General features: G+C 68.3%; 109 protein-coding genes and 1 tRNA gene (1 of these 110 running past the window's edge). 63 read left to right on the plus strand and 47 right to left on the minus strand.

Annotation, left to right across the window (positions count from 1 at the left end; genetic code table 11):
- Nucleotides 1–76 precede the first annotated feature (76 nt).
- Nucleotides 77–346, plus strand: a complete 270-nt coding sequence (locus MKK49_RS22155; RefSeq protein ID WP_244032070.1) for a bacterioferritin-associated ferredoxin — start codon at nucleotides 77–79, stop codon at nucleotides 344–346.
- A gap of 60 nt (nucleotides 347–406) precedes the next feature.
- Nucleotides 407–904: a bacterioferritin gene (gene bfr / locus MKK49_RS22160; RefSeq protein WP_056089214.1), complete on the plus strand. Its 498-nt coding sequence runs from the start codon at nucleotides 407–409 to the stop codon at nucleotides 902–904.
- Between the two features lie 42 nt (nucleotides 905–946).
- Here bfr and MKK49_RS22165 read toward each other — a convergent pair whose 3' ends face one another.
- Nucleotides 947–1,300 (minus strand): hypothetical protein, encoded by a 354-nt coding sequence (locus MKK49_RS22165; RefSeq protein ID WP_313899198.1) that lies wholly within the window; start codon nucleotides 1,298–1,300, stop codon nucleotides 947–949.
- Between the two features lie 330 nt (nucleotides 1,301–1,630).
- On the opposite strand from MKK49_RS22165, the gene ruvB reads away from it, so the two are divergent.
- The 3 genes from ruvB (at nucleotide 1,631) to ybgC (ending at nucleotide 4,208) form a co-directional block, all read left to right on the plus strand.
- The gene (gene ruvB, locus MKK49_RS22170; protein WP_244032071.1) at nucleotides 1,631–2,716 is read left to right on the plus strand and encodes a Holliday junction branch migration DNA helicase RuvB; all 1,086 of its coding nucleotides are present in this window, start codon (nucleotides 1,631–1,633) and stop codon (nucleotides 2,714–2,716) included.
- The gene (locus MKK49_RS22175; RefSeq protein WP_409565117.1) at nucleotides 2,713–3,657 is read left to right on the plus strand and encodes a metallophosphoesterase; all 945 of its coding nucleotides are present in this window, start codon (nucleotides 2,713–2,715) and stop codon (nucleotides 3,655–3,657) included. The genes ruvB and MKK49_RS22175 overlap by 4 nt, the downstream gene beginning before the upstream one ends.
- A 104-nt stretch (nucleotides 3,658–3,761) precedes the next feature.
- On the plus strand, nucleotides 3,762–4,208 hold the full coding sequence (gene ybgC, locus MKK49_RS22180) for a tol-pal system-associated acyl-CoA thioesterase (protein WP_244032072.1): 447 nt from the start codon (nucleotides 3,762–3,764) through the stop codon (nucleotides 4,206–4,208).
- Between the two features lie 63 nt (nucleotides 4,209–4,271).
- On the opposite strand, the gene MKK49_RS22185 is transcribed toward ybgC, so the two are convergent.
- Nucleotides 4,272–5,435 carry a methyl-accepting chemotaxis protein gene (locus MKK49_RS22185; protein ID WP_244032073.1) on the minus strand — a complete coding sequence of 388 codons (1,164 nt, stop codon included), beginning with the start codon at nucleotides 5,433–5,435 and terminating at the stop codon, nucleotides 4,272–4,274.
- A gap of 497 nt (nucleotides 5,436–5,932) precedes the next feature.
- On the opposite strand from MKK49_RS22185, the gene tolQ reads away from it, so the two are divergent.
- The 4 genes from tolQ (at nucleotide 5,933) to tolB (ending at nucleotide 9,936) form a co-directional block, all read left to right on the plus strand.
- Entirely contained in the window at nucleotides 5,933–6,649 is a 717-nt protein-coding gene (tolQ, locus tag MKK49_RS22190; RefSeq protein WP_056089202.1) for a protein TolQ, read from the plus strand.
- A gap of 28 nt (nucleotides 6,650–6,677) precedes the next feature.
- Nucleotides 6,678–7,124, plus strand: coding sequence for an ExbD/TolR family protein (locus MKK49_RS22195; RefSeq protein WP_244032074.1), 447 nt, complete (start codon nucleotides 6,678–6,680; stop codon nucleotides 7,122–7,124).
- Between the two features lie 46 nt (nucleotides 7,125–7,170).
- The gene (tolA, locus tag MKK49_RS22200; RefSeq protein WP_279595714.1) at nucleotides 7,171–8,496 is read left to right on the plus strand and encodes a cell envelope integrity protein TolA; all 1,326 of its coding nucleotides are present in this window, start codon (nucleotides 7,171–7,173) and stop codon (nucleotides 8,494–8,496) included.
- 117 nt (nucleotides 8,497–8,613) lie between these two features.
- On the plus strand, nucleotides 8,614–9,936 hold the full coding sequence (gene tolB, locus MKK49_RS22205; protein ID WP_244032077.1) for a Tol-Pal system beta propeller repeat protein TolB: 1,323 nt from the start codon (nucleotides 8,614–8,616) through the stop codon (nucleotides 9,934–9,936).
- Between the two features lie 32 nt (nucleotides 9,937–9,968).
- Here tolB and MKK49_RS22210 read toward each other — a convergent pair whose 3' ends face one another.
- A complete protein-coding gene (locus MKK49_RS22210) occupies nucleotides 9,969–10,775 on the minus strand; it encodes a nucleotidyltransferase domain-containing protein (protein ID WP_244032078.1) in 807 nt (268 codons plus the stop codon).
- 148 nt (nucleotides 10,776–10,923) lie between these two features.
- Between MKK49_RS22210 and MKK49_RS22215 the strand changes: the two genes are divergently transcribed.
- A complete protein-coding gene (locus tag MKK49_RS22215; protein ID WP_244032079.1) occupies nucleotides 10,924–11,079 on the plus strand; it encodes a hypothetical protein in 156 nt (51 codons plus the stop codon).
- 82 nt (nucleotides 11,080–11,161) lie between these two features.
- Here the strand turns inward: MKK49_RS22215 and MKK49_RS22220 are convergent, their stop codons facing one another.
- Together MKK49_RS22220 and MKK49_RS22225 are read right to left on the minus strand one after the other, a co-directional pair.
- The gene (locus tag MKK49_RS22220) at nucleotides 11,162–12,394 is read right to left on the minus strand and encodes an MFS transporter (protein ID WP_244032080.1); all 1,233 of its coding nucleotides are present in this window, start codon (nucleotides 12,392–12,394) and stop codon (nucleotides 11,162–11,164) included.
- Between the two features lie 8 nt (nucleotides 12,395–12,402).
- Nucleotides 12,403–14,586 (minus strand): protein-disulfide reductase DsbD family protein, encoded by a 2,184-nt coding sequence (locus tag MKK49_RS22225; RefSeq protein WP_244032081.1) that lies wholly within the window; start codon nucleotides 14,584–14,586, stop codon nucleotides 12,403–12,405.
- 153 nt (nucleotides 14,587–14,739) lie between these two features.
- Between MKK49_RS22225 and MKK49_RS22230 the strand changes: the two genes are divergently transcribed.
- Entirely contained in the window at nucleotides 14,740–15,525 is a 786-nt protein-coding gene (locus MKK49_RS22230; RefSeq protein WP_244032083.1) for a 3-hydroxybutyrate dehydrogenase, read from the plus strand.
- Between the two features lie 45 nt (nucleotides 15,526–15,570).
- On the opposite strand, the gene MKK49_RS22235 is transcribed toward MKK49_RS22230, so the two are convergent.
- The 3 genes from MKK49_RS22235 to meaB form a co-directional block, all read right to left on the minus strand.
- Nucleotides 15,571–15,924: a CsbD family protein gene (locus MKK49_RS22235; RefSeq protein WP_244032085.1), complete on the minus strand. Its 354-nt coding sequence runs from the start codon at nucleotides 15,922–15,924 to the stop codon at nucleotides 15,571–15,573.
- A 71-nt stretch (nucleotides 15,925–15,995) separates the two neighbouring features.
- Entirely contained in the window at nucleotides 15,996–16,682 is a 687-nt protein-coding gene (locus MKK49_RS22240; protein ID WP_244032087.1) for a peptidase C15, read from the minus strand.
- Nucleotides 16,679–17,680: a methylmalonyl Co-A mutase-associated GTPase MeaB gene (meaB, locus tag MKK49_RS22245; RefSeq protein WP_244032088.1), complete on the minus strand. Its 1,002-nt coding sequence runs from the start codon at nucleotides 17,678–17,680 to the stop codon at nucleotides 16,679–16,681. The genes MKK49_RS22240 and meaB overlap by 4 nt, the downstream gene beginning before the upstream one ends.
- 250 nt (nucleotides 17,681–17,930) lie before the next feature.
- On the opposite strand from meaB, the gene MKK49_RS22250 reads away from it, so the two are divergent.
- Nucleotides 17,931–18,971, plus strand: coding sequence for an alpha/beta hydrolase (locus tag MKK49_RS22250; RefSeq protein ID WP_244032090.1), 1,041 nt, complete (start codon nucleotides 17,931–17,933; stop codon nucleotides 18,969–18,971).
- A gap of 170 nt (nucleotides 18,972–19,141) precedes the next feature.
- Nucleotides 19,142–19,504, plus strand: coding sequence for a hypothetical protein (locus MKK49_RS22255; RefSeq protein ID WP_244032091.1), 363 nt, complete (start codon nucleotides 19,142–19,144; stop codon nucleotides 19,502–19,504).
- A 44-nt stretch (nucleotides 19,505–19,548) separates the two neighbouring features.
- Here the strand turns inward: MKK49_RS22255 and flaF are convergent, their stop codons facing one another.
- Nucleotides 19,549–20,010, minus strand: coding sequence for a flagellar biosynthesis regulator FlaF (gene flaF, locus MKK49_RS22260; RefSeq protein WP_244032092.1), 462 nt, complete (start codon nucleotides 20,008–20,010; stop codon nucleotides 19,549–19,551).
- 78 nt (nucleotides 20,011–20,088) lie between these two features.
- On the opposite strand from flaF, the gene MKK49_RS22265 reads away from it, so the two are divergent.
- Nucleotides 20,089–20,352, plus strand: coding sequence for a hypothetical protein (locus tag MKK49_RS22265; RefSeq protein WP_244032093.1), 264 nt, complete (start codon nucleotides 20,089–20,091; stop codon nucleotides 20,350–20,352).
- 50 nt (nucleotides 20,353–20,402) lie between these two features.
- On the opposite strand, the gene MKK49_RS22270 is transcribed toward MKK49_RS22265, so the two are convergent.
- The 7 genes from MKK49_RS22270 to MKK49_RS22300 form a co-directional block, all read right to left on the minus strand.
- Nucleotides 20,403–20,564: a hypothetical protein gene (locus MKK49_RS22270; protein ID WP_244032094.1), complete on the minus strand. Its 162-nt coding sequence runs from the start codon at nucleotides 20,562–20,564 to the stop codon at nucleotides 20,403–20,405.
- A 91-nt stretch (nucleotides 20,565–20,655) separates the two neighbouring features.
- Nucleotides 20,656–20,970, minus strand: a complete 315-nt coding sequence (locus MKK49_RS22275) for a hypothetical protein (protein ID WP_244032095.1) — start codon at nucleotides 20,968–20,970, stop codon at nucleotides 20,656–20,658.
- A gap of 122 nt (nucleotides 20,971–21,092) precedes the next feature.
- Nucleotides 21,093–21,629, minus strand: coding sequence for a metallophosphoesterase family protein (locus MKK49_RS22280; RefSeq protein ID WP_244032096.1), 537 nt, complete (start codon nucleotides 21,627–21,629; stop codon nucleotides 21,093–21,095).
- A gap of 16 nt (nucleotides 21,630–21,645) precedes the next feature.
- Entirely contained in the window at nucleotides 21,646–22,734 is a 1,089-nt protein-coding gene (locus tag MKK49_RS22285; RefSeq protein ID WP_244032098.1) for an energy transducer TonB, read from the minus strand.
- 4 nt (nucleotides 22,735–22,738) lie between these two features.
- Nucleotides 22,739–23,230, minus strand: coding sequence for a protein TolR (gene tolR / locus MKK49_RS22290; protein WP_244032100.1), 492 nt, complete (start codon nucleotides 23,228–23,230; stop codon nucleotides 22,739–22,741).
- A 166-nt stretch (nucleotides 23,231–23,396) separates the two neighbouring features.
- Nucleotides 23,397–24,089 carry a MotA/TolQ/ExbB proton channel family protein gene (locus tag MKK49_RS22295; RefSeq protein ID WP_244032102.1) on the minus strand — a complete coding sequence of 231 codons (693 nt, stop codon included), beginning with the start codon at nucleotides 24,087–24,089 and terminating at the stop codon, nucleotides 23,397–23,399.
- 33 nt (nucleotides 24,090–24,122) lie between these two features.
- Nucleotides 24,123–24,572, minus strand: coding sequence for a Tat pathway signal protein (locus MKK49_RS22300; protein ID WP_244032319.1), 450 nt, complete (start codon nucleotides 24,570–24,572; stop codon nucleotides 24,123–24,125).
- Nucleotides 24,573–25,231: 659 nt separating this feature from the next.
- Here MKK49_RS22300 and MKK49_RS22305 point away from each other — a divergent pair.
- On the plus strand, nucleotides 25,232–25,669 hold the full coding sequence (locus tag MKK49_RS22305) for an Hsp20 family protein (RefSeq protein WP_244032103.1): 438 nt from the start codon (nucleotides 25,232–25,234) through the stop codon (nucleotides 25,667–25,669).
- A gap of 67 nt (nucleotides 25,670–25,736) precedes the next feature.
- Nucleotides 25,737–26,021 (plus strand): DUF1150 family protein, encoded by a 285-nt coding sequence (locus MKK49_RS22310; RefSeq protein ID WP_056089138.1) that lies wholly within the window; start codon nucleotides 25,737–25,739, stop codon nucleotides 26,019–26,021.
- On the opposite strand, the gene MKK49_RS22315 is transcribed toward MKK49_RS22310, so the two are convergent.
- On the minus strand, nucleotides 26,008–26,793 hold the full coding sequence (locus MKK49_RS22315) for an alpha/beta hydrolase (protein ID WP_244032104.1): 786 nt from the start codon (nucleotides 26,791–26,793) through the stop codon (nucleotides 26,008–26,010). The two genes, MKK49_RS22310 and MKK49_RS22315, sit on opposite strands and share 14 nt — an antisense overlap.
- Nucleotides 26,794–26,972: 179 nt before the next feature.
- Between MKK49_RS22315 and MKK49_RS22320 the strand changes: the two genes are divergently transcribed.
- Nucleotides 26,973–28,193: a glycosyltransferase family 4 protein gene (locus MKK49_RS22320; RefSeq protein WP_244032105.1), complete on the plus strand. Its 1,221-nt coding sequence runs from the start codon at nucleotides 26,973–26,975 to the stop codon at nucleotides 28,191–28,193.
- 192 nt (nucleotides 28,194–28,385) lie between these two features.
- Nucleotides 28,386–28,907 (plus strand): translation initiation factor IF-3, encoded by a 522-nt coding sequence (gene infC, locus MKK49_RS22325; protein ID WP_238223988.1) that lies wholly within the window; start codon nucleotides 28,386–28,388, stop codon nucleotides 28,905–28,907.
- Between the two features lie 137 nt (nucleotides 28,908–29,044).
- Here the strand turns inward: infC and MKK49_RS22330 are convergent, their stop codons facing one another.
- Both MKK49_RS22330 and MKK49_RS22335 read right to left on the minus strand, forming a co-directional pair.
- Entirely contained in the window at nucleotides 29,045–31,336 is a 2,292-nt protein-coding gene (locus MKK49_RS22330; protein WP_244032321.1) for a glycogen debranching N-terminal domain-containing protein, read from the minus strand.
- Between the two features lie 226 nt (nucleotides 31,337–31,562).
- The gene (locus tag MKK49_RS22335; protein ID WP_244032106.1) at nucleotides 31,563–32,696 is read right to left on the minus strand and encodes a glycosyltransferase family 4 protein; all 1,134 of its coding nucleotides are present in this window, start codon (nucleotides 32,694–32,696) and stop codon (nucleotides 31,563–31,565) included.
- A 375-nt stretch (nucleotides 32,697–33,071) separates the two neighbouring features.
- Between MKK49_RS22335 and MKK49_RS22340 the strand changes: the two genes are divergently transcribed.
- The 22 genes from MKK49_RS22340 to MKK49_RS22445 all read left to right on the plus strand — a co-directional run bounded on the left by MKK49_RS22340 (nucleotide 33,072) and on the right by MKK49_RS22445 (nucleotide 55,951).
- On the plus strand, nucleotides 33,072–33,437 hold the full coding sequence (locus MKK49_RS22340; RefSeq protein WP_056089121.1) for an NADH-quinone oxidoreductase subunit A: 366 nt from the start codon (nucleotides 33,072–33,074) through the stop codon (nucleotides 33,435–33,437).
- A gap of 56 nt (nucleotides 33,438–33,493) precedes the next feature.
- A complete protein-coding gene (locus MKK49_RS22345; protein WP_056089118.1) occupies nucleotides 33,494–34,081 on the plus strand; it encodes a NuoB/complex I 20 kDa subunit family protein in 588 nt (195 codons plus the stop codon).
- A 7-nt stretch (nucleotides 34,082–34,088) separates the two neighbouring features.
- A complete protein-coding gene (locus MKK49_RS22350; RefSeq protein ID WP_244032107.1) occupies nucleotides 34,089–34,736 on the plus strand; it encodes an NADH-quinone oxidoreductase subunit C in 648 nt (215 codons plus the stop codon).
- Between the two features lie 15 nt (nucleotides 34,737–34,751).
- Nucleotides 34,752–35,942: an NADH-quinone oxidoreductase subunit D gene (locus MKK49_RS22355; RefSeq protein WP_244032108.1), complete on the plus strand. Its 1,191-nt coding sequence runs from the start codon at nucleotides 34,752–34,754 to the stop codon at nucleotides 35,940–35,942.
- Nucleotides 35,943–35,964: 22 nt separating this feature from the next.
- A complete protein-coding gene (nuoE, locus tag MKK49_RS22360; RefSeq protein WP_244032109.1) occupies nucleotides 35,965–37,044 on the plus strand; it encodes an NADH-quinone oxidoreductase subunit NuoE in 1,080 nt (359 codons plus the stop codon).
- A gap of 1 nt (nucleotide 37,045) precedes the next feature.
- On the plus strand, nucleotides 37,046–38,347 hold the full coding sequence (gene nuoF, locus MKK49_RS22365) for an NADH-quinone oxidoreductase subunit NuoF (protein ID WP_244032111.1): 1,302 nt from the start codon (nucleotides 37,046–37,048) through the stop codon (nucleotides 38,345–38,347).
- A gap of 6 nt (nucleotides 38,348–38,353) precedes the next feature.
- Nucleotides 38,354–38,734, plus strand: a complete 381-nt coding sequence (locus MKK49_RS22370; RefSeq protein WP_244032113.1) for a bleomycin resistance protein — start codon at nucleotides 38,354–38,356, stop codon at nucleotides 38,732–38,734.
- A complete protein-coding gene (nuoG, locus tag MKK49_RS22375) occupies nucleotides 38,731–40,812 on the plus strand; it encodes an NADH-quinone oxidoreductase subunit NuoG (RefSeq protein ID WP_244032115.1) in 2,082 nt (693 codons plus the stop codon). Before MKK49_RS22370 ends, nuoG begins: the two co-directional genes overlap by 4 nt.
- Before the next feature lie 10 nt (nucleotides 40,813–40,822).
- Nucleotides 40,823–41,845 carry an NADH-quinone oxidoreductase subunit NuoH gene (nuoH, locus tag MKK49_RS22380; RefSeq protein ID WP_244032117.1) on the plus strand — a complete coding sequence of 341 codons (1,023 nt, stop codon included), beginning with the start codon at nucleotides 40,823–40,825 and terminating at the stop codon, nucleotides 41,843–41,845.
- A 24-nt stretch (nucleotides 41,846–41,869) separates the two neighbouring features.
- A complete protein-coding gene (gene nuoI, locus MKK49_RS22385; RefSeq protein ID WP_056089094.1) occupies nucleotides 41,870–42,358 on the plus strand; it encodes an NADH-quinone oxidoreductase subunit NuoI in 489 nt (162 codons plus the stop codon).
- Between the two features lie 145 nt (nucleotides 42,359–42,503).
- On the plus strand, nucleotides 42,504–43,124 hold the full coding sequence (locus MKK49_RS22390) for an NADH-quinone oxidoreductase subunit J (protein WP_147708839.1): 621 nt from the start codon (nucleotides 42,504–42,506) through the stop codon (nucleotides 43,122–43,124).
- A 25-nt stretch (nucleotides 43,125–43,149) separates the two neighbouring features.
- A complete protein-coding gene (nuoK, locus tag MKK49_RS22395) occupies nucleotides 43,150–43,455 on the plus strand; it encodes an NADH-quinone oxidoreductase subunit NuoK (protein WP_056089088.1) in 306 nt (101 codons plus the stop codon).
- Between the two features lie 145 nt (nucleotides 43,456–43,600).
- Entirely contained in the window at nucleotides 43,601–45,712 is a 2,112-nt protein-coding gene (nuoL, locus tag MKK49_RS22400) for an NADH-quinone oxidoreductase subunit L (protein ID WP_244032119.1), read from the plus strand.
- A gap of 113 nt (nucleotides 45,713–45,825) precedes the next feature.
- Nucleotides 45,826–47,346 (plus strand): NADH-quinone oxidoreductase subunit M, encoded by a 1,521-nt coding sequence (locus MKK49_RS22405; RefSeq protein WP_244032121.1) that lies wholly within the window; start codon nucleotides 45,826–45,828, stop codon nucleotides 47,344–47,346.
- Between the two features lie 13 nt (nucleotides 47,347–47,359).
- Nucleotides 47,360–48,814, plus strand: coding sequence for an NADH-quinone oxidoreductase subunit NuoN (gene nuoN, locus MKK49_RS22410; protein ID WP_244032122.1), 1,455 nt, complete (start codon nucleotides 47,360–47,362; stop codon nucleotides 48,812–48,814).
- Between the two features lie 58 nt (nucleotides 48,815–48,872).
- The gene (locus tag MKK49_RS22415) at nucleotides 48,873–49,604 is read left to right on the plus strand and encodes a biotin--[acetyl-CoA-carboxylase] ligase (protein ID WP_244032323.1); all 732 of its coding nucleotides are present in this window, start codon (nucleotides 48,873–48,875) and stop codon (nucleotides 49,602–49,604) included.
- Between the two features lie 13 nt (nucleotides 49,605–49,617).
- Nucleotides 49,618–51,291, plus strand: a complete 1,674-nt coding sequence (locus MKK49_RS22420; RefSeq protein ID WP_244032123.1) for a ribonuclease J — start codon at nucleotides 49,618–49,620, stop codon at nucleotides 51,289–51,291.
- A 144-nt stretch (nucleotides 51,292–51,435) separates the two neighbouring features.
- Complete coding sequence (gene mce, locus MKK49_RS22425; RefSeq protein ID WP_056089075.1) at nucleotides 51,436–51,840, plus strand: methylmalonyl-CoA epimerase; 405 nt, start codon at nucleotides 51,436–51,438, stop codon at nucleotides 51,838–51,840.
- A gap of 59 nt (nucleotides 51,841–51,899) precedes the next feature.
- Nucleotides 51,900–52,181, plus strand: coding sequence for a DUF1467 family protein (locus tag MKK49_RS22430; RefSeq protein WP_409565125.1), 282 nt, complete (start codon nucleotides 51,900–51,902; stop codon nucleotides 52,179–52,181).
- Between the two features lie 404 nt (nucleotides 52,182–52,585).
- Entirely contained in the window at nucleotides 52,586–53,911 is a 1,326-nt protein-coding gene (proS, locus tag MKK49_RS22435) for a proline--tRNA ligase (protein ID WP_244032124.1), read from the plus strand.
- 7 nt (nucleotides 53,912–53,918) lie between these two features.
- The gene (locus MKK49_RS22440; RefSeq protein ID WP_409565119.1) at nucleotides 53,919–55,217 is read left to right on the plus strand and encodes a lipoprotein-releasing ABC transporter permease subunit; all 1,299 of its coding nucleotides are present in this window, start codon (nucleotides 53,919–53,921) and stop codon (nucleotides 55,215–55,217) included.
- 20 nt (nucleotides 55,218–55,237) lie between these two features.
- Nucleotides 55,238–55,951, plus strand: coding sequence for an ABC transporter ATP-binding protein (locus MKK49_RS22445; RefSeq protein ID WP_244032125.1), 714 nt, complete (start codon nucleotides 55,238–55,240; stop codon nucleotides 55,949–55,951).
- Nucleotides 55,952–55,961: 10 nt separating this feature from the next.
- On the opposite strand, the gene MKK49_RS22450 is transcribed toward MKK49_RS22445, so the two are convergent.
- Complete coding sequence (locus MKK49_RS22450) at nucleotides 55,962–57,209, minus strand: glycosyltransferase (RefSeq protein WP_244032126.1); 1,248 nt, start codon at nucleotides 57,207–57,209, stop codon at nucleotides 55,962–55,964.
- Between the two features lie 573 nt (nucleotides 57,210–57,782).
- On the opposite strand from MKK49_RS22450, the gene dnaE reads away from it, so the two are divergent.
- The gene (gene dnaE / locus MKK49_RS22455) at nucleotides 57,783–61,292 is read left to right on the plus strand and encodes a DNA polymerase III subunit alpha (protein ID WP_244032127.1); all 3,510 of its coding nucleotides are present in this window, start codon (nucleotides 57,783–57,785) and stop codon (nucleotides 61,290–61,292) included.
- A 12-nt stretch (nucleotides 61,293–61,304) separates the two neighbouring features.
- On the opposite strand, the gene MKK49_RS22460 is transcribed toward dnaE, so the two are convergent.
- From MKK49_RS22460 to MKK49_RS22470, 3 genes are all read right to left on the minus strand, one after another.
- Nucleotides 61,305–61,886 (minus strand): hypothetical protein, encoded by a 582-nt coding sequence (locus MKK49_RS22460; RefSeq protein WP_244032129.1) that lies wholly within the window; start codon nucleotides 61,884–61,886, stop codon nucleotides 61,305–61,307.
- 99 nt (nucleotides 61,887–61,985) lie between these two features.
- A complete protein-coding gene (locus MKK49_RS22465) occupies nucleotides 61,986–62,708 on the minus strand; it encodes a gamma-glutamylcyclotransferase (RefSeq protein WP_244032326.1) in 723 nt (240 codons plus the stop codon).
- A 57-nt stretch (nucleotides 62,709–62,765) separates the two neighbouring features.
- Nucleotides 62,766–63,155 carry a hypothetical protein gene (locus tag MKK49_RS22470; protein ID WP_244032130.1) on the minus strand — a complete coding sequence of 130 codons (390 nt, stop codon included), beginning with the start codon at nucleotides 63,153–63,155 and terminating at the stop codon, nucleotides 62,766–62,768.
- 132 nt (nucleotides 63,156–63,287) lie between these two features.
- Here MKK49_RS22470 and recO point away from each other — a divergent pair, with 132 nt between their 5' ends.
- Nucleotides 63,288–64,028 (plus strand): DNA repair protein RecO, encoded by a 741-nt coding sequence (recO, locus tag MKK49_RS22475; protein WP_244032131.1) that lies wholly within the window; start codon nucleotides 63,288–63,290, stop codon nucleotides 64,026–64,028.
- A 53-nt stretch (nucleotides 64,029–64,081) separates the two neighbouring features.
- Nucleotides 64,082–66,331 carry a DNA topoisomerase IV subunit A gene (parC, locus tag MKK49_RS22480; RefSeq protein ID WP_244032132.1) on the plus strand — a complete coding sequence of 750 codons (2,250 nt, stop codon included), beginning with the start codon at nucleotides 64,082–64,084 and terminating at the stop codon, nucleotides 66,329–66,331.
- A gap of 87 nt (nucleotides 66,332–66,418) precedes the next feature.
- Here the strand turns inward: parC and infA are convergent, their stop codons facing one another.
- Both infA and MKK49_RS22490 read right to left on the minus strand, forming a co-directional pair.
- Nucleotides 66,419–66,691, minus strand: coding sequence for a translation initiation factor IF-1 (infA, locus tag MKK49_RS22485; protein ID WP_055879197.1), 273 nt, complete (start codon nucleotides 66,689–66,691; stop codon nucleotides 66,419–66,421).
- A 265-nt stretch (nucleotides 66,692–66,956) separates the two neighbouring features.
- Nucleotides 66,957–68,078, minus strand: a complete 1,122-nt coding sequence (locus MKK49_RS22490; protein WP_244032133.1) for a branched-chain amino acid ABC transporter substrate-binding protein — start codon at nucleotides 68,076–68,078, stop codon at nucleotides 66,957–66,959.
- A 185-nt stretch (nucleotides 68,079–68,263) separates the two neighbouring features.
- Between MKK49_RS22490 and MKK49_RS22495 the strand changes: the two genes are divergently transcribed.
- From MKK49_RS22495 to MKK49_RS22510, 4 genes are read left to right on the plus strand one after another with little or no spacing between them, the layout of a single operon-like run.
- Nucleotides 68,264–68,587 (plus strand): XdhC family protein, encoded by a 324-nt coding sequence (locus tag MKK49_RS22495; protein WP_244032135.1) that lies wholly within the window; start codon nucleotides 68,264–68,266, stop codon nucleotides 68,585–68,587.
- Between the two features lie 10 nt (nucleotides 68,588–68,597).
- On the plus strand, nucleotides 68,598–69,299 hold the full coding sequence (locus MKK49_RS22500) for an XdhC family protein (RefSeq protein ID WP_244032137.1): 702 nt from the start codon (nucleotides 68,598–68,600) through the stop codon (nucleotides 69,297–69,299).
- On the plus strand, nucleotides 69,296–70,321 hold the full coding sequence (locus MKK49_RS22505; protein WP_244032139.1) for a molybdopterin-binding protein: 1,026 nt from the start codon (nucleotides 69,296–69,298) through the stop codon (nucleotides 70,319–70,321). Before MKK49_RS22500 ends, MKK49_RS22505 begins: the two co-directional genes overlap by 4 nt.
- Complete coding sequence (locus tag MKK49_RS22510) at nucleotides 70,311–70,892, plus strand: NTP transferase domain-containing protein (RefSeq protein ID WP_244032141.1); 582 nt, start codon at nucleotides 70,311–70,313, stop codon at nucleotides 70,890–70,892. The genes MKK49_RS22505 and MKK49_RS22510 overlap by 11 nt, the downstream gene beginning before the upstream one ends.
- A 4-nt stretch (nucleotides 70,893–70,896) precedes the next feature.
- Here MKK49_RS22510 and MKK49_RS22515 read toward each other — a convergent pair whose 3' ends face one another.
- Complete coding sequence (locus MKK49_RS22515) at nucleotides 70,897–71,064, minus strand: DUF2256 domain-containing protein (protein WP_244032143.1); 168 nt, start codon at nucleotides 71,062–71,064, stop codon at nucleotides 70,897–70,899.
- Nucleotides 71,065–71,166: 102 nt separating this feature from the next.
- The gene (locus MKK49_RS22520) at nucleotides 71,167–72,033 is read right to left on the minus strand and encodes a methionyl-tRNA formyltransferase (RefSeq protein WP_244032145.1); all 867 of its coding nucleotides are present in this window, start codon (nucleotides 72,031–72,033) and stop codon (nucleotides 71,167–71,169) included.
- Nucleotides 72,034–72,149: 116 nt separating this feature from the next.
- On the opposite strand from MKK49_RS22520, the gene MKK49_RS22525 reads away from it, so the two are divergent.
- Complete coding sequence (locus tag MKK49_RS22525; protein ID WP_244032147.1) at nucleotides 72,150–72,884, plus strand: SDR family NAD(P)-dependent oxidoreductase; 735 nt, start codon at nucleotides 72,150–72,152, stop codon at nucleotides 72,882–72,884.
- Nucleotides 72,885–72,893: 9 nt separating this feature from the next.
- Here MKK49_RS22525 and bcsS read toward each other — a convergent pair whose 3' ends face one another.
- Nucleotides 72,894–73,565: a cellulose biosynthesis protein BcsS gene (bcsS, locus tag MKK49_RS22530; RefSeq protein ID WP_244032149.1), complete on the minus strand. Its 672-nt coding sequence runs from the start codon at nucleotides 73,563–73,565 to the stop codon at nucleotides 72,894–72,896.
- A gap of 355 nt (nucleotides 73,566–73,920) precedes the next feature.
- Here bcsS and MKK49_RS22535 point away from each other — a divergent pair, with 355 nt between their 5' ends.
- Nucleotides 73,921–74,523 (plus strand): exopolysaccharide biosynthesis protein, encoded by a 603-nt coding sequence (locus MKK49_RS22535; RefSeq protein WP_244032151.1) that lies wholly within the window; start codon nucleotides 73,921–73,923, stop codon nucleotides 74,521–74,523.
- A 31-nt stretch (nucleotides 74,524–74,554) separates the two neighbouring features.
- On the opposite strand, the gene MKK49_RS22540 is transcribed toward MKK49_RS22535, so the two are convergent.
- From MKK49_RS22540 to MKK49_RS24575, 3 genes are read right to left on the minus strand one after another with little or no spacing between them, the layout of a single operon-like run.
- A complete protein-coding gene (locus tag MKK49_RS22540; protein ID WP_244032327.1) occupies nucleotides 74,555–75,379 on the minus strand; it encodes a metal ABC transporter permease in 825 nt (274 codons plus the stop codon).
- Nucleotides 75,380–75,429: 50 nt separating this feature from the next.
- Nucleotides 75,430–76,272, minus strand: coding sequence for a metal ABC transporter ATP-binding protein (locus MKK49_RS22545; protein WP_244032153.1), 843 nt, complete (start codon nucleotides 76,270–76,272; stop codon nucleotides 75,430–75,432).
- Entirely contained in the window at nucleotides 76,269–76,391 is a 123-nt protein-coding gene (locus MKK49_RS24575) for a hypothetical protein (protein WP_279595732.1), read from the minus strand. The genes MKK49_RS22545 and MKK49_RS24575 overlap by 4 nt, the downstream gene beginning before the upstream one ends.
- 172 nt (nucleotides 76,392–76,563) lie before the next feature.
- Here MKK49_RS24575 and MKK49_RS22550 point away from each other — a divergent pair, with 172 nt between their 5' ends.
- Nucleotides 76,564–77,064 (plus strand): Fur family transcriptional regulator, encoded by a 501-nt coding sequence (locus tag MKK49_RS22550; RefSeq protein WP_244032155.1) that lies wholly within the window; start codon nucleotides 76,564–76,566, stop codon nucleotides 77,062–77,064.
- A gap of 43 nt (nucleotides 77,065–77,107) precedes the next feature.
- On the opposite strand, the gene MKK49_RS22555 is transcribed toward MKK49_RS22550, so the two are convergent.
- Nucleotides 77,108–78,613: a sugar transferase gene (locus MKK49_RS22555; protein WP_244032157.1), complete on the minus strand. Its 1,506-nt coding sequence runs from the start codon at nucleotides 78,611–78,613 to the stop codon at nucleotides 77,108–77,110.
- 490 nt (nucleotides 78,614–79,103) lie between these two features.
- Between MKK49_RS22555 and MKK49_RS22560 the strand changes: the two genes are divergently transcribed.
- Complete coding sequence (locus MKK49_RS22560) at nucleotides 79,104–80,297, plus strand: MFS transporter (RefSeq protein WP_244032159.1); 1,194 nt, start codon at nucleotides 79,104–79,106, stop codon at nucleotides 80,295–80,297.
- A 71-nt stretch (nucleotides 80,298–80,368) separates the two neighbouring features.
- On the opposite strand, the gene MKK49_RS22565 is transcribed toward MKK49_RS22560, so the two are convergent.
- Nucleotides 80,369–80,701: an antibiotic biosynthesis monooxygenase family protein gene (locus MKK49_RS22565; RefSeq protein ID WP_244032161.1), complete on the minus strand. Its 333-nt coding sequence runs from the start codon at nucleotides 80,699–80,701 to the stop codon at nucleotides 80,369–80,371.
- A 428-nt stretch (nucleotides 80,702–81,129) separates the two neighbouring features.
- Here MKK49_RS22565 and MKK49_RS22570 point away from each other — a divergent pair, with 428 nt between their 5' ends.
- Nucleotides 81,130–81,543 carry a helix-turn-helix domain-containing protein gene (locus tag MKK49_RS22570; RefSeq protein WP_244032163.1) on the plus strand — a complete coding sequence of 138 codons (414 nt, stop codon included), beginning with the start codon at nucleotides 81,130–81,132 and terminating at the stop codon, nucleotides 81,541–81,543.
- Between the two features lie 11 nt (nucleotides 81,544–81,554).
- Here the strand turns inward: MKK49_RS22570 and MKK49_RS22575 are convergent, their stop codons facing one another.
- The 3 genes from MKK49_RS22575 to MKK49_RS22585 are packed head-to-tail and all read right to left on the minus strand — an operon-like array spanning nucleotide 81,555 to nucleotide 84,039.
- Nucleotides 81,555–82,865 (minus strand): cobyrinate a,c-diamide synthase, encoded by a 1,311-nt coding sequence (locus MKK49_RS22575; protein ID WP_244032165.1) that lies wholly within the window; start codon nucleotides 82,863–82,865, stop codon nucleotides 81,555–81,557.
- A complete protein-coding gene (gene cobM, locus MKK49_RS22580; protein ID WP_244032167.1) occupies nucleotides 82,862–83,659 on the minus strand; it encodes a precorrin-4 C(11)-methyltransferase in 798 nt (265 codons plus the stop codon). The genes MKK49_RS22575 and cobM overlap by 4 nt, the downstream gene beginning before the upstream one ends.
- Entirely contained in the window at nucleotides 83,656–84,039 is a 384-nt protein-coding gene (locus MKK49_RS22585) for a cobalamin biosynthesis protein (protein ID WP_244032169.1), read from the minus strand. Before MKK49_RS22585 ends, cobM begins: the two co-directional genes overlap by 4 nt.
- Nucleotides 84,040–84,864: 825 nt before the next feature.
- On the opposite strand from MKK49_RS22585, the gene MKK49_RS22590 reads away from it, so the two are divergent.
- The gene (locus MKK49_RS22590) at nucleotides 84,865–85,884 is read left to right on the plus strand and encodes a Hint domain-containing protein (RefSeq protein WP_244032172.1); all 1,020 of its coding nucleotides are present in this window, start codon (nucleotides 84,865–84,867) and stop codon (nucleotides 85,882–85,884) included.
- Between the two features lie 453 nt (nucleotides 85,885–86,337).
- On the opposite strand, the gene MKK49_RS22595 is transcribed toward MKK49_RS22590, so the two are convergent.
- The 3 genes from MKK49_RS22595 to leuC form a co-directional block, all read right to left on the minus strand.
- A complete protein-coding gene (locus MKK49_RS22595; protein ID WP_244032174.1) occupies nucleotides 86,338–90,321 on the minus strand; it encodes a glycosyltransferase in 3,984 nt (1,327 codons plus the stop codon).
- Nucleotides 90,322–91,058: 737 nt separating this feature from the next.
- Nucleotides 91,059–91,143, minus strand: a tRNA-Leu gene (locus MKK49_RS22600).
- 107 nt (nucleotides 91,144–91,250) lie between these two features.
- The gene (leuC, locus tag MKK49_RS22605; protein WP_244032176.1) at nucleotides 91,251–92,663 is read right to left on the minus strand and encodes a 3-isopropylmalate dehydratase large subunit; all 1,413 of its coding nucleotides are present in this window, start codon (nucleotides 92,661–92,663) and stop codon (nucleotides 91,251–91,253) included.
- 248 nt (nucleotides 92,664–92,911) lie between these two features.
- On the opposite strand from leuC, the gene MKK49_RS22610 reads away from it, so the two are divergent.
- From MKK49_RS22610 to MKK49_RS22640, 7 genes are all read left to right on the plus strand, one after another.
- Nucleotides 92,912–93,886: a 2-hydroxyacid dehydrogenase gene (locus MKK49_RS22610; protein ID WP_244032177.1), complete on the plus strand. Its 975-nt coding sequence runs from the start codon at nucleotides 92,912–92,914 to the stop codon at nucleotides 93,884–93,886.
- Entirely contained in the window at nucleotides 93,883–94,758 is an 876-nt protein-coding gene (locus tag MKK49_RS22615) for an AprI/Inh family metalloprotease inhibitor (RefSeq protein ID WP_244032178.1), read from the plus strand. Before MKK49_RS22610 ends, MKK49_RS22615 begins: the two co-directional genes overlap by 4 nt.
- Before the next feature lie 63 nt (nucleotides 94,759–94,821).
- Nucleotides 94,822–95,571, plus strand: a complete 750-nt coding sequence (locus MKK49_RS22620; protein ID WP_244032179.1) for a rhodanese-related sulfurtransferase — start codon at nucleotides 94,822–94,824, stop codon at nucleotides 95,569–95,571.
- Entirely contained in the window at nucleotides 95,568–95,783 is a 216-nt protein-coding gene (locus tag MKK49_RS22625) for a SlyX family protein (protein ID WP_244032180.1), read from the plus strand. Before MKK49_RS22620 ends, MKK49_RS22625 begins: the two co-directional genes overlap by 4 nt.
- 86 nt (nucleotides 95,784–95,869) lie before the next feature.
- Nucleotides 95,870–97,267, plus strand: coding sequence for an ethanolamine ammonia-lyase subunit EutB (locus tag MKK49_RS22630; protein WP_244032181.1), 1,398 nt, complete (start codon nucleotides 95,870–95,872; stop codon nucleotides 97,265–97,267).
- Nucleotides 97,268–97,313: 46 nt separating this feature from the next.
- Nucleotides 97,314–98,087 (plus strand): ethanolamine ammonia-lyase subunit EutC, encoded by a 774-nt coding sequence (eutC, locus tag MKK49_RS22635; protein ID WP_244032182.1) that lies wholly within the window; start codon nucleotides 97,314–97,316, stop codon nucleotides 98,085–98,087.
- Nucleotides 98,088–98,207: 120 nt separating this feature from the next.
- Nucleotides 98,208–98,657, plus strand: a complete 450-nt coding sequence (locus tag MKK49_RS22640) for a hypothetical protein (protein ID WP_244032184.1) — start codon at nucleotides 98,208–98,210, stop codon at nucleotides 98,655–98,657.
- Nucleotides 98,658–98,829: 172 nt separating this feature from the next.
- Here MKK49_RS22640 and fabI read toward each other — a convergent pair whose 3' ends face one another.
- The 3 genes from fabI to fabA form a co-directional block, all read right to left on the minus strand.
- Nucleotides 98,830–99,660, minus strand: coding sequence for an enoyl-ACP reductase FabI (fabI, locus tag MKK49_RS22645; RefSeq protein WP_244032186.1), 831 nt, complete (start codon nucleotides 99,658–99,660; stop codon nucleotides 98,830–98,832).
- A 303-nt stretch (nucleotides 99,661–99,963) separates the two neighbouring features.
- The gene (gene fabB, locus MKK49_RS22650; RefSeq protein WP_244032188.1) at nucleotides 99,964–101,190 is read right to left on the minus strand and encodes a beta-ketoacyl-ACP synthase I; all 1,227 of its coding nucleotides are present in this window, start codon (nucleotides 101,188–101,190) and stop codon (nucleotides 99,964–99,966) included.
- A 90-nt stretch (nucleotides 101,191–101,280) separates the two neighbouring features.
- Nucleotides 101,281–101,847 (minus strand): 3-hydroxyacyl-[acyl-carrier-protein] dehydratase FabA, encoded by a 567-nt coding sequence (gene fabA / locus MKK49_RS22655; protein WP_244032190.1) that lies wholly within the window; start codon nucleotides 101,845–101,847, stop codon nucleotides 101,281–101,283.
- Nucleotides 101,848–102,168: 321 nt separating this feature from the next.
- On the opposite strand from fabA, the gene irr reads away from it, so the two are divergent.
- Nucleotides 102,169–102,690, plus strand: coding sequence for a Fur family transcriptional regulator Irr (irr, locus tag MKK49_RS22660; RefSeq protein WP_409565120.1), 522 nt, complete (start codon nucleotides 102,169–102,171; stop codon nucleotides 102,688–102,690).
- A gap of 194 nt (nucleotides 102,691–102,884) precedes the next feature.
- Here irr and MKK49_RS22665 read toward each other — a convergent pair whose 3' ends face one another.
- From MKK49_RS22665 to MKK49_RS22685, 5 genes are all read right to left on the minus strand, one after another.
- A complete protein-coding gene (locus MKK49_RS22665; RefSeq protein ID WP_244032191.1) occupies nucleotides 102,885–104,876 on the minus strand; it encodes a methyl-accepting chemotaxis protein in 1,992 nt (663 codons plus the stop codon).
- A 17-nt stretch (nucleotides 104,877–104,893) separates the two neighbouring features.
- Nucleotides 104,894–105,877: a DctP family TRAP transporter solute-binding subunit gene (locus MKK49_RS22670; RefSeq protein ID WP_244032192.1), complete on the minus strand. Its 984-nt coding sequence runs from the start codon at nucleotides 105,875–105,877 to the stop codon at nucleotides 104,894–104,896.
- Between the two features lie 301 nt (nucleotides 105,878–106,178).
- Nucleotides 106,179–106,880 carry a response regulator transcription factor CtrA gene (ctrA, locus tag MKK49_RS22675; protein ID WP_244032193.1) on the minus strand — a complete coding sequence of 234 codons (702 nt, stop codon included), beginning with the start codon at nucleotides 106,878–106,880 and terminating at the stop codon, nucleotides 106,179–106,181.
- 354 nt (nucleotides 106,881–107,234) lie between these two features.
- Nucleotides 107,235–108,029 carry a PAS domain-containing protein gene (locus MKK49_RS22680; RefSeq protein WP_244032194.1) on the minus strand — a complete coding sequence of 265 codons (795 nt, stop codon included), beginning with the start codon at nucleotides 108,027–108,029 and terminating at the stop codon, nucleotides 107,235–107,237.
- 420 nt (nucleotides 108,030–108,449) lie between these two features.
- Nucleotides 108,450–109,880, minus strand: coding sequence for a TAXI family TRAP transporter solute-binding subunit (locus MKK49_RS22685; protein ID WP_244032195.1), 1,431 nt, complete (start codon nucleotides 109,878–109,880; stop codon nucleotides 108,450–108,452).
- A 181-nt stretch (nucleotides 109,881–110,061) separates the two neighbouring features.
- On the opposite strand from MKK49_RS22685, the gene MKK49_RS22690 reads away from it, so the two are divergent.
- Nucleotides 110,062–110,568 (plus strand): RecX family transcriptional regulator, encoded by a 507-nt coding sequence (locus MKK49_RS22690; protein ID WP_313899199.1) that lies wholly within the window; start codon nucleotides 110,062–110,064, stop codon nucleotides 110,566–110,568.
- Nucleotides 110,569–110,653: 85 nt separating this feature from the next.
- Nucleotides 110,654–111,456, plus strand: the 5' portion of a protein-coding gene (locus tag MKK49_RS22695) for a putative DNA modification/repair radical SAM protein (protein WP_244032197.1). Its footprint extends 412 nt past the window's final position; 803 of the gene's 1,215 nt are visible here — the first part of the coding sequence; it begins with the start codon at nucleotides 110,654–110,656; its stop codon lies beyond the right edge, outside the window.

Consider the following 111,456-nt stretch of genomic DNA (forward strand, 5'->3'; position numbering starts at 1 on the left):
TCGAGACAATGGCCGGGTCCCAGGGACGCGGCATTCTTCCCAACGGCACGATGCCCAGCGCGAGTTTCGGTTCCGCATGATCGTCTGTTCCTGCAACGTCCTGTCCGACAACGCGGTCCGTGCCTGCCTCCACCGCGGCCCGGATTGCCCCCGCACGCCCGCGCAGGTTCAGGCCTGCCTCGGGTGCAGTCCGAAATGCGGGCGTTGCGCCCGCACCATCCGCTCGATCATGCAGAACGCCCTGCAGGCGGCCCTCGACGAGGCCGGCCATGCGTGCTCGACGACTTGCGCAACGGGCTGTAGTTTGGTCAAGCTCCAAACTGCGGAGGAAGGGATCGCCGCCTGAGCGCCTGTGCGAGGCGCCACGTTCCCTTCCGGCCACGGTGCCTCAAGGGAGAATGGGCGGATGAAGGGTGATGCGAAGGTCGTCGAGTACCTCAATCGGGGACTGCGCAGCGAACTGACGGCGGTAAGCCAGTACTGGCTCCATTTCCGCATGCTCAACGACTGGGGCTACATCGAGCTGGCCAAGTTCTGGCGCAAGGAATCCATCGAAGAGATGAACCATGCCGATCGCTTCGTCGATCGCATCCTGTTCCTCGACGGCTTCCCCAACCTGCAGGAACTCGATCCCCTACGGATCGGCCAGAACGTTCAGGAGATCATCGAGTGCGATCTCGCCGCCGAGACCGAGGCGCGTGCACTCTACCTCGAAGCCGCCAAGTACTGCGATTCGATCAACGACCGCGTGTCGAAGCGCCTGTTCGAGGATCTCGCCGAGGACGAGGAAGGCCATATCGATTTCCTCGAGACCCAGCTCGAGCTGATCTCCCAGGTCGGCCTGCCCCTCTACGCACAGAAGCATATCGGCGGCCTGGAGCCCATCGCGCCGGAAGCCGAGTGATCTGAGCTGATATCCCGCGGCGCGTCACGCGCCGCGGTTTCTTCAGGCGTGAACACGCCCCGGTAAATTTCGCTTGAGGGCAGGGACGTCTAGATCGCGAAAAGTTCGAGTGCCGCGTTCATTTCCCGGACGACGCGAAAGCCACTCCAGATCCCATCGACCCGATCGTAGACTTTCACGTGCGGCCGATCGCGAGCCATCAGGACGTAGTGCTGCAGGGCCGGCAATTGCTGATAGATCCGCCACGTCTCCCAAGCGGTCGCGCGCATCCGTGCCGGGCGAGAGCACTTCGATCAGCACCGTGGGATTGCCCACCGAGGTCGCGCCTACTTCGATCCCGCCGCAGACGACGAGAACGTCAGGCAACAGCGCCGCATCGAGAGGGTGGCTCTTCATGTAGAACGTCTCGGCAAAGGTCTGGCAGGACGACCCTTTCGCACGGAAGCCCTGATGCAGGTGACTTGCACTGTTCTGGACGATCCGCCCGTGTTCTCAACGTGTACCGACCATCATGCGGACGACGCGCCCGCCGATCAGCTCCCAGCGCTCATTGCGCGGCTTCTCGGCCAGCAACGCCTCGAAGTTGGCGGAGGCGTTGCCCCTTGTGCGCATCCCTGGCGGCTACCCGCCGACGCGAATGTAGCGCGATCCGCGCCGGTGTGCGACATCGGCCCCTGAGAACAGATGCCGGACGCAAGGCCCCGCCGGGCCCCACCGAGAGCTCGTGTGACCAAGCCCCCGAAGTCCCTGAAGTCGCCGACCCTGCATCCCCTGCCGGATTCGCTCCTGACTCCGGAGCGCCGGGAGGACGACCTCGAATCGTCGATCCGTCCCTTGAGTCTGGCCGAGTTCATCGGCCAGCGGGCGGCGCGCGCCAACATGAGCGTCTTCATCGAATCGGCGAAGAAGACCGGCTCGGCCCTCGACCACGTGCTGTTCGTCGGCCCACCGGGCTTGGGCAAGACCACGCTGGCGCAGATCGTGGCGCGCGAGCTCGGGGTGAACTTCCGCTCCACCTCCGGCCCGGTCATCGCCAAGGCGGGGGATCTCGCCGCGCAGCTGACGAATCTCGAGGAGCGCGACGTGCTCTTCATCGACGAGATCCACCGCCTCAACCCGGCGGTGGAGGAAATCCTCTATCCGGCCATGGAGGATTACCAGCTCGACCTCATCATCGGCGAAGGCCCGGCGGCGCGCTCAGTGAAGATCGAGCTGCCGAAATTCACCCTCGTGGGCGCCACCACCCGCGCCGGCCTGCTGACCACGCCGCTCCGCGACCGCTTCGGCATCCCGATCCGCCTCGAATTCTATGATGTCGACGAGCTCGAACTCATCGTGCGGCGCGGGGCCCGGGTGCTGGGTCTGGGCATGTCGGAGGAGGGGGCCAACGAGATCGCCAAGCGCGCGCGGGGCACGCCGCGCATCGCCGGGCGCCTGCTGCGCCGGGTGCGCGATTTCGCCATCGTGGCCGACGCCCCCACCGTGACCCGCGCCATCGCCGACCGGGCCCTCCAGCTCCTCGACGTCGATCCGGCCGGCCTCGACGTGATGGACCGTAAGTACCTCACGATGATCGCTAAATCCTTCAATGGCGGTCCCGTGGGGATCGAGACCATCGCGGCGGCCCTCTCCGAGCCCCGCGACGCCATCGAGGACATCATCGAACCCTACCTCATCCAGAAGGGCTTCGTGCAGCGCACCCCGCGCGGTCGTATGCTGACGCCGCACGCGTTCCGCCACATGGGCTTTCCCGAGCCGCGCCGCGATCCGGGCTCGCAATTCGGCCTGTTTCCCGCCGACCCCGAGGCATGATGACGGGCGGCAGTCGTTTCCGGGGCTGGATCACGCGGCGTTCCCTTATCCGTGGTCTCGCCGTTTCGGGGGCCTTGGGCACATCGCTCGCGGCCTATGCCGGAGGCATCGAGCCCCTGTCCCTGACCGTCACCCGTTATGCGATCGCGACCCGCGCGCACTGGCCGCCCGGATTCACCCTGCGGATCGCCGTGCTCTCCGACATCCATGCCTGCGAGCCATGGATGAGCGCCGCGCGCATCGCCGGAATCGTACAGCGCACCAACGCCCTCGGAGCCGACCTGATCGTACTGCTCGGTGATTACGTTGCCGGGCAGAACTTCGTCACGCGCTACGTGGATGCCGCCGAATGGGCGCCAATCCTCGGGGACCTCCATGCACCGCTCGGCACCTACGCAATTCTCGGCAATCACGATTGGTGGGAGGACCGCACGGCGCAGAAGCGCGGAGCCGGCCCGACCATCGCCGGTGCCGCCCTGGAGCGGGCCGGCATCCGCGTCCTGGAGAACGAAGCGGTCTCCTTGCACGTATCGAACCACGTGATCTGGCTCGCCGGACTCGGCGACCAGCTGGCTTTCGTGCCGGGCCTCAAACGCTGGGGCCGCAAGCGCGGCGGGATCGACGATCTGGCCGGTACCCTCGCGGAAATCCCAGAGGGCGCCCCCACGATTCTGCTGGCCCACGAACCGGACATCTTCCCGAAGGTGCCGGCCAGCGTCGCTCTCACCCTCAGCGGACACACCCATGGCGGTCAGGTCCGCCTGTTCGGCTACGCCCCCGTGGTCCCGTCGCGGTTCGGCGCCCGGTATGCCTACGGCCATGTCCGAGAGCACACCGATCTCATCGTGTCCGGCGGCCTCGGGCTCAGCGTCCTACCCGTTCGCCTCGGTGCTGTGCCCGAGATCGTGGTGGTAGAGCTGTCCGGGGGTACGGTGGCGTGAAGCCGCATCGCCCGCATTGTCGATCACGGGGTTTCTGTTAGGCCGGTCTCCGAAACCTCGGGGCTGTCTCGCTATTGCCTCGCCGCGATGCGGAGGCTGCGTCTTTGAGCGAAACCGATCCCTCCGGCATCCATCGTCTGGCCCTGCGGGTCTACTACGAGGACACCGACTTCTCCGGCTTCGTCTACCATGCGAGCTACCTGCGCTTCATGGAGCGCGGGCGCACGGAACTGCTGCGCGGCCTGGCCGGCGACCAGTCCGACTTGCACCGCGACGCCGCCGGTCTGCACTTCGTCGTGCGCCGGATGGTGATCGACTACGCCAAGCCCGCCCGGATGGACGACCTCCTGGAGATACGGACCTGGACCGCCGCGATGAAGGGCGCCTCGATGCACCTGGCGCAGGAGGTGCGGCGCGAAGGCGAGCTCTTGGTGAAGGCCGAGGTGGTCGTCGCTTGCGTGCGCGACGGCCGGGCCATCCGTCTTCCCGATGCCCTGCGCCGTGTCCTCTCGCCCGAATGCGACCCCGCCGGGCCGGCGCCGACGGCGTGAGTGCCGGTGCGGGACCGGGGGAGGGCACCGCATCGGCCGCGAACCGGTATCCGCCCCGCGGTCTCAGATCTTGCGGACCTCGCCGAGGAAGAGCTTGACCGCCGCCGCCACGGCGTCGATCTCGCGGTTGAGGTCCGCCGTCGCGCGCAGCATGCTCTGCGCCGAGCTGGCCGAATCCGTCGCGCTCTTCGCGACCGCCGCGACGCTGGAACTGACCGTCTCGGTTCGACCGGAGGCCTCCTCGACGCTGCGGCGAATCTCCGTGGAGGTGGCCGACTGCTCCTCGACGGCCGATCCCACGGAGGTCGCGCTCTCGTCGATCCGGGCGATGATCCCGGCGATCCGCTCGATGGTGGAGGCCGTGGAGGTCGTCGCGGTCTGGATCATCGCGACCTGACGCGAGACGTCGTCCGTCGCCCGCGCCGTCTGGGCCGCGAGTTCCTTGACCTCGCTGGCGACGACGGCGAACCCGCGTCCGGCGGGTCCGGCGCGGGCCGCCTCGATGGTGGCGTTAAGCGCCAGCAGGTTCGTCTGGCTGGCGATCTGGCCGATCATCCCGACGACCTGACCGATATGCGTCGAGTTCTCGCTGAGGGCCCGTACGCTGGTGACCGCCTGACGGGCTTCCTCAACCGCTTCGCTGGTGACGGAGCGGGACCGGTTCATCTGCTGCGTGATCTCGGCGTTGGCGGCGTTGAGCTCCTCGACGGCCCGGGCCACCGTGCGGACATTGGCCGAGGTACCGCCCGCCCCGGTCGCGGCGGTCGCGGCCGCGTCGGAGGTCTCGCCGGTCTTCTCCAGCACCTGCCTGGCCGAGTCGTCCATGGTGCGTGTCGCGCCGCCGGCGGTCTCGAGGGCGGTCTGGATCGCGGTGTCGAAAGCCGAGATCGCGTCCGCGAACGGGGTCACGTCGGCCCAGGACAGGACGGCCGCGATGTAGTCTCCCCGTGACATCACCGCCGAGACGTGCAGGTCGAGGGTCTTGGGGCCGAGGCGGATCTTGGTACGCCAGGGCAGACGCGACGGATCGGCGACGATGCTGCGCTGGTGATGGGGGTTCTTATGGAACACGTCCATCGATGTCCCGACCATGCGGTCGGGATCGACTTCCCTCGGCAGGTATTCCCGCAGGGCGTGCATCGTCTCGATGCTGCGCCGGTTGGCATAGGTAATGTTCGCGCTGACGGGATCCAGGACCAGGACATTCACCGGGAGCGCATTCAGCACAGCTTCCGGATCGACTTGCGGCGCGAATTCAGCCTGAACATCATCGTGCGTCCGCCGCAATGCGCCAAGTATCGATCTGCGTATTTTCATGATACGACTCCCGAGGTTCCGGCTTCATATTTGATCGATAAAAATATTATTGCGAAGTACTGGTTAAAATTTACTTAAATTCAAATTGAATGGCCTGGGTTTATTGCTAAACATGGGCGCTTCCGAGTTTCGAAGGTCGCCGCGCGGGCTCGAAGGGCAATGTCAGGCCGAGAGGCGAACGGGAAGGGCTGGTCCCGACCGAGGGCTGGCGGCAAGGGAATGTTAACCCTGCCGCGTGCTTAACTGCGTCCGGAGCAGTGGCGTGCGTTGCACAAGACCGCCCCATACTTTCGACAGATTCGCCGGCCATTGAGCCTTGAAATCGCACAAGGTTCCGGTTGAAGCGCGAGGGTCGGGCCACCGGTTCCGTGACGGCTCCGCGCGGGGTTTTATCCAAGGATCGTGTCATGAACCCAGCCGATGCCATGCAGGCGATGCCGGCCCCCGACATGACCTTGCTGGGCCTGTTCCTGCAGGCCCATTTCGTCGTCAAGGTCGTGATGGTGGGGCTGCTCGGCGCCTCCGTCTGGTGCTGGTCGATCATCGTCGACAAGACCCTGCTGTTCCGCCGCACCAAGGCCGAGATGGACGCCTTCGAGGAGGCGTTCTGGTCGGGCCGCTCCCTGGAGGAGCTCTACCGCTCGTTCAACGACAAGCCGGCGGTGGGCCAGGGCGCCCTGTTCGTGGCCGCCATGCGCGAGTGGAAGCGCTCGTTCGAGGGGTCCGGCCGGCAGATCCAGAGCCTGTCCCAGCGCATCGACAAGGTGCTCGACGTGACCATCCAGCGCGAGGTCGAGCGCCTGGAATCGCGGCTGCTGTTCCTCGCCTCCATCGGTTCGGCCGGCCCCTATATCGGCCTGTTCGGCACCGTCTGGGGCATCATGACGGCGTTCACCTCCATCGCGGCCTCCAAGAACACCTCGCTCGCCGTGGTGGCGCCCGGCATCGCCGAGGCCCTGTTCGCCACGGCCATCGGGCTGTTCGCGGCCATTCCGGCCGTGCTCGCCTACAACAAGCTGCAGTCGACGGTTTCGAAGCAGCAGTCGCGCCTCGAGGGCTTCGCCGACGAGTTCTCGGCCATTCTTTCCCGCCAGATCGACGAGCGCCTGTCGCTCGTCGCCTAAGACTCCACGCAAAGACCGAGGGACGATCATGGGCATGGCCCACGGAGCGGCACAGGGCGGGGGCGGACGGCGGCGGCGCGGCCGGCGTCAGGGCGCCATCAACGAGATCAACATGACGCCGTTCATCGATGTCGTCCTCGTGCTGCTCATCGTCTTCATGGTAGCCGCGCCGATGATGACCGTCGGCGTGCCCCTCGATCTGCCGCAATCGAAGGCGAGCCCCCTCAACTCCGACACCAAGCCGGTAACCCTCTCCATCCGCCAGAGCGGGCAGATCTTCCTCGGCGAAGATGAACTCGGCGACGATAGCATCATCCCGAAGCTCACCGAGGCCTCGAAGTCGGGCTTCGAGGAGCGCGTGTTCGTGCGCGGCGACAAGCGGGTCGATTACGGCCGCGTCGCCCAGGTGATGGCCATCGTGACCGGCGGCGGCTTCAAGAAGGTGGCCCTCGTCACCGAGCCCGACCAGAAGTAGCGGACGCGTCCCCGTGAAGCTTCCCTTCAAGCGCAACGAACCGGGCATGTGGATCTCGGCCGGCGTGCACGTCGCCGTGCTGACGGCGGCGATGCTCACCGTGGCGGCCCCGGCCCTGCCCGACGCGCAGGAGGGTGTGCCCGTGGAAGTGATGACCGAGCAGCAATACTCGGAGCTCACCAAGGGCGAGACCAATGCCGACAAGCCCCAGCCCGACGCCAAGCCGCGGGCCGACCGCAAGGCGGACAAGGCCGAGGAGCGCGAGCCCGAGAACGCCAAGGTCGATGCCCCGGCCCCGCCGAAGCGCCCCGCCGACATGAAGGTCGCGAGCGCCGAGGAGATGCCGCTGCGCGTCGACGAGCCCGACACGGACAAGGACGCCAAGGCGGCAGAAGCCAAGGCTGCGGAGGCCAAGGCGGCCGAGGCGAAAGCCGCGAAGGCGGAAGCGGCCAAGGCCGAAGCCGCCCGCGCCGCCAAGGCCGAGGCTGCGGCGGAGGCGAAGGCCGCTGCCGAAGCGAAAGCCGCCGCGACCGCCAAGGCGGAAGCCAAGGCGGCCGCCGTGAAGCGCGAGCAGCTCGCCCAGCTCATCGAGAAGGAAGAGGCAGAAGCCGCTGCCGCCGCCAAGGCGGAGGCTGCCAAGGCCGAGGCCGCCAAAGCCAAAAAGGCCGAGGCCAAGGCCCGCGCCGAAGCAGAGGCCAAGGCCGAGAAGGCGGAAGCCGAAGCCAAGGCGAAGGCCGAAGCGAAGAAGGCCGAGGCCGAGCACCAGAAGGAGATCGCTGAGGCGAAGGCGGAAGCCGAGGCTGCGGCCAAGGCGGACGCGGCCGCAAAGGCCAAGGCGGAGGCCGCCGCCAAGGCGAAAGCCAAGGCTTTGGCTGATGCGAAGGGCAAAGCCGATGCCGAGGCCAAGGCGAAGAAGCAGGCCGAGCTCGCCGAAAAGTTCAGTGCCGGAGACATCCGCCAGCTGCTTGCCTCGAAGGCGCCCTCGCAATCCACCGGCGCCACTGGCCGCGACGTGCAGCGCACGGCCTCCCTCGGGGCGGCGTCCGGGAATTCGCAGCGCCTGTCGCCGTCCCTGCGCGAGGCCCTGGTCGGCATGCTGCAGCAGCAGATCGAGCGCTGCTACGTGGCGCCTCCCGGGGCGGCACAGGGCGTGATCCTGCCGATGCTCGACATCCGCCTGAACCCGGACGGGACGCTCACCACGGAGCCGCGGATCATGCGTGGCGGCGCCAACGCCGTCGATCGCTCCATCGCGGAGGCGGCCCAGCGCGCCGTGCGCCGCTGCGCGCCCTACAAGATCCCCGCCCAGTACGCGCCGTATTACAACGACTGGAAGGCGATCAACGCGGAATTCGAGTTTTCGCGGGTCTGATGCGCCGGCCCCGATCCATCGACCCGGGCCGTTCGCCCGCGCCGTGAGCTTGCCCGCGCGACGTGTCCACCGTGCGTGACCGCCCGGACAGATAGTCCCAAAAAGTCGGAACCGACCATGCTCTCAACCCCCACCGCGCGTCTCGCGCCTCTCCTCGCCGCCCTGGCGCTCGTGCTGTTCGGCCTCGCCGGGCCGGCCCGCGCGCAGCTCAACCTGCGCATCGGCGGCGGCGCGTTCCAGCCCATGCCCATCGCGGTGACGGACTTCTCCGGCGATCCGAGCCTCGGCCTGCTGGTGTCGAGCGTGGTGACGAACAACCTGCGCCGCTCTGGGTACTTCGTGCCCGTCGAGAAGGCGAAGTTTCCCGAGAGCCCCGGCTTCGACGCCGTTCCGGGCTTCGACAAGTGGCGCACGGCCGGGGTGCAGGCTCTGGTGACGGGGCGGGTCTCGCGCGATCCGTCCGGCAAGCTCAAGGTCGAGTTCCGCCTGTGGGACGTGACCTCGGGCCAGCAGATGACCGGCCAGCAGTACGGGGCCGACACCGCCAACGCCCGGCGCACGGGGCACCTCATCTCGGACGCGGTCTACACCAAGATCACCGGCCTCGGCCCCTGGTTCGACAGCCGCATCGCCTTCGTGGACGAGTCGGGCTCCAAGGAGAACCGCCGCAAGCGACTGATGGTCATGGATCAGGACGGCGCCAACGTGCGAGCGCTCACCAACGGCGAGACGGCGGTGGTCGCCCCGCGCTACTCGCCCGCGACCCAGGATATCGCCTTCATGACCCAGGCGACGGGCCAGCCGCCGCGCATCCAGGTCATCAATCTCGAGACCGGCAGCCGCCAAGCGGTCGGCAAGGCCGGCTCCATGAGCACCAGCCCGCGCTTCTCGCCCGATGGCCGGCGCCTCGTCATGAGCGTGCAGGAGGGCGGCAACGCCGACATCGTGGTGATGGATCTCGGCTCCAAGGCACAGACGCCGATCACCAACGGCAACGCCATCGACACCTCGCCGACCTTCTCGCCGGACGGCAGCCAGATCGTGTTCGAATCCGACCGCGGCGGCTCGCAGCAGGTCTACGTCATGAGCGCCACCGGCGGGAACCCGACCCGCATCTCGTTCGGCGAGGGCTCGGCCTCGCAGCCGGCCTGGTCGCCGCGCGGCGACCTCATCGCCTTCACCCGCCAGCGCAAGGGCGGGTTCGCCATCTGCGTGATGAAGCCGGACGGCTCGGGTGAGCGCGTGCTCACGGAAGGCTTCCACAACGAGGGGCCGACCTTCGCGCCCAACGGCCAGTACGTGCTGTTCTTCCGCGATCCCGGCGGCCAGGGCGGCGGCAAGCTCTACATGGTCGACATCACCGGCAAGGTGGAGCAGCCGGTGCCGACCCCGTCTTACGCGTCGGACCCGACCTGGTCGCCATTGCTGTCGGGCAAGTAGGACCGGATAAGTAGGGCCGGGCAAGTTCAGGACTACCAGTCCGGTTCGAGGCGGGGCGGCTGCCCTGCCGCGTCCCGCCGCGTCGTGGGGGTCAGGAGCGTGGCCTGCTCGCGCAGGGTGCGCGGCAGGGCGGCCAGGGCCGGATCGTCGAAGCGCAGGTGCGGCAGGCGACTGGTCACGAGTTCCGCGATCAGTTTCGCCTGTGCCTCATCCCTTCGGCGCTTCAGCGGATTCCGGTCCTCCCGCTTCGACAGCCATAGCTTGTGCAGGGCGAAGGCGCGGGGATCGGGAGCGATCATCGGAGCCGGATAACCACGCTGGTCCATGACGGTCTCCGTGATCTTCGGAGCGTTGACGAGCCAGTTCAGGCCTTCGATCTCGACGGCCTTCAGGTCGTCCGCCTCCGACCCGATGCGTTTACGCCCGCGCGACATCATCGGGTCCTTGGACGCGGGTGTGATCAGATCGACGATGTAGCCATCGCGGTTCGTTGCCCGGAATCCATCCTTACCGATGATCTCGAAGGACTGATCGATCTTCCGCAGCAATCCGGCGACGCCTGTCGCGGCCACGTCCGGCGCCAGAAGTTTGAGGCTTGCCCGGGCATCGTACAGGAGGTCGATATCGTTGGTTTCGAGGATCGCGTCGGCGATCTGCACCCCCGCCATGCGCTCGTAAGCGTAGAGGGCGTTCGCTCCCACCGTCACGATCGCCGTATCCGTGAGATGCGCGTCCGAAAGGGCACGCAACACGCGGGCGGCGAAGATGGGAACGCGGCCGAGATCGAGGGCGCGATTGACGGCCGCCATGCGATCGAGACGCTTGGCCAAGGATGTCATACGCGCGCGGGTCCGGAGGCGACCGGCCCTGAATCCGATCAGGGTCTTCTCCGTCTCCGGTGTCCAAGGGCCGAGGGATTTCCAGATGCCCGCGGTAGAGGTAGGCACCGCCAGCGATCGTCTTCCACGCCATCGACCCGGCGAAGCGATGCTTCAGCTCATCACGCGTGACACGATAGGCTTCGAAGGCCTGCTCCGCATTGATGATCTGGCGTGCCTGCTCGCCATCGAGATCGTCGTAGGACATGCCTCGGCCTGGATGCTCCGCATCGGCAAGTCAAGAATTTGCCCTATAACTCCATGATTTAAAAGCATTTATCCATTTTTGGATGGAAATCCATCCAAGGAGGGATAATCGCTGTCCATAGGCGGCGCTTCGTCTGGCTTCACCCCACCGGCAACAGCCGGTCCCGTGCCTTGAGCGCCGGGAAGATCCGTCCCCACGCGGCGGCGACCAGCAGCGTCGCGAGACCGCCGAGGACCACCGCCGGGACGGCGCCGATCAGGGCGGCGAGGGTGCCGGATTCAAACTCGCCAAGTTCGTTGGACGCGCCGATGAAGACGGTGTTCACCGCCGAGACCCGGCCGCGCATGGCGTCGGGCGTCTCGCCCTGCACGAAGGTCTGGCGGACGTAGACGCTGATCATGTCGGCCGCCCCCGTGACGAACAGGCAGGCCATGGACAGCGGCAGCGAGGTCGAGAGGCCGAACCCCACGGTGGCCAGACCGAAGACGCCCACCGCCTGGAGCATGCGGAGCCCGGCATGGCGCTGGAGCGGCCGGTAGGCGAGGACGATGGCTGTCAGCACCGCACCCGCTGCCGGCATGCTGCGGAGCGCCCCGAGGCCCAGGGGGCCGACATGCAGAACCTCGGCGGCGAAGATCGGCAGCAGGGCGGTGGCGCCGCCGAGCAGCACGGCGACGAGGTCGAGGCTGATGGCGCCGAGCACCACGGGGTGGTCGCGGATGTAGGTGAGGCCGGCCGACAGGGTCGCCCAGGTCACGGGCGGGCGCTCGGTGAGGGGAGCGGGCCGGAAGCGGATGGCGGTGATGAGGGCGCTCGCCAGGGCGAAGCTGAGGGCCGCCGTGCCGAACACCACGGCCGGGCCGAGGGCGTAGAGGAACCCGCCCAAAGCCGGTCCGAGGATCGAGGCGCTCTGCCAGAGCGAGGCGTTCCAGGCGATGGCCGAGCCGAACAGGGTGCGCGGCACCAGCGTTGGCAGCAGGGCCTGGAGGGCGGGGTTGGCGAAGGCGCGGCCGGTGCCGATGACCACCACGAGGGCGTAGATCGGCCAGATCGCGCCCGTGCCGTAATGGGCGAAGGCCAGCAGCCCGAGATCGGCCGCCGCGAGGGTCGCGTAGGCCAGCGCCGCCACCACGCGCCGGTCGTAGGTGTCGGCCACGTGTCCGGTGATCAGGGCCGAGAGCATAGCGGGCAGGAAGCTCGCGAGCCCGACGAGGCCGAGCGCCAGGGCCGAGCGCGTGAGATCGTAGACGAACCAGCCCACCGCCACGGCCTGCATCTGGAAGGCGAGGCCGGTGAGGAAACGGGCAGTGCCGAACAGGCGGAAGTCGCCGTTGCGAAACACGCTCCAGCGCGGCGCGGACGAATCGGTCATCGGGTCGGTCAGCGCTCCGGTGCAGCCAGGGCGGCGCTGCGGGGCAAGGCCGGCAGGGCGGCGAGGGCGTCGAGCACCGTGCCGGCCGTCAGGATCTGCGGCAGCACCACGGGCGTGTCCTTGCCCACGTAGAGGAGATAGAGCGGTACGCCGCTGCGGCCGTGGCGGGCGAGGAAGGTGGTGATCTCCGGGTTCTGGTTGGTCCAGTCGCCCTTGAGAGTGGTCACGCCGCGCGCGGAGAACGCGTCGCGCACCGCTTGACTCCCGAGCGTCGTGCGCTCGTTGACTTGGCACGAGATGCACCACGCCGCCGTCATATTCACGAAGACCGGCCGACCCTCCGACAGCAGGGTCTCGAGCCGCGCTTGCGTGAACGCCTCCGTGCCGTCCGCACGGGCCAAGGTGGCGGCGCGGTCATGGGACAGGCTCAGGGTGAGGAGGGCGAGGCCCGCCAGGGTGGCGACCGCCGTGCCCCGGGCGATCCAGGTCCAGGCCGGCCGCGCACCGTGGCCGCGCTCCCACGCCCAGGCGGCGAAACCGACGAGGACGAGGCCGAACAGGGCGGCGAGCAGCCCCGACGGGCCGACCTGCTGCGCCAGCACCCAGACGAGCCATGCGGTGGTGGCGTAGATTGGGAAGGCCAGCGCGCCCTTGAGCGTGTCCATCCAGGCACCGGGGCGCGGCAGAGCCCGCAGGGCGGCGGGCCACGCGGTCAGGACGAGGAAGGGGAGGGCGAGGCCGAGGCCGAGGCTGGCGAAGACCGCCAGACCCACGGCTGGCGCCTGGGTCAGGGCGAAGCCCACGGCCGAGCCCATGAACGGCGCCGTGCAGGGCGTCGCCACCACGGTGGCGAGCACGCCGGTGAAGAACGAGCCTTGGAGTCCCGCGCGCCGGGTCAGGCCGTCGCCGAGGCCAGCGATGCCGCCGCCGAGATGGACGACGCCGGACAGGCTGAGCCCCATGGCGAACAGGAGATAGGCCAGGGCCGCCACGACGACGGGCGACTGCAGCTGGAAACCCCAGCCGATGCCGGCGCCGGCCCCCTTGAGGGCGATGAGCAATCCGGCGAGTCCGAGGAAGGCGGCGAGCACGCCGGCGGTATAGGCGAGGCCGTGGAGACGCACCCGGGCGGGCGTCTCGCCGGAATGCCGCACGAGGCTCAGGACCTTGATGGACAGGACCGGGAACACGCACGGCATCAGGTTGAGGACGAGACCGCCGAGGAAGGCGAGGCCGATGGCGCTCCAGAGGGTCAGGCCGTCCTCCTCAGTCGGGAGCGCTGGGGCGACGGCCAAGGAATTCGCGGCCAAGGAATTCGCAGCCAAGGCGTCCGCGGCCGGAGCGGTGGCGGGGGCCTCGCCGAGCGCGTAGGCGCGCCGGACCGGGCCATCGGGCGTCGCCTCCTCGAAGGTCAGCACGCCGGGCAGCGTCGTGGGGGCGGGCTCGTCCGCATTGCCCCGCACGAGGCCAAGATGCAGGCCGGCGGCATCGATCCGCACGTCCTGCGGGGCGGCGTTCTCGATGACGGTCTCGGCATAGGGGAAGAACGCCACCGCCTTCACCGCCTCGGGCGTGAGGTTCGGGGCCTCGACGGTGAGGGTCAGGCGGTCCTTGGTGGTCGTGGTGCGCGCCGGCCAGGGGGACGGCACCGGCAGGGCGGCGCGGGCCTGCCCGAACAGGGCGCGGGTCTGCGGGTTGGCGCCGGTGCTGGTGCCGGCCTGCGCCACCGGCAGGGTGAGGCGCAGGTCGGCCGTACCGGGCACGCATTCGCGCTCGCAGACGAGGTAGCTCAGGTGCGCCTTGAGAGACACGGGCCTGCCCGGGGCGAGGGTCTCGGGCGGCGTCACCTGCGCCAGCAGCACCGTCTCGCCCTCGTAGCCGAAGTTCATGAGGTGGGCGACGGGGATGCGCTGCGGCGCCGGCCAGTCGAGGGGACCGGCGGTGAATCCCGCCGGCAGGGCCCAGGTGACTTCGGGCGGCAGGCCGGAATCACCGGGGTTGCGCCAGTAGACGTGCCAGTCCGGCCGCATCACCATGCGGATGCCGATGGTGAAGGGCTCGCCGGGCCGGATCGCCGCGGGCTCGGCGACGAGGCTCGCGGTGACGAGGTCGGCGGGTGGCTTCAGCCCCTGCGCCGACGCGCCGGCGAGTCCGGACAGGGTGAGCGCCAGCAAGGCGAGGAACCGGATCATGGCGTTCCTGTGCGTCCCCCGTAACGATGGGGCATGGTCCGTCGCTATAGCATGCCGCGCCCGGGGCGGAGCGCATCGACTTGCCGCGCCCCATCGGGCAGGATTTTCGGCGATGGACCTGCGCGTGTCGGCGCACGACCCGGGAGACGCCCAATGAGCCTCAAAGCCAAGAAAGCCGTCGTGACCGGCTCCACCAGCGGCATCGGACTCGCCATCGCGCGGGGCTTCGCCGGGCAAGGCGCCGACGTGGTGCTCAATGGCTTCGGAGCGCCCGAGGCCATCGAGGCCGCCCGGGCCGGCATCGAGTCGGAGTTCGGCGTGCGCGCCATCCATTCGCCGGCTGACATGACGAAGCCCGACGAGATCGCCGGGCTGATCAAGCTTGCGGAAGAGACTTTCGGGGCCGTCGATATCCTGGTGAACAACGCGGGCGTTCAGTTCGTCTCGCCCATCGAGGATTTCCCGCCGGAGAAGTGGGAGCTCATCATCGCCCTCAACCTGTCCTCGGCATTCTACACCATGCGGGCGGCGATCCCCGGCATGAAGGCGCGGGGCTGGGGGCGGATCATCAACACCGCCTCAGCCCATTCCCTCGTCGCCTCGCCGTACAAGGCGGCCTATGTTGCAGCCAAGCACGGCATCGCTGGCCTCACCAAGAGCGCGGGCCTCGAACTCGCCACCCACGGCATCACGGTGAACTGCATCTCGCCCGGCTACGTCTGGACGCCCCTGGTGGAGAGCCAGATCCCCGACACCATGAAGGCGCGCGGGCTCACCGAGGAACAGGTGATCAACGAAGTGCTCCTGAAGGCCCAGCCGACCAAGGAGTTTGTCACCGTCGATCAGGTCGCGGCGCTCGCCGTGTTCCTGTGCTCGGATGCGGCGAGCCAGATGACCGGCTCCAACATCGCCATGGATGGTGGCTGGACGGCACAGTAGTCTCGAGAGGCCGCGCCGTCCCGATGGGGCGGCGCGGCGACGAGCTCAACGGCGGTGGAGCAGCAGGGCGAGGCCGTAGCCGACGGCACCGGCGAGCACGAGGGCGATGAAGGGGTTCTCCTCCACGCGGGACTCGACGGCCCGGGTACCATCCCGGAAATAGGCGCCGCCCCGGTCCTGAATCCGGTCGTAGGCGTCGCCCGCGTAATCGCTGACGTTGTCGGCGACATCGCGCACGGTGTCCTTGGCCTGACCGTAGGCATCCTGGGCGCGCCCCTGCGCCTCGCGGAAGCGGCCCTCGACGGAGTCGCCGTGCGACCCGAGGGCATCGCCCACGGCGCCCTGCACGCGGCCGCCAAGATCCTTGGCGGTTCCGACGATACGATCCGTATCGACCATGATGATTCTCCTGAGTTGTGCTTCGATGCGGGTTCGGTGCCGTCGGGGCGTGGCACGCCCGCATCCGACGTTCACAGAACGCCCGAGATCGGATTGGGCACCGCAACGATCGAATTTTCATCGGGAGTTGTCGCGGCACGGTGAACGCCCGGCCGACCGAGGAGCCCGCGCGCCACCGCCACCAGGGCCGCCGCCAGGGCTTCGACGGGTGACCGGCCCCGTCGGAATGGGCCGGGACGTCCGGCCCGGGGCAGGGGCGGGATGTGCACGAAGAGCACGGGGGCAGCCTCGGCCAAACCGCGAAAGTAGGCGGCGTTGCAGAGGTAGCGCCCGGCGTCATTCGACGCGATGGCCGGGATGCCGTTCCGGCGCAGGGTGGCGAGGGCCGGCGCGGCGGCGGTCGCGCGCCGCTCGGCCGGACCGTCCGCCGCCAGGGTGAGACGGCGCGCGACGTGGCCCGACGCGTCTGGGAACAACCGGCTCGCCCGATTGCGGGCGCGGAACTCGACCCGGACCCGCGTGGCGCTCCGTGCGACACCGAGCATCAAGACTGCGTCGGGCGCCGCGGCGAGGGCGGGCACCAGGTGCGTCTCGATCGCGCCATAGGCGGTGGGCAGGATGAGGAGGCGGATATCGCCCCCGGCGAGGCCGTGGCGGCGGGCGAGCGCCGCGAGGCGGCGCGCCACCACGGCACTCGGGTTGACGGGCACGCCCGGAAACGGCCCGAACCCGGTGACGAGGAGATGCTTGCCGCTCAAAGGCCGATGAGGGTGGCGATGGCCTCGGCCCCGGCGGCGGGAGAGGATTCGCCGCGCGACACCCCGGCCTCCGCCTCGGCGGTCTGGCGGCGGACCTCGGCCGAGCCGACGAGGCGCTGGTGCAGGCGCTCGTGGACGAGGGCCCACATCCACTTCACGTCCTGGGCCCGGCGCTTCTTGGCGATCTCGCCCGTGGCTGTGAGCTTGTTGCGGTGATCGACCACGCGGCTCCACATCCCGTCGAGCCCCTTGTTGTTGAGGCCCGAGATCGTGACCACGGGGGGCGTCCAGGTGGAGCTCGGTGCGCTGAGGATGTGGAGGGCGGCGCGGTACTCCGAGGCGGCTGCGCTCGCCCGGCGCTCGCCCTCGCCGTCGTCGGCCTTGTTGACGGCGATCATGTCGGCGAGTTCGATGATGCCCTTCTTGATGCCCTGCAGCTCGTCGCCGGCGCCGGGCAGCATGAGGACGAGGAAGAAGTCGGTGAGGTCGGCCACCGCCGTCTCCGACTGGCCGACGCCCACGGTCTCCACGAGGATCACGTCGAAACCGGCCGCCTCGCACAGGAGCATGGTCTCGCGGGTCTTCGCCGCCACGCCGCCGAGGGTCCCCGACGAGGGGGAGGGGCGAATGAAGGCGTTGGGATCGAGCGCCAGGCGCGCCATCCGGGTCTTGTCGCCGAGGATCGAGCCGCCCGTGCGGGTCGAAGACGGATCGACGGCCAGCACCGCCACCTTGTGGCCGGCGGCCGTCAGGTTCGCGCCCAGCGCGTCGATGGTGGTCGATTTTCCGACCCCCGGCACCCCGGTGATGCCGACCCGGATGGCCCGGCCGGTCTGCGGCAGCACGGCATCGATGAGGTCGCGCGCCACGGCGCGGTGATCGGCGCGCTTGGATTCGGCCAACGTGATGGCGCGGGCGAGCGCCGCCCGGTCGCCGGCGAGAAGCCGATCACGCAGGGCGTCGATGTCGAGGGCGGGCGGCGGAGAGGTGAGGGCCATCCCCACTTCTTGCCGGGCCGGCCGGCTTTCGTCGAGGGGCGCGCCGCCGTAATGTTCAGGGCCTTTCCGCCCGGCCGTCGCCGGATGGGTGCTCCGGTGTGGGGCGGGCGCCACAGCGCCATCTCTGCCCGCTATCCACACGGGCCACGGCCACGTTCGCGCCCCGCCATGGTCACGATCGTCCGCGACAGGTTAGCACCACGCGACGCCGGGTTTCCCGGCCCCTCACCGTCCAGGGCTGTCAGACCGCATGAAACGATCCATCCGGCCGACCCGTCGCAGCCTCGTACGCTTCGCCGCCCTGATGGGGATGCTCGGCCTCGCCACGGGGCTTGCCGGCTGCGTGACCGAGGAACTCGCCACCGGCTCCTCCGGCCCCGAGCGCCAGTCGAACATCGACGTAAGCCCGGTGCTCCTCGTGGCCACCACCCGCAAGGTCGTCGGCAGCCCGCCCAAGAGCCCGTGGTTCAATTCCGAGCGCGGCCGGGGCCTGAGCTTCGCCGAGGTGCGGCTGTCTGCGCCCGACCGCTCGCTCATCGGCAAGGTCTCCTCCGTCGTCACCGGCGACTGGGGTGTCGCGGCGGTGCCGCAGATCGAGACGGGGCCGGGGGCGGCCGGCGCCTTCGCCCAGGCCGCTTTCGGCCGCGACGTTCTGATCTACGTCCACGGCTACCGGGAAAGCTTCCAGTCGGCGGCGGTGAGCGCGGCCAAGCTCTCCGACGGCATCCGCTTCCGCGGGGCCTCGGCCCTGTTCACCTGGCCCTCGGCCGCCGCCACCTTCGATTACGGCTACGATCGCGAGAGCGCCCTGTGGTCGCGCGACGCTTTCGAGGACCTGCTCAAGGCCCTGGCGAACTCGCCGTCCGGCGGCCGCATCAACATCGTCGCCCATTCCATGGGCACGCTTCTGACCCTCGAGACCCTGCGCATGCTGCGGGCCGAGGCCGGGGAAGCCGCCATGGCGCGCATCGGCGCCGTGGTCTTGGCCGCGCCCGACATCGACATCGACCTGTTCACCTCCGCCATCGAGCGGATGGGGCCGGACGTGAAGAAGGTCACGGTGATCTCGTCCACCAACGACCGGGCGCTGGAACTCTCGGGCGCCATCGCGGGCGGCGTCGTGCGTGCGGGCGCGGCCGACCGCGAGCGGCTGGAGGCGCTGGGCGTGCGCGTCGCCGACGCCTCGGACTACGGCGGCGGCCTGATCAACCACGATCTGTTCCTGTCGAACCCTGAGGTCCAGGGTGTGGTCAAGCGCGCCATCAGTCGGGGCGCTGGCGGGGGCAGCTGACCCGCCTGCAAGTTTTCCCGCGCGGGATGGCGAACGGGGTGGGGCTTGGCGCGCACGCCGTTGCCCCCTACACGGGCGGCGGCCCCATAGGCCGATCAGATCAAGGACGGTGTCCCCCGATGCCGTACAGCCGGCGCGTCCAGCGCAACGACGTTCGAGAGGAATTCGCGATGTTCACACTCGAGATCGATGGCGTGGCCATCGCCGTCATCAACGGCTCCGAGGAGGTCGCCCGCGATCTCTTCACCTGCGACGGCTTCAAGGACGACATCCAGGCCATGAAGAGCGACGGCAAGGTGCTGTGGAACGGCACCTCCCCGCTCAAGATTCGCGCCGCCACCGAGGAAGAGACGGAGATTTTCGAGGACGCCCTGGCCGAGGACGATTCGGAGGAGGACGAGCCCTTCGAGCCGGATGCCCGCCACGCCGAGACCGCCTCGAACGACGACGAGGAAGAGGACGAGGATGGCGAGGACGACGCCGACATCGTCTTCCTCGTGGACATCGACGAGGATGCGGGCCTCGATTCCTGAGGCTCCCGAAACACTCCTCCCCCATCCGGGGAGGAGTGCGCCGTTCAGGTCCTCAGGCCGGCTGCGATGTTGTGATTGATGCTGATCAGGGCCGTGAGCTTGTCGGAGCTCGGCTCGATCAGCGTGTCGATCATCCGGCGGAACACGAAGACCGACAGTTGCGCGATGCTGTTTTTGATCGGTTCCGGCAGGGGGCTCTCGGGGGTCGTCGCGGCGCCGGCGATGATTGTCCAGACCTTCTGGTTGAAGTTGAGCGCCTCGGCCAGCACGCCTTTCTGGTTTTCCCAATCGGCCTGCACGGCCTGGAGGCGCGTGGCGGCCTTGATCAGGACGGCGGCCTCCGCTTCGCGCGGCGACATGGCCGTCTGCGACACCCTGGCATAGGCACTGGCCCCGTATGACATTCCGCGTTCTCCCCAGGCGCTGCGACGCGCATGCCGCGCGGCCGGGGGAAACCTATCGGGCGTATCCTTAAGAGACTGTAATTCGGCGTCCGCCGCAATCATGCCGAGAAGCTTGACCAGGAAGGGCCGGCGATCGCGGGCCGGCCTCTGTCCGTGCGGTGATCGCGGGATTCCGCACGCATGATGAACTTCATCCTCGGTACGGTCGCGGGGGCATTGCTGGCCGCTCTGACCACCATCGTGGCCGTGCGCCAGCCCGAGGTCCAGTCACGACTCGGGCTGTTTCCCATTTCCACCGCACCGATCCTGCCGGCAGCCCGAACCCCCGATCCGGCGGCCGAGTCTCGCGCGAAGGCGCAGGCAACCTGTCCGACCGGCCAGGCCGAGGTCGGCAAGTTCGACATGCTGTTCAGTCGAAAGCGGTTCTGGCTCGTAACGCCGTGAGCCGTCCCGCTGATCGGGGACGATCGACTGGCCCGTGAGGAATGTCGGTGTCAGACGCTGCTGAGCAGGAACATCACCATGGTGGTGGCGACCGTGGTGCTGAGGAAGCCGCACAGGGCTGCGGCGAAGGACGGGCCGGTGGCGCCCAGGGTGCTGGAACCCAGGACGGTGTCGGCGAGGGCAACGTTGGACTGCGTGGCGGTGACGTTCATGATCGTGGACCTTCAGGGCAGCGAATCACGCGCCGCTTGTTCAGACTTGTGAAACGAATGGCTCCGGACGGGTGTGCGTGGCCGCACCCATTCAGTCGCAGCCGTTGACCTTCTTGGCGATGCGCAGGTTCCGGGACTCGCTGCGCAGATCGATGGCGACGGCTCCGGCACCGCAATCCTCGAAGGCGTCGCGTGCATCGGCGTAGCGGTCACCGATCTCGTCGAGCGTGTCGCAGACCCGGTCGTGGTTTCCGATCCGGGCTTCCTGGCGGGCCTGAAAGCGCAGGGCGTTGGCTTCCTCGACCTTGCGCTGACCCTCGAAACAGGCCGGAGCGGCAAGGGCTGGGGCTGCGACCGCCAGGGTGAATCCGGTGGCGAGGAGCGTTGGGAGCAGGGCGTGGCGCATGGGATACCTCGGCGGCGGACGTCTCGAGGAACAGGGTGTGTGCAAGGTGACGATGGGACCGTTCCGAGGTTTCGGAGATGTTCGGCCAGTCATCCTGCGTTCATGCCCCAAGAACCCCCGACCTACGGCGAAGGTTCCGCTTTTCGGCCGCCCACTTTCCGTGCGCGGCGGGAGGCGAGAATCGTCGGCAGATCCACGGGGGTGAAGCCCTGCGCATCGACGCCGACATCGTACTGCTTCGGAATCGGCGTCAGCTTGGCGTGCGAATGGCCATGCAGATCGAGGGCGCCCCGACCCATCCCGTTCCAGGTACGGAAGGCATAGTGGCACAGCACGAGGGGTCGCCCGTCAACGACGATTTCGGCGTAGTGCCCCACACTGGCCCAGCCCTCGGCCTGAAGCGTGTCCGGTCCATCGTTGTTGCCGACGATGAGGTGCTTGATGCCGTTGAGCGTCCCGAGGATCTCGGCGATCCAGGCCGCCGTCGGCCGCAGGGCGACGTCGCCGAGATGCCAGACCGTGTCGCCGGGGGCGACGACGGCGTTCCAGTTGGCGATGAGCGCCGCGTCGTGCGCGGGCAGATCGGGATAGGGGCGCCGGTCGATCCGCAGCACGCGCGGATCGGAGAAGTGGGTGTCGCTGGTGAACCAGACCGTCATCGGGTGGGCACCCGCCTCAGCGTCCGGGGCTGAAGCGCAGGGGCACGGTGACGGCGAGGCTGCTGATGGTGACCCCGGCCGGTGCCGCCGGCAGGGAGCCACGCACGGTGGCGAGCGCCGCGCTGTCGATGGCGCCGATGCCGCTGCCGCTTGCGAGCCCCGAGCTCAGCACCTGACCGGACCGCGACACGGTGAACCGGACCACGGCGACGCCGCCGCTGGTGCCCGCCGCCGCGTTGGCGTTCATGCGGCCGCGGATCGCCGCGCTGAGCGCGCCCTGCCAGGCCCGGAGCGCGTTCGGGTCGTTGCCGCCGGCGGCGGCACCCGCGCTGCTCTGGCGCGAAGCGGAGGCCGAATTCTGCCGGGCGCGTCCTTCGCTTGCGGCGGCGGCGGCCCGACGCGCTGCCTCCCGGGCGGCCTTGGCACGGGCCTCGGCCCGGGCTTCCTGAAGGGCCTCGCGACGCTCCTCCTGCTCGGCCTTCAGCCGCGCCTCGCGGTCGGCCTTGCGCTTGGCTTCGCGCCGCGCCTCGAGGATCTTGGCCTGGTCGGGCTTCGGCTTGACCACCTCGACGGGCTTGGGCAACTCCTGCGCCGCGACGGGCGGGGGCGGCGCCAGGGCCGGTGCGGCCTCGGCCGTCGACGTGATGACCTGATCTTCGGGCGGCGGCTCGTTCGCCACCTCGACGGGGGGCGTCGGCGGGGCCTCCGGCGGCTCGGCCGTGGTCGTCGCCTCTGGGGCGATCATCGCCGTATCCGGCGGCGGGGGCGCCGTCGCCTCGGGCGGCGTCACCTCCGTGGTCTCCAGGGGCTTTTCCTGCTGCACCGTCTCCGGCGTCTCCACCGGCTTGGCCTCGGGCGGCGCCGACATCGACATGGCCTGCTCGGCCGGTGCCTGGGTGTCGGCCTCCGTCATCTGCGGTGCGAGGTCGATGGTGACGATGTTCTCGCCCGGGGGCGCCTTGGGCTCCGGCTGGAACAGGGTGAGGGCGATGAGCCCGGCCGCGTGCAGGGCGAGGGCGACGAGGAAGGCGGTGGCGAGGCCGGACGGGCCGCGCCGATCCGGATCACCGGCCGAGGTGAAGTCGCTCAACGGACTGGCACTCATGGGGCTATCGGGCCGTTCCGGCCGCGGGGGCCGCCGCAGCAGGCGCCATCGCCGGGGCGCCGCCGGGCGACTGGGCGATGAGGGAGACCTTGGTGAAGCCCGCCTGACCGACGAGGCCCATCACCTCCATGATCTTGCCGTAGGGCACGTCGCGGTCGCCGCGCACCAGCATCACCTGGCTCGGGTCCTCGGCGGCCAGTGCCCGCAGGCGCGGCATGATGGCCTCGGGCGTCAGCTCTTCCTTGGCGAGGTAGGGCTTGCCGTCCTTGTCGATGGAGATTTCCAGGGGCTTCTTGGCCTGGGCGACCTTCTGGGCCGTGGTCTTGGGAAGCTGGACCGGCACGCCCGTGGTCATCAGCGGGGCGGCGACCATGAAGATGATCAGCAACACCAGCATCACGTCGACCAGGGGGGTCACGTTCATCTCCGACATCGGCGCGCCGTCGAGGCCGTCATCGTCGTCGCCGCCACCGGTGCGGATCGATCCCATAGCCATGCGTCGCCCTCCGGGGCTTCGGGCGGGCGCATTGCCAGCGCTGCATCCCGCGAAACAGAGAAAATCGATCCGAAACCGCCCGGCGCCTCAGGCAGGCGCGTGGTTGGTCTTCCGGCGTTCCAAGGCCCGACTCGCCCGCTCGGGGGCGGGCCGGCCGCGTGGGGGTCTACTCGGCGGCGGCGGCCCGGCCGTGAACCACGCGGTCGCGGGCCAGACGATTGCCGAGGGTGCCGATGGAGGAGACGAAGCTCGCCTGCACCCGGCCGATATCGTTGATGAGCTTGTTGTAGGCCATCACGGCGGGAATCGCGACCACGAGGCCGATGGCCGTGGCGAACAGGGCCTCGGCGATGCCCGGGGCCACCACGGCCAGCGAGGTGTCCTGGCTCTTCGCGATGGACGAGAACGAGTTCATGATGCCCCAGACCGTGCCGAACAGTCCGATGAAGGGAGCTGTGGAGCCCGAGGTGGCCAGCAGCGGCAGGCCGGTCTGCATGGATTTCAGCCGTGTGGTGAGGGCGGCACGCATGGCGCGCTCGATGCGGTCACGACGTTCGGCCCGGGTCTCGGTGCTGTCCTGATCGCGCCACGCCTCGACGGCGGCCGCCGTGATCTGCGCATCGATGCCCTTTCCGGAGGCTTCGAGGGCGCCGCCCGAGCGCACCAGGGTGTCGAACGCCTTCGCCTGACGCTTGGCGGCGGCGATGCGGACGATCTTCTCGAACACCACCGTCCAGCAGGCGATGGAGGCGACCACAAGCAGGATCATCACCGACTTCACGATAGGGTCGGCCTGGAGAAACAGGCCGAGGAACGACATGTCGTGGGAGACGCCTGCGGGCGCGGCGGTCGGATCCATGATGGTGTCTCTCGGGTTCGGTGACGATACGGCTTAGCGGACGAAGGGGGCGGAGGCCTTGCTCTCGGTCTCGATGCGCTCGAGGCAGGCCTCGCGGCTCGCATCCCCGCCTTCGCAGGCGAGGACGTCGTTGAGGAGCACCCGGCCGATCTTCGCACAGGCGAGCGCCGGGAAGTCGAAGAGGCGGACCGTGGTCTTGCGGTCCTGCACGGGGCCGAGTTCGACGGCGAGGCGCTTCTGCGCGACGCCGTCCGTGTCGAAGGCGAACAGGTCGACCTTGAGGGATTTCAGGGCCGGGCCACGACTGTTGTCCACGAGGAGGTAGGTCCGACAGGACTCGCCGGCGGGCTCCAGGCGATTGAGTTCGAGCTTGAGGGGAGCGGACTTGGCGTCGGGTGCCTTGGCATCCTGCGCCATCGCCGAACCTGCGATGGCCGCCAGCGCGACCGCGGCACCCATGGACGCCGTCATGGCCGCCCGCATCCGTCCCTGAAGCCGTTCCCTGACCACGCCGCGCACTCCATCCATGACGATTTTCCGGTTCCTCAACGATGGCGGCAGCGCCGCGTCGGGACAGTCCCTGCGGACGTGTGGTCCGGGCGACCGGGTCCACGCCGGACGTTGCACCCGGTCATCGCGACCCGTGGGTTCACGCCGTCCCGGGGGATACGCGAACTGGTACGGCGCCGGCCGGTAAGCCCGCGTGATCCGCTCAGCAGTTGCGGTCGCAATATCCGAGTTCGCCGTCGCAGATCAAGCGCGGAGCTGAATATCAGAGTAATTCCAAACTGTTACTCTGGAAGGTTACATCGTCGCGCTTCCGGCTTTGCCGATTTGTCCCGATCTGAGTTTCCTGAATTTCCTGGATGAATCAGGATCAGGGGGCCGCGTTCTTCCCCGATGAATGTGGGAAACACCGGGTTCGGCACGCTGAGAATCGGGGGGACGGACAAGGCCAAAACCCCCTTGATCGGCAAGCCCTTGATGGGGGTCGCCCCGGGCTCCATATCCGTTCGACCGGCGGGCGACCGTCGGCACCGATGGGCAACCGTCGGCGGGAGCGCTGCCTCAGGCGGGCTTTCCGACCACACCGAAGTGCCTCTCCACCGTCCCCGGGGCTTCGATTCTAAGGACCTCCACCCGTGACCACACGGCCCTCTCCGTTCGGACATCCGTTCCTCCTCGGTTTCGACGAGATCGAACAGGCCCTCGACCGCGTCTCGAAGGCGGCCAGCGATGGGTATCCGCCCTACAATATCGAGCGGGTTGCCCGCAGCGGGAACGAGCCCGAGCGCTTGCGCATCACCCTGGCGGTGGCGGGCTTCACCCGCGACCAGCTCGACGTGATGCTGGAGGAGAATCAGCTCGTGGTGCGCGGCCGGCAGGTGGACGAGAAGTCGCGGCAATTCCTCCATCGCGGCATCGCCGCACGCCAGTTCCAGCGGACCTTTCTCCTGGCCGACGGCATGGAGGTGATGGGCGCCGACCTTTCCAACGGCCTGCTCTCCATCGACCTCATCCGGCCCGAGCCCGAGCGGGTCGTGCGCAAGATCGCCATCGCCTCCCGCGACGACGTCTGACGGGACGCCACAGCTTCACCCCGGTCGGGACAGTCCCGGCCACGCTCTGCCAGAAGGAGAGCCGACCATGACCGCATTCAGCCAGAACCCCATCACCGGCGCGGATCTCGATCCGGCCGAGTTCAATGCCGCCGACCTCGCCGCCCTGGGCGAAGGCCACATCGCCTATGTCCGCGCCATGAGCTCCGACGAGGTCACCCGCCTGTTCCCGCAGGCGCCGGAACTGACCCCCGGCCTCGACCTGTTCGCCCTGCTCTCGGCCAGCGGTGCACCGATCCTGCTCGCCGATTCGCGCGACGCCGTGGTGGCCAACGCCATGGCCAACGATCTCCACACGGTCAGCCTGCACTGATCCCGGCCACCGTCGCCAGCAGCCGCGCGAGATCCTGCGGCCTCGACAGGCGGTGGTCGCCGTCGGCGACGAGGGTCAGCACCGTGCCGGCCCTCGGCAGCCGTTCGACGAGGCGCAGGGCGTGGGACCACGGTACGTCCGGGTCGTCCATGCCCTGGAGGATGTGCACCGGGCAGCCGGGATCGAACGCCCGATCCAACATGCCGTGCCGGCGCCCGTCCTCGATGAGGGCGCGGGTGATCGGCACCGGCACGGGGTCGTATTCGCTCGGGCGGGCCCAAGCTCCCTCCCGCTCGATGGTGGCCCGGATCTCCGGCGTGAAGCGCGCCCACATCAGGTCCTCGGTGAAATCGAGCGCCGGGGCGATGAGCACGAGACCCGAGGGGGTGTCCTCGCCTCGCGCGGCCCGCGCGCGCGCGGCGAGGCAGGCGATCCATCCGCCCATGGACGATCCGACGAGGAGAGGGCGCTCCGGCGCGAACTTGGCGATGACCGCGCTCGCGTCCTCGAGCCAGGTCGAGATGGTGGACTCCGCGAAATCGCCGCCCGATTCGCCGTGGCCGGTATAGTCGAACCGCACCAGGGCGCGCCCGGTCTCGCGCGCCCAGCCGTCCAGGGACTCGGCCTTGGTGGCGCGCATGTCGGAGCGGAAGCCGCCGAGCCAGACCACGGGCGGTCCCTCGCCGGCGCGGCGGAGCACGGCGAGGCGCCGCATCGCGTCCCCGGTTCCCACGTCCAGGAAGGTCGGGGCCTCGTCGACCGGTTGCGGCATCGGCTTATCCCCGGAGTTACGAACCATCGCATTGCGTCCTTCGCATTTGCCTTTCGTTTACCGGGCCGTAAAGCGCCCCAGCCCATGCTGGATGCCATGACCGAGACGCGCGCCGGACGCCCCCGCCCCCGCACCGAACCTTCAGGCCCCGTCACGGGACCGGATCGCGGGGCCGTGTCGTGAACGGCGAGCCGCGGGGCGGCACCTTCCCGGGAGAGAACGCGCCGCTCTCAGGCAAGACCATCCTGCAGATCATCCCGGCCCTCGATGCGGGCGGGGCCGAGCGCACCACCGTGGACGTGGCTGCGGCCCTGGCGGCGGCGGGCGCGCGCGCCCTCGTCGCCACGGAAGGCGGGCGGCTTGTGGGCGAGCTGCAGGCCAAGGGCGGCATCTGGCTGCCGTTCCCGGCCGCTTCCAAGAACCCTCTCTCCATGGCGCTCAACATCGGGCGCCTGGCGCGTCTGTGCCGGCGCGAGGGCGTGCAGATCATCCATGCCCGCTCGCGGGCCCCGGCCTGGGTGGCGCTGGGGGCCGCGCGTCGCCTGAAGCTTCCTTTCGTCACCACCTATCACGGCAGCTATTCGGGCCGCACCGGCGTGAAGGTGCTGTACAATTCGGTGATGGCGCGCGGCGACGTGGTCATCGCCAACTCGCACTACACCGCCGACCTGATCCGCACCCTCCATCCCGAGCAGGCAGGCGACCGCGTGCGGGTGATCCACCGGGGCACGGACCTCGCCCTGTTCACGCCCGGCGCCGTGGCACCGGCCCGGGTCGAGGCCCTGCGCCGGGCCTGGGGGGTGACCCCGCACGAGCGGGTGGTGCTGCTGGCCGCCCGCCTCACCGCCTGGAAGGGACAACGGGTGCTCATCGAGGCGGCCGCCCTCATGCGCGACCGGGGAGTCTCGGGCATCGCCATCGTCCTCGCGGGCGATCCGCAGGGGCGGGTCGCCTACGAGCGCGAACTCGACGCGCTCATCGCCGCGCGCGGCCTGCAGGGCATCGTCCACCGGGTCGGACACTGCACCGACATGCCGGCCGCCTTCCGCGCCGCCTCCGTGGTGGCGGTGCCCTCCGTCGAGCCGGAGGCGTTCGGCCGCTCGGCGGTGGAGGCGCAGGCTTTGGGCACCCCCGTGGTGGTCTCGGACCTCGGCGCCGTGCCGGAGACCGTGCTGGCCCCGCCCGAGGTTCCGGCCGGCCAGCGCACGGGCTGGCGCGTGGCCCCGGGCAACGCGTCCGCCCTGGCCGATGCCCTGACGGAGGCCCTGTCCCTCGGCGCCTCGGCGCGGGACGCCATGACCCGGCGGGGTCGGGCGCATGTGGAGGCGCATTTCTCCCTGGAGGGCATGGTCGGCGACACCCTCGACGTCTACGCCGACCTCCTGGCCCGGCGCCCGTGACGGCACCGGATCATGCCGGGCGTGAACCAAACCCGGGTGGGCGAGTTGACTTGAACGAAAGTTCAGCCAAGGTGTCGAGCCGGATTCCGGAGCGATTGGTGGCCAGGATCGACCCCTTGGGGTTTGAGTTCGCAGGCTGCCGTTTCGTCGTTTCATCAGGAGATTGAAGCCATTCGTAGACCTATGAGAGCTATGCCGGCCCCGCAGAAGGACGGGCCGCGCGCCAACCGGGACATCCGTGGCGTTCGCGAAGTGCAGCTCATCGACGACACCGGTCAGAACCGGGGTGTGGTCGCCTTCTTCGACGCCCTCGCGTTGGCCGAGGAAGCCGGCCTCGACCTCGTCGAGATCGCGCCCAACTCCGTTCCTCCCGTCTGCAAGCTCCTCGATTACGGCCGCTTCCGCTTCAACGAGCAGAAGAAGCAGAACGAGGCCCGCAAGAAGCAGAAGACGGTCGAGGTCAAGGAGATCAAGCTGCGTCCCGGCATCGACAAGCACGATTACGACACCAAGATGAAGGCCGTGGTGCGGTTCTTCGAGGAGGGCGACAAGGTCAAGGTGACCCTGCGCTTCCGCGGCCGCGAGATGGCCCACCAGGATATCGGCCTGCGCCTGCTCGAGCGGGTGAAGAACGAGACCCAGGAGATCGCCAAGGTGGAGAGCGAGCCGATGCTCGAGGGTCGCCAGATGATCATGATCCTGGCCCCGCGCTGAGCGCTGCGCTCTGTCAGGTCCGGTCGATCCACGCCGCTTTCCTCCCTGGAAGGCGGCGTTTTTCGTGATCGATGCCGTCGAAGCCCGCGAATGGATCGGCCTCCCTCCTCCCCGCAAGGGGAGGAGGGAGGGTGCCTCTACTTCACCACCGACACCTGCGCGTCGCCCGTCCGCCGCAACACGTTGACCGTCACGTCGCCGCCGTAGCGCTGGAAGCGCAGGTCCACCCGCGAGGTGCCGAGCTTCAGGTTGAAGATCGAGACCCCGTCGAGGAAGGCCGGCAGGGTCGGGTTCTTCAGGCGGATGCGGTTGCGGTCGTGCTGGAGTTCGAGGCCGATGCAGGCGGCGAGGAACGCGAAGGGCGCCGCCGCCGCCCAGGCCTGGGGCGAGCACGCCACCGGGTAGGAGACCGGCCCGCGCTGGTGCCGGCGCATGAACCCGCAGAACAGCTCCGGCAAGCGCTTCTGGTCCTGATAGAGGGCCGTGTCGAACATGCCCTCGAAGATCCGTGAAGCCTCCGGCTTCAGGTCGTAGCGGGCGAGCCCCATGGCCACGAGGGCGTTGTCGTGCGGCCAGATCGAGCCGTTGTGGTACGACATCGGATTGTAGCGCGCCTCGCCGCGCGCGATGGTCCGCACGCCCCAGCCGTTGAACCCGTCCTTCGACAGGAGGTTGGCCGCCACGCTCGCGGCGCGCTCCGGCAGGGCGATGCCGGTGAAGAGGGCGTGCCCGGCATTCGAGGACCGCACGGCACATTGGCGCTTCTCGCCATCGAGCGCGAGGGCATAGGTGCCGATCGCCTCGCACCAGAACGCCTTGTCGAAGTCCGCCCGCAGCTTGGCGGCTTCGGCCGTCAGGCGTTCGGCCAGGGCGTCGTGGCCGAGCAGGGTCGCGAGCGTCGCCATGCCGTTCTTCGCGGCATAGACGTAGCCCTGGACCTCGCACAGGGCGATGGGACCCTTCGCCAAATTGCCGTCGGTGTGGAAGATCGAATCGTGGCTGTCCTTCCAGCCCTGGTTCTCCAGGCCCTTGTCGGTGTCGCGGGCGTACTCGACGAAGCCGTCGCCGTCCCGGTCGCCGTACTTGTTCATCCATTCGAGAGCCAGTTCGAGGGCCGGCCAGATGCGCTCGATGGTCTCCCGGTCGCCGGTAACGGCGTAGTACTCGGAGGCCAGCATGACGAAGAGCGGCGTGCCGTCGATGGTGCCGTAATAGTGCCGGAACGGCACCTCGCCGAGCATCGCCATCTCGCCGCGCCGGGTCTCGTGCAGCACCTTGCCGGGCTGGGCGTCGGCGGCGGGGTCGATGGCCTTGGCCTGGGTCGAGGCGAGGTAGCGCAGGACGCCCTTGCCGAAGTTCGGGTCGATCCACAGGGCCATCATCGCCGTGATGATGCCGTCGCGGCCGAACACCGTGGAGTACCAGGGGATGCCGGCGAAGGGGTAGATGCCTTCCGGGGTGCGGCTCGCCAGCATGTAGAGGTCGGCGGTGGCGCGGCAGGCGGCCTCGTTGAACTGGTCGTTCGACGAGATGATCGTGGTGATGCCGGCCGTGAGCTGGCGCAGATCGCGGCGCGAATCGCGGTACGCGCGGGCGAAGATCACGCCCTCCGCGAGTCCCTTGGGGTGGCGGGCCGTCGCGGAGGATCCGGCGGCGTGCGAGAGACCGGCGGCGGCATCCTCGCCGACCTTCTCGGCGGCCGGCGCGCTGGTGAAGGCCCGGTGCGATTCGAACACCGTGCGGATGAACAGCGAGGCGCGCCCGCCCGGCGGCAGGGACACCTCGAAGGTGACCTTGCCCGGCTCGATGTGCTTCGGCTTCGGGCCGAAATGCAGGCTGGTGGTCCGCACCACCTCGTCGAGGCCGACGTAGCGGAACTGCACCTCGGACTCGTTCGCCACCTGGACGCTGCGCTTGCCCCGCAGCGGACGGTCCATGCCGCGCACTTCGAACAGATCGCGGAAATCCGCGTCGAAGGTGACGCCGATCTTCAGCTTCCAGTGGCGCCTATCGTAGTTGCGCAGGCCGATCCGGTCGTAGCATGCGCCCTTGAACAGGAACTTGGTTCGCTCGATGGCGATGAGTTCACGCGGGATCGTGGTCTCGTCATGGGCGTCGATGCGGATATCGGGCGTCGTCATGTCGACGCTCAGCGCCCCGTTGTCGTCCTGCATCACCGAGGACAGGAGCAGGGGACGCTGATCCTCGATGGTGAAGTGCAGGCGCGAGAGGTAGCGCGTGTCCTGGAAGTACAGGCCCTCGGGGCCGGGCAGCACACCGATGTCGCCGTAGCTGTCGAGGACGGCGAAGGCCTCGCCGTACTTCAGCGAGCGCAGGGGTCGCTCCACGAGGGAGGTATGAGCCTCGATATGGTACTGGGGCAGGACCGCGTCGGCATCCTGAAAACCGTGGTTCAGGGCCCCTTGCATCGTGCCGGGAGCCTGTTCTGGATTCACCGTGGAACTGTCAGCCGCCATGCCCGAGCGTCTCCGGATTGGTGAGGATTCGCGAATCGTCTGATCGCGATGGGTCTGGAATCGAAAGGCCGCCCGTCACGGTGTGCGACGCGGGCGGCCCTCAGGAAGGAGAGTTAGTGCGGCAATCGTACGACGCCAACCCGGAAAAGGGCTCTGCAAGCCCGATGCCGGGTCTGCGTCAGGCCGGCATGGCGGCGACCGAGATCGACGGTAGGGACGATCCGTTGAGGTCGCCGTAGCGGGGGGAGAAGGCGGCGGCGTGGGGCATCTTGATCACGTCGGCCTGATTGGCGAGAAGGCTCTCGTAGGCGGCGACGTACTTGCGGACCATGCACTCCGCGGTGAACTGGGTCTCGAAGTGGCGGCGCACGCCGGCGCGGCTCATGGTCTTGACCGTATGGACGGCCTCGACGGCATCGTCCATCGAATCGCACAGGACGCCCGAGACGCCATCGGCGATCACTTCCGGCACGGACCCGTTGCGGAACGCGATCACCGGCGTGCCGGCCGACATGGCCTCGATCATCACCAGGCCGAAGGGCTCCGGCCAGTCGATGGGGAAAGCCAGCGCCAGGGCGTTGCCGAGGAAGTCCTTCTTCTGCTCCTCGTTGATCTCGCCGATATACTCGACCAGGGGATGGTGGATCATCGGCTCGATGACCTCGTCCCAGTAATCCTGATCGGCCTTGTCGACCTTGGCGGCGATCTTCAGGGGCACGCCGGAGCGGATCGCCATCTCGATGGCGCGGTCGGGGCGCTTCTCGGGGGAGATGCGGCCGAGGAAGGCGAGGTAGCCGCCCTTGGCCTCCGGGTAGAACGGGCAGTTCTGGGCCGGCAGGCCGTGATGGATCGTGGAGGCCCAGTTCACATTCTTCGGCATCGGCTCGCGCTGGTTGTCGGAGATCGACACCAGGGGCATGCCCGTGAAGGTGCGGTAGACCGGCATGAAGTCCGGCACGTCGAGGCGACCGTGCATCGTGGTGATGCACTTGTGGTTCAGGTCCTCGAACATCGGGTATTGCAGCAGATCGATGTGGAAGTGCAGCACGTCGAACTCGTGCGCGCGCTTGTGGACGTGATGCAGCATGGCGAGATGGCTCGCCGTGTGGTCGCGGTAGCCGAGGAGGCGCAGGCCTTCCGGCGTGCAGGCCGCGAGCTTGGCCGAGGTCTCCGAATCGCCGCTGGCGAACAGAGTGACGTCGTGGCCCTGGCGGACGAGCTCTTCCGTGATCCAGGATACGACGCGCTCGGTGCCGCCGTAGAACTTCGGGGGGACCGCCTCCGAGAGCGGAGCAATCTGGGCAATGCGCACGAAGCGTCTCCTGTGAGGTCGAATATGCGCCGACCTAACGCGATCCGGCCTGAGTGGGACATGAATGAAACCCACGGCCAAGGTTATGGTTCCTCGACCGACCCTTCGCCATGGAGCTTTTGCGTTGCAGCGGGGATGTCCCCGCTATCCTGGCATCGGCGCGGGAGACGACCCCTGCGCGGATCCGTCGTGTTGCCGCCCCGCCCCGCGCGCCTACCTCGGTGACATGTGCGAATTTGTGCAATGCGGGCCGCCCTTGTTTCACCTCCGGGGGTCGTCTAAGCCTCCGGCCAGCGCAGTCTGGCATTGGAGCAATTCCACCTCGCCGGCCGCTCCCGGGACAGTACGGTCACCGGTGCACATGAGAGGTCCCGCATGACCGGCCTGATGGCGGATTATCTGCCCCTCATCGTCTTCATCGGCGTGTCGCTGTTCATCGCGGCGGCCCTGCTCGTGGCGCCTTTCCTCGTGGCGTACAACAGCCCCGATCCAGAGAAGCTCTCGGCCTACGAGTGCGGCTTCAACGCCTTCGACGACGCGCGCATGAAGTTCGATGTGCGCTTCTACCTCGTGGCGATCCTGTTCATCATCTTCGACCTCGAAGTCGCCTTCCTGTTCCCGTGGGCGATCACCTTCGGGGAGCTCGGCTGGTTCGGCATGTGGTCGATGATGGCCTTCCTCGGCGTTCTGACCGTCGGCTTCGTCTACGAGTGGCGCAAGGGCGCCCTGGAGTGGGATTAGCACCCCCGATCGTCGCCGAATCGCCGAACTGTCCGAAGCCTGATCCCGAGAAACCGATGGCCTTCAGCCCCGACCTCTCCCGCGCCCCGGCCATCGCGCCGGCCCCCAAGGGGATCATCGATCCCAACACCGGGCGGCCCATCGGCGCGGACGATCCGACCTTCCTGTCGATCAACAGCGAACTCGCCGACCGCGGCTTCCTCATCACATCCACGGACGACCTCATCAACTGGGCCCGCACGGGCTCGCTCATGTGGATGACGTTCGGTCTCGCCTGCTGCGCCGTCGAGATGATGCAGATGTCGATGCCGCGCTACGATTGCGAGCGCTTCGGTTTCGCCCCACGCGGCTCACCCCGCCAGTCCGACGTGATGATCGTCGCCGGCACGCTCACCAACAAGATGGCGCCCGCGCTCCGCAAGGTCTACGACCAGATGCCGGAGCCGCGCTACGTCATCTCCATGGGCTCCTGCGCCAACGGCGGCGGCTACTACCACTATTCGTACTCGGTGGTGCGGGGCTGCGACCGCGTCGTGCCCGTCGACATCTACGTGCCTGGCTGCCCTCCGACGGCGGAGGCCCTCCTGTACGGCGTCCTGCTGCTCCAGAAGAAAATCCGCCGCACCGGCACCATCGAGCGCTGAGGGGCTGATGAGCAACGGCATCACGATCCGCGCGCACACCGCCGCCCCGTCCGGGCCCGACGCGCTCCAGGCACTGAGCGACCATGTCGGCGCCGCCCTCGGCCCGGCCGTGGTCGAGCGCACCATCGCGTTTGGCGAACTCACCCTCGTGGTTCAGGCCAGCGACATCGTCTACGCGCTGACGTATCTGCGCGACGATTCTGCCTGCGCGTTCCGCTGCTTCATCGACATCTGCGGCGCCGACTATCCGAGCCGCGCCAAGCGCTTCGACGTGGTCTACCACCTCCTGTCCCTGCGCCATAACGCCCGCATCCGGGTCAAGGTGCAGACCGATGACCAGACGCCGGTGCCCAGCGTCATCGACGTGTTCCCGGCCGCCAACTGGTTCGAGCGCGAGACCTACGATCTCTACGGCGTCCTGTTCTCGGGCCACCCCGATCTACGCCGGTTGCTGACGGATTACGGCTTCGAGGGGCATCCCCTGCGCAAGGACTTCCCGCTGACGGGGTTCGTCGAGGTCCGCTACGATCAGGACGAGGCACGGGTCGTGTACGAGCCGGTGAAGCTGACGCAGGAATTCCGGAACTTCGACTTCCTCTCGCCGTGGGAGGGCACCGAGTACGTGCTCCCGGGCGACGAGAAGACATCAGCATAGGCGCGGAGCGAGGCCATGACCGAGCACAACATCCGCAACTTCGCGATCAACTTCGGGCCGCAGCACCCGGCGGCGCACGGCGTGCTGCGCCTCGTGCTCGAACTCGACGGCGAGATCGTCGAGCGGGTCGATCCGCATATCGGCCTGCTGCATCGCGGCACCGAGAAGCTCATCGAGCACAAGACCTACCTGCAGGCCACACCCTATTTCGACCGGCTCGACTACGTCTCGCCGATGAACCAGGAGCACGCCTTCTGCCTCGGCATCGAGAAGCTGCTCGGGCTCACGGTGCCGCGTCGCGCCCAGCTCATCCGGGTGCTGTTCTGCGAAATCGGCCGCATCCTCTCCCACCTCCTCAACGTCACCACCCAGGCGATGGACGTCGGCGCCCTGACGCCTCCGCTCTGGGGGTTCGAGGAGCGCGAGAAGCTGATGATCTTCTACGAGCGTGCATCGGGTGCTCGCCTCCACGCCAACTACTTCCGGCCCGGCGGCGTCCATCAGGACCTGCCGCCCGCTCTCATCGACGACATCGAGGCGTTCATCGATCCCTTCCTGCAGGTGGTCGACGACCTCGACAACCTCGTCATGGCCAACCGCATCTTCAAGCAGCGCAACGTCGACATCGGCATCGTCACCGTGGACGAGGCCATGGCCTGGGGGTTCTCGGGCGTGATGGTACGCGGCTCCGGCATCCCGTGGGACCTGCGCAAGTCGCAGCCCTACGAGTGCTACGAGGAGATGGCGTTCGACATCCCCGTGGGGAAGAACGGCGACACCTACGACCGCCAAGTTATCCGCATGGAGGAGATGCGCGAGTCCGCCAAGATCATGCGGCAGTGCTGTGTGAAGCTGCGCGAGCCCGCCGGCCAGGGCCCCATCGCGGCGACCGACGGCAAGTTCGCCCCGCCGCCGCGCCGGGAGATGAAGCGCTCGATGGAAGCGCTTATCCACCACTTCAAGCTCTACACCGAAGGTTTCCACGTGCCGGCCGGCGAGGTCTACGCCGCCGTCGAGGCGCCCAAGGGCGAATTCGGCGTCTATCTCGTCGCCGACGGCACCAACAAGCCCTATCGCTGCAAGATCCGCGCTCCCGGTTTCGCCCATCTCCAAGCCATGGACTGGATGTGCCGCGGCCACATGCTGGCCGACGTGTCCTGCGTGCTCGGCACGCTGGATATCGTGTTCGGCGAGGTGGACCGGTGATGGGACGCAAGGCTTCGAACTGATGGCAAACCGTAGACTCGCCCCCGCTTCAGAGCAGCCGGCGTCCTTCGCCTTCTCGTCCGAGAACGCCGAGTGGGCCAAGGGCCAGATCGAAAAGTATCCGGAGGGGCGGCAGGCCTCCGCCGTGATCCCGCTCCTGTGGAAGGCGCAGGAGCAGAACGGCGGCTGGTTGCCGCGCGCCGCCATCGAGGCGGTCGCCGCCGAACTCGGCATGCCGCATATCCGCGTCCTCGAAGTCGCGACATTCTACACGATGTTCGCCCTGGAGCCCGTGGGCCGGTTCTGGATTCAGCTCTGCGGCACGGTGCCGTGCGATTCCTGCGGCGCACGTGAACTGAAGGACTACCTCCAGGCCCGCCTCGGCGCGCCCGGTCATGTCAGTGCGGACGGCAACTTCTCCTGGCTCGAAGTCGAGTGCCTCGGCGCCTGCTGCAACGCGCCGATGGCGCAGATCAATCAGGATTACTACGAGGACCTGACGCCCGAACTCCTCGGCGCGCTCATGGACGATCTTGCCGCCGGGCGTCCCGTCAAGATCGGTTCGCAGGTCGGCCGGACCTCGTCCGAGCCGAAGGGCGGGGCCGACACCCTCACGGACGCGACCCTGTTCGACGGATCGCGCGTCGGCGCGTGGCGCCAGCGCTTCGAGGACAAGAAGGCCGAGGAGAGCAGCGAAGCGTCGGGCAAGGCCGAGGCCGCCTCGTCCGAGCAGCGCGCCGCCGCCGATCCGAAGCCGGCGCATCCCGCGTCCGGTCGTGCTGCCGAGGGAAAATCCACGGACGCGCCGGCCCAGCGTTCGGCCGCCGGCGAGACTCCGGTCAAATCCGGCGACAGGACCGACGCGGCCGACCCCACCGAGTCCGCGGCCCGGCCCGGCACGCCGGCACCGTCCGCCGCCGAGACGGTGGCGCGCGCCGAAGCGGCTGGAGCCGAGGCCGGTACGCAATCCGACCTGCCACGGGACGAGCCGCCGCCCCAGCCCGTCGCGTCGGGCGCGAGCGAGACCGTGGACGAGCCGCAGCCCGCGCCGGTGAAGAAGTCCAAGCCGAAGCGCTCCGCTCCGAAGAGCGAGGAGAACTAGCATGCTCTCCGATCAGGATCGCATCTTCACCAATCTCTACGGCCTGCACTCGCCGGGCCTGGACGAGGCCAAAAAGCGCGGCGCCTGGGACGGCACCAAGTTCCTGCTGGAGATGGGCCGCGACTGGATCATCGAGGAGATGAAGCAATCGGGCCTGCGCGGACGCGGCGGCGCCGGCTTTCCCACCGGCCTCAAGTGGTCGTTCATGCCGAAGAAGTCGGATGGACGCCCGCACTACCTCGTGGTCAACGCCGACGAGTCGGAGCCGGGCACCTGCAAGGACCGGGAGATCATGCGGCACGATCCGCATCTCCTGATCGAGGGCTGCATGCTGGCCTCGTTCTCCATGGCCGCGCATGCCTGCTACATCTACATCCGCGGCGAGTACGTCGCCGAGAAGCACGCCTTGCAGAAGGCCGTCGACGAGGCCTATGCGGCCCGCCTCGTCGGCAAGGACAACGTTCACGGCTACCCGTTCGACATCTACGTCCATCACGGCGCCGGCGCCTATATCTGCGGCGAGGAGACGGCGCTGCTGGAAAGCCTCGAGGGCAAGAAGGGCATGCCGCGCCTCAAGCCCCCGTTCCCGGCGAACATGGGCCTCTACGGCTGCCCGACGACGGTGAACAACGTCGAATCCATCGCGGTGGCCGGCACCATCCTGCGCCGGGGCGGCGCGTGGTTCGCGGGGCTCGGCGGCAAGAACAACACCGGCACCAAGCTGTTCTGCGTCTCGGGCCACGTCAACAAGCCGTGCAACGTCGAGGAAGAACTCGGGATCACCTTCCGGGATCTCATCGACCGGCACTGCGGCGGCATGCGCGGCGGCTGGGACAACCTGTTGTGCTCCATCCCCGGCGGCTCGTCGGTGCCCCTGGTGCCGGCCGAGCAGATCATCGACGCCAAGATGGATTTCGATACCCTGAAGAGCCTCGGCTCCGGCCTCGGCACGGCAGCGGTCATCGTGCTGGACCGTTCCACCGATATCGTCTCGGCCATCGCCCGCATCGCCTACTTCTACAAGCACGAGTCCTGCGGCCAGTGCACGCCGTGCCGCGAGGGCACCGGCTGGATGTGGCGGGTGATGCTGCGCATGGCGGAAGGGCGCGCCCAGCGCCGCGAGATCGACATGCTGCTCGACGTGACGAAGCAGATCGAGGGCCACACCATCTGCGCGCTGGGCGATGCGGCGGCTTGGCCGATCCAGGGGCTGATCCGGCACTTCCGCCCCGAGATCGAGCGCCGCATCGACCGTTACAGCGCCAACCCCCATTCCGATCCCGTGCCGATGGCGGCGGAGTAGCGCGCGATGGGAAGCCTCACCAGAGTCTGCCCGCTGCTCGCCGCTCCGGATCCGGGCGCGGCTGCCGATTGGTATCGGGACAAGCTCGGCTTCGTCGTCGGCCTCGTGATGGACGGTTATGCCATCGTCGAGCGCGAGGGGGTCGAACTTCACTTCTGGGCCTGTCCGGACCGGACCATCGCCGAGAATACCTCTGCCTACATCCGTGTGACCGACATCGAGTCCGTGCGGGCCGGCCTCGAAGCCGCGGCCGAGGGCGGACGGATCAGCCCCGTGCAGACGCGCGAATGGGGCATGCGCGAATTCTATGTCTGGGACCCGGCTGGGAACCTGCTCCGCTTCGGCGAGCCGGACGCCGCCGCAGCGACTCGGGAAACACGCCAATGACCAAGCTCATCGTCGACGGCACCGAGGTCGATGTTCCCGCCGATTACACGCTTCTCCAGGCGTGCGAGATCGCTGGCGCGGAGATCCCGCGCTTCTGCTTCCACGAGCGGCTGTCCATCGCGGGCAACTGCCGCATGTGCCTGGTGGAGCTGAAGGGTGCGCCGAAGCCCGTGGCGTCCTGCGCCTACGCGGTGAAGGATTGCCGCCCCGGCCCCAACGGCGAGCCCCCGGAGGTTCTCACGCGATCGGGAACCACGAAGAAGGCCCGCGAGGGGGTGATGGAGTTCCTCCTCATCAACCACCCCCTCGATTGCCCGATCTGCGACCAGGGCGGCCACTGCGATCTGCAGGACCAGGCCATGGCGTACGGCGTCGATTCGACCCGCTACGGCGAGAACAAGCGCGCCGTGGAAGAGAAGTACATCGGCCCGCTGGTGCGCACGGCCATGAACCGTTGCATCCACTGCACCCGCTGCGTCCGCTTCCTCGCGGAAGTCGCCGGGGTGCCGGATCTCGGCGCCATCGGGCGCGGCGAGGACATGGAGATCACGAGCTACCTCGAATCCGCCATGGGCTCTGAGCTCCAAGGTAATGTCGCCGATCTCTGCCCCGTGGGGGCGCTGGTGCACAAGCCGCAGAGCTACGAGGTCCGGCCCTGGGAACTGTCGAAGACCGAGTCCGTCGACGTGATGGATGCGGTGGGCTGCGCCATCCGCGTCGATGCCAAGGGCCGCGAGGTCATGCAGATCGAGCCGCGCATCAACGAGGCGGTCAACGAGGAATGGATCTCGGACAAGACCCGCCATGCCGTGGACGGCCTGCGGATGCAGCGCCTCGACCGGCCGTATGTCCGCGAGAACGGCCGCCTGCGCCCGGCCTCCTGGGGCGAGGCCTTTGCCGCGATTGCCGCGAAGGTGAAGGGCACCGACCGCAAGCGCATTGGCGCCATCGTGGGCGATCTCGCGGGCGTCGAGGAAATCTTCGCGTTGCAATCGCTGATGACGGCGCTCGGCGTCACCAACCTCGACAGCCGGCAGGCGGGTGAAAAGCTCGATCCGTCCTGGGGTCGAGCGGCCTACACCCTGGGCACGACGATTCCGGGCATCGAGGAGGCCGACGCCATCCTCCTCGTCGGGACGAACCCGCGCCTCGAGGCTTCGCTCCTCAACGTCCGCATCCGCAAGCGCTGGCGCATGGCGCCGCTGGCCGTCGGCCTCATCGGCGAGGCGGTGGACCTTACCTATCCCCACACCTATCTCGGCGCTGGACCCGACACCCTGGCCGAGATCGCCGCCGGCCGGCACAGCTTCGCCGAGGTCTTAAGCGCGGCTAGCCATCCCCTGATCATCGTCGGCATGGGCGCCCTGGCGCGGCCCGACGGCGCCGCGATTCTCTCGGCCGCCGCGACACTGGCCAGGGATATCGGCGCGGTGACGCCGGAGTGGAACGGGTTCGGCGTGCTCCACACGGCCGCCGCCCGCGTCGGCGCCCTCGATCTCGGCTTCGCGCCGGGGGAGGGGGGCCTCGATCTCGCGGCGATGGTGCAGGGCGGCGCCCTCGACGTTCTGTTCAACTTCGGCGCCGACGAGGTCGAGATCGCGCCGGGCGCCTTCGTGATCTACCAGGGCACCCACGGCGACCGGGGCGCCACCCGGGCCGACGTCGTCCTGCCGGGCGCGGCCTACACCGAGAAGAGCGCGACCTTCGTCAACCTCGAGGGCCGGGTGCAGATGACCAACCGCGCCGGCTTCCCGCCGGGCGACGCCCGTGAGGATTGGGCGATCCTGCGCGCCCTCTCCGACGTGCTCGGCCAGCGCCTGCCGTTCGATTCCCTGGGCGCCCTGCGCCGCACGCTCTACGGTACCCACCCGCATTTCGCCGCCCTCGATGCCGTGGCGCCGAGCGACGGGGTGGCAACGGCCGAGATTCTGGCTGGTCTCGGCGGCACGCCCGACCGCGCCGCTTTCGCACCGGCCGTGCCCGACTTCTACCTCACCAACGCGATCGCCCGCGCCTCGCGGGTGCTCGCCGAATGTTCGAGCCTCGCCCGCGTGCGCGGCCTCGAAGCCGCCGAGTAGGGATTTCTCGATGACCTTCTGGGAAGTCCTCGGCGCCGTCCTGCTCATGGCCCTCAAGAGCTTCGTGCTCCTGGCCCTGCTGCTCGTGTTCATCGCCTACGCCCTGCTCGCCGACCGCAAGATTTGGGCGGCGGTGCAGCTGCGGCGCGGCCCCAACGTCGTCGGACCCTGGGGACTGTTCCAGTCCTTCGCCGATCTCTTGAAGTTCGTCCTCAAGGAGCCGGTGATTCCGGCCGGCGCCAACAAGGGGCTGTTCCTCCTCGCGCCCCTGGTTTTCGCAACGCTCGCGCTCGCCGCCTGGGCGGTGATTCCCCTGGCCGAAGGCTGGGCGCTGGCCGATCTCAACGTCGGCATCACCTACATCTTCGCCATCTCCAGCTTGGGCGTCTACGGCGTGCTCATGGGCGGCTGGGCTTCGAACTCGAAATACGCGTTCCTCGGCGCCCTGCGCTCGGCGGCGCAGATGATCTCCTACGAGGTGTCCCTCGGATTCGTCATCATCTGCGTGCTGCTCTGCGCCGGCTCGCTCAACCTTTCGCGCATCGTCATGGCGCAGGACACGTCGCTCGGCATCCTCGGCTGGTACTGGCTGTGGCTGTTCCCGATGTTCATCGTGTTCTTCATCTCGGCGCTCGCCGAGACCAATCGCCCGCCCTTCGATCTGCCGGAGGCCGAGTCCGAGTTGGTCGCGGGCTACATGGTCGAGTATTCCTCGACGCCGTACTTACTGTTCATGCTCGGCGAGTACGTGGCCATCATGACCATGTGCGCGCTGGGCACGGTGCTGTTCCTCGGCGGATGGCTCTCGCCGATCCCGTTCGCGCCCTTCACCTGGGTGCCGGGCCTGATCTGGTTCGCCCTCAAGGCCAGCTTCCTGTTCTTCATGATCGCCATGGTGAAGGCCATGGTGCCCCGCTACCGCTACGACCAGCTCATGCGGCTGGGCTGGAAGGTGTTCCTGCCCCTCTCGTTGATCTCCGTCGTCGTCGTCGCCTTCGTTCTCAAGCTCACCGGCCTAGCGCCGGGCGCCTGACATCATCCAATGGGAGATCGTGGCATGAAGCTCGATCAGGTCGCCAAGGGACTTCTCCTGAAGGAGTTCGTGACGGGGTTCGCCCTCGCCATGCGCTATTTCTTCAAGCCGAAGGCCACCATCAACTACCCCTTCGAGATGGGGCACAGGGGGCCGCGCTTCCGGGGCGAGCACGCTCTGCGCCGCTATCCCAACGGCGAGGAGCGCTGCATCGCGTGCAAGCTGTGCGAGGCGATCTGCCCGGCCCAGGCCATCACCATCGAGGCGGGCCCGCGCCGCAACGACGGCACCCGGCGCACCACCCGCTACGACATCGACATGGTGAAATGCATCTACTGCGGCATGTGCCAGGAGGCCTGCCCGGTGGACGCCATCGTCGAGGGGCCGAACCTCGAATTCTCCGTGGAGACCCGTGAGGAGCTCCTCTACGACAAGGACAAGCTCCTCCTGAACGGCGACCGTTGGGAGCGCGAGATCGCGCGCAACCTCGCCGTGGACGCGCCTTACCGGTGAGACACGGCGGCTCCGCGGTTGTGCACCGCAGGGTCGGGTTCTATAGACGGGCGGCCTCTATTGGCCCTGCGGGCGGCCTGCACGGGCCATGGACGAATCAACGGCAGAAGGGGCTGTCCTCGGGACGGCTGATCTCCACAATCGCATGAGTGCAGCCGCAGCCTTCTTCTACCTGTTCGCCGGCGTGACCGTCGCCTCGGGCTTCATGGTGATCGCCTCGCGCAATCCCGTGGCCTCGGTGCTGTACCTCATCCTCGCCTTCGTGAACGCCGCCGGCCTGTTCGTGATGATGGGCGCCGAGTTCCTCGCGATGATCCTCGTGGTGGTCTATGTCGGCGCCGTCGCGGTGCTGTTCCTGTTCGTCGTGATGATGCTCGACGTGGACTTCGCCCAGCTGCGTCAGGGTTTTCAGCGCTACCTGCCCGTCGGCGCGCTCATCGGGGCGATCTTCCTCATCGAGCTCATCCTGGTCGTCGGCTCGTGGAGCATCGATCCCGATCTGCTGCAGGCGCCGCTCGGACCCCTCGCCAGTTCCGAGGGCGTCACCAACACCCAGGCCTTGGGCCGGGTGCTGTACACAGACTACGTCTTCTACTTCCAGCTCGCCGGGATGATCCTGCTGACGGCGATGATCGGCGCCATCGTGCTCACCCTGCGCGACCGCCCCGGCGTCAAGCGCCAGAACATCTCCGTGCAGAACGCCCGCACCCAGTCGGACGCGGTGGAGACCCGCAAGGTGCCCTCGCGCCAGGGCGTGGAAGTCTGATGGCGCCGCGCGAGAGGGTTTGCCCATGATCGGCCTGAGCCACTACCTCACCGTCGCCGCCATCCTGTTCACCCTCGGGGTGCTCGGCATCTTCATCAACCGCAAGAACGTCATCGTCATCCTGATGTCCGTGGAGCTCATCCTGCTCGCGGTGAACATCAACCTCGTGGCGTTCTCGACCCATCTCAACGACATAACCGGTCAGGTCTTCGCCCTGTTCGTACTGACCGTGGCGGCGGCCGAGGCTGCCATCGGTCTCGCCATCCTCGTCGTGTTCTTCCGCAACCGCGGCTCCATCGCGGTCGAGGACGTGAACATGATGAAGGGCTGAGCGGCGCGCCTAGGCGAAGACACCTTAATCGAGCGGGGCTGGGCAGATGCCGGGTCCGGGCGGTGACACGAAGACAGGGCTCGTTCGCGAGGGTCCGCGCGCGGCGCGGGACTAGCCACGACCCAGGAGGCCGGACAAGCCAGCGATGTATCACGCGATCGTCTTCTTCCCGCTCATCGGCGCCCTGCTCGCCGGCCTGTTCGGCCGCCAGTTCGGCCCCAAGGTGTGCGAAGCCATCACCACGGGCCTCCTCGCCTTCTCGGCGTTGCTCTCCTGGGGCGTCTTCCTGGAGATTCCGGGCACGGACCACGCCACGCGGGTTCAGGTCGCCACCTGGTTCACCGCCGGGGACCTTGTGGTCGATTGGGCCTTCCGCATCGACACGCTCACCGCCGTGATGCTGGTGGTGGTGACCTCGGTCTCGACCCTCGTGCACCTCTACTCCATCGGCTACATGGCCGAGGACCCGCACCGGCCGCGCTTCTTCGCCTACCTGTCCCTGTTCACCTTCGCCATGCTGATGCTGGTGACGGCCGACAACCTCGTGCAGATGTTCTTCGGCTGGGAGGGCGTCGGCCTCGCCTCCTACCTGCTCATCGGGTTCTGGTACGAGAAGCCCTCGGCCAATGCGGCGGCGATGAAGGCCTTCATCGTCAACCGGGTCGGCGATTTCGGCTTCTCGCTCGGCATCTTCCTCGTCTTCGTGCTCACGGGCTCCATCGCCTTCGACGGCATCTTCGCCCGCGCTCCCGAGATCAAGGACGCGACCTTCCACTTCCTCGGCTACGACTGGAGCGCCTGGACGCTCGCCTGCCTGCTCCTGTTCATGGGCGCCATGGGCAAGTCCGCGCAGTTCCTGCTCCATACCTGGCTGCCCGACGCCATGGAGGGACCGACCCCGGTCTCCGCCCTCATCCACGCCGCCACCATGGTGACGGCGGGCGTGTTCATGGTCGCGCGGCTGTCGCCGATCTTCGAGCTGGCACCGAACGCCCTCGTCGTCGTCACCGTCATCGGCGGCATCACCGCGTTCTTCGCCGCCACGGTCGGCCTCGTCCAGAACGACATCAAGCGCGTGATCGCCTACTCGACCTGTTCGCAGCTCGGCTACATGTTCGTGGCTCTGGGCGTCGGCGCCTACTCCGCCGCCGTGTTCCATCTCTTCACCCACGCTTTTTTCAAGGCGCTGCTGTTCCTCGGCGCCGGCTCGGTCATCCACGCGATGCACCACGAGCAGGATATGCGGAACATGGGCAATCTGCGCCGCTACATCCCGTTCACCACGGCGATGATGACCATCGGCACTCTGGCGCTCATCGGCTTCCCGTTCACCGCCGGGTACTATTCCAAGGACGCGATCATCGAGGCGGCCTACGCCTCGACCCGGCCCGGCCACACGCTGGCTTTTCTCGCCACCGTCACCGCCGCCCTGATGACCTCGTTCTATTCCTGGCGCCTGTTCTTCATGACCTTCGAGGGGCCGGCGCGCTGGGCCGGTCACGGAGCCGGTCACGGCGCCGCGCACCATGACGACCATCATCCGGCGGTGGCGCATGCCGGCGCCTCGGCCCAGGCCGACGGCGCGCCAGGCCACCACGAGGGCGTCGCCCACGACGACCACGGCCACGATGTCGAGCCGGCCTCGCACAGCGCCATCGAGCACCACGACCACGCCCACACGCCGCACGAGAGCCCCCTCGTGATGACGATTCCGCTCGGCATCCTCGCCTTCGGCGCGCTGTTCGCCGGCCTGATCTTCAAGAACCGCTTCATCGGCGAGGGCATGGACGCGTTCTGGGGCCATTCCCTGGGCCACGGTCCCGACAACCACATCATGCACGACATCCACTCAGTGCCGGCGCTGGTGGCCTATTCGCCCTTCATCATGATGCTGATCGGCTTCGTGCTGGCGTTCTGGATGTACATCCGCCGCCCCGAACTGCCGGGCCAGCTCGCGGCCCAGCAGCCGAGCCTGTACCGATTCCTGCTCAACAAGTGGTATTTCGACGAACTCTACGACCGGATCTTCGTCCGCCCGGCCAAGGATTTCGGCAAGTTCCTCTGGAAGGAGGGCGACGGCCGGGTCATCGACGGGATGGGGCCGGACGGCATCGCCACCCGCGTGATGGACGTCACCCGCGGCGTCGTCCGGCTCCAGACCGGCTACGTCTACCATTACGCCTTCGTCATGCTCGTCGGTGTCGCCGGATTCATTAGCTGGTACATGCTCACCGGCCTGCCGAAGGCCGGACACTGATGGTCGCGGATAAGAGGGCCTCACAAAACTCCCGGTCCCCGGCGGTTCTCGCTCTGCGACCAACGGGCAGCGGGAGTTTTGTGAGAGACACCAAGAACGGGAGCGCCCGCTAGATGTTCGGCCTCGGAATCCTCTCCGGCCTCCTGATCGTGCCCCTGTGCGGCGCGGCTTTCATCCTCACCCTCGGTGATGAGACGGAGGCATCGAAGCGCAACGCGCGCTGGGCGGCGCTCGCCACCACGCTCCTCACCTTTCTCCTGTCCCTGGTGGCCTGGAGCCGGTTCGATGCGACCACATCGAGCTTCCAGCTCATCGAGACCCATGCATGGCTGACCGAATCGATCCGATTCAAACTCGGCGTTGACGGTTTCTCGATGCCGCTGATCCTGCTCACCACCTTCCTGATGCCGTTCTGCATCGGCGCGTCGTGGCTCTCCGTCGATAAGCAAGTGAAGGAGTATTACGTCGCGTTCCTCGTCCTCGAGACGACGATGATCGGCGTGTTCCAGGCCCTCGATCTGGTGCTGTTCTACCTGTTCTTCGAAGCAGGCCTGATCCCGATGTTCCTCATCATCGGGATCTGGGGCGGTAAGCGGCGCATCTACGCGAGCTTCAAGTTCTTCCTCTACACCCTGCTCGGCTCGGTACTGATGCTGCTCGCCATCATGGCGATGTACTGGCACGCCGGCACCACCGACATCCCGACCCTGCTGCACACCCGCTTCCCGGTCGGCATGCAGACCTGGCTGTGGCTCGCCTTCTTCGCCTCCTTCGCGGTGAAGATGCCGATGTGGCCGGTCCATACCTGGCTGCCTGACGCGCACGTGGAGGCGCCCACCGCCGGGTCGGTGATCCTGGCCGGCATCCTCCTCAAGATGGGCGGCTACGGCTTCATCCGCATCTCGCTGCCGATGTTCCCCGACGCATCCCAGGCCTTCGCCCCGATGGTGTTCGCCCTCTCGGTCATCGCGATCATCTTCACCTCGCTGATCGCGATGATGCAGACGGACATCAAGAAGCTCATTGCCTACTCGTCCGTGGCGCATATGGGCTTCGTGACGCTCGGCCTGTTCACCCTCAACGAGCAGGGCATCCAGGGCGCCCTGTTCCTGATGATCTCCCACGGCATCGTGTCCGGCGCGCTCTTCCTCTGCGTCGGCGTGGTCTACGATCGGATGCACACCCGCGAGATCGCGGCCTATGGCGGCCTCGTGAAGCGCATGCCCCTCTACGCGGCGGCCATGATGGTGTTCACCATGGCCAACGTGGGGCTTCCCGGCACGTCGGGTTTCGTCGGCGAGTTTCTGGCCATGATGGGCGCCTTCAGGGCCAATCCCACGGTCGCGTTCTTCTCGGTGTTCGGCATCATCCTGTCGGCCGGCTACGCCCTGTGGCTCTACGCCCGGGTGATCTACGGCAAGCTCGAGAAACCCAACCTCCAGGGCATCCTCGACCTGGATCTCCGCGAAAAGATCATCATCGCGCCGCTGGTCGCCCTGACGATCTATTACGGGGTCCACCCGGCTCCGATCCTCGACACCTTCGCCCCCTCCACGGAGGCGTTGATGCAGAGCATGAAGACCGCGCTCTCGAACACGCAGACGGCGGCCGCCCTCCCGCCCGTCGCGCGCTGAAAGCTTCGATCCGATGACCGTCGCCCAATCCGTCCTGCCCGCGCTCTGGCCCGCCCTGCCGGAGCTGATCCTCGGTGTCGGCGTCCTCGTCCTGATCCTCTACGGATCGTTCCGGGGCGAGCGCTCCGCCGAGGGCGTCAATGTCGGCGCCCTGCTGCTGCTGATCCTGGCGCTGTTCGTGGTCATGTCCCAGTCGGGCACCAAGGTGACGACCCTCAATGGCGCGTTCATCGTCGACGGCTTCTCGAAGGTGATGAAGGCCCTGATCCTGCTGGGCTCCGCCGCCTCGATCCTGCTGTCGCGCGACTATTTCCAGCGCGAGCGGATCGACCGGTTCGAGTTCCCGATCCTCATCGTCCTGTGCACCCTCGGCATGCTGGTCATGGCCTCGGCCAACGACCTCATCTCCCTCTATCTCGGCCTCGAACTCCAGTCGCTCGCCGCCTACGTCATCGCGGCCTTCCACCGCGACAACCTGAAATCGACGGAAGCCGGGCTGAAGTACTTCGTCCTCGGGGCGCTCTCGTCGGGCATGCTGCTCTACGGCTCGTCCCTGGTCTACGGCTTTACCGGCACGGTCTCGTTCCCCGGCATCGTCGCCGCCCTGAACGACGCGAATGTTGGCTTCGGTCTCGTCCTCGGCATCGTGTTCGTGGCCGCCGGTGTCGCCTTCAAGCTCGCGGCTGTGCCGTTCCACATGTGGACGCCGGACGTCTACGAGGGCTCGCCGACGCCCGTCACCGCGTTCTTCGCCTCGGCCCCCAAGATGGCCGCCATGGCCATGACCGTGCGGATCTTCATAGGGGCCTTCCCCGACGTGACGGCGGTCTGGCAGCAGATTATCGTGTTCGTCGCCATCGCCTCCATGGCGCTGGGGTCCTTTGCGGCCATCGGGCAGCGCTCCATCAAGCGCCTGATGGCGTATTCCTCCATCGGCAATGTCGGCTACGCCCTCGTCGGTCTGGCGGCGAGTTCGCAGGCGGGCATCAGCGGCGTGGTGATCTACATGATCATCTACCTCGCCATGACACTCGGCGCCTTCGCGGTGATCCTGTCGCTTCGCCGCGGCGGCCAGATGTTCGAGACCGTGGACGACCTCTCGGGCCTGTCGCGCACCCATCCGGTCCTGGCGTTCTGCCTCGCCGCGATGATGTTCTCGCTCGCCGGCATCCCGCCGCTCGCCGGATTCTTCGCGAAGTTCTACGTCTTCGCCGCAGCCATCGAGGCCAACCTCGTGGCGCTCGCCATCATCGGCGTCGTCACCAGCGTTGTCGGGGCGTTCTACTATCTCCGCCTCGTCAAGGTGATGTACTTCGACGAGCCACTGGCGCCCTACGATCCCATGGCGCCAGGCCTGCGCATCGTGCTCGGCCTATCGAGCGCCGTCGTGATCCTGTTCGTGCTGCTGCCGGCTCCCCTCGTGGGGGCTGCGGGAGCGGCCGCGAAGTCGCTGTTCGCCGGGTCCTGAGGCCCGAGCCTTGAGCGGCTACCGCCTCGGGGGCCTCGCGCGGGCGGATGGGCATCGGCTGCACGTTCACGACAGCCTCGGCTCCACCAACACCGAGGCCCTGGAGCGGGCGCGTGCCGGCGAGGCCGGCCCCCTCTGGGTGGTGGCCCATCGCCAAACCTCCGGGCGCGGCCGGTGTGGCAACACCTGGGCCTCCTCGCCCGGCAATCTCACGGTGAGCCTGCTCTGGCCGGTTCACGATGTCGATCCGGCCGACGTGCCAACCCTCGGTTTCGTCGCCGGAATCGGTCTGATGGGAGCCTTTCGCGGAGCAGGGATTGACGGCGTCGCGTTGAAGTGGCCGAACGATATCCTGGCCTCCGGGGCCAAACTCGCCGGCCTCCTTCTGGAAGCCGAGACGCTCGCCGGCGGGCGGCGCTGCGTGGTCATGGGCTTCGGCGTCAACGTCGCTGCGGCACCGGAGGGCTTGCCTTATCCGGCTACGTGCCTCAGGCAGATGCAGCACGCCACGCGCGCCGAGGATCTATTCGTCCATCTGACGGACGGGATCGTCGACGCCGCGCGAGTGTGGGATCGTGGCCGGGGATTCTCGAGGATCCGCGAACGCTGGATCGCCGACGCGGCCGGGATCGGCGCGACGGTGACCGTTCAGACCGGCGACACCCGCGTGCAAGGAATTTTCGAGACGATCGACGGGGCGGGGCGGCTCGTCGTCCGATCGGAGGATGGAACGCGACGGACCGTGACGGCGGGCGAGGTGCATCTGGGTACGGCCGCGACGGCGGCTTGAGGTTTAGGTGAAGATGACGACAGGGCAAGACGAACTCGTCTTCGTGCCGCTCGGCGGCGTGGGCGAGATCGGCATGAACGCGGCATTGTACGGCTTCGGGCCGGCCAAGCGTCGCAAGTGGATCATGGTCGATTGTGGCATGGGCTTCGCCGGGGAAGAGGGCTTTCCCGGTATCGACCTCATGTTCCCGGACCTGAGCTTCATCGAGGAGCGCAAGGACGATCTGCTGGGGATCTTCATCACCCACGCGCACGAGGACCACATCGGCGCCATCGGTGAGCTGTGGCCCAAGCTCAAGGCGCCGGTCTACGCCACGCGCTTTGCCAAGAACCTGCTGGAGGCCCGCCGCCTCAGCGAACCGGGTGCGCCGAAGGTTGTGCTCAAGGAGATCCAAGCCGGACGCCGCGTCCAGCTCGGGCCCTTCGACATCGAGTACATCCCGGTTTCGCACTCGATTCCCGAGTCGAATGCGGTGGCCATCCGCACGCCCCATGGCCTGTTGCTCCATACCGGCGACTGGAAGCTCGATCCGACCCCGATTCTCGGCGACGTGACCTCCGAGGCGACGTTCCGGGCGCTGGGCGACGAGGGCATCCTCGCCATGATCAGCGATTCGACCAACGTGGTGCGCGAGGGCCGGTCTCCGAGCGAGGCCGAGGTCGCCGCCACCCTGCGCGAGCTGATCTCGGAGGCGCCCCACCGGGTCGCCGTCACCACCTTCGCGTCCAACGTGGCGCGGATGCGCGCCGTCGCGGAAGCTGCTCAGGCTTGCGGCCGCGAGGTCGTCGCCGTCGGTCGCGCCATGGACCGGGTGATCGGGGTCGCCCGCGAATGCGGCTTCCTCGACGGCCTTCCCGAGTTCCGATCGGCCGACGCCTACGGATACCTGCCGCGCGACAAGGTGGTGTGCCTGCTCACCGGCTCGCAGGGCGAGGAGCGGGCGGCGCTGGCCCGCGTCTCGCGCGACGACCATCCCGACGTGACCCTCGCGTCCGGAGACCGGGTGATCTTCTCCTCCCGCGCCATTCCGGGCAACGAGCGGGCGGTGGGGGCGATCATCAACGATCTGATCAATGCCGGCATCGAGGTGGTGACCGACCGGACGAAGCTCGTCCACGTCTCGGGCCATCCCCGGCGCGACGAGATGGCCGAGATGTACGCCTGGACCCGGCCTCAGACGGCGATCCCCGTTCACGGCGAGGCCCTGCACCTCGACGAGCACGCGCGCTTCGCCCGGGCCCAGGGCGTGCCGAACATCGTCAAGGCCCGCAACGGAAGCGTCGTGCGCCTCGCCCCCGGCACGCCGGAAATCGTGGATCACGTCAAGGCCGGCCGCCTGTTCAAGGATGGCAACATCCTGATCGATGCCAAGGACCGGGCGATCCCCGAGCGCCGCAAGCTCGCGCAGGCCGGTCTCGTCTCCGTGGCCATCGCCATCGACGAGCAGGGCGAGGTCCTGGGCGAACCGGCCATCGACATCATTGGCCTGCCCAACCGCGGCCGGAACGGTCAGCCTATGCTGGACGTGGTGATCGAGTGCGTGTCCCGGACTCTTTCCGGCCTGTCCAAGGTCAAGCGCCGGGATGCCGAAGCCGTCGAGAAGGCTGTCGATCGGGCGATCCGCTCGGGCGTCAACGAAACTTGGGGCAAGAAGCCCGCCTGTCACGTGCAGGTGGTGGAAGTCTGAGGACGTGGCGGGTGGGACGCGCGTCCCGCCCGTACCCTCGTCCCGAGGTGCCGCAGCGGAGCGAGGGCGTCTTTCGCAAACGCCGATGCGGCCTCTCAGGACGAGGGCGTTTTTTCGAGATCGAGCGCACAGGGAGATGAAAACATGATCGGACGCCTCAACCACGTCGCCATCGCCGTGCGCGATCTCGATGCCGCCTGCGCCATCTATCGTGACACCCTGGGCGCCACCGTCACCGAGCCGCTGCCGCAACCCGAGCACGGCGTCACGGTCGTGTTCGTGAATTTGCCCAACAGCAAGGTCGAGCTCATGGCGCCGCTCGGCGAGGGGTCGCCCATCGAGAGCTTCGTCGAGCGCAACCCCAACGGCGGCGTGCACCACGTCTGCTACGAGGTCGATGATATCCTGGCCGCCCGCGACAAGCTCAAGGCTCAGGGCGCGCGGGTGCTCGGCACCGGCGAGCCCAAGATCGGCGCCCACGGCAAGCCGGTGCTGTTCCTCCATCCCAAGGATTTCCTCGGCACCTTGGTCGAGCTGGAGCAGGTCTGACCCGCGTGGGCGCCGTCCTCCACACCGTCGCCGCCTCGACACTGCGGACGCTCGGCGCCATGCTGGTGGTCATCGGCCTCGTGGTCGTGGTGGCGGTGAGCCAGTTCCGGCTCACGGTGTTCGGCGCCTTCGCCCTCTACTTCGTGGTGTGGTGGACGCTGCTGTTCGTGATGCTGCCCATCCGCAATCAGGCTGAGACCGATCCGGCCCGGGTCGTCCCGGGCCAGGATCTCGGCGCTCCGGCCTCGCCGCGCCTGCGCGAGAAGGCGCTCTGGACCACGCTGCTCTCCGGCGTGGTGTTCCTCGTCGCAATCCCTGTTTTCGAACTGACCGGCTTGTAATCGTTTCTCGATCCGTCCCCAGCGAGCGGGCATAAAAAAAGCAAGGCCTGAGCCTTGCTTTTATGAAGACGGTCGATGGCGCAGCCTATTTATCTCACGCATCTTGACGGCGTGGCGGCTGATTGTTCCTCCCAAGACTCGGGCATGTCGCGGCCTCTGACGGGCTTTGCGACCAGCACCGGGCGCTTATAGGAACAGGAGTTCCCATTGTCACCTCGTGAGAGATCAAATCCGGCGCTTTTCTACCGGAAACGCACGGATCTGTTACCGACCGCACCGAAACGCCGATCGAGCGGGGCCACGCGGGTTCGCGGTGTCGCCCGGCTGCGCTTGTATTTTCCCGATGCAATGTGTTGTGTGCCCCGGCGCGCCCGATAGTTCGGCGCGTTGGTCCAGGGCCTTCCATGCGTCTCTCCCGCTATTTCCTCCCCACCTTGCGCGAGACGCCCAAGGAGGCCGAGATCGTCTCGCACCGCTTGATGCTGCGGGCTGGCCTCGTCCGGCAGGAGGCCGCCGGCATCTACGCCTGGTTGCCGCTGGGCCTGCGGGTGCTCAACCGGGTCTGCGCGGTGATTCGCGAGGAGCAGGATCGGGCCGGGGCCATCGAGATCCTGATGCCGTCGATCCAGTCGGCCGAACTCTGGAAGGAATCCGGGCGCTACGAGGCCTACGGCAAGGAGATGCTCCGGATCTCCGATCGTCACGACCGCGAGATGCTGTTCGGCCCCACCGCCGAGGAAGTCGTCACCGAGATCTTCCGCGGCAGCGTGCGGTCCTACAAGGACCTGCCGAAGAACCTCTACCAGATCTCGTGGAAGTTCCGCGACGAGGTGCGGCCGCGCTTCGGCACCATGCGCTCGCGCGAGTTCCTGATGAAGGACGCCTACTCGTTCGACATCGATCAAGCCGCCGCCCGCCACGCCTACAACCGCATGTTCGTGGCGTACCTTCGCACCTTCGCGGGCCTCGGCCTGAAGGCGATCCCCATGCGGGCCGATACCGGCCCCATCGGCGGCGACCTCAGCCACGAATTCATCATCCTGGCCCAGACCGGCGAGAGCGAGGTGTACTGCGACCGTCAGTATCTCGAATTCGAGACCCCGCCGGTCACCACCGATTTCGAGGATGTCGCCGGCCTCCAGGGGACCGTCGACCGTTGGACGTCGCATTACGCTGCGACCTCCGAGATGCACGAGCCGGCCGCCTTCGGCGAGGTGCCGGAGGTCAACCAGATGGCCGCGCGCGGCATCGAGGTCGGGCACATCTTCTACTTCGGTACCAAATATTCCGAGCCCATGGGCGCCAAGGTCACCGGGCCCGATGGCGTCGAGCGCCCGGTCCATATGGGCTCCTACGGCATCGGCCCGAGCCGGTTAGTCGCCGCGATCATCGAGGCCTCCCACGACGAGGCCGGCATCATCTGGCCGGATTCCGTGGCGCCCTTCGACGTGGCGCTCATCAACCTCAAGACCGGGGATGCGGGGACGGACGCCGCCTGCACCGAGATCCAGGGGACCCTGGAGGCCGCCGGCCTCACCGTGCTGTACGACGACCGCGACGAGCGCCCGGGCGCCAAGTTCGCCACCGCCGACCTCATCGGATTGCCCTGGCAGGTGATCGTCGGACCGCGCGGCCTCGCCGAGGGCAAGGTCGAGATCAAGCGCCGGGCCGGTGGCGAGCGCGAGACCATCGCGCCCATCGATCTTCTCGCCCGTCTGAAGCGGGCTTGAGCCCGCCATGGCGGCGGCGCTGATGGATCGGCTCAAGGGCGTGCGGGGCCTGTTCAAGCGCGGGAGCACGCCGCCCTTCGCCGGTTTCGAGTGGATTCTGGCCGGACGGTATCTCCGCGCGCGGCGGCGCGGCGGCGGTGTCTCCGTGGTGGCGTTCTTCTCGGTCCTCGGCATCGCCCTCGGCGTCGCCACCCTCATCATCGTCCTGTCGGTGATGAATGGCTTTCGCACCGAACTCCTGTCGAAGATCGTCGGCATCAACGGCCACGTCTTCGTCACGCCCATCGACCGGCTGTTCACCGATTTCGAAGACCTCTCCGACCGGCTCTCGAAGGTCGCCGGGGTTCGCGCCGCGATTCCCCTGGTCGAGGGGCAAGCCTTCGCCTCCTCGCCCTACGGCGGCAGCGGCGTGCTCGTGCGCGGCATCCGGGCGGAGGATCTCGACAAGATCGGCAGCATCGCCAAGAACATTCGCGGCGGCACCCTGGAGGGTTTCGAGGACGGAACGGGCGTCGCCATCGGCCGGCGGCTCGCGGAGGCGCTGGGTCTCCAGGCCGGCGACAACATCACCCTCTCCACGCCGAAGGGCGCGACCACGCCGTTCGGCACGGCGCCGCGCACGAAGTCCTACACGGTCAAGGCGGTGTTCGAGATCGGCATGACCGAGTTCGACGCGACCTTCGTGTTCATGCCGCTCGCCGAGTCCCAGGCCTTCTTCAACCGCGACGCCGATGTCAGCCTCATCGAGGTCTACCTCGACAACGCCGACGGGGTCGCGGCCATGCGGCCCGACCTCGAGATGGCGGCCGAGCGCCCGGTGTTGCTCACGGACTGGCGCCAGCGCAACCGCACCTTCTTCGGCGCTCTGGAGGTGGAGCGGAACGTGATGTTCCTCATCCTCAGCCTCATCGTGGTGGTGGCGACCCTCAACATCGTCTCGGGACTCATCCTGCTCGTGCGCGACAAGTCGAGCGACATCGCCATCCTGCGCACCATGGGCGCCACGCCCGGCACGGTGATGCGGGTGTTCCTCATCAACGGGGCGCTGATCGGCATCGTCGGGACGCTGAGCGGCCTCGGCCTCGGCATCCTCATCACCCTGAACATCAAGCCGATCCAGCGCGTGCTGTTTCCCTCGGCCTGGGACCCCACCGTGCGGTTCCTGGCCGAGATCCCGGCTGAGATGAACACCCAAGAGATCACCGTGGTGGTCGTTACCTCCATCGCCCTGTCGCTCATCGCGACCCTGTATCCCTCGTGGCGTGCCGCCCGGCTCGATCCGGTGCAAGCGCTTCGCTACGGCTGAGCGAAAGCCTTAGGATTCCCATGACCACGACAGCCGATGCGCCCGGCGCGCAGCCGGTCCCAGCCCTGTTCTTCACCAAGGTGGAGCGGCGCTACACGCAAGGGGCGGGGGCCCTCGACATCCTGCGCGGCGCCGATTTCGCGATCTGGCCCGGCGAACTCGTCGCCCTGGTGGCCCCCTCGGGCGCCGGCAAATCGACCCTGCTGCACATCGCCGGTCTCCTGGAGCGGCCCGATGGCGGTGAGGTCTTTATCGGCGGCCGGCCCACCGCCGCCATGGTGGATTCCGAGCGCACCCGCATCCGCCGGGAGGAGATGGGCTTCGTCTACCAGTTTCACCACCTCCTCCCGGAGTTCTCGGCCCTCGAGAACGTGGTGATGCCCCAGCTCATCCGGGGTCTGTCCAACAAGGAGGCCAAGGCGCGGGCCACCGAGCTCCTGAGCTTCCTCGGCCTCAAGGAGCGCCTCGTCCACCGCCCGGCCGAGTTGTCGGGGGGCGAGCAGCAGCGCGTCGCCATCGCGCGTGCCGTGGCCAACGGCCCGCGCCTGCTGCTGGCCGACGAGCCCACGGGCAACCTCGACCCGCACACCGCCGCCCACGTCTTCGGCATCCTCGTCTCGCTCGTGCGCGCGTCGGGTCTCGCCGCCCTGGTCGCCACGCACAACATGGACCTAGCCGCCCGCATGGACCGGCGGGTGACGATTCGCGATGGGCTGATCGAGCAACTCGACTGATCCGCGCGCGTCAGCGCCCGATCAGGCGCTCGATCTCGTCGCAGGCGGCCGCCACCCCGTTCTCCCGCGTCATCCGGGCCTGAGCCTCCGCGCAGGCCCGCGCCACGGTGTCCGAGTCCAGGAGACGGGTCAGCACCTGTGCAGCCCGCACAGGAGTGAACCGGCGCCGGCCGAGCATGGCGCCGACGCCGAGGCGCCGAAGGCGCAGGCCTTCATCGAAATGGTCGAATGCCACCGGGACCACGAGCTGCGGCACGCCGGCGGCCAGGGCCTGGGCGACGGTGCCGATGCCGCCATGATGGATCAGGGCGGCGGCGCGCGGCAGCAGCGCGCTCAAGGGCGCGTAGGGCACGTGGATCACACCCGGGGGCAGATCCAGGGGCACCTGACCCGCCTCGGGGGCCAGCAGCACCCCGCGCCGGCCCGTGGACCGGCACAGGGCGCAGGCCGTGCGGAAGAAGGCCTGGCCCTGACGCATCGCCGAGCCGTAGGTGAACACCAGGGGCGCCGGGCCGGATGCGAGGAAGTCGCTCAGGTCCGGGTTCAGGGACGGGGTGTCGCCGAGGCGATCGACGAGGGGAAAGCCGACCTGCGCGGCCTGGGCCGGCCAATCGGCTTGCGGAGCCGTGAACCAGTCCGGAAACATCAGGAGAATCCGCGTCGGACTGTTCCACCAGTGCCGCAGGCGGCGCACGGGTGCGAGGTCGAGGCGCCGGCGCAGGGCGTTGAGCTTCGGCAGGGCGGCGGGGCCGATGACGTAGCGGTCAGCCCCCCGGCCGAGCCAGTGCCGCAGGCGGGACGGCAGGAGATGGGCGAGGGGGATGCCCGGCATCACCGGTGCCGCGTGCCGGCTCTCCACCAGCAGGGGCATCACGTGGACAGTGACGACGGGCAGGCCGAGCTTGTCTTGCGCCACGCGGGCGCCGAGGCCGAGGGTGGAGGCGACCACGAGGGTTTCGCCCGGCCGGCTCGTGCGGGCAAGCCAGTCGTAGGTCTGCTCCGTCGTCGGGGCGAGCTGATCGAACAGGACGAAGGCTCCCCGCCGCGGGTGCCACAGGTCAGGCACGCCCAAGGTCCGGTCGTAATCGGCCCGCGTCCCCAGGGCATGGAACGGCAGATGGGCGCGGGCCGCGAGCTGCGCGAAGGGGGCGGGCGCCGCCAGAACCGCTTCATGCCCACGCCGCACGAGTTCGGCCCCGAGACCGATGAAGGGAAGGACGTCACCGTGGGAGCCGACGGCCACCAGCTTGATGTGCATGATCTGTCTGCGATGCGGGACCCGGATGTCCCGCTGAAATAGGCAGAGCGTCCGTCTTCGCCATCCTGTGGTTGTGACCGCGGCATCGGCGCAGCGTTTTCGCGGGCAGCAATGTGCTGGATCTCACGGAGACCGAACGTTTTCAGAACTGGGAAGGAGCGGATTTTCTTCGCCGCACCAGACAGTTCCGAGGGTGATTTCTGATGCATCGTCGAGCTTGGCGCTGCCGCATCGCCTGAATCCGTGCGGACATCGTGCGACCGCCCGCTGCTTCACATTTCGTTGACTCTGAAGCGTGTCGAGCCGTCTTTCCGCTTTACAAGGAACAAAACAAGAACAAAACTGAAGCTCTCAACGAAAGGCGCTTCCCATGTTCAAGCGGATGATCCTCACCGGCGCGGTCGAATTCATGGCCTTCGGGCTCCTGGCGGTGTCCGTCGCCGCATGGGCTGTCGCATTGGCGCCGTTGCGATAGCGTTGCCGAGCCACCACGAATGACGGCCTTCCACAGCCAAACCGAACACCGCGGCTGTTCTTGATGGATCGTTCACCACGAGTCGGGCTGATGGAAGCATGGCGCGCATCCTCAAAGATCCCGGCTTCGTCCACCTCCACGTCCACTCGTCGTTCTCGCTCCTCGAAGGGGCGCTGAAGGTCGGGGACATCGTCAAGGCCGCCGCCGCCGACCGGCAGCCGGCCCTGGCGCTCACCGACACCAACAACCTGTTCGGGGCGCTGGAATTCTCCGAGAAGGCTGCTGGTTTGGGCCTCCAGCCCATCGCTGGCCTGCAGGTAACGGTCGCTTTCGAAGCGCCCGACCCCATGGCGCGCAACCCCCAGGCACAGGGCGGCTGCGCCAATGTCGTGGTGATGGCCCAGGACGAGGCCGGCTACGCCAACCTCCTGCGTTTGGCGAGCCGGGCCTATTTCGACGGCGCCCTCGGCGATGCCCCTCGGGTGAGTGCCGCCGGCCTCGCCGAATTCGCCGGCGGCCTCATCGCCCTGACCGGTGGCACCACCGGTCCCCTCGACGGGGCCCTGCGCCAGGGCCGGGCCGAACTCGCCGCCGCGCGTTTGGCGCAGCTCAAGGCGGCGTTCGGCGAGAGCAACCTCTACGTCGAGATCCTGCGTCACGGCCTGTCCGACGAGCGGATGATCGAGCGCGAATTGCTCCGGCTCGCCGATGCCAACGGCCTGTCGATCGTGGCCACCAACGAGCCGTTCTTCGCCAAGACCGGCGATTACGACGCTCACGACGCGTTGCTCGCCATCGCCGACGGGCGCCTCGTCTCCGATGAGCGCCGCCGCAAGCTCACGCCGCGCCACGGCTTCACCACGCGCGCACAGATGGCCGAGCTGTTTTCGGACCTGCCCGATGCGCTCAACGCCACCGTCGAGATCGCCATGCGCTGCGCCTATCGCGTGCGCACGCGCAAGCCGATCCTGCCGAATTTCGCCCGGGTGGCCGCGGAGGCTGTCGCCAACGAGTCCACCGGTGAGGCCACCGTCAAGGTGGTCAGATCCGAGCCGGAGGAGCTGCGCGCGCAGGCCATCGCCGGCCTCGACCTGCGTCTCGTGCAGCACGGCACGGCGCCGGGCATGGACGAACAGGTCTACCGCGATCGTCTCGCCTTCGAGCTCGACGTCATCGTCGGCATGAAGTTTCCCGGCTACTTCCTCATCGTGTCGGACTTCATCAAGTGGGCCAAGGACCACGACATCCCCGTCGGCCCGGGTCGTGGCTCGGGTGCCGGCTCGCTGGTGGCGTGGTCGCTCCTCATCACCGACCTCGATCCCTTGCGGTTTGGCCTGCTGTTCGAGCGCTTCCTCAACCCCGAGCGCGTCTCGATGCCCGATTTCGACATCGACTTCTGCGTCGATGGCCGCGAACGAGTGATCCAGTACGTCCAGGAGCGCTACGGCCACGCGCAGGTGGCGCAGATCATCACCTTCGGTACCCTGCAGGCGCGCGGCGTGCTGCGCGACGTCGGCCGCGTGCTGGAGATGCCCTATGGGCAGGTGGACAAGCTCACCAAGCTGGTGCCGCAGAACCCGGCCAACCCCGTGACCCTGACCCAGGCCATCGAGGGCGAGCCCAAGCTCCAGGCGGCCATGGAGGAGGAGCCCATCGTCGCCCGCCTCATGGAGATCGCCAAGAAGCTGGAGGGCCTGCACCGCCACGCCTCGACCCATGCCGCCGGCGTGGTCATCGGCGACCGGCCGCTCGAACAGTTGGTCCCGCTCTACCGCGACCCGAAGACCGGCATGCGGGTGACCCAGTTCAACATGAAGTGGGTCGAGGCCGCCGGCCTTGTGAAGTTCGACTTTTTGGGTCTGAAGACCCTCACGCTGCTGCGGTACTGCACCGACCTGTTGGCCAAGCGCGGCATCATCGTCGATCTGGCGAGCCTGCCCCTCGACGACGAAGCGACCTACGTGCCGATGAAGCGCGGCGAGACGGTGGGCGTGTTCCAGGTGGAATCCGCCGGTATGCGCAAGGCGCTGGTCGAGATGCAGGCCGACCGGTTCGAGGACATCATCGCCCTGGTGGCGCTCTACCGCCCCGGCCCCATGGCCAACATCCCGGTCTATTGCGAGCGCAAGCTCGGGCGCGACGCCGGCAACGAAGCGAGCTGGTACCCGCACGCGAAGCTCGAGCCGATCCTGCGCGAGACCTTCGGCATCATCGTCTACCAGGAACAGGTGATGGAGGTGGCCAAGCTGCTGGCCGGCTACTCCCTCGGCGAGGCCGACATGCTCCGCCGCGCCATGGGCAAGAAGATCAAGGCCGAGATGGACGCCCAGCGCGACCGTTTCGTGAAGGGCTGCATGGAGCGCGACCTGACCAAGGCCAAGGCCGACGAGATCTTCGACCTCCTGGCCAAGTTCGCCGATTACGGCTTCAACAAGTCACACGCCGCCGCCTACGCGCTGCTGACCTACCAGACCGCCTACCTCAAGGCGAACCATCCCGTCGAGTTCCTGGCCGCCGCCATGCAGCTCGACATCGACGTGACCGACAAGCTCGCCGAGTTCCGCCAGGACGCCCAGCGCCTCAAGATCGTTGTCGAGCCGCCCTCCATCAACACATCGGGCGTCAACTTCGAGGTGACGGACGGGCGGATCATCTACGCCCTGTCGGCCATCAAGGGCGTCGGGCGCGGCGCGGTCGAGGCCATCGTCCAGGCGCGCGGCGACACACCGTTCCGGGAACTCGCGTGCCTGGCCCGGCGCATCAACCCGCGCCTCATCAACAAGCGAACGCTCGAGAACCTCGTCGCCGCCGGTGCCATGGACGCTTTGGAGCCGGACCGGGCGCGGGCCTGTGCCGCCATCGAGCCGATGATGAAGCTCGCCCAAGGCGCGGCCGAGGCGGAGAGCACCGGCATCGTCGACATGTTCGGCGGCGTCACCTCGACGGATGTCACCCTGCGGATACCGGCCTACGAGGGCTGGCCCATGGCCGAGAAGCTGAAGCGCGAGTACGACGCCATCGGTTTCTTTCTCTCGGGACACCCGCTGGACGAGTACGGCGATCTTCTGGGCAAGCTTCGGGTTCAGACCTGGGCCGAATTCTGCCGGGCCGTGCGGGCCGGCACCACCAGCGTCGGGCGTGTCGCCGCCTCCGTCCTCGACCGCTCGGAGCGGCGCACCAAGACCGGTAACAAGCTCGGCATCGTCATCCTGTCCGACCAGACCGGCCACTTCGAGGCGATCATCTTCTCGGAGGGGCTCGGACATTATCGCGATATCCTCGAGCCCGGCCGGCCCCTGGTGCTCCAGCTCCAGGCCAACCTCGAGGGCGAGGATGTCCGCGCCCGCATCATGACCGCCGAACCCCTCGACGCGGCGGTGGCCCGCCATCAGAAGGGCATGCGGGTGTATCTCCGCGACGAGCGCCCCATCGCCTCCGTGCAGCAGCGCCTGCAGGTGCGCGGCGAGGGCGAGGTCTCCCTCATCCTCCTTCTCGACAACGGTGACCGCGAGGTCGAGGTCAAGCTGCCGGGCAAGTATCAGGCGACGCCGCAGATCGCCGGCGCCCTGCGGGCCGTGCCGGGGGTGGTGCAGGTGGAGGTGAGTTGAGACGCCGGCCGGTCAGCGCTTCGCGAGGCAGGGCGCCACGGCGGTCTTGATCCGGGCCGAATCCGCGTCCGAGACCACGACCGTGGCGATCAACGGTGCGTCGCCCTTGCGGGGGCTCACCTGACTCCAAATGACTGTGCTCGGACGGGCGGACAGGACGGTGGCGAGGCCGCGCACGGCGTCGAGTCGCTTGGCATCCCCGCGCATGGAAGCGGAGACCGTGAGCTCGAAGGTGTCGGGCATCTCGGCTGAGACCGAACCGCTGGCGGCACTGCGCAGGGCGGGGGTGCTGCCGGGTCCCGTCGCCGTGAGTTCGCTCAGCGCCTTGCGGGTGGCCCCTGGGCCTTCGAAAGCCCCGAAGTCGAAGGCTGCGCCGAGGGCCTCGAAATTCCTCACCGCGAGGGTCAGCGAGAGGGCGCCCGTCTGGCTCTTGGCCAGGGTGTCGTCGCAGGCCAGGCGAATCGTGACGGGACGGTCCTTGCCGGCGATGACGGCCGCGCCCTGAAGGGTGGCCGTCCTGTCCGCCGCCTGGGCCATCCCGCAGACCAGCGACATCAGGGCAGCGAGGCGGAGGGGAGAGAGGGCAAACGGCATCGCGGGCGGTTCCGAACGTCAAGAGGCGAGGGCGGTGTCGTCATATCGGACCGACGGGACCATCGTCCATTGCCGGTCGGCGCCGGGCGCGCCGGCCCCCTATCTGAGACGAACCCGGCCCGCTGGCGCCTGATCGGTTTCCACCATGGCGCCGAGCCGCTCGGCCACGAGCGCCTGCAAGTTCCAAAGGTGCGCGTCCAGAATCCCCTCGCGCGCGCAGGCCTCGGCGGTCCGAAAGAGGTACTCGGCGCTGGGCCCCAAATGACCGGCGCCCGTGGCGATGCGGTCGGCGATCTCCGCTTCCGTGAGGCGGCCGGTGTAGCGGTCGCTGGCGCGGTTAACAACGAAGGTGAGGGCCGTGACCGGGCCGTCGGTGGTCTCGACCACCACCCAGCGGGACTCGTAGCCGTTGCCGCGCATCTCCCGACGCCAGACCGGCAGCAGGGTCACGTGCGGGTCGTCGCCGGGAAGCCGGAAGGCAACGCCCCGGCACAGGCCGCCGCGGTCGAGCGCCAGGACGAGGCCGGGCCGTCCGGGACTGCCGCGAAACCGCCGCTGCAGCAGGCAGAACCGGCGGTGATACCCCCGCACCGTCCCCGTCCGCCGCTCGGTGAAGGCGAATTCCGGCTGCCAGATCAGGGAGCCGTAGCCGAACACCCACAAGCCTCCATCGGCGCGCGGACGCCGGGTGAGCGCCCGGGTGAGGCCGGGGCCAAGTTCGTCGTCGGTGAGGAGGGCGAGCGCCGTCGGATCGTCGCGGACGGAGTCGGGATGGGCGCGGGCGATGAGGTCGAGGCTCAGGCTGAGGGACCGTTTGGGCAAGGGGCGTCTAGGCATGCCCGCATGGTTTCATCGGCCCGGCATCCGGGCAAGGGGGCATCAGGCCGGGTTTCCGAGGGTCTCCAGTTCCGGAAACGGTTCCGTGCGGTGGCCGGTGCAGATCTCCTCGTCGTCCGAGAGCACGCTGAGCACGCCGCCGGTATCGCGGATCACGGTCTTCGCCCGCTCACCCTTACCGAAGGTCCGGCCCTTCATCCGGGTCGAGACGCAGTAGAGGGTGCGCCCGCCATCCTCGAACGGTCCTGAGATGCGGCTGTGCTCGAACCGCACGGGGATCACCGAGACGGAGCCGAAATCCACCTGCGCCAGGGCGAGGGCGGCGACGCGGGTGCGGAGCGTCGCGCCGGGGGAGGGGGCCGGGGCGCGGGACGTACAGGCCGGGAGCGCGCAGGCCAAACCCAGGAGCAGGAGCCGAGCCGGACCACCCATCGCCATCTCCGTGTGCCTCCGCTTCCCCCCATAAGCTTAAGCTTATTCCCGCCCTGCGGGAAAGCGTTCGTTGGTGCAATCTTTGCGGCCGTCGTACTTTTCCTTCCCGCCGGCATCGGCCTATGGAAGGGGATGCAATGGACCGACGACGGTCTCGTGCTCGGCCTGCGCCGACAGGGCGAGACGAGCGTGGTGCTCGAACTGATGACCGCCGCCCACGGGCGCCATCTCGGCCTCGTCCATGGCGGGCGCTCGCGCCGGATGCAGCCCGTGCTCCAGCCCGGCAACCGGGTGCAGGCCACTTGGCGTGCGCGCCTCGACGACAGCCTCGGTGCCTTCGCCGTCGAGCCCCTCGAATCCGTGGCCGCACGACTCATGGGCTCGGGGCTCGCCCTTCACGGCATCTCGCATCTGGCGAGCCTCCTGCGCCTGCTGCCGGAGCGCGATCCCCATCCCGAACTCTACGCGGCCGCCCGCATCCTCATCGACCACCTGCACGATCCCGACATCGCCCCGCCCCTCATGGTGCGGTTCGAACTTGCGATCCTGGCGGAGCTCGGCTTCGGCCTCGACCTCTCGGCCTGCGCGGCGACGGGCGGCAACGACGCCCTGATCTACGTCTCGCCCCGCTCCGGCCGGGCGGTCAGCGCGTCCGCCGGCGAGCCGTATCGCGACAAGCTCCTGGCGCTTCCTGACTTCCTGCGCGAGCGGGCGCCGAACGACCCCGTGCCGATGACGCCCGAGGGCCGCGACGTTACCGCGGGGTTTACCTTGACGGGGTATTTCCTCGATCAGCACATCTGGGGCCCGCGTGCGCTGCCACCCCCGGACGCGCGGGTGCGCTTCGTTGCCTTGGGCACCGGAAGCGCCTAAGTTGCGTTCTTGATTTGTTCTGAAATGGGGCGCGGGCGCCCCCGGAGATCGTGATGGGCCAGCCCTTCGAGCCGCCGTCTGGCTCCGACGGCATCGAGAGCGTCGAGCTGAAATCCGCGTTGGAGGACCGCTACCTCGCCTATGCCCTCTCGACGATTATGCACCGGGCGCTGCCCGATGCCCGCGACGGGCTGAAACCCGTCCACCGGCGCATCCTGTTCGCCATGCGGCTGCTGAAGCTCGACCCGACGTCGGCGTTCAAGAAATGCGCTCGCATCGTCGGCGACGTCATCGGCAAGTATCATCCGCACGGCGACACGGCGGCCTACGACGCCCTGGTGCGCATGGCCCAGGATTTCGCCCAGCGCTATCCGCTCGTCGACGGCCAGGGCAATTTCGGCAACATCGACGGTGATAACGCCGCCGCCCAGCGCTACACCGAGGCCCGGATGACGGAGGTCGCGCGCCTCCTCATGGAGGGCCTCGACGACGATTCCGTTGATTTCCGCCCGAACTACGACGGGCAGGAAGAGGAGCCGGTGGTGCTCCCGGCGGCCTTCCCGAACCTGCTCGCCAACGGCTCCCAAGGCATCGCGGTGGGCATGGCGACCTCGATTCCGCCGCACAACGCCGCCGAACTCTGCGACGCGGCGCTCTACCTCATCACCCACCCCGACGCGACCTCGGCCCAGCTCCTCACCTTCGTGAAGGGGCCGGATTTCCCGACCGGCGGCATCCTCATCGACAGCGCCGAATCCATCACCGAGGCCTACCGCACGGGTCGTGGCGGATTCCGCGTGCGTGCCCGCTGGGCCAAGGAGGATCTCGGCCGCGGCACCTGGACCATCGTCGTCACGGAGATTCCCTACGGCGTGCAGAAGGCGCGCCTCATCGAGAAGCTCGCCGAACTCCTGCAGGAGCGGAAACTTCCGCTGCTGGCCGACGTGCGCGACGAATCGGCCGAGGATGTGCGCATCGTCCTGGAGCCGCGCGCCCGCAACGTCGATCCGGTCATCCTGATGGAATCGCTGTTCCGGCTCACCGAACTCGAAGCCCGCATCTCCCTCAATATGAACGTGCTGGTGGGCGGCCTCGTGCCCCGGGTCATCGGCCTCGCCGAAGCCCTGCGCGAATGGCTCGACCACCGCCGGGTCGTGCTCCAGCGCCGGGCGCGCCACCGCCTCGGGCAGATCGACCGGCGCCTCGAGATCCTCGGCGGCCTGCTCATCGTCTACCTCGACCTCGACGAGGTCATCCGCATCATCCGTGAGGAGGACGAGCCGAAACCCGCCCTGATGAAGCGGTTCGAGCTCACGGAGGTCCAGGCCAACGCCATCCTCGACACCCGCCTGCGCTCCTTGCGCAAGCTCGAGGAGATGGAGCTCAAGCGCGAACTCGATACGCTCACGAAGGAGAAGCTCGGCATCGAGGAACTCCTCGGCTCCGACAAGCTGCAATGGGCCGACATCACCAAGCAGATCCGCGCGGTGAAGAAGACCTTCGGCCCCGAGACCAAGATCGGCGCGCGGCGCACCACCCTGGAGAACCCGCCCGACACCGCCGGCATCGATTTCACCTCCGCCATGGTCGAGCGCGAGCCGATTACCGTCATCGTCTCGGCCAAGGGCTGGATCCGGGCGCTCAAGGGACACGTCGCCGACCTCTCGGGCGTCGCCTTCAGGGGGGACGACAGTCTCAAGATCGCCTTCCCGAGCGAGACCACGGCCAAGCTCCTCGTGCTCGCCTCCAACGGCAAGGTGTTCACCCTGGAGGCGGCCAAGCTCCCCGGCGGCCGCGGCTTCGGCGATCCGATCCGCCTCATGGTCGATTTCGACGACGGCACCGAGATTGTCGCGGCCTTGCCCTACCAGCCCGGCGCCAAGCTCCTGGTCGCGGCCTCCGACGGGCGCGGCTTCCTGGCACCGGCCGACGCGCTGGTCGCCAACACCCGTAAGGGCAAGGGCATCATGGGCCTCGATGACCCGGCCACCGCGACCCTGCTGGTGCCGGCGGCCGGCGACCACGTCGCTGTCTGCAGTGCCGACCGCCTGCTCCTCGTCTTCCCCATCGCGGAAATGCCCGAACTCGTACGCGGCAAGGGCGTGCGCCTGCAGCGCTGCCGCCAGACCACCCTGACGGATGCCTGCGTCTTCACCCTCGCCGAGGGCTTGCCCTGGCGCGAGACCGGCGGCGAGGTGCGGCTGGCCAATGCCGGTATTCTGGAGAAGTGGCTGGGCCACCGCTCCGACGCCGGCGCCCTGATGACACGGAGTTTTCCGAAGTTCGAGCGGTTCGGGAAGTAGGGCAAACAGAAACGGCAATGCCCGCCGAAGCGGGCATTGCCGTTTATCAATCGTCGCAAACCTGAGAGGTGCGTCGCGCCGAAGCCTTCAGCGGCGGCGGAACTGGCCGCGGATCGGCGGACGCGGACCGGCGGAGCGTTCGTCCTTGTGGCGGAACACCAAGCGACCCTTCTCGAGGTCGTAGGGCGACATCTCGACGGTGACGCGGTCGCCGGCCAAAGTCTTGATGCGGTTCTTCTTCATCTTGCCGGCCGTGTAGGCCACGATCTCGTGCCCCTGGTCGAGCTGCACGCGGTAGCGTGCGTCCGGCAGGATCTCGATCACGAGACCGTCGAACTGCATCAACTCTTCTTTCGCCATCCACACTCTCCAAGCGGGACAGCCTGAACGGGGCGACCCGGAACATAAAACGAAGCCGTTCGGCAAAACGCGGCGGGCGGCGGGTCCGATCCCATCGGATGCGCAACACCGGCGAGCGTTGCCCCGACATAATGTTCGGATCGGCGCGAAGCAAGCTTTTCCCGCCCACCGCCGATTTTCATCGACAGGATATCGGCCGCTGGCTTCCCTGGGCCCAGGTTTCCGTGGGGCTCACTCGGGGCTCATTTCGGCGAAACCCCAGATCTCACGGCTCCACGGCGTTGCCTGCGTAGTCGACCCGGCCGTCCGGCGTCCGCCGCCAGACTTGGAGGAGGTAGGCCGGCCGGCGCGGGTCTGCCGTGAGGTCGCCGCGCGCATCGAACGCGAGGGCGCCCAGCACGGTCTTCATGGGCGTGCCGCCGTGGAGGAAGGCCGCCACCGCCCGGCCCTCGGTCGATTGCGCCCCCAGAATGCCGGCGCGCAGCACCTCCACGGCGGCGTAGCTCTGGGCTGCGAAGGCCTCGGCCTCCGGGGAGCGCGGCTTGGCCGGCACCGGCTTCGCCTCGGGCAGGCGGGGGGCGGGGGCAAGGGTCATCACCGTGCCGTCGGCGGCGGACACTTGCGAAAACTCCTTGTCGAGAAGGCCGTCGCTGCCGACGAGGGGCGCGTCGAGCCCCGCTTCGCGCAGGGCCCGCAGGAGCAGCCCCGCCTCCGCAGCGAGGCCGCCGAAATACACCACCTCCACCCGCGCGCGTTTCAGGCGGGCGGCGAGGCCGGCCAGGTCCTTGTCGCCCCGCGCCAGAGCCTCGAAGGCCGCTTCGGTCTGGCCCGCCGCCTTCAGGACGCGTGCGACCCCATCGACGAGGCCGCGGCCGAAGGTGGTCTTGTCGTGGACGAGGCCGATGCGCCGGTTGGCGAAACGCTCTGTAAGGTAGGTGCCCGCCAGGACGCTCTGTCCGGCTTCGTTGGCGCAGGTGCGAAACACGGTCCCGAACCCACGCGCCGTCAGGGGTGCCCAGGTCACCCCGGGCGTCACCGCGACGATGCCGGCTTCCGCATAGGCGGGCATCACCGCTCCGGCCACGGCCGCATTGAGGGGGCCGACCACGAAGCCGACCCGCTCGGTCGCGAACCGGCGCGCCACCGCCAGCCCCTGCTTCGGATCGCCGGCATCGTCGGCCACCACCAGGGCGAGGCGCTGCCCGTTGACGCCGCCCGCCCGGTTGATGTCGGCCACGGCCTGCTCGGCCGCCCCACGCATGCCCTGGCCGAAGGCGGCGTCCGGCCCGGTCAGGGGCGCCGACACGCCGATCCTGATGGGGGTGAGCACCGGCTCGGCCTGGGCGCCGCCGGTGAGGAGGGCGAGGATTGCCGCGAATCGTCTCATCGAGCCCGCCTTCGCACCGAACTTTAGAAAATCGACGTCAGGATAGGCTGGCGCTCTCCGTGCGGAAAGTCACGTCCTGGCGTGCGGGGCGCGCTGGTCGCATTGTTGCGTGTCCGGGGGAGCCTAACTGCCATCCTTCGTGTTGCGAGGAGACGGGGCGATCGTTCCCGTTCCGGAGTCACCCCATGCTCTCCACCGAGACCGACATTCTCAGCACGGCCGAGGCTTGGCGCCGCGCCGGGCGCGGCGTGGCGCTGGCCACGGTGATCGAGACCTGGGGCTCGGCCCCCCGGCCCATCGGCAGCCACCTCGTGGTCGATGCCGAGGGCAACTTCCTCGGTTCGGTCTCGGGGGGCTGCGTTGAGGGCGCGGTCATCACCGAGGGCATGGAGGCCATCGCCGACGGACGGGCGCGCGTCGTCGAGTTCGGGGTCGCCGACGAGACCGCCTGGCGGGTCGGCCTGTCCTGCGGCGGTCGCATCCGCGTCTATGTCGAGCCCGTGACCTGAGGCCGCCGCCATGCAACTCGATGCCCTGACCGCCCTCAATGCCGAGCGCGCCGCCCGGCGGGCCGTCATCCTGGTGACGAACCTCGATGGCAGCGCCCAGCGCGTGGTGCGCGAGGCCGAGATCGCCGCCGATCCCCTCGCGGATCTCCTCGGCCAGCGCCTCGCCTCGGGTAAGAGTGGTCTGGCCGAGGTCGACGGCCGCCAGCTCTTCCTCACGGTACAGGCGCCGCCCGTGCGCCTCGTGATCGTCGGGGCCGTCCATATCAGCCAGGCGCTCTGTCCCATGGCGTTTGCCCTGGATCTCGACGTCGCGGTCATCGATCCACGCACGGCCTTCGCCACGCCGGAGCGCTTTCCTGGCATCGACCTCGTCACCCTGTGGCCCGACGAGGCCTTCGGGGGGGCGGTGCCGCCCCTGGACCGCTACTGCGCCGTGGCCGCCCTGACCCACGATCCGAAGATCGACGACCCGGCCCTGATGGCGGCCCTACGGGCGGACTGCTTCTACGTCGGTGCGCTCGGCTCGAGGAAGACCCACGCCGCCCGCGTCGCCCGGCTTGAGGGAGCCGGATTCTCGCAGGACACGATCGGCCGGATCGCAGCGCCCATCGGCCTGGACATCGGCGCCGTGAGTCCGGCCGAAATCGCCGTGTCGATCCTTGGCCAGATCGTCGCGGCCCAGCGCGCGCCCCGCTCCGCGTCCGCCCGATGAGATTCGGCTCCGTCCCGACCCGGGAGGCCGGGGGGCTCATCGCCGCCCATACGGTCCGCGCCCACGACGTGACCCTGCGCAAGGGCCGGCCGATCCCGGCCGAGGACGCCGCGCGCCTCGACGCGGCGGGTCTCGCCGAACTGGTGGCGGTGAGCTTCGAACCGGGCGACGTCGGCGAGGACGCGGCGGCGGAACGGCTCGCCATCCGCCTCGCCGGGTCGGGCCTGCGCCGCGAGCCGCCCTTCACGGGCCGCTGCAACCTGTTCGCCATGGAGGCCGGGCTCCTGCTCATCGACCGGGCCGGCATCGACGCCGTGAACGCCGTCGACGAGGCCATCACAGTGGCAACCCTACCGGCCTATCGCCCGGTGGTGGCCGGTGAGATGGTCGCCACCGTCAAGATCATTCCCTACGCCGTCGCTGGCGCCGCCCTGGAGCGTGCCTGCCGCGCCGCACCGGATACGTCCCTGCGGGTCGCGCCCTACACCCGTGCCCGCGTCGGCGTGGTCTCGACCCGGCTGCCGGGCCTCAAGGAAGCGACCATCGACAAGACCCTGGCGACGCTCGCCCGGCGCCTCGCACCCACGGGGGCGGCGATCGTCGCCGACGCCCGTGTGCCGCACGGGGCTGGAGCCGTAGGTGCGGCGATCCGGACGCTCGCGGGGGAAGGGACCGACCTCGTCGTGGTGTTCGGCGCCTCCGCCATCACCGACCGGCGCGACGTGATTCCGGCCGGCATCGAGGCCGCCGGCGGCCGGATTGATCACCTCGGCATGCCCGTCGATCCCGGCAACCTCCTCCTCGTCGGGTCCCTCGGCGACGTGCCGGTGATCGGGGCCCCCGGCTGCGCCCGCTCCCCGAAGGAGAACGGATTCGACTGGGTGCTGCACCGGCTGCTCGCGGGCCTCGCCGTCACCCGCGCCGACATCGTCGGACTTGGTGTCGGCGGTCTCCTCATGGAGATCGTCTCGCGGCCCCAGCCCCGCTCAGGCGGTACCCCGGCGGACGACGATGACGGTTGACTACGGCCTCGTTCTTCTGGCCGCCGGGCGCGGCACCCGCTTCGGGGCGAGCCCGAAGCTCCTGAGCGTCCTCGACGGCGAACCCCTGGTGCGCCACGCGGCGCGGGCCGCGCTGGCCTCGCGCCTCGGCCCAGTGGTGGTCGTGCTCGGCGCCCATGGGCTAGCCGTGCGCGCCGCCCTCGAGGGGCTCGACCTCACCTGCATCGACAATCCGGCCTATGAAGAGGGCCTGTCCACGTCCCTTCAGGCTGGCCTCGCCGCCCTGCCGCAGGCGGACGCGATCCTCGTTCTGCTCGCCGACATGCCGCGCATCGCGGCCCATCACATCATCACCCTGGCGGAGGCTTTTCGCGGGGGCGATCCGGCGGCGATCGTGCCCGTCCATGCCGGCCAGCGCGGCAATCCGGTGCTGCTCAACCGGCGACGCCTCGCGGCCGATCTCGCGACCCTGACCGGCGATCAGGGGGCGGGTCGCCTCCTCGCGCGGCGCACCGACATCCGGGAACTCGCCATGGACGCGGCCGTGATTCAGGATGTCGACACCCCCGAAGCCCTCGCCGGCCTCGTCTGACCCGTCAGGATTCCGATCCCGGCCGGGAGCGCTTGGCCTCGGCCCGGCAGCGATCGGAGCAGTAGCGCACCTCGTCCCACACCCGCTCCCACTTCTTGCGCCACGCAAACGGCTTCCGGCAGGTCGCGCAGATCTTGGTGGGCAGGTCGGCCTTCTTGCGCATCCGTGCCATCGGGAAGGGTCCTGCGTGGTCCGTGTCCGTTGCAGAGGAGCCGTTGGTCCGGCCCTACGTCGTGATGGTCCGGAGCACGGGGTGGGAAGATACGCCCGCCTGTTACCGGCCGAGATGGCCGACCTCCGTCATCGCTACCGGGCTCCACCGGCTCAGCTGGATGTAGCCGTCGCGGGCCGCGACGACGACGTGTCGGCGGTAGCGGTGGACCACCGTGCCGGGGGTGTGGCGGTGGGGTTCGCGCCAGCCCTCCGCCGCCGCCACGTAGACGCGGTTGTCGCCGAGCCGCGCGATGGTCTCGATGGTCCCGAACGCGCGCACCCGCCGCAGGATCGCCGCCACATCGCTTCGAAAGTCGAGGGTGCGGTCGGCGTCGGTAACCCGGGGCCAGTACGAGCCCTCGCCCTGGGGTTCGGCCTCGCGCCAGCGGGCCGGCAGGTCGCGGGCGATGGGGCCGGCGGCGAGGCGGCGTGCCGCGATCTGGCACTTGGAGAGCAGACTCTCATGGGTCTCGTCCCCCGACAGGGCGAAGCGCTCCTGCGCGAGGATGTCGCCCGTATCGAAACCTTCCTCGCCGAGCACGTGGGCGGTGACGCCCCATTCCGTGTGGGCATCAGCCACAGCCTTGAACAAGGGATAGGGGCCGCGTCCCATGGGCAGGGGGGAGGGGTGAAAATTGATGCCATAGGCCGCCAGCCCGTGCCAGCCCCGGATCAGCCAAGGATAGCCCGCCACCACCAGGGCCCAGTCACGGCCATGGGTTTGGGCCACGGCCTCCATGTCGGACGCCTTGATCCGCGAGAGCTGCATCGGCAACCGGTGTCGGCGTGCCTGGGCCACCACGACCTCGTTGTGGTCGTAGATCCCGTCACAGGGACGGGTGAACAGCTTGATGGGGGTCCAACCCGCCTCGACGAGGCTTTCGAACACGCCCCCGAGGAAATCGATGCCGGCAAAGGCGAACTTCATGGGCCTGTCTCGCTCGGGGGGCTGCGACGCCACGGATGGGGCGATCCGGGTGGAGGGCGCTCCACGTTGCCCCCGCGCGCCTTACCTAATCCTTCGCGAACGGAATGGGAGCAGGCATGAAGCGGGTCATCCTCTACGGCGGTACGGGCGGCATCGGCCGGGCGACGGCGGACGCCCTTCGCCGGCGCGGCTACCCCCTGCATCTAGTGGCCCGCGATACCGGCCGACTCGCGGCGGCGGCGTTGGAACTCGGGGACACCACCGTCACCGCCGGTGACGTCAACGACCCGGCTTTCTTCGCCCGGGCGACGGAGGAAGCCGGCCCTGACCTCGCAGGCCTCGTCTACGCGGTCGGCACCATCAATCTGCGGCCCCTGGCCAAGCTGACGGCGCAGGATGCCGAGACGGATTTCCGCATCAACGCACTCGGTGCGTTCCTCGCCATCCAGGCGGCCGCCCCCATCCTCAAGGCCGGTGCCGGCGAGGCTGGGGCGGGTGTCGTGCTGTTCTCGACGGTGGCGGTGGCGCAGGGGTTCCCCGCGCACGCCTCCGTCGCCATGGCCAAGGGCGCGGTGGAGGGACTCGCCCTGTCGCTCGCCGCCGAACTGAGCCCGCAGATCCGCGTCAACGTGGTGGCGCCGTCGCTCACCCGCACGCCGCTCTCGGCCGCGATCACGGCGAGCGCCACCCTCGCTTCGGGGATCGCCGCGATGCACGCGATGCAGCGCCTCGGCACCCCCGAAGATATCGCCGGTCTGGCAAGCTTCCTCGTCTCGGAGGAGGCGGCCTGGATCACCGGTCAGGTCATCGGTGTCGATGGCGGCCGGTCCGCCCTGCGCACCAAGGGTTGAAGCGCGACCTCACCAGGGCGTCCATACGGTGAGGCTCACGTAGGGGCTTGCCGGCCCCTGCGGCTCGCATTGGAGGCCGGCCGAGGCCCGCAGGCTGAAGCGCCCGATGGCGAAATCCGTCGCATGAATGCCGAAATTCCATTTCCGGTAGCCGGTGTGATCGGCATAGAGGGCAAACTCAGGGCCGAGATAAGGATTCCAGCCCGGCCACGACTCCATCCGCCAGCCCCACGAAAGCCGGCCCCAGGCTGCGGTCCGGGATGAATCGAGAATCGCCGTGGCGGTGAGGAGCGTCGCCTCGCTTGGGCGTGCCCAAACCTCGCCGTGCAACCGCGCCCCGAGGCGGGCCGGCTCCAGGCGGGTCACGCCACCCGCCGTCAGGGCCTCGACCGAACCCTCGATCCCGCCGTAGGCGGCGATCACCCCCCAATCGTGAAACCATTGATAGCCGACGACCGCTGCACCTGTGGCGGTCTCGCGCCGGCCCGCCCCCTCCCGCCGTGTGCCGGCTCCGAAGCTCGCGAGGGCGACGAAGCCCTCGCGATCGATCCGGTCGAGTGCGAGCTTCGCGCCGGCGCTGACGAAGGTCGAGGGACCGGCCTCGAGGCTGCCGAACAGCAGGAGGGACGCCGAGTTGTCCTGGGCCTGCGCGGCGCCGAGTCCGAAGAGCAGGCGTGCCAATCCGGTGACCACCGCCTGCGCCGCCCACCCGCGCCATCGACCCGTCGTCCGCCTCGGCCTCGTCACATGCCGCAATCCCCACAACGTGTATAGGAAGTATAAATAAAATCAAAAATTGTGCGAGTCTTGAGTTGGATAACCCAGGCTTGTTATCTCGGTTCAATCGAGAACGATCGAAAAAGCACGGAATATTACTTGAAGTCATTTGAAGACCGACTGTTCAACCTATGATCGGTTTTGTGAAGCTATGCGTGCTGACGCACACGCACCGAACCGCTCCCCATCGGTCCGCTTGGCGCGGGTGCCCGACTAGGCTACAGCCCGCGACAGGACCGTCGCCAATGGCCGAGCTTTCTTGTCTCCAGGTGCCCGAACTTCCGAAGTGCTGACCGTCCTCTCCGAACAGGAGAGCGAGCGGCTGACCGTCGGCGATATCGTCGCGGTGCTGAAGGACCGTGCCTTCGCCCTGCTCATCGTCATCCTCGGCCTGCCCAACTGCCTGCCGATGCCGCCGCCGATCCCCCTGGTCTGCGGGTTGCTGCTCCTCCTCGTGGCGGTGCAGATCACGGCCGGCATGTCCTCGCCATGGCTGCCACGCGCGCTTCTGCGTCGCTCGGTGGCCCGCAAGGATGTCGAGCGGGCCGCCAACCGGGCCGTTCCCCTGCTGCGGCGCCTCGAACACTGGTCGCGTCCGCGCATGAGCCTGTTCGAGACCGGCCTCGGCCTGCGCGGCGTCGGCCTGATCCTGCTCACCCTGTCCCTGGCACTCATCGTCGCGGCCCCCATCGTCGGGCAGATTCCCCTCGGCCTCGCCATCTGCCTCGTGGGTCTCGGCCTCGTGGAGCGCGACGGCGTCGTCGTGCTGTTCGGTCTCGCCGTCGGGGCCCTGGGCGTGCTGCTCAACGCCGGCTTCGTCTACGCCCTGGTGTCCGGCATCATGAGCCTGTTCAACCTGTAGAAGGGCGGTCGCGGAAAGGCGCCGCCCGGCGCTATCCTTCGAGGTGGCGCGCCCGGACGAAGCGGCGGATCAGGCCCCCGCGTGGGCCGATGACGAGTGAGATCACGTAGAAGGCCCCGGCGGCCAGCACGATGGCCGGGCCCGTGGGCAGGTCGGCCCGGTACGATACGGTCAGCCCCGCCACACTCGCGCCCATGGCGCACACCACCGAGACCGGGATCATGCCGCCGAGGTCGGCCGCCCAGAACCGTGCGGTGATGGCCGGGAGCAGCATCAGGCCCACCGCCAGGAGGGTACCCAGCGCCTGGAAGCCGCCCACGAGGTTGAGCACCACGAGTCCCAGGAAGGCGTAGTGGACCGGCCCGCCCGCCCGGCTCACCGTGCGCAGGAACAGCGGGTCGACGCATTCCATCACCAGGGGGCGGTAGAGGGCGGCGAGCCCGAACAGAGTGACGGTCGCGATGCCGCCCAGCAGCAGCAGGGCCGGGTCGTCCAGGGCCAGAACGGTGCCGAACAGGATGTGCAGGAGATCGATCTGCGATCCGCGCAGGGAAATGAGCACCACGCCGGCGGCGAGTGAGATGAGATAGAACGCGGCGAGACTCGCATCCTCCTTGATGAGGGTGGAGCGGGTGACGGCCCCGGCCAGGAGCGCCACGGCGAGGCCGGCCGCGAGGCCGCCGAGGGTCATGGCCGGCAGGGACAGGCCCGCCACGAGAAATCCGATGGCCGCCCCCGGCAGGACGGCGTGGCTCATGGCGTCGCTCATCAGGCTCATGCGGCGCAGCATCAGGAACACACCCACGGGCGGAGCCGACAGGGACAGGGCGAGGCAGCCGACGAGGGCGCGTCGCATGAAGCCGAATTCGAGGAATGGGCCGAACAGCCAGTCGATCAGGGTGTCGATCACGGAGCGTCCCGGTGGCCGTGGTCCTGGGCGTGCCCGTGCGTGGTGTGATCGTGGGCAGGCCCGTGAGAATGCGCGTGCGATGGGGCGTGGCCGTCGCCCGCCCGGCCGCAGATCGCCGCGTCCTCGTCCCAGGCCTCCGACAGGGTCTGAGCACGGGCGAGATTGTGCGGAGTCAGGACCCGATCCGTCGGACCCCAGGCCACCGGCTCGCGGGCGAGCAGCAGGGTCTGGGGGAAATGGGCGCGGACCTGGGCGAGGTCGTGCAGGGCGGCGACGATGGTGCGGCCCTGGCCGTGCCACGCGCCGATGAGGCGCAGGAGGTCGGCACTGGTGCGTCCGTCGACGCCGGTGAACGGTTCGTCGAGGAGGATGACGCGGGCATCCTGGACGATGAGGCGGGCGAACAGGGCGCGCTGGAACTGTCCGCCCGACAGGGTGCCGATGGGCCGGTCCTCGAAGCCGACGAGCCCGACGGCGGCGAGGGCCTCGGTCAGCCGATCGCGATAGGGCGCCGCCCGGCGCCACGGACCGATATGGCGCCACAGGCCCATGGCCACGAGATCGAGGACCCGCAGGGGAAAGCCCCGGTCGATCTCCGCCGATTGCGGCAGGTACGCGATGGCGCCGGCGAGGTCCGGACGGGCGATCCAGCCGTCGAGGCACGGCACCTCGCCGATGATCCCCTTCAGGAGCGTCGATTTGCCGGCGCCGTTGGGACCGACGAGGGCCAGCAGCGCGCCGGGCTGGATGGTGCCGTCGAGATGGTGAACCGCCGGGTGACGGTCGTAGCCCAGGGTCAGGCCGTGGAGCGCGATGGCGCCCGTCGCGGGCGCGCTCATCCGATGGCCCACAGGATGGCGCCCCAGAGCAGCGTGGCCAGTCCGGCGGCCACAGCGAAGCGGAGATGCGCCCCCGCCTGGAACAGCGAGCGGCGTGGCGGAAGACTGGGACGGGTCACGGGAAGGGTCAATCGGACCGAACGGGCGCATCGGCTTACGTTGCGCGCTGATACACTGTAACATCATGCGAATTCAACGGGCCGGGGCGACCGGCCCGGAGCACGATGCGGAAAAGGGAAACCAGTTTTCCGAGACCATCATGCTCCAGCGTTTTACAGGGACCGGGAGCCCATGCACGACCACGCGGGCACGCACGCCGAGGCGGGATGTCATGGCCATCACAGGCCAGAGGAGGCCCTGGCGCGGGCCGAGGCCGTGTGTCGGGCGCGCGACCTCCAGTTCACCCGCCTGCGCCGGGATGTCCTCGAGGTGGTGGCGTCGCAGGCGCGACCCCTGGGCGCCTACGACATCGCCGAGCGCCTGAGCGGGCCTGGCAAGCGGGTGGCGGCGGTCTCGGTCTATCGCGCCCTCGACTTCCTCACGGAGAACGGCCTCGTCCACCGCATCGCCAGCCGTAACGCCTTCGTGTCCTGCGGGCATACGCACACGGACGGCGCCGGTCTCGTCTTCCTGATCTGCCGCAATTGCGGCTCCATCGACGAGACCACGTCGCCCGAGATCGAGGATCAGCTCGGACGCACCCTGGCCAAGGCGGGCTTCAAGCCGTCGAGCCGCATCCTCGAGGTCGAGGGCGAGTGCGGCGCCTGCCTCGGCAGACCCGCCGAGGACTGAGACCGAGCGGCACCGACCCCGGCCGGGGACCGATCGCCGCCGCTCAGAACGCGTTGTTGTAGGCGCGCGGCGAGATCACCGTCTGGACCATGATCCTGAGGTCGAGCCAGATCGACCAGTTATCGATGTAGTAGAGGTCGTGGGCGACGCGGCGCTCCATGTCGAGGTCGGTCAGGGTCTCGCCGCGCAGGCCGTTCACCTGCGCCCAGCCGGTGATGCCCGGCATCACGTTGTGGCGGCGGGCGTAGTGGGCGATGCGCCGCTCGAAGCTGCGGTCGTGGGCCAGCGCATGGGGGCGCGGGCCAACCAGCGCCATCTCGCCGCGCAGGACGTTGATGAGCTGGGGCAACTCATCGATGTTGGAGCGGCGCAGCACCGCGCCGATGCGGGTAATGCGCGTATCGTTGCGCGAGGCCTGGCGGAAGACCGCATCACCCTCCGTCTTCATGCTGCGGAACTTGTAGACGCCGAACGGCTGCTGATTGAAGCCGTAGCGCCGCTGGCGGAAGAACACCGGGCCGGGGCTGTCGAACTTGATCAGCACCGCGACGGCGACGAAGAGCGGGGCCAGCATCACGAGCGCGGTGGCCGCCAGGGTGAGGTCGACCGCCCGCTTGAGCAGGATCTCGCCGGCCTGGAGGGGCCGGCGCCCGATGCTGAGACCCGACAGGCGGCCGACGCGGCCGACCTTGATGTCGGGGAAGCGATCCATCACCGAGCCGGGACGCAGGTGCAGGGCGGCGGGGACGCGCAGGAACGCGTCGATGCAGCGCTCGATGTCGTCGGCCTCGGACCACGGTACTAGGATGAAGACATCGTCCGGGCGCAGGAACCGCACCACCGACACGGCGAGATCGAGATCCTCGGCCATCTGGGTGTGCCGGGCGAGGCCGTCGGACCCGCCGTCGATCCGGCGCAGGTAGCTCGTGCCGATGACGCGAAGCCCCAAGGCTTCCGTATCGTTGTGGGCGTAGAACCGGGCGATATCCTCTTCGAACCCGACGAGATGAATGCGGTTGATGGAGGCCGAGCCCGGTGTGATCGCCCGGCGGACCAGCCAGATCATGCTTGCGCGCACGATCAGCATCATCGGCAGGCCGGCGAGAAAGAAGCCGAGGGATACGATGCGCGAGAAATCGTTGGTGGTCTTGGTCACGAAGCCGAGGATCAGCACCACCGCCCAGGCCGAGACCCAGAGGGTCGCCGTGCGCCGCAGGTGCGGTCCGTAGGAAAGGGAGGTCTCGATGCTGTATTCCTCCCGCGCCAGGTTGGTGAGCAGCACCATCATCGCCACGAGACCGGCGATCTGCAGTCCGCCGCTCACGCCACTCGGCGGGAATTCGCCGAGCACGCCGAAGGAATAGATCACGTCCACCGCGTAGGCCGTGCCGACGATGGTCAGCAGATCGGCGGCGGCCACGGCGGTGGAGATTCCGAGGCGGAAGGCGGCGCGACGGCGCCGCGGCAGGAGCGCGGCCCAGACATCGCGGCGAGCCGCGGCGTTGATCGGCACGCCGGGGTAGATCTTATGAATCGGTTCCTGAAACATCTGGAGCGCCATGTCCCGTCGTGGGGCGGAAAGTGTCTCAAATCGAGCCAGTTTGCCGCTCGATCCCAGTTTCATGAGATCAGGGCGCAATCTTCGGACCTTCACACCCGCACCGGGGCGGATCATGCGTGCGACCCTGCTGGATTAACCATCACATCGGCCGGTCGCAATCATCCCGGGACTTATCCACGGGCAAGTCTTATCCACGAGCAAGTCTTGTCCACGGGCAAGTCTTGATCGTATCCGGTGATACCCCGGTCTTTGGATCCGGGCGGACCCATCCGCGCGAAAAGCGCAGCCCGGCAGCTCGAGCCAGACACCTTCGCCGATGCGCCGTCTTCGGCCATGTTCATGACACCGATGGCGCGCAATCGCCCCGCGCAGGAAGACCCGTCGGAACCCGTCCATGTCAGGAACCATCGAACAAGCCGCCCACGATGGGCGGCACGCGCAGCCGGTACGGGATGCCGGTCCCACGACATCTGGTCCCATGAGTTCCGGTCCCGTGACATCGGGGGCCGGGCCGGCCTTCGCGGTGCTTGGGGCGCTCAGCCTGTCGCACCTCCTCAACGATCTCGTGCAGTCCCTGCTGCCGGCGATCTACCCTCTGCTCAAGGCGCAGTTCCGGCTCGATTTCGGCCAGATCGGGCTCATCACCTTCGCGTTTCAGGTCACGGCCTCGGTTCTCCAGCCTGTGGTGGGCCTCTACACGGACCGGAAGCCGTTGCCGTTCTCCCTGGCGCTCGGCATGGGCTCGTCGCTCATCGGCCTCGTTCTCCTGTCGGTGGCCTGGGAATACGGGCTCCTGCTCCTGGCGGCGGGCCTCGTCGGCTTCGGCTCGGCCGTGTTCCATCCGGAGGCGACCCGCGTCGCCCGCCTCGCCTCGGGCGGCCGCTACGGCCTCGCGCAATCCGTGTTCCAGGTCGGCGGCAATGCCGGCACCGCGCTGGGGCCGTTGCTCGCCGCCTTCGTGGTGGTGCCGCACGGGCAGGGGAGCGTCGCCTGGTTCTCCCTCGCGGCTCTCGCCGGCATGGGCGTGCTCACCCTCGTCGGCCGCTGGTACGCCGGACGGCTCCGTTCACCCCTGCGTTCCGCCATCCGTGCTGGCACCCGGGCCGCCGCGTCCCTGTCCCGTCGACGGGTCGGCCTCACCATCGCGATCCTCTTGACGCTGATCTTCTCGAAATACTTCTATCTCGCGAGTTTCTCGTCCTACTACACCTTCTACCTCATCCAGCGCTTCGGCGTGTCTGTGGCGCAGTCGCAGGTCTACCTGTTCGTGTTCCTCGGTGCGGTGGCGGCGGGTACCATCCTGGGCGGCCCCATCGGCGACCGCTTCGGGCGCAAGCCCGTCATCTGGGCCTCGATCCTGGGCGTGCTGCCCTTTACCCTGGCCCTGCCGCACGCCGATCTGGTCTGGACGGTGGTGCTCACCGTGCCCATCGGCCTGATCCTGGCCTCGGCGATGCCGGCGATCCTCGTCTACGCACAGGAGCTCCTGCCGGGCCGGATCGGCCTCGTCGGCGGGCTGTTCTTCGGCTTCGCCTTCGGGATGGGTGGCCTCGGGGCGGCGATCCTCGGCGAGGTGGCCGATCATGCCGGCATCACCACGGTCTACGCCCTGTGCGCCTACCTGCCGCTCATCGGCCTCTCGGCGGTGTTCCTGCCACGCCTGACGCGGTGACTTCGCGTCAGTGCAAGAGGGGACCGGCGCCGGAGGCCCGGCCCCTTCGCGAGTGTCCCCGTCTTCGGGCGTCAGGCCGCCGCGTTCGAAGCGCCGCCCAGGGTCTGGATCGTCTCGAACCCTTCGAATTGCGGATGGCCGAGGTAGAGCGGCTTCGTCGTGGGAACCCGGCCATGCGCCTTGCGGAACTGCTCCGAGCGGGTCCACGCCTCGAAGTCGGTCTTCGACGCCCAGACCGTATGCGAGGCGTACAGAACGTGATCGTCGTGCTCGGGTCCGCGCAGCAGGTGAAACTCGACGAAGCCCGGCATCTCGCCGAGCTGGCTGTCGCGTCCGAGCCAAACCTGCTCGAAATCCACAGCCGAGTCCTTGACGACCTTGAAGCGATTCATGGCGATATACATGATGGAAATCCGGGGTTCTCGAAGGGGTTCGGGTTGCCAGGCATCCTAGCCCAGGCGAGACGACAACCGGAAGCGCCGCTCCATGGCGTTCGCCAACGTGTCGCGGCGTTCCCGATGCCGGTCCGCTGGCGTCGTTCTTCCAAACGGAGCGCTTGCCTTTCGGGCCGGCTTTGTGGTCAAGCTGCGGGCAGAGTGGAGTTCTGACCGAATTCGAGCAATACCGATGTCAGTGCTGAGGCAGAGGATGTGCTGAGCTTCGGATGCAGACTTGCTGGAGCGGCCTTGCCGGAGTGTATCGAAATCAACGCCGGGGCTTCTGAGCTCAAGGGCGGTTCGTATGACACCGTGCGACACCACTCGTTTTCGACGCGTTTCCGTCGTTGGTCCGGGCGGAAACGTCACGTCAACTTCAAGGACTGAATCGAGAGATGATGCCTAAGCAGACCACCGATGTCGATCGCCTCGTCGGATTGCGGATCACCGCCCTCCGCAAGGCGCGCGGCTTGAGTCAGACCGCGCTCGGCACCGCCGTCGGCGTGACCTTCCAGCAGGTCCAGAAATACGAGAAGGGCCAGAACCGCGTCGGCGCCGGGCGCCTGCGCGAGATCGCCCGCCTCCTTGAGGTGCCGGTCTCGGCGTTCTTCGAGGATGACGACGCCGACGGCACCCAGTCAGACGTCTTCGGTTTCCTCAGTGCCCAGGGCGCCATCGAACTGCTGCGGGCCTACGCCCTGATCGAGAACGACCAGCTCCGCCGCGATGCGCTCGCCATCGTCCGCACCATCTCCAAGATGGGCAAGCCGGCCCCGGGGTCCGAAGCCGCCGAGGAAGCCACCAAGTAGGACGTCCGGGCTCATCCGATCAGGTGAAAGAAGCTTCCCGTCACGCGCCCGAGGCGATGACCGGCGAGCCCCAGGGCCACCCCCTCCGCATCGGTGACACGGGCGAGCGCCGCCGCTTCCCCGGGGGCGGGGGTGCGCTCGCTCGCGTAATGGAACTCGTGGCCGACGAGGCGCGCGCCCGCGCGTCCGAGGGGACCGTCGGCGATAAGGGTCGCGACCCTGTAGCCGAGATGCAGCTTCCGCGTCCGGTAGGAGGTCGCCACCGGGAGCAGCCCCGCCATGGCATGGGTGACCCCCTCGGCATCCTCTAGGCTCTCGCCCAGCACCATGTAGCCGCCGCACTCGCCGTGAACCGGCCTTTCCCGCGCGAAATCGCGTAGACCTGTCAGGAAGGTCACCGCTTCGGCCAACCGCCCGGCATGGAGCTCAGGGTAGCCGCCCGGCAGCCAGGCCGCGTCGCAATCGGCCGGCGGGGCTTCGTCGGCGAGCGGCGAGAACGGGACGAGTTCCGCGCCCTGCGCCCGCCAGCCCGCCGCCATGTGCGGATAGAGGAACGAGAACGCCGCGTCCGCGGCCACCGCGATGCGCTGGCCCGGCGGATTCGGAAGGGCGCCGGCCCGAGGCGGTGGCGTGGTACCCGAGGCGGCGGCCAGGATCGCGTCGAGGTCGAGGCCGGCTTCGGCCAGATCCGCCAGCCGGTCGAGGCGCGCGTCGAGGTCGCTGGTCTCGCGGGCCTGGACGAGGCCGAGATGGCGTTCGGGCAGGGTGAGGCCGGCGTCGCGCATGAGGGCGCCGAGGACCGGCAGGCCGACCTTGGCGAGTCCAGCCTCCACGAGGCGGCGGTGGCGCGGACTCGCGACCTTGTTGAGCACAACCCCGGCAATGCGGATGCGCGGATCGTAGAGGGAGCAGCCCAGCGCCACGGCGGCGGCCGATTGCGCCGCCCCCGACACGTCGAGGACGAGGAGCACGGGCCAGCCGTAGCGCGCGGCAATGTCGGCGTTGGCGCCCGTGCGGCCGGCCCCTGCCACGATTCCGTCGAACAGCCCCATGGAGCCCTCCGCCACCACGATGTCGGCGTTCGCGCCGGCGAGCCCCGCCACCGCGTCGAGCATGGGCTCGGGCATGGCGAAGCTGTCGAGATTGAAGCTCGGGTACCCCGTGGCGGCCGCGTGGAAGGCCGGATCGATGTAGTCCGGCCCGCACTTGGCGCCGCGTACGGCGATCCTGCGGCGGCTGAGCGCCCGCATGAGCGCAAGGGTCACGGTGGTCTTGCCGGAACTCGACCGGGGCGCGGCGACGAGGAGGCCGGGCACGCTCATGCGCGCTCCCCCGCCACGGGGCCGGCGGCGCTCGTACCAGCCTGCGGCCTGAAGCGGCGGTCGTAATCGCTGGAGTAGAGCGCGCTCTCGCGGAACTCCGCCGGGTCGAGGGCGGGACCGACGAGGATGAGGGCCGTGCGCTCGAGCCTTGCCTCGGCCACCAGCCCCGCGATGGTCGCGAGGGTGCCGGTGAGCACGCGCTCGTCGGGCCAGGTGGCGCGGAACACCACGGCCGTCGGGCATTCGGGCCCGTAGAATGGCGTCAGCTCGGCCACCACCCCATCGATGACGTGGATCGAGAGATGGAGCGCCAGGGTCGCGCCCGTGGCGGCGAAGGCGGACAGCGTCTCGCGCTTCGGCATGGCGCTGGCCCGGCCCGAGGTGCGGGTGAGGATGACGGATTGCGCCAGCCCCGGCACGGTGAGTTCGCGACCCAGAACGGCGGCGGCGGCGGCGAAGGACGGGACCCCCGGCGTCACCGTGTAGGGGATGCCGGCTTGGGTTAGGCGCCGGGTCTGCTCGGCGAGCGCGCTCCAGATCGACAGGTCGCCCGAATGCAGGCGGGCGACGTCGAGGCCGGCCGCGTTGGCGGCGGTGCATTCGGCCACGATGGCGTCGAGGTCCAGCGGCGCGGTATCGACGATCCGCGCCCCCGGCGGGCACCAGCCCAGGATCTCGGGCGCCACCAGGGAGCCGGCATGGAGGCAGACGGGGCAGCGCGCGATGAGATCGCGCCCGCGCACGGTGATGAGGTCGGCGGCACCCGGGCCGGCGCCGATGAAATGGACGGTCATGGCGCCTGAGTGACGGATTCCGGCGCGAGCGCAAGGGCGCATGTCGCACCGAGGCTCGCGATGCGGGGAAGAAGGAGGGCGGCGCCCACGCCCGCGACCGCCAGGGCGGCGGCCTCCGCAACGGACCCGACGCCCCGTGTCGCCGCGATGCGGGACGAGCGGGTGACGATTTGACCGTCCACGGCGATCATCGCCTCGGCCGAGACTCCGATCAGGGGCACGCCCAGGGTGGCGGCCACGGCGCCGATCGCGGGCTCGCCCGCCCGGTCGACAGGGGTGGCGAGGCATCCGAGGGGCACGCCTCGGGTGGCGAGTGCCTGGTGGACGAGGGCAAGAATCTCGTCGGCCGACGTGGCGTGGCGAAACCCGATTCCGGCCACGCAGGTCTGTGGCGGGTGCTTTTCCGTCGGCGGTCCATCTTCGAAAGGGTCGCACACCTCACCCTGTCCCTCTCCTTCCGGGAGGGCGGACCCGCATGTCGTCCCGCCCTTCGGCGCCACGCGGGATCGGCCGACCCCGTCAGCCGCAAAACCATATCCTGTCCGTGTGCATCGGGAGCCTGCCCGAGAGGTGCTTAACAGGGAGTGGCTTGCCAGGGGAATGAGCCCTGCCACGATGGGGGCCCGTGCGCCTGTACCTCGATCTGGCGCAGCTTCAGCACAACCTGTTCTGCACTCGTTCTCTGACCTCGCCGCAGGTCCCGCTCCTCCGGTCCTGGCTGATCCTCTCAATCAGCCCGGTCCAAAGCCGGTCGCTCAGGTCAGGTGGCTGTGCGGTGCATACTGCCTGAACCCGATGGCCGCGACCTCGCTGGCCCTGACGGCTATCGCGCCATGTGAAGCCGATGATTCTTCAAAGCACATTCGAGAGTCGTGATCGGCAATCCCGTTGCCGGAATATCCCGCTGTGATCTTCGTATTTCACCTGGATACTTTGTATATTTTTGGAAACTTGTTGCTTGCGCGCCACGCAGTCAATGCTTCTAAAGGCGGGACCAGATTGATTGCGCAAAATGGCCTTTCGGAACTTTATGATCCCGTGCGGTTCTGCCATGACAGGGAAACGTACTCGGCCGCTTTTGTGGAGCTTCTATAGAGGCTATCGGCGATGGATTTCCGATGAGGATTTGTCCCTGGCTCGCGATTAGCTAGAGGCATGAGTACAAATCAAAATTTATAAGCTGTAGAAGCTGGGAGGGTATCACAATGGCTTTGCCACTCGTATTCCGCAACACTGTGTTCCAATCTGGTTTTGCCGGCACGGACGATGGTGCACCTTCTGCGACTTTCCAAGTCGATGACGCTACGACCAGTCCCCTGACTGTAAATGGGACGGTCAACGCAGTCGGCGACCCCATAACGGTCACCGGCACCCTGCCGGGATCTACGGGTTCTTCGACGTCGACGTTCTACGCGACGCAGTACGACAATGGATCGATGATCCAGTTTACCAACTCGCAAACCGGCGCCGGTGCTGGATCGACTCGCCTGATCCTCTCGAATTCACAAGTGTTCGGATCGGGGTCGGCGAACAGGACACGCTTCACGGCCGACTCGAATGGCACCTTGGGTGATTATGTGGCGCCTGTCTGCTTCACGACCGGCACGCTGATCCGTACGGCGCGTGGCGAAGTCGCTGTCGAGGATCTATGTGTCGGCGACGTCGCCGTGACCGCCTCGGGCGCCATGCGCGCCGTCATTTGGATCGGACATCGCGAACTCAGGGGCGCCGGCCAGCCGCTGACCCATGATCAGCAGCCTATCCGTGTGCGAGCCGGTGCTTTCGGGCCGGGTCTGCCCGCCCGGGATCTGCGTCTCTCATCGGGCCACCCCGTCCTCGTCGGGGCGGATGCGGACAGCCAGGGCGGCGCCCTCGTGCCGATCATGTGCCTGATCAACGGCACCACCATCATCCGCGAACCGGCCACGAGCGTTACCTACTGGCACGTCGAGCTCGATGCCCACGACATCCTGCTCGCCGAAGGTCTGGCGGCTGAGAGCTACCTCGATGGGGGCGACCGTCCGTTCTTCGTCGAAGGCTCCGACCACGCGCTGCACAATCCCGACTTCGTGGTGCCGGGCTTGTCGGGCCGTTGCCGCCCGGTGGCAGTGGACGGCCCTTTGGTCGAGGCGGAGAGGGCGCGTCTCGATACGGTATTCGCCGCGGAGCTGAGTGGGCACAGTGCCTGGGACGCCAGCAACGGACTCGCAGCACTCGTTGCGTGAGCCGAAGGACGATGGAACTGCGAGGGAGCTGAGACGCGAACGTGCGATCTGGCTCCCTCTCATACCTCTTCCGGTTGATCACTTCTGATCGAACGGTCGCGTCGGTGCTCCCTCTCCTGGAAGGAGAGGGTTGGGATTAGGTGTGGTCCCTCTCCGGAAAGGTCACACCTCACCCTGTCCCTCTCCTTCCAGGAGAGGGGACCCGCGTTTCACCGCCTCCCCGACCTGATCAAGCGGAAACCGTATCACGCGACGCCTTCCTGGCACGCCGGGCCTCCGACAGGCGCTTGGCCCGGCTGACGCGCGACATCGGCCTTCCCGAAGGGCACGGTCTTGAGTTCGGCCCGGTCGACAATCCCACGCCGCTGCCCGGCGGCCTTCGCATCACATTCGTCGACCGCGATCTCGATGCGGGGGCCTGCCTTAGGCGGCGCCGATCTGTGGCGCTTTAGATCACGACGGTTTGGATGTGATGATCTCATGGTACAGTTGAAGTAGATCATCACCTTGATCCGCGGTGGTTCGTACAGAGGTCCGCACAATGGGCGGGCTCTGACGGAAGCGCTCCGGGTCCGCGTCGATGCGCGACAGGACCCTACGTAAGCCATCCGGCGATCCGACGTCGATTCGGAATCCATCGACATTGTCGGTCAGATCGGCTCCGATTGCGCCCCGGTCGCTTGCGATGACCCAGAGCCCGGCAGCTCGCGCTTCACGTGTGACAAGGCCATAGCTTTCCGGCCACAGGGACGGCGCGAGCAGAACGTCGAGCTCGGCATAAAGCTCGGCAACGGCGTCTTGCGGCTGCCGCCCGATGAGCCGAACCGGTGTGGTGCCCCAGATCTCCGTCGCGCTTTCCTCGGGCGCGCGGGCGTGATCGACCAGCGTCAGATCGAGGTTCGCGAACGCCCCCGCACGCAGGACGGACTCGATCAGCGTCGCGCCCTTGTGCGTCGTACGCCCGCCGACCTGTCCGAGGCGCACACGGCCTACCGCCCCCTGACGACGCGGAACGAAGGACATCGCCGGAATTCCGTTCGGAACTGCGACGGTTCGCGGATGACCGGCCGCCTGGTAGAGGCGGGCGAAATTCTCCGACACGGCAAGGAGTGCGTGAGCGCCGTCGAGCAGCCGTCCGAGTTTCCGCCTGCGGCCCAGCGAGGCGATCGGGTCGAGAGACCGGTCCGTCGCGTCCACCAACGGATCCGCAGAGGGCGTATGGACCTGTCCGTCCGCATCGACGAGGAACTGGAAATCCGAGATCCACCACGCATCGTGCAGGGTGACGACGTAGGGAATACCGCGTGTGCGGACCGATTCCACCACGGTGCCGGTCAGGTGCTGCACGCAGTGAACATGGACGAGATCGGGCGCGAATCGATCGAGAAGTCCCTCGAACGGGTCCCGCATCTTCGGGTCGAACGGTTGCCAACCCCCATGCTCGACCCGCAACGGCGCAATCCGGTACACCGGAACGCCACGGTAATGGTCGACGCGCGTGCCGTAGGCCGGATCGGCGCCGTCGTCGGCCGCTGCGACCGCGAACTCGAAACGGTCGCCGGCGCGATCAAGGAAATGATCGAGGTTGTCGCGCACGACCCGTGTCGCCCCGCCCACGAGCTGAGGGGGAAAATAGACGTTGAGGATCAGCACGCGGAGCTTTCGCCCCGCCACCGCACGGTGATGTCGTGGGCGAGACACACCGATACGATGTGTGTCGCGCACCTGGGTTCGGGGCGGGGGCAGCGCACGGGCGAGGACCGCGACGGCTTGATCCAACCCATACTCGCCCAGCGCCTTTGCACGGGCCCGCTCGCCGATTGCCCGTCGCAGGGTGCCGTCCACGATCAATCGGTCGAGGGCCTGCAGCCATTCCCCGGGCGTATCGGCGAGAAGCGCGTCGTTCCCATCGCTGAGAAGCTCCCGGTAGGTGCGCGTACCGGAGACGATCGAGGGGATGCCGCACATCGCGGCTTCCAGCCACTTGATCTCGCTCTTGGCGTCCGCCATGGGGCCGCGCACGAGCATCGCGAGGTTGATGTCGGCGCCGGAAAGCACCTCCCAGTAGGACGCGACGTCCGCACAGAAACCGAGCTGCCGTACCCGGTCGGCAAACGGTACAAACCGCGGATCGAGATGGAGGTAGCCGGCGATCACGAGCCGCACATGCGGATGGCGGGCCAGCACTTCCACCAGGGCGGGGGCGACAAGGACGGTGAAGTCGCGGTTATGTGCCTTCGTGCCCGATCCGTAGAACAGCGTCACGGAGCCTGCCGCGAACGCCCTCGCGGGTCGCGCGAGGAAGGGATCGTTGCGCTGGTCGAACCCATTTCGCAGAACGTGGCAGATTCCGCTACGAAGGTGGGGCCGCATGGCCTCGGCGAGCGCTGGGGTCGATGCGATCCCGGCGTCGCACAGGCGCAGGGCGTAGCGGAACAGCGGCACGCCATATTGAAGCTCGACATAGTCTTTTTGGGTGATCTGCCCCTCAAAACTCTCGAACGGATCGGGATAAGACGCGGGCTCGAACAGGAGATCGTCGATCTCGTAGAAAGTGGGTAGCCCCAGGGCCTTGGCATAGAGGATCGCGTGCAGCACTCCGGGAATGGCCGCGACCCTGTAGAAGATCACCGCCGCTGCCAAATCGAGGCTTGGGCGACATCGATCCGCCTCGTCCTGCCTGAACAGTTCGACGTCCCATCCGCCATGCTCAAGCTGCGCGCACTTCTGGACGACCCGGTAGTGGTCGCACTGGGGCAGGTCGCGATTGGCCACCACCACGATCCGACCGTTGCTGGGGGGCGCAAGCCGTCCCGGTAGAGGGTCGGCAGTCGCGATCACGATCGCGAGGCGGTCGAGGCAGGCCGTGAGATGGGCATCGGCTTCCACCCGCCGGCCGGCCGAATAGAGGGCTCTGGCCTCGTTGCTGATGTTGGCAAAGACCCGCGCGATTGTCTGATGGGCCGCGTTACGCCATTCGAACGCCCCTCGAAATTTTTCGGCCGAGCGCTCGATCCGGTCGAGCGCCGCCTCGTTTGCGTCGGTGGCAAGCCCGAGTGCAGCGTGGATGTGGGTCCACAAGCCGGCGCTCGCCAAGCTGGCCGCCGCCGCGTAGTCGGCGGTCGCCTCAGCGTCGCGTCCGAGCGTCCGCAATGCGTCGGCGCGCTGGTGAAGAAGCCGTCCTTCCCCCGGCGCGAGGGCAAGCCCCCGCTCCGCGGCCTGCAACGCAAGGGCGTGATCGTGCCGCATCAGATGATAGTCGCTGACTCGGCTGAACAGCCTTGCGCCACCTGACCCGTGAATCGCACGATGCTCGACGAAGCCGGCCTCGACAAAATGCTTCAGGGCCGCGAACCGGCCCGGTGGGGGGGGATCCAGGTCGGCGGCCAAGCCCGCCCGGTAGGCCGCCGCGTCGAAACAGTTAGGGAACCTGTCCTCGCCGATGAGCTGAGCCAGAGCGCTTCCCTCGCTGCCCGGAAGGCCATCGACGATGCCGAAGCTCAGCCAGTGGCGATAGAGATCGGCATCGCGCGAGGGAGCCGGCCCCGAAAGCTGCGAACGGTAGAAGATCGGATCGAACGTCGCTTTCAGGGAAATGAGGGCCAAGCGCTCGACGCCCTGTTCGAGGAACAGCCGGATGCCCTCGATGCGAGACCGCGGAATGTAGGGCAGCCAGCTCGCGTTCAGGATGGCGAATTCGTAGAGCATGAAGTGGTCGAGCACGGGCTCGGGCAGGACACCCGCGTTGGCAGCGATGGCCCGGAGGCTCGCAAGATCCCTCTCATCGGCCGCGTTGCGAACACGTCGGTAGGGGCGACCCTCGAACTGCCCGTACCTCAGGTAATGCTCCTGGAGTTCCCAGGGCTCGCGCTTGTCGGCCAAGTCCCCGTAAAGCCGACGGTAGTGGCTTGGCACGAAATCATCCGGCAGCGGCCCGAACTCGGTTTGAAGGGAGGCCACCAGGGAAAGCGCGTTCGGCGCACGCCCCTCACGGCGGCCGAACTTCAGGTAATGCCAGTTCAGTTCGTCATCCGGGATACCGGACAGATCGCCGTAGCGGCGCTGGTAGAACGCGGCATCGAAATCGTCCGCGAGGACGTACGCCCGGCCTTCGCGGCGCCCAAAGCGCAGGTAATGCTCGGCGAGCGCCCAGCCTTCATGAAAATCGGTCAGATCGTCGTTGAGCAGGCGATAACGCTCGGGCTCGAAATCAGCCGGGAGCGGGCCGAACTCCGAGTTGAGAGCCGCCATCAGGGCGCGGGCATTGGGAAATCGGCCCTCGTGGCGACCGTGCGCCGCGTAGTGCTTGAATAGCGTTCTCTGATTCGGGAAGGCAGAGAGGTCTGTGTAGTAGGCGCCGTAGAAAGCTGAATCGAAAGTCTTTGTAACAAATTTCTTTGTTTCGGGTCGCCTCCGAAACAACCGTCTTACAAACATGCAATATTTCTCCGACCCGCTGATTGTATGAAGTCAGATACGCATCGAGCCGACAAATGAAGCGACGAGGTACGGTTTAACCCGGGCCGCGCACCTGCTTTTCATCCGTGGTGCGGTTGGCTGCCGTCGCCGGTCGGGCATCGATGCCGGTAGCACGAAGACCCGTCCCTGGGTACCGGCGCCGGACAATGCCACGATGGCGACGCTTGCATCCAACGTCGTGTCGGTTGGCCGGGCGGGACCCGAAAGCGCCTCGCGTTCGATCTGTTGCTCTACGCGGACCTGCGCCGCAGCGATGCCGTCCCCTCGGCCGACCGCACGTCCGCAAGGGCGAGTTCACCCTACGCACCGAAAAGACTGGGATGGTGGTCACTGCCCCGATCCTGCCGCCGCTCGCCGCCTCTATCGCGGCCGCGCCAACTGGAGAGCTCACCTTCATCGTGACGGATCGCGGACGTCCCTTCACAAAGGAATCGTTCGGCACGTGGTTCGGGAAGGTGTGCCGAGAGGCAGGGCCCGGGCTCGGCTCATGGCCTGCGAGCCACGCGCATCAGAGGCCGGCGCCAGCGAGGCGCAGCTCAACGCCCTGTTCGGATGGGCCGACGGGAGCCGGGAAAACGCGACCTACACGAGGACCGCGAACCGCGCCCGTGAGGCCAAAAGAAATCCCGCACCGGTATCCCGGGTGCGGGATGAAAACCTAAAAGCGATTTGATTTCCGTGACTTAGAAATCAATTGGTGCCCAGGAAAGGACTCGAACCTTCACCTCTTGCAAGACTGGTACCTGAAACCAGCGCGTCTACCAATTCCGCCACCTGGGCTCGCCGGAGCCGCTCGCGGCGCCGACGTGGGTTCGTTTAGGCGGAGCGGGGGCACCCGTCAATCGAGATTTTGCCCCCGCTCCCTCTTGCGCTCCCTCTGGGTGCGGTCAGGCCTCGGGCCAGTCGCGGATATCGACGAAGTGGCCGGCCACGGCCGCCGCCGCCGCCATGGCGGGGGAGACGAGGTGGGTGCGGCCGCGGTGGCCCTGGCGGCCCTCGAAGTTGCGGTTCGAGGTCGAGGCGCAGCGCTCGTCGGGGCTCAGGCGGTCGGCGTTCATGCCGAGGCACATGGAGCAGCCCGGCTCGCGCCAGTCGAACCCCGCCGCCTTGAGGATGCGGTCGAGGCCTTCCGCCTCGGCTTGGGCTTTCACGATGCCGGAGCCCGGCACCACCATGGCGGAGACGTTCGCGTGGACCTTGCGGCCCTCCACCACCTTGGCCACCGCCCGCAGGTCCTCGATGCGACCGTTGGTGCACGAACCGATGAACACACGGTCGATGGCGATGTCGGTGATCTTGGTGCCCGGGACCAGGCCCATGTAGTCGAGGGCTTTCTCCTTCGACTGGCGCTTGTTCTCGTCGAGGATCCGGGCCGGATCCGGCACGGCGCCGGAGATCGAGACCACGTCCTCGGGGCTGGTGCCCCAGCTGACGATGGGGGGGAGGTTGGCCGCATCGAGCCGCACTTCGCGGTCGAAATGCGCACCCTCGTCCGAAACCAGGGTTTCCCAGTAGGCGCGCGCACGTTCGAACGCCTCGCCCTGCGGGGCCTTCGGCCGCCCCTTCACGTACGCGACGGTGGTGGCGTCGGGCGCGACGAGGCCGGCCCGCGCGCCGCCCTCGATGGACATGTTGCAGATGGTCATCCGGCCCTCCATCGAGAGGGCGCGGATGGCCTCGCCGGCATACTCGATAACGTAGCCGGTGCCGCCGGCGGTGCCGATCTCGCCGATGATCGCCAGGATGATGTCCTTCGCCGTCACGCCGGGCGGCAGGGTGCCGTCCACGGTGACGCGCATGTTCTTCGCCTTCTTCTGCAGCAGCGTCTGGGTGGCGAGGACGTGCTCCACCTCCGAAGTGCCGATGCCGTGGGCCAGCGCCCCGAAGGCGCCGTGCGTCGAGGTGTGGCTGTCGCCGCACACGATGGTCTGGCCCGGCAGGGTGAAGCCCTGCTCGGGACCGATGACGTGGACGATGCCCTGGCGCCGGTCGAGGGCGTCGTAGAACTCGATGCCGAAATCGCGCACGTTCTCGGCGAGCGCCTCCAGCTGGATGCGGCTCTCCGGATCCTCAATGCCGAAGCTGCGATCCGAGGTCTGGACGTTGTGGTCCACCACCGCCAGCGTCTTCTCCGGGTGGCGCACCCGGCGCCCGGCCACGCGAAGACCCTCGAACGCCTGCGGGCTCGTCACCTCGTGGACGAGGTGGCGGTCGATGTAGAGGAGGCTGGTGCCATCCGGCTCGACATCGACGACGTGGTCGTCCCAGATCTTGTCGTAGAGGGTGCGCGGCGCGGTCATGGTTGGGTTGTCTTCGCGTTTCTCGGCGGGCCTCGGTGCCCAGGTTCCCTTTAGTAATGTTCCAGACCGTTCGGCGAAAGTGGGGCGTGGGCCCCAGTCGGATGGCTGCGGCGAGGTTTTCGCATGACGAGGCCCGGTGCGGGTGTCCGCACCCCCTCACTGGACCGGCCCCGGTCCACGGCTTAAAGCGGACGGGTGGCCTCCGAGGCCGCACACCGGCGTCCCGAAGGCCCGCCAGAAGGTCCCCCATGCTGCCCGTCGATCTGCTGCTGCTCAAACCCATGCAGCCGAGCGTCATGGAGGCCTTGGCCGAGCACTTCACCCTGCATCGGGCCGACACCGCCCCGGACCGCCAGGCATTCTACGCTGAAATCGGCCCACGCATCCGCGCCATGGCGACGGGGGCGCAGGCGCCCGTGGACGCCGTCCTCCTCGGGCACCTACCCAACCTCGAGATCGTGGCGAGCTTCGGGGTCGGCTACGATACCATCGACACCGCCGCGGCTGCCGCGCGCGGCATCGTGGTGACGAACACCCCCGACGTCCTGTCCGACGAGGTCGCCGACCTCGCCCTCGGCCTGCTGCTCGCCACCCTGCGCCAGATCCCGCAGGCGGACCGTTACCTGCGGGCGGGACACTGGCCGAGCAAGCCCTATCCCCTCACTCCAACCCTGCGCGGGCGAACGGTGGGCATCCTCGGCCTCGGGCGCATCGGCCGGGCCATCGCGACGCGGCTCGAAGGGTTCGGCGTCGCAATCGCCTATCACGGACGCCGCCGGCAGGCGGAGGTGCCCTACGCCTACCACGCGTCCCTCCTGGAGATGGCGCGGGCCGTCGACGTGCTCATGGTGGTGGCGCCGGGAGGACCGGAAACGGACGGCCTCGTCGGAGCCGACGTGCTGGAAGCTCTCGGGCCGCAAGGCATCCTCGTCAACGTGGCGCGCGGCAGCGTGGTGGACGAGGCCGCCCTCGTCGCCGCCTTGGCGGCCGGAACGATCCTCGGGGCCGGACTCGACGTGTTCGCCCGCGAGCCGCACGTGCCGGCCGAGCTCACCGCTATGGACCACGTCGTGCTCCTGCCGCATGTCGGTTCGGGCTCGGTCCACACCCGCGCGGCCATGGGCCGTCTCGTGGTCGAGAACCTCACTCACTGGTTCGCCGGCCGCGGACCGCTGACCCCAGTACCGGAGACGCCCGTACCGGTCCGGAGCGCGCGGGCGTGAGCGCCGCCGCATCGGCCTTCGTGCTGGGATTCTGCGCGGCCCTCGCGGTGGGCGGCACGGCCGTCGCGCAGGAAGCCCAGCCGTCTCAGGCCGTTCGGGCGCCGACGGAGGCGCCGGTTTCAGAGGCCGTCCCCGCGCAGCCGTTCATCGAGAGCCTGCCCAAGGACATCGCCGGGGTGCCGGGCACCTGGGACCTGTCCCGCGACGGCAGCACCCGGCGCTGCGTCATGACCCTGTCGAGCGAGAGCGGCGAGGCCGGGCGGCGCCTGTCGTTTCCCGCCGGATGCCGCCGCGCCCTGCCGGTGCTGAACGGCGTCGCCGGCTGGCTGTTCACCGACGGCGCCCTGCGCTTCGTCGACAAGAACGTCCGGCCGGTCCTGCCGTTCACCCGCCGGCCGGACGCGCGCAGCCTCGTGGCGCAATTGGAATCCGGCGAGCATTACAGTCTCGTGCCCCTGCAGATCGTTGCCATGGTGCCCTCGGCGCCGGCTGTGCCGCCGGCCCCGGGGACGCCGACTTCCCCGTCCGGCACCCCCACATCCGCGCCGCTGGGGGCCGAAACGGATCTGGGCGGCGCAGCGCCACCGGCCGGTCTCTATACCCTCGACCGCTACCGCGATCCGGACGTCTGCCGCCTGGAACTGACACAGGCGCCGCCCCCCGCGCCCGTGCGCGTCCTCGACGGGTGCCGCGACAGCGGCCTCAGCGTGTTCGATCCCGTCTCCTGGCAGTTCGCCCGGGGGCGGCTCGTCCTGAACGCCCGGCGCGGCCACACGGTCAACCTCATCCCCACGGGGGACGGACGCTGGCGCCGCGATCCGGAGGTGGGCGTCACCTTCGTCCTGCGCCGGATCACGACGCCATCGCCGTAGGGACCGCGCTCGGGTTTGCCCCTCTGGTTTGCCCCTGGCTCGCCCCCGGATTATGCCGTCGCGATGCTCACCGTCGCCGCCCTCTACCGCTTCGTCGATCTGCCCGATGCGAACGCGCTCCGCGCGCCCGTCGAGGTCCTGTGCCGGGATCTGGGGATCACCGGCACCCTGCTGCTCGCCCGCGAGGGGATCAACGGCACGGTGGCGGGCGAAGCCGGAGCCGTGGAGACGTTCCTCGATGCCCTCCGCACCGGGCCGCTGTTCGGCGGACGCCTCGGCGACCTCGACGTCAAACTGTCCTCGGCCGACGCGCCGCCGTTCGGGCGCCTGAAGGTCCGGGTCAAGCCCGAGATCGTGACCTTCGATGGCGGCTCCACCCACCCGGCCCTGGCCCCGGCGACGCCCGTCGCCCCCGAGGCCTGGAACAGGCTCCTCGACACGCCGAATCTCCTTCTCATCGACACCCGCAACGCCTTCGAGGTGGCGCTCGGGAGCTTTCCCGGTGCCGTCGATCCGGGCACGAAGCGCTTCGGCGCGTTTCGCGCCTACGTGGACGGGCTCGACCCGGCGGCGCATCCGAAGGTGGCGATATTCTGCACCGGCGGCATCCGCTGCGAGAAGGCCGGGGCCTACATGCGCGCGCAGGGGTTCGCCGAGGTCCACACCCTGGCGGGTGGCATCCTGCGCTACCTCGAAACGGTGCCGGACTCCGAAAGCCGCTGGACGGGCGACTGCTTCGTCTTCGATGGCCGCATCGCGCTGGGCCCCGCCCTCGTCGAACGGCCCGACCACGCCCCGGAGACCCTGCGATGAGCGACCCCGACCTCGGCGCCCGCATCGACGCCCTGGAAATGCGCCTGACCGAGCAGGACGTGGTCATCGACGATCTCAACGCCACCATCACGGCGCAGTGGCGCCAGATCGACGCCCTTGCGCGGCGGATGGCGAAGCTGGCGGAGGAGATGGAGGAGGCGGGGAGCCGCCCGGGCACCAACGCGCCCGAGCCGCCGCCGCCGCATTACTGATCGCGCGTGCCGTCCGGGATTCGGGGCAGCCTCGACAGGTGCCCCGGGCTGTGGCTTCGTAGGTCTCCGGTGCGGGAGACAGGGCCATGGCCTACCGGTGCGACCTCGGCGGCGAGCGCCACAGCTTTTCCGACCTCAAACATGTGCTCGCCGCCGCCTCACCCCGGCGCTCGGGCGACGAGCTTGCGGGGCTAGCGGCCGCGAGCGATGCCCAGCGGATCGCGGCGCGGCGCGTCCTCGCCGATCTACCACTCAAGGTGTTCCTCACCGAGGCTCTGGTCCCTTACGAGGACGACGAGGTCACCCGCCTCATCGTCGACACCCACGATGCCGTCGCCTTCGCCCCCGTGGCGCACCTCACGGTCGGGGGTTTTCGCGATTGGCTGCTGTCCCACACGGCCACCTCCGAGGTTCTCGCCGCCCTGGCGCCGGGCCTGACCCCCGAGATGGCGGCGGCGGTGTCGAAACTCATGCGGGCCCAGGACCTCATCGTGGTGGCACGCAAGTGTCGGGTGGTGACGGCGTTCCGCACCACGATCGGCCTGCCCGGGCGCCTCGGCACGCGGCTTCAGCCCAACCACCCCACCGACGATCCGCGCGGCATCGCCGCCTCCGTCCTCGACGGCCTGCTCTACGGCGTGGGGGACGCCTGCATCGGCATCAACCCGGCCACCGACAGCGTCGAGAATGCCGGCGCGCTGATGACCATGCTCGACGAGCTGCGCCAGCACTACGCGATTCCCGCCCAGACCTGCGTGCTGACCCACGTCACCAACGCCATCGCCATCATGGAGCGCGGCGCCCCCGTCGACCTCGTGTTCCAGTCCGTGGCCGGCACCGAGGCGGCCAACCGGGGCTTCGGCGTCGATCTCGCGGTGCTGGCCGAGGCTCACGACGCGGCCCGGAGCCTGAAGCGCGGGACGGTGGGCGACAACGTGATGTATTTCGAGACCGGCCAGGGCGCGGCGCTGTCGGCCGACGCCCATCACGGCGTCGACCAGCAGACGGTGGAGGCTCGGGCCTATGCCGTCGCCCGCGCCTTCCGGCCGCTGCTGGTCAACACCGTGGTGGGCTTCATCGGCCCGGAATACCTCTACGACGGCAAGGAGATCATCCGCGCCGGCCTGGAAGACCATTTCTGCGGCAAGCTGCTCGGCCTGCCGATGGGCTGCGACGTCTGCTACACCAACCACGCCGAGGCCGACCAGGACGACATGGACGGGCTGATGACCCTGCTGACGGTGGCGGGCTGCAACTTCCTCATCGCCGTGCCCGGCTCCGACGACATCATGCTCAACTACCAGAGCCTGTCGTTCCACGACGTGCTCACCCTGCGCACCACGTTGCGGCTCCGCGCCGCCCCCGAGTTCGAGGCGTGGCTCGAACAGATGGGCATGACCACGCCGGACGGCGGCATCCGCGAGCTCGAATCCCGGCACCCGAGCCTGAACCGCCTCATCGACCGCGCGAGCCAGGTCGTATGATGGTGTCGGATCGGGAGATGGGCTTGGATCGAGGAAGGGATTTGGCATGAGCGACGGCACGCCCGCCACCGCCGCCGACCGTTGGGCGATCCTCCGGTCGGCGACGTCCGCCCGCATCGGTCTCGGACGCCGGGGCGACGCGATCCCCCTGGAGGCGGTGCTGGATTTCCAGCTCGCCCATGCCAGGGCGCGCGACGCCGTTCATACCACCCTCGATGTCGCGGCCCTGGAGGACGCTCTGCGGCCCCATCCGGTACTGCGCGTCCGCAGCGCCGCCCCCGACCGCGCGACCTACCTGCGCCGGCCCGACCTCGGCCGCACCCTCGACGCGGACACCATCCTCGATGGCGCGGAGGACGGCGTCGATCTCGTTCTCGTCGTGGCGGATGGCCTGTCGGCGACGGCCGTACAGAGTCAGGCCGCCCCGTTGATCCACGCGTGCCTCGCGCGCCTCGACGGGATCTCGATCGGCCCCATCGTGGTTGCGAGCCAAGCCCGCGTCGCCATCGGCGACCCCATCGGGGAAAGGCTCGGGGCTCGCCTATGCGCCGTCCTCATCGGCGAGCGTCCGGGCCTCAGCGTCGCCGACAGCCTCGGGATCTATCTGACCTACGGACCACGCCCGGGCCGGCGCGATTCCGAGCGCAACTGCATCTCCAACATTCACACCCGGGGCGGTCTCTCCATCGACCGCGCCGCCGACACGCTGGTCTGGCTCGCCCGCGAGTCCCTGCGGCGGCGCGTGACGGGCGTTGCCCTCAAGAATAGCCTCGGCGCCGAACCGGCCGCCCCCGTACTCTCGACCGAGACCGAGGGGTGATCTCGCATCGCGGAACCACAGCCGGGCTGAAAACTTGAGACAGCGCCGGCTGTTCCTTGGGGACGTTGGCGTACCAGATCACCTGAGGGGGTGATTTGCTCGAGAGATGGCCCAAGCACCATGATCATCACCCGCACCGCACCGTTCCTGCTCCTTCTGTCCCTGGCCTCGCCCGTCGCGGCACAGCCGGCACCGGGTCTCGACAGGCCGTTGCTGGTCCACGGCAACTATTGTGGGCCCGGCAACAATGCACCGCTGCCGCCCATCGATGCCCTCGACGCGGCCTGCGCCCGGCACGATGCCTGCACGCCGCCGGGTGGCCTACCGTCTCAAGCCTGCAACAGGCGCCTGGAGCGCGAGGCCGCCGCCATCGCCCGTGATCCGCGCCAGTCCGATGAGCTTCGCGCCACGGCGGGCTTTATCTCCGCCGGCGTCGCCCTGATCCCGTCGGACGAGATGATCCGGCCCGCGTCGCATCGGCTCGGGACATCCCTGCCGGGGTCCGGTTTGCCCACGTCCGGCTTGTCCGCATCCCAAGTCTGGGACGCCCCTGCCGACGCCGAGGATTGACCCGCGTCGCCACGTCCTCCCCCGCGAAGGGGAGGGCGCTTCACATGGCGAAAGCCGTGGTTCTCTAATGCTTGGCGTGCTTTCCGACGACGTGGATGACGGTTCGTCTCAGAAGAGCACGAGACCACGAGGACTGGAGACATGATCCGATCCAACCGGACCGAACACAACTCTAGACGGCGTCGATAACGCCCGCCTCGTCCTGGGCCTGGAGTACGTCGGGTCGCGGCATCGAGATGATGTTGTAGCCGGAATCGACGAAATGGACCTCGCCGGTGACGCCGCCGGAGAGGTCGGAGAGCAGGTAGACGGCCGAGCCGCCGACCTCTTCCTGGGTCACCGTACGCCGCAGGGGCGCGTGAGCCTTCTGGTGGTTGAACATCAGCCGGGCATCGGCGATGCCGGCACCCGCCAAGGTCCGCATCGGGCCGGCCGAGAGGGCATTGACCCGGATACCGTCCGGGCCGAGGTCACCCGCGAGATAGCGCACGGAGGCTTCCAGGGCGGCCTTGGCCACACCCATGACATTGTAGTTCGGCATGACCCGGGTCGAGCCGCCATAGGTCAGGGTAAGGAGCGAACCGCCGCGCGGCATGCGCTTGGCCGCGCGCTGGGCGAGTTCGGTGAAGGAGAAGCACGAGATCGCCAGGGTCCGCGAAAAGTTCTCGCGGGTGGTGACGTCGACGTAGCGACCCTTGAGCTGGTTCTTGTCCGAGAAGCCGATGGCGTGGACGAGAAAATCGATCCCGTCGGGGAAGCGCTCGTCGAGAGCCGCGAACACCGCGTCGACGCTTGCGATGTCCTCGACATCGCAGGGAATGACGATGTCGGAGCTGAGCGATGCGGCCAAGGGTACGACGCGACGCCCCAGTGCCTCGCCCTGATAAGTGAAGGCGAGTTCGGCACCATGCCTGTGCAGGGCGGACGCGATCCCCCAGGCGATAGAGTGACTGTTGGCGACCCCCATGATGAGGCCGCGCTTACCCGTCATCAAACCCGTCATGCGTTTCCCCGTGGACGCGGCCTTTTTCGACCAGCGCTGTCATCCGTAGGGAACGAGACTTAGCGTGCCGGTCGCGGGCATGTCCAATTCGGGGACGAGACCGGGACTAGAAGTAGCCGTTGGTGTCGGCCCGCGCCCAATCGATGAGGGCCTGCTTGGCATAGACCGCCGCCAGACCGGTGACGGCCAATCCACCGACGGTGCCCAGGGTGAACCACAACATGCGCTTTATCCTTGCGTGTTGCAGAGAAAACGCAGCCGGAGTCCCGGGGTTCCCGCGGAGCCCCGAGGTACTCCGGAGGGTCAGGCGTCGACGTTCTTCAGGACCAGGGTGGCGTTGGTTCCGCCGAAGCCGAAAGAGTTCGAGAGGACATGGCCGAGCTTGGCCCCATCCCGGCGCTCGCGCAGGATCGGCATGTCGGTGAACGCCGGGTCGATCTCGTCGATATGTGCGCTCTCGCAGATGAAATCGTTGTTCATCATCAGGAGGGAGTAGATCGCCTCCTGCACGCCGGTGGCGCCGAGCGAATGGCCGGTGAGGGACTTGGTGCCGGAGATGGGCGGACAGGCATCGCCGCGCCCGAACACCTCGCGGATGGCCTCGATCTCCTTCTCGTCGCCCACCGGCGTCGAGGTGGCGTGCGGATTGATGTAGTCGATGGGGGCGCCCTTCAGGCCGCCGATGGCCTGGCGCATGCAGCGGACCGCCCCCTCGCCCGACGGAGCGACCATGTCGTGGCCGTCCGAAGTGGCGCCGTAGCCGGCGATCTCTCCGTAGATCGTGGCGCCGCGCGCCCGGGCGTTCTCGTACTCCTCCAGCACCAGCACGCCGGCGCCGCCGGCGATGACGAAGCCGTCGCGATTGGCGTCGTAGGCCCGCGACGCCCGCGCCGGAGTGTCGTTGTACTTCGACGACATGGCGCCCATGGCGTCGAACAGCACCGATAGCGTCCAGTCGAGGTCCTCGCAGCCGCCGGCGAAGATGATGTCCTGGCGCCCGCCCTGGATGATCTCGGCGGCGTTGCCGATGCAGTGGTTCGAGGTCGCGCAGGCCGAGGCGATGGAATAGTTCACGCCCTTGATCTTGAACCAGGTCGCGAGCGTCGCCGATGCGGTGGACGACATCGCCTTGGGCACCGCGAACGGGCCGACGCGCTTCGGCCCCTTCTCCGTAGCGATGGCGGCCGATTCGACGATGACCTTCGTCGACGGGCCGCCCGAGCCCATGATGATGCCGGTGCGGTCGTTGGAGATGTCGCTGGCCTCGAGGCCCGACTGGCGGATCGCCTGATCCATGGCGACGTGGTTCCAGGCGGTGCCGCCGCCGTGAAAGCGCATGGCGCGCCGGTCGACGATGCCCTCGGGATCGAGGCTCGGACGACCCTCGACCTGGCTGCGGAAGCCGTGCTCGGCATACGAAGCCGACGGCCCGATGCCGGACTTGGCCTCGCGCAGGGAGGCCAGGACCTCGTCGGTGTTGTTGCCGATGGACGAGACGATGCCCATCCCGGTGATCACGACACGCCGCATGGACCGCTTCTTCTCCGCCGCCGGTGCTTCGGACGGCACCCTGCCAATGTCAGTTAGGACGAGGCCGCCCCGATCTCAACCGGGGCGCTGTCAGGCGGCGGCCGAGCCCTGCGCCTGGAACAGGGCGACGCGCAGGTCCTTGGCCTCGTAGATCCGGGTGCCGTCGGCCTCGAGCCAGCCGTCGGCGATGCCGAGCACGAGCTTGCCGAGGCGCACCCGCTTGATGTCGATGCCGTAGACCACCTTGTTGACGGTGGGCAGCACCTGGTCGGTGAACTTCACCTCGCCGACGCCGAGCGCCCGGCCGCGCCCGGGGGCGCCGAGCCAGCCGAGGTGGAAGCCCACGAGCTGCCACAGGGCGTCGAGGCCGAGGCAGCCGGGCATCACCGGGTCGTTCTTGAAGTGGCAGCCGAAGAACCAGAGGTCCGGCCGGATGTCGAACTCCGCCAGCACGTGGCCCTTGCCGTTGGCGCCGCCTTCGGTGCCGATGGAGACGATGCGATCGAACATCAGCATCGGCGGCAGGGGCAGCTGGGCGTTGCCGGCTCCGAACAGCTCGCCGCGCCCGCAGGCCAGCAAGTCCTCGTAGGAGTACTGCGTCGCCCGGGCGGGGGCCGGGGTGCCGGTGGGTGCGGTGGGATCGGGAGCGGAAGACATGATGAGGGGATCGGTCCTCGAGGAGGGGGCTGTTGACGAATGCGTGTCCGCCGCGCGGGAAGAGCCGTTTCACGACGGCGGAACGGGCCGGAAAACGGCGCTTCGTTAGCACAGGGCCGGTGCGGCTCAAAGCTGTGCCCGGTCGCGCCTCGAAACGGCTCGGTCACGGCGGTCTGTCACGGCGGTTTCGGATTTCGGACGGGGGAGGGTGGGACATGCATCCATAGCCAGGCCCCCCGGAGCCTGGCGCCCTGCGCTTGGCTTGCGGCAACGGGGCAGGTTCCGTATAAACGGAGATGTGAAGACCGAAGTTTGGGTGAAATGTCAGCCACCGCGATTCCGAACATGCAGCCGCTGCAGGCCATGCTGAACGCACGGACCTCCACTCCGTCGGGCGATGTTGCCGGCCGGCGTGGCTGTCCGCTCTCCGACCTGCGCGATCGCCTGCGCCGGGCTGGCCTGCGGCCCACCCGTCAGCGTTTGTCCCTGGGCTGGCTCCTGTTCGGTCGCGGCGACCGCCACCTCACGGCGGAAATGCTCTACGACGAGGCCATGCGCGCCAAGGTGCCGGTGTCGCTCGCCACCGTCTACAACACCCTTCACCAGTTCACGGAAGCCGGCCTGCTGCGCCAACTCGCCCTCGACGGGTCGAAGGCCTATTTCGACACCAATCCGAGCGAGCACCACCACTTCTTCCTCGAGGAGGAGGGCCAGGTCCTCGACATGCCGGATTGCGGCATCACCGTCGATTCGCTGCCCGATGCCCCCGAGGGCATGGAGATCGCCGGCGTCGAGGTGATCGTGCGCCTGCGTCGCCGGGGTGCCAGCGGCCGCAAGGCCTGATCGTCCCTTCGCTCTTTGTAGTTTCGCACACAAAAAGGGCCCGGGTGACCGGGCCTTTTTCGTGTCTGCGGGACAGGGCGGCGTTCGAGGATTGCGGCGGGTACGACGTCCACGACGCCGGCCCTGCGGCCGAGATCTCACGCGGGCCGGCGTTCCGATTCCGAAGCGGTCCGTCCGAGCGCCGAACGTCGAACCTACGCGGCCTTCACGTCGATGAGGAAGGCGCTGACTTCACGGGTCAGGCTCTCGGAGTGCCGCGAGAGCTCCTGCGCGGCGCTCAGCACCTGGGACGCCGCCGCACCCGTCGAGTCGGCGCCGTGGTGCACGTCCGCGATACTGCCGGTGACCTGCGCCGTGCCACCAGCGGCCTCCTGCACGTTGCGGGCGATCTCCTGGGTCGCCGCGCCTTGCTGCTCCATCGCCGCCGCGATGGCGGTGGACACCTGAGCCATCTCCGAGATGGTCCGGCCGATGCCCTGGATCGCCCCTACGGACTCGTGGGTCGCCCGCTGGATGGCGCTGATCTGCGTGGCGATCTCGTTGGTCGCCTGCGTGGTCTGCCCGGCCAGGTCCTTGACCTCGGAGGCGACCACCGCGAAGCCGCGCCCGGCCTCGCCAGCGCGGGCCGCCTCGATGGTGGCGTTGAGGGCGAGCAGGTTGGTCTGGCCGGCGATCTTGGTGATCATCGCCACGATGGTGTCGATCCGCTCGGCGCCGGTGGCGAGCTGCTGGACGAGGCCGTCGGTGCGGCGCGCCTCGTCCGCGGCCCCGTGCGCGATCCGGGCCGATTGACCGGCCTGCTGCGTGATCTCCTGGATCGAGGCCGACATCTGTTCGCTGGCCGCGGCCACGGTCTGGACATTGGCCGAGGTTTGCTGCGCGGCCCGCATGGCGGTCACCGATTGCCGGCTCGTCTGGTCGGCGGTTCCGGTCATGGACCGGGCCGTGGCTTCCATCTGCGTCGCCGCGCCCGCGAGGCCCTGGCTCAGCATCGAGACATTTGCCTCGAAGGTCCGCGTCAGTCGATCGAGCCGCTCGGCGCGCCGCATCTTGGCATCGGCCTCGACGACCGCCTGCGCATCGGCCAGATCCTTGGCGACGAGGGCATCCTTGAACACCTGGACGGCGCGCGCCATGGCGCCGAGTTCGTCCCCGCGGTCGGCACCCGGGATCGACACGGCGACGTCTCCCGTCGCCAGCCGGCCCATCACGCCGGTCATGGCGGTGACGGGCCGCGCCACACCGGAGCCGACCCGCCAGGCGAGCACGCCGCCGCCGACCAGGGCGAGGGCGCCGATGGCGAGCACGAGGCCGCGCAATTGGCCGGCACTCGCGCTCATCACGGACATGATTTCGGCCTGCTGCCGGGCGGCGGCGGCGCGCGCCGCGTCGGCTTGAGTCGCCAGGGCGTCGCCGGTCCGCCGGAGCTGCTGATAGGTCGCGTCGATCTCGCCGGCGCCGTTCAGCACGCCATCGAAGGCGGTCTTGAACAGCGGCAGCTTCGTGGCGACGACCCTCAGGGACGTCTGGAGCGCGCCCTCGGCGTCGGCTTGACCGAGTGTCGCGATCTCGCGCCCGTAGCGGGCGAACTCGACCGTCGCCGTGCCGGCATCGGCCGGGTTGCCGCTGGCCCGGAAAGTGGCGACGGCGGCAAGGCTGTTCTGCAGGGCTCGGTCGGCGCGGAAGGCCGCGAAGCCGAGATCGGCGTCCCTGGCGCTGCGATCCGCCATGGCGTAGCCGGCATTCGCGAGGGCGGCCCCGACCTTGGTCAAGTCGGTGAGGGCCGCCTTGCGTTTCTGGATGGCGGCGACGAGGGCGTTCGCGGTGGTCACGTAATCCGCCGTATCGCCCTTGATGCGGTCCGCCTGGTCCGCGCCGGACTTGGCGACCTGCTCCCCCTCGGCCGCGAGGGTGGCGAGGGCCGCCTTGAGGTCGGCCAGCATCTCGCCCCGCTCCGTACGGAGATAGTTCAGGGTCAGGCGACGAGTCTCGTTCAGGTGCCGGTCGAAGGCACTGGCCTGCCCGGCGATACGAACGCGCGCCTGCGCGTCGGCGATGTCGGTGTTGAGGCCGTTCACGCTGGTGAAGGTGACCAGGGTGGAAGCCGTCAGCAGGAGCAGGACGACGCCGAATCCGGCGAAGATGCGCTGCGCGACGGAGAGGCAGTCGAAGCGAAGAACGGACATGACGGGGTCTCGCACGCCTACGGGACGGACTTGATCTGCTGGATGATCTCGGGACCGAAAGCTTTGCTGAACGCGGCATTCGTATCCTGCAGGCTCGCCTCGAAGGCGGGGCGATCGACGGTGGCGACGACCTGCATGCCCGCCTTGCGCAAGACGTCCACGCCCTCCTTCTCGGCGCGTCCTGCCATCTCGCGGGAGACCTGGCCGCCGGCTTTGGCCGCCTCGACGAAGGCTTTCTGGGCGCCCGGGCTCAGGGCGTCCCAGGACGCCTTCGAGACGATCAGGGCGGCCCAGGAATAGACGTGGCCGCTGAGGGTCAGGTGCGTTTGGACCTTCTCGAAGTGGGACGCGGTGATCACCGCGATGGGGTTCTCCTGGCCATCGAACTGGCCCGACTGGAGGGCGCCGTAGAGGGCCGGAAACGCCAGCGGCTCGGCCTTGACGCCGAAGGCGCGGAACCCCTTCAGCATCACGTCGGATTGCGGCACGCGCATCGACAGGCCCTTCAGGTCCCCCGGACCGGCCACCGGCCGTTTCGAATTGGTGATGTGGCGCATCCCGTTCTCGCCCCAGGCCAGGGCGACATAGCCCTTCTGCTGGAACTTCTTCAGGTAATCCTGACCGATCGGCCCATCGAACACCGCATGCGCGTGCCGGGCATCCCGAAACAGGAACGGGATGTCGAAGACGCCGAATTCCGGAATGAGGCTGGCAAAGGGGGCGCTCGTGATGAAGGCCATGTCGAGGTGCCCGAGCCGCAGCTCCTCCGCCATCTCGACTTCGCCGCCCACGGTGCCGTTCGGATAGAGTTCGACCCGGTAGGTGCCGCCCGTCCGCTTCGCGACATCCCGGGCGAAGGTCTCGGCCCCCGCGCCGAGCTGGGATGTCTGCGAGAACAGATAACCGAGGCGCAGGACGCGCTCGCCGGCATCCGCCTTCGACGTGATCAGAAGTGAGCACAGAGCAGCGCAGGCTGCGGCAAGAGGAAGGTTCTTTCGCACCGAAGCACCCCGACCCGACAATGCCGTTCTCGATAGGGTCGTTCGATTAACGGGCCGTTTCCGGACGGTGTGTCGACCGGGTCTACGTCGGTCCGCCAGCCGAATACATCCGGATCGAGGGGGATGTGCTTCATGCCGAGCACGTGTCGGGGCTCGAGGCGCCTCACGAAGCGCCCGCTCACGGCCGGTTCCGGCTCCGAGCACGGCGGCGCAACGGACGTTCTGTGGGAACCGCGCGGGCACAGATCGGCCGGATGCCCGGCCCCGTTCCCGGGCGATGCCCGCGCGACCCGCGCAGGCTTCAGCTGGCGATGGCGCGCATCTCGGCAACGCCGTCGCGCAGGACGTAGCCGCGGCCCCAGACGGTCTCGATGTAGTTCTTGCCGGACGAGGCGTTGGCGAGCTTCTTGCGCAGCTTGCAGATGAACACGTCGATGATCTTCAGCTCGGGCTCGTCCATGCCGCCGTAGAGGTGGTTGAGGAACATCTCCTTCGTCAGCGTCGTGCCTTTGCGCAGGGCGAGGAGTTCCAGCATCTGGTACTCCTTGCCGGTCAGGTTCACGCGGTTGCCGCCAATCGCGACGGTTTTCTCGTCGAGGTTCACGATGAGGTCGCCGGTGGTGATCACCGACTGGGCGTGCCCCTGCGAACGGCGGACGATGGCGTGGATGCGGGCGACGAGTTCGTCCTTGTGGAAGGGCTTCGTCAGGTAGTCGTCGGCCCCGAAGCCGAGGCCCTTCACCTTGTCCTCGATGCCGGCCATGCCCGACAGGATCAGGATCGGGGTCTTGACCTTCGACACCCGCAAGGCGCGCAGCACCTCGTAGCCCGACATGTCGGGCAGGTTCAGGTCGAGGAGGATGATGTCGTAATCGTAGAGCTTGCCGAGATCGATCCCCTCCTCACCGAGATCGGTGGTGTAGGTGTTGAAGCGTTCGGACTTCAGCATCAGTTCGATGCTTTGCGCGACGGACGCATCGTCCTCGATCAGTAGGACACGCATAGGCCGGCTCCTTGAGACATTTACCCGTTCCTATACAAACATTGCCAACAAAACCTTAAGACGGGTGCGCATGAATCCGCGGGCGAATTTGCCTGACGGTACGACGCTTTTCGCGGGGATGGGCGATCCTGCGGATCTTGCCCGAAGGCATCGGCCAGCCCAGGCGGCGCCCGAGGATCGATCGATTCCCGCCAGCGCGAAAGCGCCACCCCCGGACATCGTATGTGGCCTGTCGCGCGGGGGTGAGGCCTATCCCTGTTGTGGTGGGGCCCATCCCATGGCTGGAATCGATGGGGTCCGGCGGACAACCGCCGCCGCGCGGTCGCGATGAGTCAGTGTCATCGAGATCCGGTCTCAGACGGTTTCCGTCTGATTGACTCTGCGGGGATCCTCGCTGAGCGGCGTGTTGGTTTGGGTCCAGGCGATGCCCGAACTCTTCGCGTCGGTCCGGCCGGTGCGGTCCCCGCCCTGAGACGGATGGCATCGTGCCATCGCCACTCTCCGCAACGACAAGGGCCGCCTCCGCGCAGTGCCCCTCGCCCGGGGCGGGACCACTCCCTTTCCCGTCCCAGGCGACGGTGCCTCGTCGCACCGGCTGCGGTTCAATTCAGGGTCCGCTCCGCGTCGACCCTTCCGGGCGAGGGCGCGCCCGACCTCGTACAGGGCTTGGCGTAGTCCGGGCAGGGCGGCTTTCGCGCCATCGTCCTCGATCATCGCGTTGGCGATGAGAAGATGGTCGGCGATCGATTCCAGATGGTCGCTCGTGGTCGTCGCCGGGTGGGTGGGGGGCGGCACGAAGCGGCCGATCTGGCCATAGGTCTGCAGCGCGTTGGCTGGGTCCGGCGCTAGTTCGGTCATGGAGCCGAGATAGCCGAGGAAGGTGCGGTCCGGCGGCCCGAACGAGGGGACTCCGCCGGCGCCGATCCAGCGTCGACTGCCGTCCGTCGAGCACAGGCGGAACCGGACGCTGAATTCGGATGTCCTTTCAGCTGCCCGCGACAACACATCCCTCACGACGGGGCGATCCTGGTCATGGACACACGCCAGCCAGCCCTGGTCGAGGGCGGCCGCGACGGTCTGCCCCGTGAGATTGGTCCATTCCTGACTGATATGACTCAAGGCCCCAATCGGATCGATTGCGAAGATCACGTACGACTCCTGCCTCAATCCAGCGTCATCGTGGATGTATCGCGTATGTGACTGCTGGTCATACGTTCAAGCGATCCTGTGTTTCGATAAGATTCGCAACCCACCACACCGCTCCTGCGGTGCGACTTTATAGCCGGGAAACGATGAGCGATGATCCTGATGCTCAGATCCGCACGCGCGTGCGCCAGATCGCCGAGACGCTCGACCTGCCAACGGAATATTTTTAGATCGATCCGATGATGCCGGGCAGCGTCGCCGAGGCGAACGAATGCCTGCGGCTCTGGTCCCGCCTCAGGACGCCCGAGGGGCGCTGCCGGGCCCTGGAAACGCTCCGTGCATTGGTCGAGGACGGGGAGACGTAGCGCCGACTATCGCCGCCTTTCCGGGCGGACCTGCTTGGATCCCGGCCGTGCGCCGCCGCTACTCCGCCGCTGGTGTATTGAGGGCCAGGAGGCGAGCCGTTCGGGTTCGGGCCGCGTTGCGCGTGGCGTCCGGTTCGCGTCCCTCCAGGGTCCTGCGCGCATCGTTGACGGCGGCGTGGACCGCGTCGATAGCGAGGATCAGGGCGCTGATGGTGCGGGTGTCGATGTTGCGGGCCCGGGCGTGCTGGACCACGTCGGCGACCAGGCTGTCGGTCTCGCGCACGAGACCGTCGAGGTCGTCCTGGGTGCGCGCGCCGCGTACTTCGCGCAGGAGGTCGAGGAGGCGGTCGAGCACCACGTCGATGCGCTCGCGCCGCTCGCGGGCGAGGCGCTGACCGAGCCAGGCGATACCCGAGCCGATGGTGCCGCCGAAGAAGGCGAGGAGGTAGATGTAATCCTCGTAGCGCTCGAACAAGGTCTGCTGTTCGCGCTCGAAATAATCCACCGCGCCGGGATGGTTGGGCAGGCGCGCGCTGGTGGCGGCGACGCTCGAATCGAAATCCGGGGCCTTCATCAACTTGGCGATGGGAGCCTGCGGGGCGAGCTTCGAGCGCCATTCGAACAAGTGCTGGGTCACGGAGGCCACTGTGAAGCGGCTGATGCTGCCCCGGGCCATGAGCCGGTAGGAGGCACCAACCGTCTTCACGTCCTCTTCGGGCCGCTTCGGACGCCCTCCGAAGGTGCCGGCCGGGATCGTCACCGATTGCAGTTCGGGCATCCGCTGGATGATGGCCTCGCCGTCGGGCACCGAGACGAAGTTGACCTGCTTGTCGGTGGAAGCCGCCTCCACGGCCCGCACGGTGGAGATGGCGGCCTTCGAGGCGGGGGCCGCGATGACCGCCACGGCATCGACGCGGCCTTCCGCCACGGCGCTCGTCACCTCGGCGGGCTTGAGCGGCACCAGGGCGACGCGGGCCGGACCCATCACCTTGTCGGGGCCGGCCTCCCCGAGGGGCTCGGCCGTGAAGTCGTAGAACCCCAGCAGGTTCGTCACGAACGGCACGTCGGCCTGATGCCGTTCGACGATGCCGAGGCGCTTGCGCGACAGGTCCGGAAAGCTCTCGATGGCGGCCGATGCGGGGGCCACGATGAGCAAGGCCTCGTCGTGCAGGATCGCCAGGGTCAGGCCGTTCTCGGGCAGGAGCACGTCCGGACGCACCACCGCGAGGTCGGCCTCGCTGCGCTGCAGGGCTTCGGCGGAGTCGCGCACGTCATCGTAGGGGACGACCTTGAGGCGGACATCCTCGTGGCCACGGGCGAGCGCACGGGCGTAGGTCTGGAGCAGGGTCGCCTCGGCACCGTCGCGCGGGCCGACGGCCACGGTCAGCGTCGTCGGGCGCGACAGGTACACCACCGCCCCGGCCAGGGCCGCGAGGCCGAGGGCCAGCGCGACGAGAAGCCATTCGCGCCTCAGGAGGAATGCCGGCATAGCATGCTCGAACCCTCTTCCAACATCGTTGTCCGGGTCGGATCGTCACCCGAAATCTGAACCGGAAACCTGTCCGAAGCGTGAAGAACCGATGAACGCCTCAAACGTTGCAAAGCCGGCAAATCCCGGGCCAAAACCCCCCAAGCCGACTCCGCCGGTCAGTGCAGCCTATCTGGAGCGGGTGGCCCTGCACTACCTCGAGCGTTACAGCGCATCCGTGGCGATGCTGCGGCGGACCCTCCAGCGTCGCGTGGAGAAGCGCTGCCGCCTGCGCGGCGAGGACCCGTCCACGCACGCCGAGACCATCGAGGCCGTGGTGGCCCGGGCGGTGAGCGCCGGTCTCGTCGACGATGCGCGTTTCACCGCCGGCCGGATGGCGGCCCTGCGCCGGCGCGGCACGTCGGCCCGGGCCCTCTCGGCCAAGCTTGCCGCCAAGGGCGTGTCGCGCGACCTCGTCGCCGACGCCATGGCGGCGGAGCGCGACGAGGCGGAAGCGGAGGGGACCGACACCGAGGAGACGGCGGCGGCCGCCTATGCCAAGCGCCGGCGTCTCGGGCCATGGCGTCGGCCCGGCACCCGCGAGGCCCACCGCGACCGCGACCTCGCCGCCATGGCCCGGGCTGGCTTCGCCTACGGGCTTGCTCGCCGTATCGTCGAGTCGGACGCGGAATCGCGACCGGACGAATGAGCCTGCGACGATCCGGCAGCGAACACGGCTGCAATTTTCTCCGGAAAAAATTGAACGAACCACGAACGGGGCGCATCTCTTCGTTATGGACGAAGCCCTCGCGAAGAAGCTGCGCATCCTCGCCGATGCCGCCAAGTACGACGCCTCGTGTTCCTCGTCGGGCGCGCCGAAGCGCGTGGCGGGCAAGGGCGAACTCGGCTCGACCACGGGGGCGGGCATCTGCCACGCCTACACCCCGGACGGGCGCTGCATCTCGCTCCTGAAGATCCTGCTGACGAATTACTGCCTGTTCGACTGCGCCTATTGCGTCAATCGCCGCTCGTCCAACGTCGCCCGGGCGAAGTTCACCGTCGAGGAGGTCGTCACCCTCACGGTGGAGTTCTACAAGCGCAACTACATCGAGGGCTTGTTCCTCTCGTCCGGCATCATCAAGTCGCCCGACCACACCATGGAGTTGCTAACGCGGGTGGCGAAATCGCTCCGGCGCGATCACGGGTTTCGCGGCTATATCCACCTGAAGTCGATCCCGGAGGCGAGCCCGTGGCTGATCGAGGAGGCGGGCCTCTACGCCGACCGTCTCTCGATCAACGTCGAGTTGCCGACCGAGATGAGCCTGGAGCGGTTGGCGCCCGAGAAGAACGGCACGATCATCCAGAACGCGATCCAGCAGATCGGCGAGCGGATCACGCAAGCGAAGGCCGAAAAGCGTCGGTTCTCGCCGGCCGGGCAATCGACGCAGGTCATCGTCGGCGCCGATGCCACGACCGACGAGGCGCTGATGCGCAAGAGCGCGCATCTCTACGGTTCGTTCAACCTGAAGCGGGTCTACTACTCGGCCTTCAGCCCGATCCCCGACGGCTCGACCATCCTGCCCCTGAAGTCGCCCCC

Source organism: Methylobacterium sp. J-090 (assembly GCF_022829345.1).
Classification (GTDB): Bacteria; Pseudomonadota; Alphaproteobacteria; order Rhizobiales; family Beijerinckiaceae; genus Methylobacterium.

Coding starts and splice junctions, on each gene's coding strand:
- nuoF (WP_244032111.1), top strand. CDS start 37,046: ATGCTCTCCGATCAGGATCGCATCTTCACCAATCTCTACGGCCTGCAC.
- MKK49_RS22165 (WP_313899198.1), bottom strand. CDS start 1,300: ATGAAGAGCCACCCTCTCGATGCGGCGCTGTTGCCTGACGTTCTCGTC.
- bfr (WP_056089214.1), top strand. CDS start 407: ATGAAGGGTGATGCGAAGGTCGTCGAGTACCTCAATCGGGGACTGCGC.
- MKK49_RS22215 (WP_244032079.1), top strand. CDS start 10,924: ATGCTTCAGCTCATCACGCGTGACACGATAGGCTTCGAAGGCCTGCTC.
- MKK49_RS22505 (WP_244032139.1), top strand. CDS start 69,296: ATGAGATTCGGCTCCGTCCCGACCCGGGAGGCCGGGGGGCTCATCGCC.
- MKK49_RS22460 (WP_244032129.1), bottom strand. CDS start 61,886: ATGCCGTTTGCCCTCTCTCCCCTCCGCCTCGCTGCCCTGATGTCGCTG.
- nuoH (WP_244032117.1), top strand. CDS start 40,823: ATGACCTTCTGGGAAGTCCTCGGCGCCGTCCTGCTCATGGCCCTCAAG.
- MKK49_RS22300 (WP_244032319.1), bottom strand. CDS start 24,572: ATGCGGGCGGCCATGACGGCGTCCATGGGTGCCGCGGTCGCGCTGGCG.
- MKK49_RS22470 (WP_244032130.1), bottom strand. CDS start 63,155: ATGGGTGGTCCGGCTCGGCTCCTGCTCCTGGGTTTGGCCTGCGCGCTC.
- MKK49_RS22155 (WP_244032070.1), top strand. CDS start 77: ATGATCGTCTGTTCCTGCAACGTCCTGTCCGACAACGCGGTCCGTGCC.
- MKK49_RS22565 (WP_244032161.1), bottom strand. CDS start 80,701: ATGTATATCGCCATGAATCGCTTCAAGGTCGTCAAGGACTCGGCTGTG.
- MKK49_RS22440 (WP_409565119.1), top strand. CDS start 53,919: ATGGCGGCGGCGCTGATGGATCGGCTCAAGGGCGTGCGGGGCCTGTTC.
- MKK49_RS22525 (WP_244032147.1), top strand. CDS start 72,150: ATGAAGCGGGTCATCCTCTACGGCGGTACGGGCGGCATCGGCCGGGCG.
- leuC (WP_244032176.1), bottom strand. CDS start 92,663: ATGACCGCGCCGCGCACCCTCTACGACAAGATCTGGGACGACCACGTC.
- MKK49_RS22520 (WP_244032145.1), bottom strand. CDS start 72,033: ATGAAGTTCGCCTTTGCCGGCATCGATTTCCTCGGGGGCGTGTTCGAA.
- MKK49_RS22540 (WP_244032327.1), bottom strand. CDS start 75,379: ATGCGACGCGCCCTCGTCGGCTGCCTCGCCCTGTCCCTGTCGGCTCCG.
- MKK49_RS22620 (WP_244032179.1), top strand. CDS start 94,822: ATGCTCACCGTCGCCGCCCTCTACCGCTTCGTCGATCTGCCCGATGCG.
- MKK49_RS22555 (WP_244032157.1), bottom strand. CDS start 78,613: ATGTTTCAGGAACCGATTCATAAGATCTACCCCGGCGTGCCGATCAAC.
- MKK49_RS22270 (WP_244032094.1), bottom strand. CDS start 20,564: ATGAACGTCACCGCCACGCAGTCCAACGTTGCCCTCGCCGACACCGTC.
- MKK49_RS22405 (WP_244032121.1), top strand. CDS start 45,826: ATGTTCGGCCTCGGAATCCTCTCCGGCCTCCTGATCGTGCCCCTGTGC.
- MKK49_RS22685 (WP_244032195.1), bottom strand. CDS start 109,880: ATGCCGGCATTCCTCCTGAGGCGCGAATGGCTTCTCGTCGCGCTGGCC.
- MKK49_RS22445 (WP_244032125.1), top strand. CDS start 55,238: ATGACCACGACAGCCGATGCGCCCGGCGCGCAGCCGGTCCCAGCCCTG.
- MKK49_RS22420 (WP_244032123.1), top strand. CDS start 49,618: ATGACGACAGGGCAAGACGAACTCGTCTTCGTGCCGCTCGGCGGCGTG.
- tolA (WP_279595714.1), top strand. CDS start 7,171: ATGTGGATCTCGGCCGGCGTGCACGTCGCCGTGCTGACGGCGGCGATG.
- MKK49_RS22355 (WP_244032108.1), top strand. CDS start 34,752: ATGACCGAGCACAACATCCGCAACTTCGCGATCAACTTCGGGCCGCAG.
- MKK49_RS22280 (WP_244032096.1), bottom strand. CDS start 21,629: ATGACGGTCTGGTTCACCAGCGACACCCACTTCTCCGATCCGCGCGTG.
- tolR (WP_244032100.1), bottom strand. CDS start 23,230: ATGGCTATGGGATCGATCCGCACCGGTGGCGGCGACGACGATGACGGC.
- MKK49_RS22295 (WP_244032102.1), bottom strand. CDS start 24,089: ATGGATCCGACCGCCGCGCCCGCAGGCGTCTCCCACGACATGTCGTTC.
- cobM (WP_244032167.1), bottom strand. CDS start 83,659: ATGACCGTCCATTTCATCGGCGCCGGCCCGGGTGCCGCCGACCTCATC.
- MKK49_RS22450 (WP_244032126.1), bottom strand. CDS start 57,209: ATGCACATCAAGCTGGTGGCCGTCGGCTCCCACGGTGACGTCCTTCCC.
- tolB (WP_244032077.1), top strand. CDS start 8,614: ATGCTCTCAACCCCCACCGCGCGTCTCGCGCCTCTCCTCGCCGCCCTG.
- MKK49_RS22500 (WP_244032137.1), top strand. CDS start 68,598: ATGCAACTCGATGCCCTGACCGCCCTCAATGCCGAGCGCGCCGCCCGG.
- MKK49_RS22510 (WP_244032141.1), top strand. CDS start 70,311: ATGACGGTTGACTACGGCCTCGTTCTTCTGGCCGCCGGGCGCGGCACC.
- eutC (WP_244032182.1), top strand. CDS start 97,314: ATGAGCGACGGCACGCCCGCCACCGCCGCCGACCGTTGGGCGATCCTC.
- MKK49_RS22490 (WP_244032133.1), bottom strand. CDS start 68,078: ATGAGACGATTCGCGGCAATCCTCGCCCTCCTCACCGGCGGCGCCCAG.
- tolQ (WP_056089202.1), top strand. CDS start 5,933: ATGAACCCAGCCGATGCCATGCAGGCGATGCCGGCCCCCGACATGACC.
- MKK49_RS22255 (WP_244032091.1), top strand. CDS start 19,142: ATGTTCACACTCGAGATCGATGGCGTGGCCATCGCCGTCATCAACGGC.
- MKK49_RS22640 (WP_244032184.1), top strand. CDS start 98,208: ATGATCATCACCCGCACCGCACCGTTCCTGCTCCTTCTGTCCCTGGCC.
- infC (WP_238223988.1), top strand. CDS start 28,386: ATGCCGGCCCCGCAGAAGGACGGGCCGCGCGCCAACCGGGACATCCGT.
- MKK49_RS22315 (WP_244032104.1), bottom strand. CDS start 26,793: ATGCCGCAACCGGTCGACGAGGCCCCGACCTTCCTGGACGTGGGAACC.
- MKK49_RS22225 (WP_244032081.1), bottom strand. CDS start 14,586: ATGATCCGGTTCCTCGCCTTGCTGGCGCTCACCCTGTCCGGACTCGCC.
- MKK49_RS22390 (WP_147708839.1), top strand. CDS start 42,504: ATGAGTGCAGCCGCAGCCTTCTTCTACCTGTTCGCCGGCGTGACCGTC.
- MKK49_RS22350 (WP_244032107.1), top strand. CDS start 34,089: ATGAGCAACGGCATCACGATCCGCGCGCACACCGCCGCCCCGTCCGGG.
- MKK49_RS22515 (WP_244032143.1), bottom strand. CDS start 71,064: ATGGCACGGATGCGCAAGAAGGCCGACCTGCCCACCAAGATCTGCGCG.
- MKK49_RS22610 (WP_244032177.1), top strand. CDS start 92,912: ATGCTGCCCGTCGATCTGCTGCTGCTCAAACCCATGCAGCCGAGCGTC.
- dnaE (WP_244032127.1), top strand. CDS start 57,783: ATGGCGCGCATCCTCAAAGATCCCGGCTTCGTCCACCTCCACGTCCAC.
- MKK49_RS22430 (WP_409565125.1), top strand. CDS start 51,900: ATGCTGGTGGTCATCGGCCTCGTGGTCGTGGTGGCGGTGAGCCAGTTC.
- flaF (WP_244032092.1), bottom strand. CDS start 20,010: ATGATTGCGGCGGACGCCGAATTACAGTCTCTTAAGGATACGCCCGAT.
- parC (WP_244032132.1), top strand. CDS start 64,082: ATGGGCCAGCCCTTCGAGCCGCCGTCTGGCTCCGACGGCATCGAGAGC.
- nuoL (WP_244032119.1), top strand. CDS start 43,601: ATGTATCACGCGATCGTCTTCTTCCCGCTCATCGGCGCCCTGCTCGCC.
- MKK49_RS22330 (WP_244032321.1), bottom strand. CDS start 31,336: ATGCAAGGGGCCCTGAACCACGGTTTTCAGGATGCCGACGCGGTCCTG.
- MKK49_RS22340 (WP_056089121.1), top strand. CDS start 33,072: ATGACCGGCCTGATGGCGGATTATCTGCCCCTCATCGTCTTCATCGGC.
- MKK49_RS22550 (WP_244032155.1), top strand. CDS start 76,564: ATGCACGACCACGCGGGCACGCACGCCGAGGCGGGATGTCATGGCCAT.
- MKK49_RS22570 (WP_244032163.1), top strand. CDS start 81,130: ATGATGCCTAAGCAGACCACCGATGTCGATCGCCTCGTCGGATTGCGG.
- MKK49_RS22595 (WP_244032174.1), bottom strand. CDS start 90,321: ATGTTTGTAAGACGGTTGTTTCGGAGGCGACCCGAAACAAAGAAATTT.
- nuoK (WP_056089088.1), top strand. CDS start 43,150: ATGATCGGCCTGAGCCACTACCTCACCGTCGCCGCCATCCTGTTCACC.
- MKK49_RS22665 (WP_244032191.1), bottom strand. CDS start 104,876: ATGTCCGTTCTTCGCTTCGACTGCCTCTCCGTCGCGCAGCGCATCTTC.
- MKK49_RS22210 (WP_244032078.1), bottom strand. CDS start 10,775: ATGACATCCTTGGCCAAGCGTCTCGATCGCATGGCGGCCGTCAATCGC.
- MKK49_RS22370 (WP_244032113.1), top strand. CDS start 38,354: ATGGGAAGCCTCACCAGAGTCTGCCCGCTGCTCGCCGCTCCGGATCCG.
- MKK49_RS22275 (WP_244032095.1), bottom strand. CDS start 20,970: ATGCGCCACGCCCTGCTCCCAACGCTCCTCGCCACCGGATTCACCCTG.
- irr (WP_409565120.1), top strand. CDS start 102,169: ATGTCAGCCACCGCGATTCCGAACATGCAGCCGCTGCAGGCCATGCTG.
- fabB (WP_244032188.1), bottom strand. CDS start 101,190: ATGCGGCGTGTCGTGATCACCGGGATGGGCATCGTCTCGTCCATCGGC.
- infA (WP_055879197.1), bottom strand. CDS start 66,691: ATGGCGAAAGAAGAGTTGATGCAGTTCGACGGTCTCGTGATCGAGATC.
- fabI (WP_244032186.1), bottom strand. CDS start 99,660: ATGACGGGTTTGATGACGGGTAAGCGCGGCCTCATCATGGGGGTCGCC.
- MKK49_RS22265 (WP_244032093.1), top strand. CDS start 20,089: ATGATGAACTTCATCCTCGGTACGGTCGCGGGGGCATTGCTGGCCGCT.
- MKK49_RS22575 (WP_244032165.1), bottom strand. CDS start 82,865: ATGAGCGTGCCCGGCCTCCTCGTCGCCGCGCCCCGGTCGAGTTCCGGC.
- MKK49_RS22230 (WP_244032083.1), top strand. CDS start 14,740: ATGAGCCTCAAAGCCAAGAAAGCCGTCGTGACCGGCTCCACCAGCGGC.
- MKK49_RS22235 (WP_244032085.1), bottom strand. CDS start 15,924: ATGGTCGATACGGATCGTATCGTCGGAACCGCCAAGGATCTTGGCGGC.
- recO (WP_244032131.1), top strand. CDS start 63,288: ATGCAATGGACCGACGACGGTCTCGTGCTCGGCCTGCGCCGACAGGGC.
- meaB (WP_244032088.1), bottom strand. CDS start 17,680: ATGGCCCTCACCTCTCCGCCGCCCGCCCTCGACATCGACGCCCTGCGT.
- MKK49_RS22590 (WP_244032172.1), top strand. CDS start 84,865: ATGGCTTTGCCACTCGTATTCCGCAACACTGTGTTCCAATCTGGTTTT.
- mce (WP_056089075.1), top strand. CDS start 51,436: ATGATCGGACGCCTCAACCACGTCGCCATCGCCGTGCGCGATCTCGAT.
- MKK49_RS22345 (WP_056089118.1), top strand. CDS start 33,494: ATGGCCTTCAGCCCCGACCTCTCCCGCGCCCCGGCCATCGCGCCGGCC.
- MKK49_RS22285 (WP_244032098.1), bottom strand. CDS start 22,734: ATGAGTGCCAGTCCGTTGAGCGACTTCACCTCGGCCGGTGATCCGGAT.
- proS (WP_244032124.1), top strand. CDS start 52,586: ATGCGTCTCTCCCGCTATTTCCTCCCCACCTTGCGCGAGACGCCCAAG.
- MKK49_RS22625 (WP_244032180.1), top strand. CDS start 95,568: ATGAGCGACCCCGACCTCGGCGCCCGCATCGACGCCCTGGAAATGCGC.
- MKK49_RS22560 (WP_244032159.1), top strand. CDS start 79,104: ATGAGTTCCGGTCCCGTGACATCGGGGGCCGGGCCGGCCTTCGCGGTG.
- ctrA (WP_244032193.1), bottom strand. CDS start 106,880: ATGCGTGTCCTACTGATCGAGGACGATGCGTCCGTCGCGCAAAGCATC.
- MKK49_RS22195 (WP_244032074.1), top strand. CDS start 6,678: ATGGGCATGGCCCACGGAGCGGCACAGGGCGGGGGCGGACGGCGGCGG.
- MKK49_RS22250 (WP_244032090.1), top strand. CDS start 17,931: ATGAAACGATCCATCCGGCCGACCCGTCGCAGCCTCGTACGCTTCGCC.
- fabA (WP_244032190.1), bottom strand. CDS start 101,847: ATGTCTTCCGCTCCCGATCCCACCGCACCCACCGGCACCCCGGCCCCC.
- MKK49_RS22495 (WP_244032135.1), top strand. CDS start 68,264: ATGCTCTCCACCGAGACCGACATTCTCAGCACGGCCGAGGCTTGGCGC.
- nuoE (WP_244032109.1), top strand. CDS start 35,965: ATGGCAAACCGTAGACTCGCCCCCGCTTCAGAGCAGCCGGCGTCCTTC.
- nuoG (WP_244032115.1), top strand. CDS start 38,731: ATGACCAAGCTCATCGTCGACGGCACCGAGGTCGATGTTCCCGCCGAT.
- nuoI (WP_056089094.1), top strand. CDS start 41,870: ATGAAGCTCGATCAGGTCGCCAAGGGACTTCTCCTGAAGGAGTTCGTG.
- nuoN (WP_244032122.1), top strand. CDS start 47,360: ATGACCGTCGCCCAATCCGTCCTGCCCGCGCTCTGGCCCGCCCTGCCG.
- MKK49_RS22220 (WP_244032080.1), bottom strand. CDS start 12,394: ATGACCGATTCGTCCGCGCCGCGCTGGAGCGTGTTTCGCAACGGCGAC.
- MKK49_RS22545 (WP_244032153.1), bottom strand. CDS start 76,272: ATGAGCGCGCCCGCGACGGGCGCCATCGCGCTCCACGGCCTGACCCTG.
- MKK49_RS22310 (WP_056089138.1), top strand. CDS start 25,737: ATGACCGCATTCAGCCAGAACCCCATCACCGGCGCGGATCTCGATCCG.
- MKK49_RS22630 (WP_244032181.1), top strand. CDS start 95,870: ATGGCCTACCGGTGCGACCTCGGCGGCGAGCGCCACAGCTTTTCCGAC.
- MKK49_RS22175 (WP_409565117.1), top strand. CDS start 2,713: ATGATGACGGGCGGCAGTCGTTTCCGGGGCTGGATCACGCGGCGTTCC.